104 protein-coding genes, 1 other RNA gene and 1 pseudogene (1 of these 106 cut by a window edge) are annotated in these 113062 nt (G+C 63.5%); 74 read left to right on the forward strand and 32 right to left on the reverse strand.

Going from position 1 to position 113062, the window contains the following annotated elements:
- The first annotated feature begins 188 nt into the window (after positions 1 to 188).
- The 8 genes from NKI66_RS24935 to NKI66_RS24970 all read left to right on the forward strand — a co-directional run bounded on the left by NKI66_RS24935 (position 189) and on the right by NKI66_RS24970 (position 8030).
- Positions 189 to 692 carry an RrF2 family transcriptional regulator gene (locus NKI66_RS24935; protein WP_023813203.1) on the forward strand — a complete coding sequence of 168 codons (504 nt, stop codon included), beginning with the start codon at positions 189 to 191 and terminating at the stop codon, positions 690 to 692.
- A 43-nt stretch (positions 693 to 735) separates the two neighbouring features.
- Positions 736 to 1194, forward strand: a complete 459-nt coding sequence (locus NKI66_RS24940) for a carboxymuconolactone decarboxylase family protein (RefSeq protein WP_023813202.1) — start codon at positions 736 to 738, stop codon at positions 1192 to 1194.
- A gap of 62 nt (positions 1195 to 1256) precedes the next feature.
- Entirely contained in the window at positions 1257 to 1634 is a 378-nt protein-coding gene (locus NKI66_RS24945) for a DoxX family protein (protein ID WP_023813201.1), read from the forward strand.
- A gap of 114 nt (positions 1635 to 1748) precedes the next feature.
- Positions 1749 to 2810, forward strand: a complete 1062-nt coding sequence (locus tag NKI66_RS24950) for a glycosyltransferase family 4 protein (protein WP_023813200.1) — start codon at positions 1749 to 1751, stop codon at positions 2808 to 2810.
- 50 nt (positions 2811 to 2860) lie between these two features.
- The gene (locus NKI66_RS24955; RefSeq protein ID WP_352551725.1) at positions 2861 to 5023 is read left to right on the forward strand and encodes an amylo-alpha-1,6-glucosidase; all 2163 of its coding nucleotides are present in this window, start codon (positions 2861 to 2863) and stop codon (positions 5021 to 5023) included.
- Positions 5024 to 5164: 141 nt separating this feature from the next.
- Positions 5165 to 6943, forward strand: a complete 1779-nt coding sequence (locus NKI66_RS24960) for an alpha,alpha-trehalose-phosphate synthase (UDP-forming) (RefSeq protein ID WP_352753342.1) — start codon at positions 5165 to 5167, stop codon at positions 6941 to 6943.
- A 17-nt stretch (positions 6944 to 6960) separates the two neighbouring features.
- A complete protein-coding gene (gene otsB / locus NKI66_RS24965; protein ID WP_502900968.1) occupies positions 6961 to 7722 on the forward strand; it encodes a trehalose-phosphatase in 762 nt (253 codons plus the stop codon).
- A 59-nt stretch (positions 7723 to 7781) separates the two neighbouring features.
- Positions 7782 to 8030, forward strand: coding sequence for a hypothetical protein (locus NKI66_RS24970; protein WP_128303451.1), 249 nt, complete (start codon positions 7782 to 7784; stop codon positions 8028 to 8030).
- 31 nt (positions 8031 to 8061) lie between these two features.
- On the opposite strand, the gene NKI66_RS24975 is transcribed toward NKI66_RS24970, so the two are convergent.
- Together NKI66_RS24975 and NKI66_RS24980 are read right to left on the reverse strand one after the other, a co-directional pair.
- Positions 8062 to 8784 carry an SDR family oxidoreductase gene (locus tag NKI66_RS24975; protein ID WP_352753346.1) on the reverse strand — a complete coding sequence of 241 codons (723 nt, stop codon included), beginning with the start codon at positions 8782 to 8784 and terminating at the stop codon, positions 8062 to 8064.
- Positions 8784 to 9626: an SDR family oxidoreductase gene (locus NKI66_RS24980; protein ID WP_352753348.1), complete on the reverse strand. Its 843-nt coding sequence runs from the start codon at positions 9624 to 9626 to the stop codon at positions 8784 to 8786. Before NKI66_RS24980 ends, NKI66_RS24975 begins: the two co-directional genes overlap by 1 nt.
- A gap of 103 nt (positions 9627 to 9729) precedes the next feature.
- On the opposite strand from NKI66_RS24980, the gene NKI66_RS24985 reads away from it, so the two are divergent.
- Positions 9730 to 10617, forward strand: coding sequence for a helix-turn-helix transcriptional regulator (locus NKI66_RS24985; protein WP_128303454.1), 888 nt, complete (start codon positions 9730 to 9732; stop codon positions 10615 to 10617).
- A gap of 4 nt (positions 10618 to 10621) precedes the next feature.
- Here the strand turns inward: NKI66_RS24985 and NKI66_RS24990 are convergent, their stop codons facing one another.
- Entirely contained in the window at positions 10622 to 11257 is a 636-nt protein-coding gene (locus NKI66_RS24990) for a TetR family transcriptional regulator C-terminal domain-containing protein (protein WP_023813192.1), read from the reverse strand.
- Between the two features lie 226 nt (positions 11258 to 11483).
- Here NKI66_RS24990 and aptA point away from each other — a divergent pair, with 226 nt between their 5' ends.
- The gene (gene aptA, locus NKI66_RS24995; protein WP_128303455.1) at positions 11484 to 12812 is read left to right on the forward strand and encodes an omega-aminotransferase AptA; all 1329 of its coding nucleotides are present in this window, start codon (positions 11484 to 11486) and stop codon (positions 12810 to 12812) included.
- Positions 12813 to 12924: 112 nt separating this feature from the next.
- Here aptA and NKI66_RS25000 read toward each other — a convergent pair whose 3' ends face one another.
- On the reverse strand, positions 12925 to 13563 hold the full coding sequence (locus NKI66_RS25000) for a TetR/AcrR family transcriptional regulator (protein ID WP_013530908.1): 639 nt from the start codon (positions 13561 to 13563) through the stop codon (positions 12925 to 12927).
- A 121-nt stretch (positions 13564 to 13684) separates the two neighbouring features.
- Between NKI66_RS25000 and NKI66_RS25005 the strand changes: the two genes are divergently transcribed.
- The 4 genes from NKI66_RS25005 (at position 13685) to NKI66_RS25020 (ending at position 17487) form a co-directional block, all read left to right on the forward strand.
- Positions 13685 to 14935: a Zn-dependent hydrolase gene (locus NKI66_RS25005; RefSeq protein WP_352443083.1), complete on the forward strand. Its 1251-nt coding sequence runs from the start codon at positions 13685 to 13687 to the stop codon at positions 14933 to 14935.
- Between the two features lie 279 nt (positions 14936 to 15214).
- Positions 15215 to 15580: an endonuclease domain-containing protein gene (locus tag NKI66_RS25010; RefSeq protein ID WP_127296053.1), complete on the forward strand. Its 366-nt coding sequence runs from the start codon at positions 15215 to 15217 to the stop codon at positions 15578 to 15580.
- An 81-nt stretch (positions 15581 to 15661) separates the two neighbouring features.
- On the forward strand, positions 15662 to 17113 hold the full coding sequence (gene hydA / locus NKI66_RS25015) for a dihydropyrimidinase (protein WP_023813189.1): 1452 nt from the start codon (positions 15662 to 15664) through the stop codon (positions 17111 to 17113).
- A 2-nt stretch (positions 17114 to 17115) separates the two neighbouring features.
- Positions 17116 to 17487, forward strand: coding sequence for a hypothetical protein (locus tag NKI66_RS25020; protein WP_023813188.1), 372 nt, complete (start codon positions 17116 to 17118; stop codon positions 17485 to 17487).
- 35 nt (positions 17488 to 17522) lie between these two features.
- Here the strand turns inward: NKI66_RS25020 and NKI66_RS25025 are convergent, their stop codons facing one another.
- Positions 17523 to 17927 carry a cupin domain-containing protein gene (locus NKI66_RS25025; RefSeq protein ID WP_127296050.1) on the reverse strand — a complete coding sequence of 135 codons (405 nt, stop codon included), beginning with the start codon at positions 17925 to 17927 and terminating at the stop codon, positions 17523 to 17525.
- Between the two features lie 127 nt (positions 17928 to 18054).
- Between NKI66_RS25025 and NKI66_RS25030 the strand changes: the two genes are divergently transcribed.
- The 4 genes from NKI66_RS25030 to NKI66_RS25045 all read left to right on the forward strand — a co-directional run bounded on the left by NKI66_RS25030 (position 18055) and on the right by NKI66_RS25045 (position 22258).
- Positions 18055 to 18846: an ABC transporter ATP-binding protein gene (locus NKI66_RS25030; protein WP_352753351.1), complete on the forward strand. Its 792-nt coding sequence runs from the start codon at positions 18055 to 18057 to the stop codon at positions 18844 to 18846.
- 370 nt (positions 18847 to 19216) lie between these two features.
- The gene (locus tag NKI66_RS25035; protein WP_023813184.1) at positions 19217 to 20095 is read left to right on the forward strand and encodes an ABC transporter permease; all 879 of its coding nucleotides are present in this window, start codon (positions 19217 to 19219) and stop codon (positions 20093 to 20095) included.
- Entirely contained in the window at positions 20092 to 21246 is a 1155-nt protein-coding gene (locus NKI66_RS25040) for an ABC transporter permease (RefSeq protein ID WP_352753353.1), read from the forward strand. The genes NKI66_RS25035 and NKI66_RS25040 overlap by 4 nt, the downstream gene beginning before the upstream one ends.
- A gap of 40 nt (positions 21247 to 21286) precedes the next feature.
- Entirely contained in the window at positions 21287 to 22258 is a 972-nt protein-coding gene (locus NKI66_RS25045) for an ABC transporter substrate-binding protein (RefSeq protein ID WP_013894623.1), read from the forward strand.
- Between the two features lie 50 nt (positions 22259 to 22308).
- On the opposite strand, the gene NKI66_RS25050 is transcribed toward NKI66_RS25045, so the two are convergent.
- Complete coding sequence (locus NKI66_RS25050) at positions 22309 to 22767, reverse strand: Lrp/AsnC family transcriptional regulator (protein ID WP_023813182.1); 459 nt, start codon at positions 22765 to 22767, stop codon at positions 22309 to 22311.
- Between the two features lie 125 nt (positions 22768 to 22892).
- Between NKI66_RS25050 and NKI66_RS25055 the strand changes: the two genes are divergently transcribed.
- Entirely contained in the window at positions 22893 to 24176 is a 1284-nt protein-coding gene (locus NKI66_RS25055) for a cystathionine gamma-synthase family protein (protein ID WP_352753355.1), read from the forward strand.
- A 147-nt stretch (positions 24177 to 24323) separates the two neighbouring features.
- Complete coding sequence (locus NKI66_RS25060) at positions 24324 to 24767, forward strand: CHRD domain-containing protein (protein WP_023813180.1); 444 nt, start codon at positions 24324 to 24326, stop codon at positions 24765 to 24767.
- 52 nt (positions 24768 to 24819) lie between these two features.
- Here NKI66_RS25060 and NKI66_RS25065 read toward each other — a convergent pair whose 3' ends face one another.
- From NKI66_RS25065 to NKI66_RS25075, 3 genes are all read right to left on the reverse strand, one after another.
- A complete protein-coding gene (locus NKI66_RS25065) occupies positions 24820 to 26469 on the reverse strand; it encodes a thiamine pyrophosphate-binding protein (RefSeq protein ID WP_023813179.1) in 1650 nt (549 codons plus the stop codon).
- Positions 26466 to 27641, reverse strand: a complete 1176-nt coding sequence (locus NKI66_RS25070; protein ID WP_023813178.1) for a CaiB/BaiF CoA transferase family protein — start codon at positions 27639 to 27641, stop codon at positions 26466 to 26468. The genes NKI66_RS25065 and NKI66_RS25070 overlap by 4 nt, the downstream gene beginning before the upstream one ends.
- Before the next feature lie 99 nt (positions 27642 to 27740).
- A complete protein-coding gene (locus NKI66_RS25075; RefSeq protein ID WP_023813177.1) occupies positions 27741 to 28673 on the reverse strand; it encodes an alpha/beta fold hydrolase in 933 nt (310 codons plus the stop codon).
- A 182-nt stretch (positions 28674 to 28855) separates the two neighbouring features.
- Here NKI66_RS25075 and NKI66_RS25080 point away from each other — a divergent pair, with 182 nt between their 5' ends.
- Both NKI66_RS25080 and NKI66_RS25085 read left to right on the forward strand, forming a co-directional pair.
- Entirely contained in the window at positions 28856 to 29863 is a 1008-nt protein-coding gene (locus NKI66_RS25080) for a ribonuclease T2 family protein (protein WP_023813176.1), read from the forward strand.
- 80 nt (positions 29864 to 29943) lie between these two features.
- On the forward strand, positions 29944 to 30555 hold the full coding sequence (locus tag NKI66_RS25085; protein WP_128303465.1) for a hypothetical protein: 612 nt from the start codon (positions 29944 to 29946) through the stop codon (positions 30553 to 30555).
- Positions 30556 to 30559: 4 nt separating this feature from the next.
- Here the strand turns inward: NKI66_RS25085 and NKI66_RS25090 are convergent, their stop codons facing one another.
- A complete protein-coding gene (locus NKI66_RS25090) occupies positions 30560 to 31846 on the reverse strand; it encodes a GGDEF domain-containing protein (protein WP_023813174.1) in 1287 nt (428 codons plus the stop codon).
- Positions 31847 to 32121: 275 nt separating this feature from the next.
- Here NKI66_RS25090 and ettA point away from each other — a divergent pair, with 275 nt between their 5' ends.
- The 3 genes from ettA (at position 32122) to NKI66_RS25105 (ending at position 35892) form a co-directional block, all read left to right on the forward strand.
- Positions 32122 to 33771 (forward strand): energy-dependent translational throttle protein EttA, encoded by a 1650-nt coding sequence (gene ettA / locus NKI66_RS25095; RefSeq protein WP_013530923.1) that lies wholly within the window; start codon positions 32122 to 32124, stop codon positions 33769 to 33771.
- A 46-nt stretch (positions 33772 to 33817) separates the two neighbouring features.
- On the forward strand, positions 33818 to 34585 hold the full coding sequence (gene tam / locus NKI66_RS25100; RefSeq protein WP_023813173.1) for a trans-aconitate 2-methyltransferase: 768 nt from the start codon (positions 33818 to 33820) through the stop codon (positions 34583 to 34585).
- Positions 34586 to 34770: 185 nt separating this feature from the next.
- Positions 34771 to 35892 carry a beta-ketoacyl-ACP synthase III gene (locus tag NKI66_RS25105; RefSeq protein WP_023813172.1) on the forward strand — a complete coding sequence of 374 codons (1122 nt, stop codon included), beginning with the start codon at positions 34771 to 34773 and terminating at the stop codon, positions 35890 to 35892.
- A 10-nt stretch (positions 35893 to 35902) separates the two neighbouring features.
- Here the strand turns inward: NKI66_RS25105 and NKI66_RS25110 are convergent, their stop codons facing one another.
- Positions 35903 to 36433, reverse strand: coding sequence for a methyltransferase family protein (locus NKI66_RS25110; RefSeq protein WP_352442213.1), 531 nt, complete (start codon positions 36431 to 36433; stop codon positions 35903 to 35905).
- Between the two features lie 197 nt (positions 36434 to 36630).
- On the opposite strand from NKI66_RS25110, the gene NKI66_RS25115 reads away from it, so the two are divergent.
- Positions 36631 to 37248, forward strand: coding sequence for an MOSC domain-containing protein (locus tag NKI66_RS25115; RefSeq protein WP_352442214.1), 618 nt, complete (start codon positions 36631 to 36633; stop codon positions 37246 to 37248).
- 80 nt (positions 37249 to 37328) lie between these two features.
- Here the strand turns inward: NKI66_RS25115 and NKI66_RS25120 are convergent, their stop codons facing one another.
- Positions 37329 to 38291 carry a D-amino acid aminotransferase gene (locus NKI66_RS25120; protein ID WP_352442215.1) on the reverse strand — a complete coding sequence of 321 codons (963 nt, stop codon included), beginning with the start codon at positions 38289 to 38291 and terminating at the stop codon, positions 37329 to 37331.
- Between the two features lie 150 nt (positions 38292 to 38441).
- On the opposite strand from NKI66_RS25120, the gene NKI66_RS25125 reads away from it, so the two are divergent.
- Entirely contained in the window at positions 38442 to 38945 is a 504-nt protein-coding gene (locus tag NKI66_RS25125; RefSeq protein WP_352442216.1) for a hypothetical protein, read from the forward strand.
- A 6-nt stretch (positions 38946 to 38951) separates the two neighbouring features.
- On the opposite strand, the gene NKI66_RS25130 is transcribed toward NKI66_RS25125, so the two are convergent.
- On the reverse strand, positions 38952 to 39266 hold the full coding sequence (locus NKI66_RS25130; RefSeq protein ID WP_127260329.1) for a DUF2293 domain-containing protein: 315 nt from the start codon (positions 39264 to 39266) through the stop codon (positions 38952 to 38954).
- Positions 39263 to 39802: a tRNA (N6-threonylcarbamoyladenosine(37)-N6)-methyltransferase TrmO gene (gene tsaA, locus NKI66_RS25135; RefSeq protein WP_352442217.1), complete on the reverse strand. Its 540-nt coding sequence runs from the start codon at positions 39800 to 39802 to the stop codon at positions 39263 to 39265. Before tsaA ends, NKI66_RS25130 begins: the two co-directional genes overlap by 4 nt.
- A gap of 122 nt (positions 39803 to 39924) precedes the next feature.
- Between tsaA and NKI66_RS25140 the strand changes: the two genes are divergently transcribed.
- Both NKI66_RS25140 and metF read left to right on the forward strand, forming a co-directional pair.
- Complete coding sequence (locus NKI66_RS25140) at positions 39925 to 40947, forward strand: ArsR/SmtB family transcription factor (protein WP_352442218.1); 1023 nt, start codon at positions 39925 to 39927, stop codon at positions 40945 to 40947.
- Positions 40944 to 41861, forward strand: coding sequence for a methylenetetrahydrofolate reductase [NAD(P)H] (gene metF / locus NKI66_RS25145; RefSeq protein ID WP_352442219.1), 918 nt, complete (start codon positions 40944 to 40946; stop codon positions 41859 to 41861). Before NKI66_RS25140 ends, metF begins: the two co-directional genes overlap by 4 nt.
- A 471-nt stretch (positions 41862 to 42332) precedes the next feature.
- Here metF and NKI66_RS25150 read toward each other — a convergent pair whose 3' ends face one another.
- Positions 42333 to 43250 carry a DMT family transporter gene (locus tag NKI66_RS25150; protein ID WP_352753361.1) on the reverse strand — a complete coding sequence of 306 codons (918 nt, stop codon included), beginning with the start codon at positions 43248 to 43250 and terminating at the stop codon, positions 42333 to 42335.
- A gap of 209 nt (positions 43251 to 43459) precedes the next feature.
- On the opposite strand from NKI66_RS25150, the gene NKI66_RS25155 reads away from it, so the two are divergent.
- Positions 43460 to 44680, forward strand: coding sequence for an alanine racemase (locus NKI66_RS25155; RefSeq protein ID WP_013530936.1), 1221 nt, complete (start codon positions 43460 to 43462; stop codon positions 44678 to 44680).
- 137 nt (positions 44681 to 44817) lie between these two features.
- Here NKI66_RS25155 and NKI66_RS25160 read toward each other — a convergent pair whose 3' ends face one another.
- The gene (locus tag NKI66_RS25160; protein WP_352753363.1) at positions 44818 to 45999 is read right to left on the reverse strand and encodes a lytic murein transglycosylase; all 1182 of its coding nucleotides are present in this window, start codon (positions 45997 to 45999) and stop codon (positions 44818 to 44820) included.
- 123 nt (positions 46000 to 46122) lie between these two features.
- On the reverse strand, positions 46123 to 46923 hold the full coding sequence (locus tag NKI66_RS25165) for a glycoside hydrolase family 25 protein (RefSeq protein ID WP_352551767.1): 801 nt from the start codon (positions 46921 to 46923) through the stop codon (positions 46123 to 46125).
- A gap of 229 nt (positions 46924 to 47152) precedes the next feature.
- Between NKI66_RS25165 and NKI66_RS25170 the strand changes: the two genes are divergently transcribed.
- Positions 47153 to 48532, forward strand: a complete 1380-nt coding sequence (locus NKI66_RS25170) for a serine hydrolase domain-containing protein (protein ID WP_352753365.1) — start codon at positions 47153 to 47155, stop codon at positions 48530 to 48532.
- Positions 48533 to 48554: 22 nt separating this feature from the next.
- Here NKI66_RS25170 and NKI66_RS25175 read toward each other — a convergent pair whose 3' ends face one another.
- The 5 genes from NKI66_RS25175 to NKI66_RS25195 all read right to left on the reverse strand — a co-directional run bounded on the left by NKI66_RS25175 (position 48555) and on the right by NKI66_RS25195 (position 54913).
- A complete protein-coding gene (locus tag NKI66_RS25175) occupies positions 48555 to 48863 on the reverse strand; it encodes a HigA family addiction module antitoxin (RefSeq protein WP_023813159.1) in 309 nt (102 codons plus the stop codon).
- Between the two features lie 9 nt (positions 48864 to 48872).
- Positions 48873 to 49169, reverse strand: coding sequence for a type II toxin-antitoxin system RelE/ParE family toxin (locus NKI66_RS25180; protein ID WP_352442224.1), 297 nt, complete (start codon positions 49167 to 49169; stop codon positions 48873 to 48875).
- Positions 49170 to 49279: 110 nt separating this feature from the next.
- A complete protein-coding gene (locus NKI66_RS25185; RefSeq protein ID WP_352753367.1) occupies positions 49280 to 49963 on the reverse strand; it encodes a class I SAM-dependent methyltransferase in 684 nt (227 codons plus the stop codon).
- Positions 49960 to 51258, reverse strand: coding sequence for a BtaA family protein (locus NKI66_RS25190; protein ID WP_128303481.1), 1299 nt, complete (start codon positions 51256 to 51258; stop codon positions 49960 to 49962). Before NKI66_RS25190 ends, NKI66_RS25185 begins: the two co-directional genes overlap by 4 nt.
- Before the next feature lie 31 nt (positions 51259 to 51289).
- Positions 51290 to 54913 carry a hydantoinase B/oxoprolinase family protein gene (locus NKI66_RS25195; RefSeq protein ID WP_352753369.1) on the reverse strand — a complete coding sequence of 1208 codons (3624 nt, stop codon included), beginning with the start codon at positions 54911 to 54913 and terminating at the stop codon, positions 51290 to 51292.
- Positions 54914 to 55108: 195 nt separating this feature from the next.
- Between NKI66_RS25195 and NKI66_RS25200 the strand changes: the two genes are divergently transcribed.
- The 7 genes and pseudogenes from NKI66_RS25200 (at position 55109) to NKI66_RS25230 (ending at position 59149) form a co-directional block, all read left to right on the forward strand.
- On the forward strand, positions 55109 to 55369 hold the full coding sequence (locus NKI66_RS25200) for a hypothetical protein (RefSeq protein WP_081734943.1): 261 nt from the start codon (positions 55109 to 55111) through the stop codon (positions 55367 to 55369).
- 164 nt (positions 55370 to 55533) lie between these two features.
- Positions 55534 to 56253: a TerB family tellurite resistance protein gene (locus NKI66_RS25205; protein WP_352753371.1), complete on the forward strand. Its 720-nt coding sequence runs from the start codon at positions 55534 to 55536 to the stop codon at positions 56251 to 56253.
- A complete protein-coding gene (locus NKI66_RS25210) occupies positions 56250 to 57005 on the forward strand; it encodes an N-acetylmuramoyl-L-alanine amidase (protein ID WP_352753374.1) in 756 nt (251 codons plus the stop codon). Before NKI66_RS25205 ends, NKI66_RS25210 begins: the two co-directional genes overlap by 4 nt.
- Before the next feature lie 208 nt (positions 57006 to 57213).
- Complete coding sequence (locus NKI66_RS25215) at positions 57214 to 57939, forward strand: lytic transglycosylase domain-containing protein (protein ID WP_352442229.1); 726 nt, start codon at positions 57214 to 57216, stop codon at positions 57937 to 57939.
- Between the two features lie 50 nt (positions 57940 to 57989).
- Positions 57990 to 58399: RNase P RNA component class A (rnpB, locus tag NKI66_RS25220), an RNA gene on the forward strand.
- Between the two features lie 177 nt (positions 58400 to 58576).
- A complete protein-coding gene (locus tag NKI66_RS25225; protein WP_023813151.1) occupies positions 58577 to 58852 on the forward strand; it encodes a type II toxin-antitoxin system ParD family antitoxin in 276 nt (91 codons plus the stop codon).
- Positions 58849 to 59149: pseudogene (locus NKI66_RS25230) on the forward strand (type II toxin-antitoxin system RelE/ParE family toxin). Before NKI66_RS25225 ends, NKI66_RS25230 begins: the two are co-directional and overlap by 4 nt.
- 8 nt (positions 59150 to 59157) lie before the next feature.
- Here NKI66_RS25230 and NKI66_RS25235 read toward each other — a convergent pair.
- Entirely contained in the window at positions 59158 to 60273 is a 1116-nt protein-coding gene (locus NKI66_RS25235; protein ID WP_352753377.1) for a cystathionine gamma-lyase, read from the reverse strand.
- A 410-nt stretch (positions 60274 to 60683) separates the two neighbouring features.
- On the opposite strand from NKI66_RS25235, the gene mraZ reads away from it, so the two are divergent.
- The 23 genes from mraZ (at position 60684) to NKI66_RS25350 (ending at position 88066) form a co-directional block, all read left to right on the forward strand.
- On the forward strand, positions 60684 to 61142 hold the full coding sequence (gene mraZ / locus NKI66_RS25240; protein WP_023813149.1) for a division/cell wall cluster transcriptional repressor MraZ: 459 nt from the start codon (positions 60684 to 60686) through the stop codon (positions 61140 to 61142).
- Positions 61139 to 62173: a 16S rRNA (cytosine(1402)-N(4))-methyltransferase RsmH gene (rsmH, locus tag NKI66_RS25245; RefSeq protein ID WP_023813148.1), complete on the forward strand. Its 1035-nt coding sequence runs from the start codon at positions 61139 to 61141 to the stop codon at positions 62171 to 62173. The genes mraZ and rsmH overlap by 4 nt, the downstream gene beginning before the upstream one ends.
- Before the next feature lie 3 nt (positions 62174 to 62176).
- Entirely contained in the window at positions 62177 to 62572 is a 396-nt protein-coding gene (gene ftsL, locus NKI66_RS25250) for a cell division protein FtsL (protein ID WP_023813147.1), read from the forward strand.
- Positions 62569 to 64278, forward strand: a complete 1710-nt coding sequence (locus tag NKI66_RS25255) for a peptidoglycan D,D-transpeptidase FtsI family protein (RefSeq protein WP_023813146.1) — start codon at positions 62569 to 62571, stop codon at positions 64276 to 64278. Before ftsL ends, NKI66_RS25255 begins: the two co-directional genes overlap by 4 nt.
- 54 nt (positions 64279 to 64332) lie before the next feature.
- The gene (locus NKI66_RS25260; RefSeq protein ID WP_023813145.1) at positions 64333 to 65787 is read left to right on the forward strand and encodes a UDP-N-acetylmuramoyl-L-alanyl-D-glutamate--2,6-diaminopimelate ligase; all 1455 of its coding nucleotides are present in this window, start codon (positions 64333 to 64335) and stop codon (positions 65785 to 65787) included.
- Positions 65784 to 67241, forward strand: coding sequence for a UDP-N-acetylmuramoylalanyl-D-glutamyl-2,6-diaminopimelate--D-alanyl-D-alanine ligase (locus tag NKI66_RS25265; protein ID WP_023813144.1), 1458 nt, complete (start codon positions 65784 to 65786; stop codon positions 67239 to 67241). The genes NKI66_RS25260 and NKI66_RS25265 overlap by 4 nt, the downstream gene beginning before the upstream one ends.
- Positions 67242 to 67259: 18 nt before the next feature.
- A complete protein-coding gene (mraY, locus tag NKI66_RS25270) occupies positions 67260 to 68342 on the forward strand; it encodes a phospho-N-acetylmuramoyl-pentapeptide-transferase (RefSeq protein ID WP_013530954.1) in 1083 nt (360 codons plus the stop codon).
- A gap of 8 nt (positions 68343 to 68350) precedes the next feature.
- On the forward strand, positions 68351 to 69751 hold the full coding sequence (murD, locus tag NKI66_RS25275; RefSeq protein ID WP_023813143.1) for a UDP-N-acetylmuramoyl-L-alanine--D-glutamate ligase: 1401 nt from the start codon (positions 68351 to 68353) through the stop codon (positions 69749 to 69751).
- Positions 69751 to 70902 carry a putative lipid II flippase FtsW gene (gene ftsW, locus NKI66_RS25280; protein WP_023813142.1) on the forward strand — a complete coding sequence of 384 codons (1152 nt, stop codon included), beginning with the start codon at positions 69751 to 69753 and terminating at the stop codon, positions 70900 to 70902. Before murD ends, ftsW begins: the two co-directional genes overlap by 1 nt.
- 1 nt (position 70903) lies before the next feature.
- Positions 70904 to 72031 (forward strand): undecaprenyldiphospho-muramoylpentapeptide beta-N-acetylglucosaminyltransferase, encoded by a 1128-nt coding sequence (gene murG, locus NKI66_RS25285; RefSeq protein ID WP_023813141.1) that lies wholly within the window; start codon positions 70904 to 70906, stop codon positions 72029 to 72031.
- On the forward strand, positions 72028 to 73434 hold the full coding sequence (gene murC / locus NKI66_RS25290) for a UDP-N-acetylmuramate--L-alanine ligase (RefSeq protein ID WP_352753380.1): 1407 nt from the start codon (positions 72028 to 72030) through the stop codon (positions 73432 to 73434). Before murG ends, murC begins: the two co-directional genes overlap by 4 nt.
- The gene (gene murB / locus NKI66_RS25295; protein WP_352753383.1) at positions 73431 to 74396 is read left to right on the forward strand and encodes a UDP-N-acetylmuramate dehydrogenase; all 966 of its coding nucleotides are present in this window, start codon (positions 73431 to 73433) and stop codon (positions 74394 to 74396) included. The genes murC and murB overlap by 4 nt, the downstream gene beginning before the upstream one ends.
- A gap of 312 nt (positions 74397 to 74708) precedes the next feature.
- Complete coding sequence (locus tag NKI66_RS25300; RefSeq protein ID WP_352753386.1) at positions 74709 to 75635, forward strand: D-alanine--D-alanine ligase; 927 nt, start codon at positions 74709 to 74711, stop codon at positions 75633 to 75635.
- Positions 75623 to 76564: a cell division protein FtsQ/DivIB gene (locus NKI66_RS25305; RefSeq protein ID WP_023813137.1), complete on the forward strand. Its 942-nt coding sequence runs from the start codon at positions 75623 to 75625 to the stop codon at positions 76562 to 76564. The genes NKI66_RS25300 and NKI66_RS25305 overlap by 13 nt, the downstream gene beginning before the upstream one ends.
- Positions 76561 to 77868, forward strand: coding sequence for a cell division protein FtsA (gene ftsA / locus NKI66_RS25310; protein WP_128303497.1), 1308 nt, complete (start codon positions 76561 to 76563; stop codon positions 77866 to 77868). Before NKI66_RS25305 ends, ftsA begins: the two co-directional genes overlap by 4 nt.
- 68 nt (positions 77869 to 77936) lie before the next feature.
- Positions 77937 to 79616 carry a cell division protein FtsZ gene (gene ftsZ, locus NKI66_RS25315; protein WP_352674473.1) on the forward strand — a complete coding sequence of 560 codons (1680 nt, stop codon included), beginning with the start codon at positions 77937 to 77939 and terminating at the stop codon, positions 79614 to 79616.
- 281 nt (positions 79617 to 79897) lie between these two features.
- Positions 79898 to 80848: a UDP-3-O-acyl-N-acetylglucosamine deacetylase gene (lpxC, locus tag NKI66_RS25320; RefSeq protein WP_352674471.1), complete on the forward strand. Its 951-nt coding sequence runs from the start codon at positions 79898 to 79900 to the stop codon at positions 80846 to 80848.
- A 262-nt stretch (positions 80849 to 81110) separates the two neighbouring features.
- On the forward strand, positions 81111 to 81980 hold the full coding sequence (locus NKI66_RS25325) for an outer membrane protein assembly factor BamD (RefSeq protein ID WP_023813133.1): 870 nt from the start codon (positions 81111 to 81113) through the stop codon (positions 81978 to 81980).
- 219 nt (positions 81981 to 82199) lie between these two features.
- Positions 82200 to 83873 (forward strand): DNA repair protein RecN, encoded by a 1674-nt coding sequence (gene recN / locus NKI66_RS25330; RefSeq protein WP_128303499.1) that lies wholly within the window; start codon positions 82200 to 82202, stop codon positions 83871 to 83873.
- A gap of 112 nt (positions 83874 to 83985) precedes the next feature.
- Positions 83986 to 86190 (forward strand): NAD-dependent DNA ligase LigA, encoded by a 2205-nt coding sequence (gene ligA / locus NKI66_RS25335; protein WP_352753392.1) that lies wholly within the window; start codon positions 83986 to 83988, stop codon positions 86188 to 86190.
- Positions 86187 to 86879: a DUF2461 domain-containing protein gene (locus NKI66_RS25340; RefSeq protein WP_128303501.1), complete on the forward strand. Its 693-nt coding sequence runs from the start codon at positions 86187 to 86189 to the stop codon at positions 86877 to 86879. Before ligA ends, NKI66_RS25340 begins: the two co-directional genes overlap by 4 nt.
- 165 nt (positions 86880 to 87044) lie before the next feature.
- Positions 87045 to 87773 (forward strand): AzlC family ABC transporter permease, encoded by a 729-nt coding sequence (locus NKI66_RS25345; protein ID WP_352753395.1) that lies wholly within the window; start codon positions 87045 to 87047, stop codon positions 87771 to 87773.
- Positions 87770 to 88066 carry an AzlD family protein gene (locus NKI66_RS25350; protein ID WP_023813129.1) on the forward strand — a complete coding sequence of 99 codons (297 nt, stop codon included), beginning with the start codon at positions 87770 to 87772 and terminating at the stop codon, positions 88064 to 88066. Before NKI66_RS25345 ends, NKI66_RS25350 begins: the two co-directional genes overlap by 4 nt.
- A 158-nt stretch (positions 88067 to 88224) precedes the next feature.
- Here the strand turns inward: NKI66_RS25350 and NKI66_RS25355 are convergent, their stop codons facing one another.
- The 3 genes from NKI66_RS25355 to NKI66_RS25365 form a co-directional block, all read right to left on the reverse strand.
- The gene (locus tag NKI66_RS25355) at positions 88225 to 90069 is read right to left on the reverse strand and encodes an aminopeptidase P family protein (RefSeq protein ID WP_352753397.1); all 1845 of its coding nucleotides are present in this window, start codon (positions 90067 to 90069) and stop codon (positions 88225 to 88227) included.
- A gap of 146 nt (positions 90070 to 90215) precedes the next feature.
- Positions 90216 to 91088, reverse strand: coding sequence for a 50S ribosomal protein L11 methyltransferase (locus tag NKI66_RS25360; protein WP_352442246.1), 873 nt, complete (start codon positions 91086 to 91088; stop codon positions 90216 to 90218).
- Between the two features lie 10 nt (positions 91089 to 91098).
- Positions 91099 to 91677 carry an SCO family protein gene (locus NKI66_RS25365; protein WP_128303538.1) on the reverse strand — a complete coding sequence of 193 codons (579 nt, stop codon included), beginning with the start codon at positions 91675 to 91677 and terminating at the stop codon, positions 91099 to 91101.
- A gap of 189 nt (positions 91678 to 91866) precedes the next feature.
- Here NKI66_RS25365 and NKI66_RS25370 point away from each other — a divergent pair, with 189 nt between their 5' ends.
- From NKI66_RS25370 to NKI66_RS25380, 3 genes are all read left to right on the forward strand, one after another.
- Positions 91867 to 92382 carry a CreA family protein gene (locus tag NKI66_RS25370; RefSeq protein ID WP_352442247.1) on the forward strand — a complete coding sequence of 172 codons (516 nt, stop codon included), beginning with the start codon at positions 91867 to 91869 and terminating at the stop codon, positions 92380 to 92382.
- Between the two features lie 68 nt (positions 92383 to 92450).
- Positions 92451 to 93092, forward strand: coding sequence for a DapH/DapD/GlmU-related protein (locus tag NKI66_RS25375; RefSeq protein ID WP_352753401.1), 642 nt, complete (start codon positions 92451 to 92453; stop codon positions 93090 to 93092).
- Between the two features lie 303 nt (positions 93093 to 93395).
- A complete protein-coding gene (locus tag NKI66_RS25380) occupies positions 93396 to 93821 on the forward strand; it encodes a low affinity iron permease family protein (protein WP_127320442.1) in 426 nt (141 codons plus the stop codon).
- A gap of 3 nt (positions 93822 to 93824) precedes the next feature.
- Here NKI66_RS25380 and NKI66_RS25385 read toward each other — a convergent pair whose 3' ends face one another.
- Positions 93825 to 94691 carry an SDR family NAD(P)-dependent oxidoreductase gene (locus NKI66_RS25385; RefSeq protein WP_352753403.1) on the reverse strand — a complete coding sequence of 289 codons (867 nt, stop codon included), beginning with the start codon at positions 94689 to 94691 and terminating at the stop codon, positions 93825 to 93827.
- Between the two features lie 187 nt (positions 94692 to 94878).
- On the opposite strand from NKI66_RS25385, the gene NKI66_RS25390 reads away from it, so the two are divergent.
- Positions 94879 to 95160: a hypothetical protein gene (locus NKI66_RS25390; protein ID WP_023813121.1), complete on the forward strand. Its 282-nt coding sequence runs from the start codon at positions 94879 to 94881 to the stop codon at positions 95158 to 95160.
- Between the two features lie 53 nt (positions 95161 to 95213).
- On the opposite strand, the gene NKI66_RS25395 is transcribed toward NKI66_RS25390, so the two are convergent.
- Positions 95214 to 95789 carry a TMEM175 family protein gene (locus NKI66_RS25395; RefSeq protein ID WP_127293041.1) on the reverse strand — a complete coding sequence of 192 codons (576 nt, stop codon included), beginning with the start codon at positions 95787 to 95789 and terminating at the stop codon, positions 95214 to 95216.
- Positions 95790 to 96031: 242 nt separating this feature from the next.
- Between NKI66_RS25395 and NKI66_RS25400 the strand changes: the two genes are divergently transcribed.
- The gene (locus tag NKI66_RS25400) at positions 96032 to 96433 is read left to right on the forward strand and encodes an SH3 domain-containing protein (protein ID WP_023813119.1); all 402 of its coding nucleotides are present in this window, start codon (positions 96032 to 96034) and stop codon (positions 96431 to 96433) included.
- A 184-nt stretch (positions 96434 to 96617) separates the two neighbouring features.
- On the forward strand, positions 96618 to 97829 hold the full coding sequence (locus NKI66_RS25405; protein WP_352753405.1) for an MFS transporter: 1212 nt from the start codon (positions 96618 to 96620) through the stop codon (positions 97827 to 97829).
- Between the two features lie 33 nt (positions 97830 to 97862).
- Here NKI66_RS25405 and NKI66_RS25410 read toward each other — a convergent pair whose 3' ends face one another.
- Together NKI66_RS25410 and NKI66_RS25415 are read right to left on the reverse strand one after the other, a co-directional pair.
- Complete coding sequence (locus tag NKI66_RS25410; protein ID WP_128303511.1) at positions 97863 to 99335, reverse strand: MATE family efflux transporter; 1473 nt, start codon at positions 99333 to 99335, stop codon at positions 97863 to 97865.
- Between the two features lie 169 nt (positions 99336 to 99504).
- Positions 99505 to 100983: an esterase-like activity of phytase family protein gene (locus NKI66_RS25415; protein ID WP_352753408.1), complete on the reverse strand. Its 1479-nt coding sequence runs from the start codon at positions 100981 to 100983 to the stop codon at positions 99505 to 99507.
- 218 nt (positions 100984 to 101201) lie between these two features.
- Here NKI66_RS25415 and NKI66_RS25420 point away from each other — a divergent pair, with 218 nt between their 5' ends.
- Together NKI66_RS25420 and NKI66_RS25425 are read left to right on the forward strand one after the other, a co-directional pair.
- The gene (locus NKI66_RS25420) at positions 101202 to 103613 is read left to right on the forward strand and encodes a GcvT family protein (RefSeq protein WP_128303513.1); all 2412 of its coding nucleotides are present in this window, start codon (positions 101202 to 101204) and stop codon (positions 103611 to 103613) included.
- Between the two features lie 12 nt (positions 103614 to 103625).
- The gene (locus NKI66_RS25425) at positions 103626 to 105179 is read left to right on the forward strand and encodes a trimethylamine methyltransferase family protein (RefSeq protein WP_128303514.1); all 1554 of its coding nucleotides are present in this window, start codon (positions 103626 to 103628) and stop codon (positions 105177 to 105179) included.
- 142 nt (positions 105180 to 105321) lie between these two features.
- On the opposite strand, the gene NKI66_RS25430 is transcribed toward NKI66_RS25425, so the two are convergent.
- Positions 105322 to 106347 carry a LacI family DNA-binding transcriptional regulator gene (locus NKI66_RS25430; protein ID WP_128303515.1) on the reverse strand — a complete coding sequence of 342 codons (1026 nt, stop codon included), beginning with the start codon at positions 106345 to 106347 and terminating at the stop codon, positions 105322 to 105324.
- A 196-nt stretch (positions 106348 to 106543) separates the two neighbouring features.
- Here NKI66_RS25430 and NKI66_RS25435 point away from each other — a divergent pair, with 196 nt between their 5' ends.
- The 5 genes from NKI66_RS25435 (at position 106544) to NKI66_RS25455 (ending at position 111530) form a co-directional block, all read left to right on the forward strand.
- Positions 106544 to 107575 (forward strand): Gfo/Idh/MocA family protein, encoded by a 1032-nt coding sequence (locus tag NKI66_RS25435; RefSeq protein WP_023813113.1) that lies wholly within the window; start codon positions 106544 to 106546, stop codon positions 107573 to 107575.
- Positions 107572 to 108480: a sugar phosphate isomerase/epimerase family protein gene (locus tag NKI66_RS25440; RefSeq protein ID WP_352722477.1), complete on the forward strand. Its 909-nt coding sequence runs from the start codon at positions 107572 to 107574 to the stop codon at positions 108478 to 108480. The genes NKI66_RS25435 and NKI66_RS25440 overlap by 4 nt, the downstream gene beginning before the upstream one ends.
- A gap of 103 nt (positions 108481 to 108583) precedes the next feature.
- A complete protein-coding gene (locus tag NKI66_RS25445; RefSeq protein ID WP_023813111.1) occupies positions 108584 to 109597 on the forward strand; it encodes a substrate-binding domain-containing protein in 1014 nt (337 codons plus the stop codon).
- Between the two features lie 89 nt (positions 109598 to 109686).
- Positions 109687 to 110484, forward strand: coding sequence for an ATP-binding cassette domain-containing protein (locus NKI66_RS25450; RefSeq protein ID WP_023813110.1), 798 nt, complete (start codon positions 109687 to 109689; stop codon positions 110482 to 110484).
- Positions 110481 to 111530, forward strand: a complete 1050-nt coding sequence (locus NKI66_RS25455) for an ABC transporter permease (RefSeq protein ID WP_023813109.1) — start codon at positions 110481 to 110483, stop codon at positions 111528 to 111530. Before NKI66_RS25450 ends, NKI66_RS25455 begins: the two co-directional genes overlap by 4 nt.
- A 283-nt stretch (positions 111531 to 111813) precedes the next feature.
- On the opposite strand, the gene NKI66_RS25460 is transcribed toward NKI66_RS25455, so the two are convergent.
- Positions 111814 to 113062, reverse strand: partial view of an ATP-dependent helicase gene (locus tag NKI66_RS25460; protein ID WP_023813108.1) — the 3' portion only. Its footprint extends 1421 nt past the window's final position; only the last 1249 of its 2670 coding nucleotides appear in the window; its start codon lies off the right edge, out of view; the stop codon is at positions 111814 to 111816.

The following is a 113062-nucleotide window of genomic DNA, read 5'->3' on the forward strand; positions in this document are numbered from 1 at the left end:
ATCCTCCCAAAAACACGGGGGCGATCATGCCCCCGTGTCGTCAAAAAGCTACCAGCCAAATATCCTGTCAGAACACTGAAGGTGCCTAAGTGAACTGCATTAGCGCTTTCGAGCGCCGTTTTTAATTTTCCTATTGCAGATAATAATTATCCACGATAGTATATATCCATGATAAAGGAGCCGATCCAATGAAGCTGGGCGAGGGCGTTGAGGCAGCTATCCATTGCGCTGCCACGCTGGCTAGTGTGGAGGGGAACAGCACCATGCCTGGCGCCGCTCTGGCCGAGTCCTTTGGCCTGTCGCCTAGCTATCTGCTGAAGCATCTCAACATGCTGAGCGCGGCGCGCATCCTGGAATCGGTGCCCGGGCCTGCCGGTGGCTATCGGCTGGCGCGGCCGGCCGAGCGCATCACGCTGCTCGACATCGTGCTGGCCATCGAAGGGCGCGAGCCGGCTTTCCGTTGCGGCGAGATCCGCCAGCGCGGTCCGGTGAAGCTCGATGCTTCGGCCTATGTCAAACCCTGCGGCATCAACGCCGCGATGCTGAAGGCCGAGCGTGCCTATCGCGCCGCGCTCGCCGAGACCAAGCTGTCCGATATCGTGGCCACCTATGCGGCAGAAGGCGATCCCAGGTCGCTTGCTGCGAGCTGCGCCTTCGTCGAGCGCCACCAGCGGCCGCAGAAATCCAGTTAACCCCGTAGACCCAAACCCAAAGCAGATTTGAAAGGACAGGAAGATGAAACAGAGGCTGCAATTTTTCGCCAAGGCGCCGGAGATCATGAAGGCTGTGTCGGCGCTCAACAAGGCGGTGGACGAATGCGGGCTCGAGGTGAGCCTGCTGCACCTGATCAAGCTCAGGGCATCGCAGATCAATGGCTGCTCGTTCTGCGTCGAGATGCACAGCCGCGAGGCGAGGCGCGACGGCGAGACCGAGCAGCGGCTCTATCTGGTTTCAGCCTGGAAGGAATCGCCGCTGTTTTCCCTGCGCGAACGCGCTGCCCTGGCCTGGACCGAAGCCGTCACCTTGATCGCCAGCAATGGCGTGCCGGACGAACTCTATGCAAAGACGCTCGAGCATTTCTCGGAAGAGGAACTGGTCAAGCTTTCCGTTGCGCTCGGCATGATCAACACCTGGAACCGGCTGTGCATCCCGTTCCAGGCCATTCACCCGGTGCCGGCGGCGAAGGCCGCCTGATTGTCCGGTTATGTTGGGAGCGCCGTCGAAAGGCGGCGCTCCACTTTCAAAGGGAGCGTTTGATGCCTGCCGATTTGCCTTCGACCTTGTTGTTTCTCGCTCGCCTGTTGCTCGGCGGCGCCTTCGTCTTCGCCGGCCTGCGCAACATCCAGAACGCGGCCTTCCTGACCCAGCTGATGGCCGCGCGCGGTGTGCCGCAGGCAAGATTGGCGCTGTGGCTCGGCATCGTGCTTCAGATCGCCGCCGGCGTGCTGGTCATCGCAGGATTGTGGACGGCACTCGCGGCCGCGGTGCTGCTGCTGTTCCTCATCGTCGCCACGCCGATGTTTCACAATTTCTGGGACCATCAGGGCCAGGACCGTGCGTCCCGCATCAACGGCTTCGTCGGCAATGTCGCGCTGAGCGGTGGCTTTCTGACCCTGATCGCGCAATCTGTTTGACGCACAGTTCCATGCCGACTGCGGCCTCTGGTGCCCACGGCTCGATCATAAAATCGGAACCAATCGAGCCGTTGACGCATTTCACACCTGCATGCCCAGCATCCAGGATGGAATATGAAAATCGCCCATGTCGCGCCGCTTTATGAATCGGTGCCGCCAAGGCTCTATGGCGGCACCGAGCGCATCGTCTCGTATCTGACCGAAGCGCTGGTCGATCTGGGCCATGAGGTGACGCTGTTCGCCAGTGGCGACAGCCAGACTTCCGCGACGCTGGTACCCAGCCGGGAACGCGCGCTGCGCCTCGATCCGCGTCCGCTTAAATCCGAGATCGCGGCGCATCTTTCGATGCTTGCGCAGGTGAGGGAACGGGCGTCGGAGTTCGACGTCATCCACTTCCATCTCAGCCATTTCCTGCACTTTTCCTTCTTCGAGGATCTCGCCGACCGCACGGTGACGACACCGCATGGCAGGCTGGATTATGTCGACCTGGCGCCGGCCTATGAACGGTTTCCGCGTTTTCCCCTGATTTCCATTTCGCACAGCCAGAAGGCGGGCTTTGCCAACGCCAACTGGTTGGCGACGATCCATCACGGATTGCCGACCACTCTCTACGAACCGACTTTTGAGACGACGGCGGAAGAACCCTACCTTGCCTTCCTCGGCCGGTTCTCACGCGACAAGCGCCCGGACCGCGCCATCGAGATCGCCTTGCGTTCGGGGCTCAAGCTCAAGCTCGCGGCAAAGATCGGCGACGACGACCGCGCCTATTTCCACGAGGTGGTCGAACCGTTGATCGACGGCGATCGCATCGTCTATGTCGGCGAGATCGAGGAGGACCAGAAGGCGGAATTTCTCGGCAAGGCGGCCGGCCTGCTGTTCCCGATCGACTGGCCGGAGCCGTTCGGCCTTGTCGCCATCGAGGCCATGGCCTGCGGCACGCCGGTCATCGGCTGGAATTGCGGCGCGCTGCCCGAAATCATCGATCAAGGCGTCACCGGTTTCATCGCTGACACGGTGGACGGCGCGGTCGCCGCGGTGCCCGACTTGCTGCAACTCGACAGGCGAAAGGTGAGGGCCGTTTTCGAAAAGCGGTTCTCCGCTCGAAGAATGGCTGGCGATTATCTGGCCGCCTATGCGGGCCTGATCGGCGTCCCGAGCGCGGCGAAGGCGTCTTGAGCAACGACGTGCTCGAGCCACGACAACGAAACAACAGGGATCTTTGACGAATGGCCCAACTCGATGAGCGCCAGCTCGATCCCGCGGTTGCGCTTGCATCGCTCGACGCCACCGCCCCTCGCGAGCCGCATCGGTTGTTTGCCCTCAAGCAGGGCGATTGCTTCGCGGTTGCCGACGCCTATGGCGACATACGCGGAGCCGGCGACGGTTTCTTTCGCGACGACACACGGGTTCTTTCCGAGTTCCGGCTGACCGTCGGCGGCAGGCAGACATCGCTGCTCGGCGCCTCGCTCAGCCAGGACAATGTGCTGTTCACCACCAATTTGACCAATCTGCCGATACAGAGCGCCGGTGGACGCGACATCCCGCAGGGAGCCATTCACATCGAACGCGTCAGGCTGCTTTGGCAGGACAGGCTGTTCGAACGCATCACCCTTTCCAATTACAGCCGGGAACACTCGACGATCAGCGTTTCCCTGCACTATTCCGCCGATTTCCGCGACATGTTCGAAGTGCGCGGCTCGACACGGCTGAAGCGCGGGCTGGCCCATGCCGCCGAAACAGACGCGACGTCCGTCCTGCTGCGCTATGACGGGCTCGACGGCCTGGCCCGCCTCTCTGCGATATCGTTCTCGCAGGCGCCGGACCAACTGACAGCCACCCGTGCCGATTTCCTGATCGCCGTCACCAAGCGCAGCAGGAAGGTGCTTTATGTCGAGGTCGGTCCCGAGGTGGCCGATAAGCCCGACCGCGACCGGTTTCGCGCCGCTGCCGCCCGCGCCCGCTTTGGCATGCGGGCCAAACGTCGCCATGGCGCGACGGTGCGCAGCTCGGGCCGCGTCTTCAACGACTGGGTCGAGCGCGCCCGCGCCGATGTCGCGCTGCTGACCACCGAACTGGCGACCGGCCCCTATCCCTATGCCGGCATCCCCTGGTTCTCGACGGCGTTCGGTCGTGACGGCGTCATCTCGGCACTGCAGATGCTGTGGCTCAATCCGGGCCTGGCGCGGGGCGTGTTGGCCTTTCTGGCCCAGCATCAGGCGACCGAGACATCGCCGTTCAGCGATTCGCAGCCGGGCAAGATCATGCACGAGACCCGCAAGGGCGAAATGGTGGCGCTGCGGGAGCTCCCCTTCGGCCGCTACTACGGTGGCGTCGATACGACACCGCTCTACATCTATCTTGCTTGTGCCTACGCCGATCGTACCGGTGACATGGCGTTCATCGACGGCTTGTGGCCATCGCTGTGCGCTGCGGCCGAATGGACGGAGGAGGCGGGCCGGGAGACCGGATTCGTCACTTACCAGCGAGCGGCCGAGTCCGGCCTCGCCAACCAGGGATGGAAGGACAGTTTCGATTCGGTCTTCCATGCCGATGGCCGCATTCCCAAGGGTCCGATCGCCCTGGTCGAAGTGCAAGGCTATGTCTTTGCCGCTTTCCGGGGGCTGGCCAAGCTTGCCCGCCGCCGTGGGGAGGACGACAGGGCCGACCATTGGGATGGTCGCGCCGAGGCGATGCGGGTCGCCGTGGAACGCGATTTCTGGCTTGACGATCTCGGCTTCTATGCCCTCGCGATCGACGGTGCGGGCGAGCCCTGCAAGGTGCGGACCTCGAATGCCGGGCATCTGCTTTTTGTCGGATTGCCTGAGCCGGCGCGGGCCCAGATGGTCGCCGACCAGCTGCTTTCCGCCTCCTTCCATTCCGGCTGGGGACTGCGGACGCTCGCCGACGATGCCGTGTTCTTCAATCCGATGTCGTACCACAATGGCTCGATCTGGCCGCACGACACCGCCCTGTGCGGTGCCGGCCTGGCGCGCTATGGCGAGCGCGAAAGCGTGGTTCGCCTGATGAGCGGCACATTCGAATCCGCAGTCCATTTCAACATGCGGCTGCCCGAACTGTTCTGCGGTTTTACACGTGCGCCGGGCGAAGCACCCATCGCCTATCCCGTCGCCTGCCTGCCGCAGGCGTGGTCGGCGGGCTCCGCCTTCATGCTGATGCAGGCCTGCCTTGGCTTGGAGATCGACGGCTGGGATGGTGAGATTCGCGTTAGCCGTCCCAGGCTGCCGATCGGCATCGACACGCTGACACTGCGGCACCTGGGCGTCGGCGACCGGGTGGTCGATCTCACCTTCCAGCGCGTCGGCGACCGGGTCGTCGCTTTCGTTGCCGACCGCCATGAAGGGCTGGTGCCGCTCATCGTAAGGACATGATCCGAACAAAATTGGCGGAACCGATCCGAGCTTTGTGCGTTGCAAAAATACAGGTCCGAACGCTGACCACGTGGTCGGCGGACCTTTTCAAACGGGAAACACGAACAAACGGTCGCCAACGGCCGGGTGAGTTGACATTCAATGACAAACTACGGTGCGGAACTGCTCTGGGTTCTGACCTTCGCGAGCCTCGGTTTTTCCGCTCTTGCCGTATTCCTCTCCCTATCGCGGCAGCGCCGCAGCCACCCTCCGGCGGTTGCCCATACAGCGGGCGAAGACGTGGCCGCGGAGGCGGCGCGCAAGGTGATACGTGAGTTCGAAAAGAACGGCCAATCGGCCGATGCGGCGCTGGTGACGTGGTCGCCCGAGACATTGCGCAAGATCCTCGCCGACGATCTGCCCGATGCGCAGGTCATCGTGGTGTCGAACCGCGAACCCTATATCCACAACATCAGGGATGATGGCGTCGAATTGTTGGTGCCGGCCAGCGGGCTGGTGTCCGCGCTCGAGCCGATCACCCGCGCCTGTGGCGGCACCTGGATCGCCTATGGCGGCGGAACGGCGGACCGCCTCACCGTCGACGACCACGACCGGGTACAGGTGCCTCCCGGCCATCCGTCCTATACGCTGCGCCGGGTCTGGCTGACGGAGGAAGAACATCAGGGTTATTATCTCGGTTTCGCCAATGAGGGGCTCTGGCCGCTTTGCCACATCGCCTTCACCCGACCGATTTTTCGCGCCTCCGACTGGGCTGCCTATGAAGCCGTTAACCGGAAGTTTGCCGATACGGTGGTTGCCGAAGCGCGCAACGAGCGGCCGATCGTGCTGGTCCAGGATTACCACTTCGCGCTGCTGCCGCGCATGATCCGCGAGCGCCTGCCGGAGGCGATCGTCATCACCTTCTGGCACATCCCATGGCCGAACTCGGAGGTGTACAGCATCTGCCCTTGGCGTGAACGCATCCTCGAGGGGCTGCTCGGCAGCTCTATCATCGGTTTCCACACCCAGTTCCACGCCAACAATTTCACCGAAAGCGTCGATCGCTTCCTGGAAAGCCGCATCGAGCGGGCCGATGCGGCGATCTCCTACGGTGGCCAGACGACGCTGGTGCACGCCTATCCCATCTCGATAGAATGGCCGGCGGACCTGTTGGCAAAATTGCCTGACGTCGATGACTGCCGGGCCCGCCTGCGCAACAGGTTCGGACTGAAGGCGGATGTGAAGCTGGCCGTGGGTGTCGAGCGTCTCGACTACACGAAGGGCATTCTGGATCGATTTCAGGCGCTGGACGAATTGTTCAAGCGATACCCTGAATGGATCGGAAAGCTGGTTTTCCTGCAGATCGCGGCTCCCAGCCGCGGCACGCTGCCGGCTTACAAGCTGCTCCACGACGAATGCCACCGCTATGCCGAGGAGCTCAACCAACGCTATGGCAGCGAGGGCTACAGACCGGTGATCATGGTGGCCGAGCATCACTCGCAGGAACAGGTCTATGAGATCTATCGCGCCGCCGACATATGCATGGTCACCAGCCTGCATGACGGCATGAACCTGGTCGCCAAGGAGTTCGTCGCGGCGCGCGACGACGAACAGGGCGTCTTGATGCTCAGCACCTTCGCCGGCGCCTCGCGCGAATTGCTGGAGGCGCTGATCGTCAACCCTTACGACGCCGCCATGATGAGCGAAGCGCTGCTGCAGGCGCTGATCATGACTTCAGACGAACAGCGCGAGCGTATGCGGCCCATGCGCGAGACGATCCGCAACAACAATGTCTATCGCTGGGCCGGCAGCATGCTTCTGGATGCAGCGCGCTTGCGCAAGCGCGGTGACCTCGACCGGGTAACCGGTGTCGGTGACCGGCTGCCTAGCGTCGACAATGTCGTGTCCATGTTCGAGCGCAAGCGGGTAGTCATGTCATGAACGAGGTTCTGCAAAAGATGATCAGCGAAAGCCCGCAAAAGCCGCAGGCCGTCATGCCGAAACCGCAGACTGTGCTGACCGGCGAATGGGCGTTGTTCCTCGACATCGACGGCACCCTGCTGGAACATGCCGAACACCCGGACGCCGTCTCGGTCAGCGACGAGCTTCGCTCCTTGCTGCAAGGCCTGGACCGCAAGCTGGACGGGGCATTGGCCTTCATAACAGGCCGCTCCGTTGCGGCTGTCGACCATCTGTTTCAGCCTCTGAAACTGCGCGCCGCCGGGCTCTATGGACTGGAGCACCGGCTCCTGCCGAACGACGACGTCGAAGTAGCAGACGAGCCGGCGGATATTTCTGCGCTTGCCGACGAGATCGAGGCCGAGCTCGGTCGTGGGGCTTATATCGAGCGCAAAGGACGGGTGCTGGCCATCCACACGCGCGCCGCCCCCCATCTGCTTCCGCGTGCGACGCAGCTTGTCGAGCAGGCGCTGGCCACGCTGCCAAAGGGCTACCGGGTGATTGCCGGCAATGCCGGTGTGGAGTTGCTGCCGCTCGAGGCCGCCAAGGGCGCCGCGATCCGGCGATTCATGGACATCGCGCCATTCACGGGCCGCCGCCCGGTCTTCCTGGGCGACGACACGTCGGACGAAAACGGCTTCGAAACCGTCAATGATGCGGGCGGCATATCGATACGGGTCAAACCACCGGCGCAAACCACCGCGCAGTACGGGCTGGCCGGCGTTGCCGAGACGCTAGCCTGGCTGAGAGGTCAACTTTAGGTCCAGCTGACGCACCGCGATCGCGCCTCCTGGAAAAGACAAGGAAAGGAACGGTTTCGATGGGACGCTTTGCACAATTGGTCCGAGAGATCACCCCGAACTGGCTGCACTCTCGCTCCTCCCGCCATGAGATTGCCGACGTTTCACCGTCGGACGCGGATTTCAGCTGGCAAGAAGCGGTCGACAACAAGATGTATGGGGCGGATACATCTGACTATTCCCATGTGCCGGAAAAGCCTGTTTCGGCAAAACCGACAGGCGACAGGCCTGCGGACGAGAACGACCGTGTTCCAAAGAAGGCCAATTAAGGGTCCCGCCGGAGCCCGATAATCGCTGTTCCTATGCCGCAAATCGCAGGCCGCCATCGCAGGTCAGCACCTGGCCGGTCATGAAGCCGTTGGAGACGAGGAAGGCGATTGCGTCGGCTACGTCTTCGGCCCGGCCGACGCGGCCGACCGGGGTCTTGCCGGCATAGTCGGCAAAGATCGTTTGCTTTTGCTCCTCGGCCAGAAAATCCCACCATGGCGTGTCGATGACGCCCGGCGCCACGACATTGACGCGCAGCGGCTTCAGTTCCACCGCCAGGATCGGCACCACGGTCAACAGCATGCCGTTGATGGCGGCGATGCCGGCGACGCCCGGCGCCGCGAGCTGCGCCGACACCGCCGAGACGAAGGTGACCGATCCGGCCTTGTTCAGCGTCGGCAGGGCCGCCTGCAGGCAGGACAGCTGCGGCCGGACTTTCTCATCCACGCCACTGCCGATGTCGCTCAGGTCAAGCGTCGGGAAGGGGCCGAGGCCCTTGCCGCCGCTGGCCGCCAGCACCAGATGGTCGAAAGGACCGAGGCTCTCGAAGAACTGGCGGACCTCATCCGGCTTCGCGGCGTCGAAAGCAGCCTTCCCGGCAGTGCTGCCAAGGCTTGTCCAAGCGCTCTTCAGTTTGTCCTCGTTGCGCCCAGTGATGGTCACCTTCATGCCCGGGCCAAGCAGTTTTCGCGCCGTCGCCAGGCCGATGCCGGACGAGCCGCCGATGACGACGGTGTGTTCGATTGTCTTGGTCATCAATGGTCTTCCTTCGATATGGGGGAGGCCGTGCCGATGAGATCGAGGCTCAAGGCTCGCAACTGTTGCCTTGCCTTGGCGTCATAAGCCTGGGCGTCGGCACGGGATTCCCGCAGGCCGTCGAAATAGAGGCCGCTTTTTCCGTCGAGCGCGGGTGAGGCGGCGAGGTTGAGGATGGCCTCGGCACCGGTCTCGACCGAACACCACGGCGTCACACCAGCCTGCCGGACCATGGTGGTATTCATGTAACTCGCCGGGTGCAGCGCGTTGACGGTGACGCCGGTACCTTTCAACTGTTCGGCCAAATCGACGGTGAACAGGATCTGCGCCAGCTTGCTCTGGCAATAGGCGCGCACGCCGTCATAGGAGCGGGTCAGCATGACATCGCTGAAATCGACCGCCTGCTGTCCGGCCGAGGCGACATTGACGATGCGGGCCGGCGCACTCGCCTTCAGCAACGGCAGAAGCTCCGATGTCAGCACGAAACCGGCGAGATAATTCACCGCGAAGCGCAGTTCGTAGCCGTCGGCGCTGATCTGTCTTTTGGCACCTTGGCCCGCCGTGCCGATTCCGGCATTGTTGACGAGGATGTCGAGCCGGCCCGTCCGGGCGCGCACGGCTTCGGCAAGCCGGCGCACTTCGGCCAGCGAAGAGAGGTCGGCGACCAGAAGCTCCGCCATGCCGCCGGCCGCTTCGATCTCGGTGACAACAGCCTTGCCGCGCCTCGCATCGCGGCCATGCACCATCACACGGGCGCCCGCGGCGCCGAGCCGTTGCGCGACGACGCGGCCGACGCCATCGGTCGAACCGGTGATGAGGATCGTCTTGTCTTTGAGTTCCATGTTCAGAGCCTCCGTTCTGTTGCTCTGAACGGAAGATGGGACAGTTGGCGCGAGCCAAACAGTTCAAACTTTATCCTGGTATCAATACTGCTATACTGGGCGCATGGAGTCCCAACCCCACGCGGCCCCAAACCACTCCGCTGAAGACAGCCGCCGGCGCGAACTCGGCGCCTTCCTGCGCTCGCGCCGCGAAAGGCTGACGCCCTCGGCCACCGGCATCGCCACCGGTCTCAGGCGGCGCACGCCGGGACTACGGCGCGAGGAGGTGGCGATGATCGCCGGCGTCGGCACCACCTGGTACACATGGCTGGAGCAGGGGCGGGAGGTCAGGCCCTCGGTCGAGGTGCTGACGGCACTCGCCGAAGCACTGCGCCTCGACGCCGCCGAAAAACAGCATCTGTTCATCCTTGCCGACCGCCAGCAGCCGGAGCGCCGTGCCGTGGCGCCGGAAAGGGTCGACGGCCCCTTGCTGCACATGCTGCAGAGCCTGGTGCTGCAGCCGGCCTATGTCGTCGGGCGGCGCTGGGATGTGCTGGCCTGGAACCCGGCGGCGGTGGCGGTGTTCGGCGACTATGGCCTGCTGGAAGGGGATGCCCGCAACATCGTCCACATGGTGTTCACCAGCCCGCACCACCGGCGCCTGCTGGTCGACTGGGAGCAACTGGCGCGCACCGTGCTGGCCTCGTTCCGGGCCGCGAGCGCCCGCTATGTCGGCGATCCGGATTTCGAGCGGCTGATCGAGTTGATGACGCGTTCGAGCCCCGAATTTCGTGCCTGGTGGCCGCAGCGCGACGTCGCGCACCGATTGTCGGGGGTGAAACATGTCCGGCACCCGAGCGCGGGCGCCATGAGCTTCGAGCATATGAGCCTGTCGATCGGCGACGGCTCGGACATGAAGCTGATCGTCTACACGCCGCTCGCCGAGCAGAATTCGATCGCCAAGCTGCAGACATTGCTGGATGAACTGCCGGCCAAGCGGCGCAGCGCCTGAAGCGTCAGGTCTTCGGCTTCAGCCCATCAAGAAACAGTTGTTCCAGGAAGCGGGCCGCATCCTCGAAGCGGCCGTCGCCGCCGCGGTTCGGCCCGAGCACGGCGCGGACCTGGACGTCGAAATCGGCATAATGCTGCGTCGTTGCCCAGATCGAGAAGATCAGGTGCCACGGATCGGTCTTGGCGATCTTGCCAGCGCGCATCCAGCCCTTGATGACGGTCGCCTTCTCGTCGACCAGCGTCTTCAACTCTCCGGCCAGCAGCGGCATGATGCGCGGCGCGCCTTGCAGGATCTCGTTGGCGAACAGCCGGCTCTCGCGCGGAAAGTCGCGCGCCATCTCCAGCTTGCGCCTGATGTAGCTGCGCAGTTCGGTAAGGGGATCCCCAATGTCGTCGAGTTCGCGCAGCGGCGCCAACCAGGTGTCGAGCAGGCGCTGCATCAGCGTTTCGTGGATGTCTTCCTTGCGGCGGAAATAATAGAGCAGGTTGGGCTTCGACATGCCTGCGGCTTCGGCGATCTGGTCGATGGTCGAGCCGCGGAAACCGTTGGCGGAGAAAACCTCGAGCGCCGCCTCCAGGATGAGTTCGCGCTTTTCCTGCTGGATGCGGGTGCGGCGAGGGGCGTCCGTGGCGATGGTCACCGTTGCAAGCCCTCGTGTTGAGGGTCCTCTGGACCAATTCTCTGGACCAGTTTTTCCCTAGCCTGTGGAACGCACTTCAGGTGCCGCATTTCCGCTAGTAATCCTTGACCGCTGAGAGGGCGGTGCTAACGTTTGTCCAATCGGTCAAAAATTTGCGTAGCATGAAAACGCGGCAAAGACCAAGCGTTGGGCGCAGCGAAACAGTTTACAAGGGGAAGTCCTGGTCATGTCCAACCGGCTGAAAGTCACGCCGAACGATCTCAGCGCATTCTGGATGCCGTTCACGGCAAACCGGCAGTTCAAGCAAGCGCCGCGCATGATGGTGTCCGCCAAGGACATGCACTACACGACCAGCGACGGCCGCAAGGTGCTCGACGGCACCGCCGGCCTGTGGTGCGTCAATGCCGGCCATTGCCGGCCGAAGATCACCGAAGCGATCCAACAGCAGGCCGCCGAGCTCGACTATGCGCCCGCCTTCCAGATGGGCCATCCGATCGTCTTCGAACTGGCCAACCGCCTGGTCGACCTCGCGCCCAAGGGCATGGATCATGTCTTCTTCACCAATTCCGGTTCGGAATCGGTCGAGACGGCGCTCAAGATGGCGATCGCCTATCACCGTGTTAAAGGCGAGGGCTCGCGCACCCGGCTGATCGGCCGCGAGCGCGGCTATCACGGCGTCAATTTCGGCGGCATCTCGGTCGGCGGCATCGTCACCAACCGCAAGATGTTCGGCACGCTGCTCGGCGGCGTCGACCATATGCCGCACACGCATCTGCCGGAAAAGAACGCCTTCACCAAGGGCGTGCCGGAGTATGGCGCGGAACTCGCCAACGAACTGGAGCGCATCGTCGCCCTGCACGACGCTTCCACTATCGCCGCCGTCATCGTCGAGCCGGTCGCCGGCTCCACCGGCGTCATCCTGCCGCCGAAGGGCTATCTCGAGAGGCTACGCGAAATCTGCACCAAGCATGGCATCCTGTTGATCTTCGACGAGGTCATCACCGGTTTCGGCCGTCTCGGCACGCCGTTCGCCGCCGACTATTTCGGTGTCACGCCCGACATCATGACCACCGCCAAGGGCGTCTCCAACGGCGTCATCCCGATGGGCGCGGTGTTCGTGAAGAAGGAGATCCACGACGCCTTCATGACCGGCCCCGAGCACATGATCGAGTTCTTCCACGGCTACACCTATTCGGGCAACCCGATCGCCTGCGCGGCCGCACTCGGCACGCTCGACACCTACAAGGAAGAGGGCCTGCTGACCCGTGGCGAGGAGCTGGCGCCGTACTGGGAAGACGCGCTGCATTCGCTGAAGGGCGAGCCGAACGTCATCGATATCAGGAACATCGGCCTGATCGGTGCGATCGAGCTGGCGCCGATCGCCGGACAGCCGACCAAGCGGGCCTTCTCGGCCTTCGTCAAGGCGTTCGAGCGCGGCGCGCTGATCCGCACCACCGGCGACATCATCGCGCTGTCGCCGCCGCTGATCATCACCAAGGGCCAGATCAACGAATTGATCGACCATGTGCGCGAAGTGCTGAGGTCCATCGATTGACGGACTGACACGATATCCCTCGCCCTGGAGGAGAGGGTCGCCGCGAAGCGGTCGGGTGGGGTCGGTGCGGCAGCGCGCCGACCTGATCTTTTGCTGCAACGAACGGTTATAGTCAGGCGGGCAACGCGCCGATCCCGGTCAGGATCACCCGCTTGATATTTTCCTTGGCTTCCCGCCATTGCCGGTCGGACAGCGGCTTGCCGCCATTGAGCGTCTCGATCTGGTGACCGAAATCGGCGTAGTGCTGGGTCGTAGCCCAAAGCATATAGAGCAGATGGCGCGGATCCACCGGGTCCATCTTGGCTTCCTCGATCCAGCGCCTGATGATCTCGACGCGGCCGTCCGTCCATTCGCGCAGCGTCGATTCCATATAGTCCTGAAGCACCGGCGCACCGTGCATCACTTCAGAGGCCCAGACCTTCGAGCCGTCAGGATGGCGGCGTGATATTTCCATCTTGGCGTCGATATAGGCACTGATGCCGTCTATGGGTCCGCGCGCCGCGTCGAAGCAATTGGCCGCCTGTAGCCAGATTTCAAAGATGTTTTGAACGACCGACCGGTAAAGCTCTTCCTTGGTGGCGAAATAGTAGTGGAGATTTGCCTTCGGCAGTCCCGCCAGATCCGCGATCAACTGCATCGTGGCGCCCCCGAACCCTGCCTCCGCAAACACCTTCTCGGCAGCGACGAGAATGGTTTTTTCATTCTCTCGTCGGATCTCCTGTCGCCGCATGGGGCGGGTGGGTTCTGCCATGTCTACCCCAAGATTCTAGTTGACCGCTTGGTCAGGTTGTGTAGTTTAAAAGCTGACCATACGGTCAAGCTGTAAATCACTCAAGGGGCGACAAGAACCCTGGCGTAGATGGGAACTCAAGATGGCCGCACCCGGTGAGAATCTGCGAATCAATTCAGACCGTTTGTGGGATTCCATCATGGAGATGGCGAAGATTGGCCCCGGCATTGCCGGCGGCAACAATCGTCAGACCCTGACCGACGAAGACGGCGAAGGGCGGCATCTGTTCAAGCGCTGGTGCGATGCGGCCGGGCTCGAAATGGGCGTCGATGAAATGGGCACGATGTTTGCCCGCCGCGAAGGCACCGATCCCAGCCTGCCGCCGGTCTATGTCGGCAGCCATCTCGATACGCAGCCGACCGGCGGCAAGTATGACGGCGTGCTCGGCGTGCTGGGTGGGCTTGAAGTGGTGCGCTCTCTCAACGATCTCGGCATCAAGACCAAACATCCGATCGTCGTCACCAACTGGACGAACGAGGAGGGCTCGCGCTTCGCGCCGGCGATGATGGCGTCCGGCGTGTTCGCCGGCGTGCTCGACCAGGCCGATGTGTACGGGCATGTCGACAAACAGGGCAAGAAATTCGGCGAGGAACTCGAGCGCATCGGCTGGAAAGGCAGCGAGAAGGTCGGCGACCGTAAGATCCACGCCTTCTTCGAACTGCATATCGAACAGGGTCCGATCCTCGAGGACGAAGATATCGACATTGGTGTCGTCACCCATGGCCAAGGCCTTAAATGGCTGCAGGTGACGCTGACCGGCAAGGAAGCCCACACCGGCTCGACGCCGATGCCCAAGCGCCGCAATGCCGGGCTCGGCATGGCGCGGGTGATCGAACTGGTGCACGAGATAGCCATGGACTACCAGCCCGATGCCGTCGGCGCGGTCGGCCACATGGAGGTCTATCCCAATTCGCGCAACATCATCGCCGGGCGCACCGTCTTCACCGTTGATATCCGCTCGCCGGAAAAGGAAGTGCTGGACGCGATGGATGGCCGCATCCGCGAAGGCATCGACACGATCTGCGATGCACTCGACATTCGCTACGAGATCGAACAGGTCGGTGCTTTCGATCCGGTGACCTTTGATGCCGGCTGCGTCAAGGCGATCCGTGATGCCGCCGAACGCCTCGGCTATTCCCACCGCAACATCGTCTCCGGCGCCGGTCACGACGCCTGCTGGATCAACCGCGTCGCGCCCACCGCCATGGTGATGTGCCCCTGCGTCGACGGGCTGAGCCACAACGAAGCCGAGGAGATCACCAAGGAATGGGCCTCGGCCGGGGCCGACGTTTTGTTCCATGCGGTGGTGGAGACGGCGGAGATCGTCGGGTGAGAGGTCGGCGCTGTACCCCCACCCCTAACCCCTCCCCACAAGGGGGAGGGGGACTTCCGTTGGTGCTAATCTTGGCAAATTGTCTACGTTTCCACACCGAGAGGAAAGTTTGGGCTCGCGGCAGCGTTCCCTCCCCTTTGTGGGGAGGGTTAGGGTGGGGGTCCACCTTCGCAAGAATCCTTTTTATGCATTCTTTCAAAGGCTTTGAACGTCGGGCTGTGATAGCGCGACGCCAAGTCTCCCTCCCTTGCGGGGAGCGATTGAGGGTGGGGGGTACTCTTGGCACCGACCGGAATTGATCCTGCTGCTATCGAACGTGCCAGGGTCCTGCGTCGGAACATGACGGAAGGCGAGCGGAAGCTCTGGTCCGAGTTGAAGGAGTTCCGTCGCCTATACGGTTTACACGCCAGAAAGCAGGCACCGATCGGCCCTTACGTTGCTGACTTTGTTCTGCATGAGAAGAACCTCGTTATCGAGGTGGATGGAGAGCATCACTTCACGCCGGAGCAAATGGAGAAGGATCGGACACGCGACGCATGGTTTGGCCGACAGGGCTATCGTGTATTGCGGTTTTCGACCGGAGATCTGGCGAACTCTTTCGATGGTTGCATCGAGGAGATATTGGGAGAAGTTGGAGTCATGTAGCGCCGCCGCTTCGGTCCTGAACCGATCTGAAACACTACCGAGACGCTCGTAAGAAGCGCGGCAAGAACAAGGGAACAACCAATGACCAAAGTCATCCGAAACGGCACCATCGTCACTGCCGACCGCACCTGGAAGGCCGATGTGCTGATGCAGCACGGCAAGATCGTGGCCATCGGTTCGGGCCTGCATGGCGACCACGAGTTCGATGCCACCGGCTGCTATATCATGCCGGGCGGCATCGACCCGCACACCCATCTCGAAATGCCGTTCATGGGCACCTATTCGGCCGATGATTTCGAATCCGGCACGCGCGCGGCGCTCTCCGGCGGCACGACGATGGTGGTCGATTTCTGCCTGCCGGCGCCGCAGCAGTCGCTGCTCGAAGCCTTGCAGATGTGGGACAACAAGACCTCGAAGGCGTCCTGCGACTACTCCTTCCACATGGCGATCACCTGGTGGGGCAAGCAGGTGTTCGACGAGATGGCCACTGTCGTCGACAAGGGCATCACCTCGTTCAAGCATTTCATGGCCTACAAGGGCGCGCTGATGGTCGACGACGACGAGATGTATGCGTCGTTCCAGCGCTGCGCCGATCTCGGCGCGCTGCCGCTGGTGCATGCCGAGAATGGCGACGTCGTTGCCGCCCTGTCGCAGAAGCTGCTGGCTGCCGGCAACAACGGCCCCGAGGGCCACGCCTATTCACGGCCACCCGAAGTGGAAGGCGAGGCGACCAACCGCGCCATCATGATCGCCGACATGGCCGGCGTGCCGCTCTATGTCGTGCATGTCTCCTGCGAGCAGAGCCATGAGGCGATCCGCCGGGCGCGGCAGAAGGGCATGCGGGTGTTCGGCGAACCGCTGATCCAGCACCTGACGCTGGACGAGAGCGAGTATTTCGACAAAGACTGGGATCATGCGGCGCGCCGCGTGATGAGCCCGCCCTTCCGCAACAAATTGCACCAGGATTCGCTGTGGGCCGGCCTGCAGGCGGGCTCGCTGCAGGTGGTGGCGACCGACCATTGCGCTTTCACCACCAAGCAGAAGCGCAACGGCGTCGGAGATTTCACCAAGATCCCGAACGGCACCGGCGGGCTCGAAGACCGCATGCCGGTGCTGTGGACGACGGGCGTCAACACCGGCCGGCTGACGATGAACGAGTTCGTCGCGGTGACCTCGACCAACATCGCCAAGATCCTCAACATGTATCCGAAAAAGGGCGCCATCGTCGAAGGCGCGGATGCCGACATCGTCGTCTGGGATCCCAAGCGAAAGAAGAAGATCACTTCTAAGCAGCAGCAGTCCGTCATCGACTACAACGTGTTCGAAGGGTTCGAGGTGACCGGTCTGCCGCGGTTCGTGTTCTCGCGCGGCGAACTGTCGATCCAGGAGGCCGAGATCAAGGCCAAGCCCGGGCATGGAGAATTCGTCGGCCGCGAGCCGAATGCGGCGGTCAACCGGGCGCTGTCGACGTGGAAGGAAATCTCCGCGCCGCGGAAGGTGGAACGCACCGGCATCCCGGCGACCGGGGTTTGAGCTTGGCGCGTTCGGCCGCGCTCATTTCGTTGGTCCTGATGGCAACTGCCTCAGGTCCGGCAGCAGCGGACGGCCTACTGGCCGGCTCCTGGGGCAATGATGTCGGCTGCGCCGGCGTCAAAGCCGGTTATCAGGAGAGCGATGCCTATATCGTGCTGACCGCCGAAGGCGTCGAGACCTATGGCAGCGGCTGCCGGTTCACACAGCAATTGACATCGGTGCTGGGCGCGCAATCGCTTGGCGCGACCTGTTCGGCGGAAGGCGAGGCGGGAACGACAATCGAAACCGTCATGGTCACCAACAAGGGGGAGGATGGTTTCTTCGTCACCATCCCCGGCCTTGAGGAAATGGGGCCGCTGCAATTATGTTCGTGACGGTGCCGATGGCGGCCATTCCGTCGATGCTGGCCTCACGCGACCAGCGCATCCAGTTCCGGCAGCAGGACGACGCTTTCCTGTTCGTTGGGATCGGTGCGCGCAATGACGGCCGAAGACGGGGCGCTGCTCAGATTGGCCGGCAGATGCGGCACGCCGGCGGGAATATAGAAAAGGTCGCCGGCCTTGGTGACGATATGATGCTCGAGCCGGTCGCCGTACCAAGTGTGGACTTCGCCGGAGAGCACATAGATCGCCGTCTCGTGGCTCTCATGCATATGCGCCTTGGCGCGCGCGCCGGGCGGGATGGTGAGCATGTGCATGCAGATGCCGGAGGCGCCGACGGTTTCGGCGGTAATGCCGGCGAAATAGGTCAATCCCTGCTTGCCTTCATAAGTGCTTTCAGGGCGGATAAGATGACAAGTGGGTTTGGGCGACATCGGGGAAACTCCGGGCGTCGATCGAGTGGGACAAGACCAATGGGACAGGGCGAGTGGAAAACAACATCGCGATAAAAGCAATCGGATTCCAGCCGCCGCAGGGACGGAAACAGGCAGGCGGCAGCCGATGACGGGGACTTCGCCAGCCGTCGTCGCGGCAAGCAAACTCGGACTGACCTTCCAGACCAATGACGGGCCGGTGCAGGCGCTGTCCAATGTCGATCTCACCATCGGCAAAGGGGAGTTCGTCTCCTTCATCGGGCCTTCGGGCTGCGGCAAGACCACGCTGCTGCGCGTCATCGCCGATTTGGAGAAGCCGACCTCGGGGACGATTTCGGTCAACGGCATGACAGCAGAACAGGCGCGCGAGAAACGCGCCTATGGCTATGTTTTCCAGGCCGCCGCCCTGTTTCCGTGGCGGACGATCGAGCGCAATGTCGGGCTGCCGCTGGAGATCATGGGTCTGTCCAAGGCGGAGCAAGGCGAGCGTATCAAGCGCACGCTCGACCTCGTCAACCTCTCTGGTTTCGAGAAGAAATATCCCTGGCAGCTCTCGGGCGGCATGCAGCAGCGCGCCTCGATCGCCCGTGCGCTGGCCTTCGACGCCGACCTGCTGCTGATGGACGAGCCGTTCGGCGCGCTGGACGAGATCGTGCGCGATCATCTCAACGAGCAATTGCTGGAATTGTGGGGACGCACCAACAAGACCATCTGCTTCGTCACGCATTCCATTCCGGAAGCCGTCTATCTGTCGACGCGCATCGTCGTCATGTCACCGCGCCCGGGCCGCGTCAGCGACATCATCGAATCGACGCTGCCGAGAGAGCGGCCGCTCGACATCCGCGAGACGCGGGAGTTTCTGGCGATCGCAGCGCGCGTGCGCGACGGGCTGCGGGCAGGGCACAGCTATGATGATTGAGGGAGCAAACGACGGGCTCCTTCCTCTCCCCACCGGGGAGAGGGTGGCCGGAGCGAAGCGGAGGTCGGGTGAGGGGGCGGCCACCCGCGCCTTCGTCATCCTAGGGCGGAGCCGATGCGAAGCGGCGAGCGCAGACCCTAGGATCCATGCCGTGACGTCTGCCGAAAGGCCAAAACGGTTGAGAATATCGGCCAAGCAGGGCGAGGCAGAGGGGATCATGTTCGGCACCGTTGCGGAGCGGAGAGGTAACGGCATGGATCCTAGGGTCTGCGCCGCGTCGCTTCGCTCCTTGCTTCGCCCTAGGATGACGAACGCGTGGTGGGTCGCTCGCGTTACGCAGAGCGCACGCCTGTCCGGCGAGGCCTGCTAGATGGACACCTTCCGCGACAAACTCATCCCCGTCACCTCGATCCTCGCTGGGGTGGTCGTGCTCTGGTATGTCTTCGCTGTCATCCTCAACACACCGTTCCAGCGCGATCTCGACCGCCGTGCCAATGAGACCTCCACGTTCAGCGAACTCATCGGCAAGACGTTGTCGCAGCCGAAGCCGACATTGCCGGCGCCGCATCAGGTGGCGGTGAATTTCTTCGAGAACACCTTCCTGCGGCCTATCACCTCGAACCGCAGCCTCGTCTACAATGCCTGGGTGACGCTGTCGTCGACGCTGCTCGGCTTTGCCTTCGGCACCGCGCTCGGCATCATCATTGCGGTCGGCATCGTGCATGTGGCGACGCTCGACCGCAGCCTGATGCCGTGGATCATCGCCTCGCAGACCATCCCCATCCTGGCGGTGGCGCCGATGATCATCGTCGTGCTGGGGGCGATCGGCATCAGCGGCCTGATCCCGAAGGCGATGATCTCCACCTATCTGTCGTTCTTCCCGGTGACTGTGGGCATGGTGAAGGGGCTGCGCTCGCCCGAGATCATGCATCTCGACCTGATGCACACCTACAATGCCAGTCGTGCGCAAACCTTCTGGAAGTTGCGCGTGCCGGCTTCGGTGCCGTTCCTGTTCACCTCGATGAAGGTGGCGGTGGCGGCAAGCCTGGTCGGCGCCATCGTCGGCGAACTGCCGACCGGCGCTGTCGCCGGCATCGGTGCCAAGCTTTTGGCTGGCGCCTATTACAGCCAGTCCATCGACATCTGGTCGGCGCTGGTCGCCGGTTCGGTGGTGGCGGCTCTTCTGGTCATGGTGGTCGGCATTGCCGGGCGCCTCGTCGACCGCGCCATGGGCGGGAGGCCGGCATGAACCGGCTGAAACCCTCCTGGCAAGCGGTGCTGGCGATCACGCTGTGCTTGATCGCTGTGGCGCTCGGCCCGATCGCCGCGCCGAAAGTCGATGCACTGGCGCAGCCTTCAGGGACGTTGATATACCCCTATGTGGCGACGAACTGGCTGATCTTCGGCGTGCTGCTTCTTGTTGCCTTGATCACGATGGCCAGAATACCGTCCGTCGTCGAAGCGGTTGTGCTTTTCATCGGCGCACATCTGGTCGCCTGGCTGCTGATTGGCGGCATCGCCGGCTTCGAGGGCCTGGCACGGGCGCCCTATTTCCTGCTGCTCACGGGTGCCTGGCTGCTTGGCTGGCGCTGCGTGGCGGTGCTGTCATCATTGCGTCCCTTCGCCAAATGGGCTCGCACCGCGCTGCGCCTGATCATCCCGGCCATCTTCGGCGCCTGGATACTGATCATCTGGGAAGCGGTGACGCGCGGGGCCGGCATACCCTTCATCCTGCTGCCGCCGCCAAGCGCCATCGGCGCACGCATCGCCGGTTCGCTGCCGGTGCTCGGCGCCGATGTCCGCCAGACCATCTTCAAGGCGGTGATCTTTGGCTATGTCGTGGGCAGCGGCGCCGGCTTCATCACCGCGGTCCTCGCCGACCGTGTGCCGTTCCTGCGGCGCGGGCTCTTGCCTATCGGCAACATGGTCTCGGCGCTGCCGATCATCGGCGTGGCACCGATCATGGTGATGTGGTTCGGCTTCGACTGGCAGTCCAAGGCGGCGGTGGTCATCATCATGACCTTCTTCCCGATGCTGGTGAACACGGTCGCCGGCCTTGCCGCCTCCGGCCACATGGAGCGCGACCTGATGCGCACCTATGCGTCGGGCTACTGGCCGACGCTGCTGAAGCTCAGGCTGCCGGCCGCAGCGCCCTTCATCTTCAACGCGCTGAAGATCAACTCGACGCTGGCGCTGATCGGGGCCATCGTTGCCGAGTTCTTCGGCACGCCTGTCGTCGGTATGGGCTTCCGCATCTCGACCGAGGTCGGGCGGATGAACATCGACATGGTCTGGGCCGAAATCGCAGTTGCAGCACTTGCGGGTTCGGTCTTTTATGGCGTGGTCGCTCTTGTCGAAAGAGCCGTCACGTTTTGGCATCCCTCTGTCCGTGGTGGATAGGGGCGGTGGGTTTAGGGCACTAACTTCAGAGGGTAAAAAAATGAAAAGACTGATTATTCCCGTTCTGGCCGGCGCGATGTCGCTCGCCGCGTTCCAGGCAATGGCCGCCGACAAGGTGACGTTGCAACTGAAATGGGTCACGCAGGCCCAGTTTGCCGGCTACTATGTCGCCAAGGCCAAGGGTTTCTATGAGGCCGAAGGTCTCGACGTCGACATCAAGCCGGGCGGTCCCGATATCGCGCCCGAGCAGGTGATCGCCGGCGGCGGCGCCGATGTCATCGTCGACTGGATGGGCGGTGCGCTGGCTGCCCGCGAAAAGGGTGTGCCGCTGGTCAACATCGCCCAGCCGTTCAAGAAGGCCGGCATGGAACTGGTCTGCCCGAAGGACGGCCCGATCAAGACCGAAGCCGACTTCAAGGGCCACACGCTCGGCGTCTGGTTCTTCGGCAACGAGTATCCGTTCTACGCCTGGATGAACAAGCTCGGCCTCAAGACCGACGGCGGCCCGGACGGCGTCACCGTCTTGAAGCAGAGCTTCGACGTGCAGCCGCTGATCCAGAAGCAGGCGGATTGTATCTCGGTCATGACCTACAACGAGTACTGGCAGTTGATCGACGCCGGCTACAAGCCCGAACAGCTGACCGTGTTCAACTACTCGGCCATGGGCAACGACCTGCTCGAGGACGGGCTCTATGCGTCCGAAGACAAGCTCAAGGACCCGGCCTTCGAAGACAAGATGGTGCGTTTCGTGCGCGCCTCGATGAAGGGCTGGAAATACGCCATCGACAACAATGACGAGGCCGCGGGCATCGTCATGGACGGCGGCGGCCAGGACGAGAACCACCAGAAGCGCATGATGAGCGAAGTCGCCAAGCTGATCGACAATGCCGACGGCAAGCTCGACCCGGCGACCTACGAACGCACCGCCAAGGCGCTGCTCGACCAGAAGATCATCACCAAGGAGCCGACCGGCGCCTACACCACTGCCATCACCGACAAGGCCGTGAAGTAAGCCTAGTCGGCAACACATCTATCCAGAAAGCGGCGCCTCCGGCAGAAATGTCAGAGGCGCCGTTCCTTTATGGTGTTCATGACGAAACTGGTTTCGATCGAGGCGACGCATTTCAGCCGCGCGATCTTTTCCTTGATGAAGCGCTCGTACTGTTCGAGGTTTCCCGTCACCACCTTCAGCACATAGTCGCGTGAACCGGTGACGAGGTGGCATTCCAGCACCTCTTCCCAGCCGCGGATCGCGTCCTCGAACATCACGATCTCGTCTTCGTTCTGACGGCTGAGCCGGATGGTGGCGATGGCGACCATGCTCCAGCCAAAGGCTGAGGGATCGACCAGCGTGGTGTAGCCCCTGATAATTCCGGTCTCCTCCAACCGCCGCACCCGCCTCAGGCAGGGCGATGGCGACAGACCGATCCGCTCGGCAAGCTCGTGGTTGGTGATGCGGGCGTCGGCTTGCAGCTCACGCAGGATCTTGCGGTCGAAATCGTCGGCTATCTTCTGCTGCACGTTCGGTCTCTCCGGGCAATTTGTTGCGGGAATGCAGCCATGAGAGCCCCAAAATAGCAAGAACTGGTGGAACAGGATCGCATAAATTGCCGTTCAATATTTCACTCGAACAGGCAGGAAAGATCATGACCGCGCCACGCCCGTCGAAAACCCATATCGGCAACCACAAGCTCCACCCGCAGACGCTGATGCTGAGCTATGGCTTCGATCCGCAGCTTTCGGAAGGCGCGGTCAAGCCGCCGGTGTTCCTGACCTCGACCTTCGTGTTCAAGTCGGCGGAAGAAGGACGCGACTTCTTCGATTACACCTCCGGCCGCAAGGAGCCGCCGAGCGGCACGGCGTCCGGCCTGGTCTATTCGCGCTTTAACCATCCCAACAGCGAGATCGTCGAGGACCGTCTGGCGATCTATGAAGGGACGGATGCCTGCATCCTGTTTTCATCAGGCATGTCGGCGATCGCCACGACACTGCTCGCCTATATCAGGCCGGGCGACGTCATCCTTCATTCGCAGCCGCTTTACGGCGGCACCGAGACGCTTTTGACGCGCACGCTCTCCGGTTTCGGCATCGGTGCTGTCGGTTTCGCGGACGGCGTCGACGACACGGCGGTGCGCACGGCCTCCGACGCCGCCGTCGCGAAGGGCCGCGTGTCGGTCATCCTGATCGAGACGCCGTCAAATCCGACCAACAGCCTGGTCGATATCGCGCTGATGCGCAAGATCGCCGACGAGATCGGCGCGAGCCAGGGGTCGACGCCGATCGTCGTCTGCGACAACACGCTGCTCGGCCCGGTGTTCCAGCGGCCGATCGAACATGGCGCCGACGTGTCCGTCTATTCGCTGACCAAATATGTCGGCGGCCATTCCGACCTGATCGCGGGCGCCGCCATGGGCGGCAAGGCGGTCACCAAGCCGATCAAGGCGCTGCGCGGCGCGATCGGCACGCAGCTCGACCCGCATTCCTGCTGGATGCTGGGCCGCTCGCTGGAGACGCTGTCGATCCGCATGGAGCGGGCCAACGACAATGCGCGGCTGGTCGCCGAATTCCTGCGCGACCATGCCAAGGTCGAGAAGGTGCATTACCTGCCGTTCCTGGGCGAGGACACGCCGGCTGGCCGCACCTACAGGGCGCAATGCACTGGTGCCGGCTCGACCTTCTCCTTCGATATCAAGGGCAGAGAGAAGGCGGCTTTCGCCTTTCTCAACAACCTGCAGATCTTCAAGCTGGCGGTGAGCCTGGGCGGAACGGAGTCCTTGGCCAGCCACCCCGCGGCCATGACGCACTCGGGCATACCCTTCGAGGTGCGCGAGCGCATCGGCGTGCTGGAGACCACGGTCAGGCTGTCGATCGGCGTGGAGCACCCGGACGATCTGATCGCCGACCTGACGCAGGCGCTGACGGCGGTCTGACGCTCCCCGTATCCGGGGTATCGCGCGGTCCATTAGTTTGCACGTAAGTGTTACTCGCGCGCAGCCATTCGCTCTTATAAGCGTTGTGCCGATACATCCGCGCGCCGGGGAGCCGTGGCTGGATGTCATCAGCAAACGGAGATCCTCATGCGTATCCAATCCTTGGCGCCGATGCTTTCGGCGCTGGCCATCTCGGCGTCCTTCCTTACGGCAGCGCCGGCCCTGGCCGAGACGGTGAAGCTGAAAGCGACGCTCGACGGCGCCCAGCAGAACCCGCCGGTGACCACAAAAGGCAAGGGCACCGCAGCTCTTACCTTCGACACGGCCACGAAGAAACTCAGCTGGAACGTCAAATATTCCGGCCTCAGCGGGTCGGCGACCGCCGGGCATATTCACGGCCCAGCCGCGATGGGTGAAAACGCCGGGGTGGCGATCCCGTTCAAGGGCAAGCTCAAGAGCCCGATCAAAGGGTCGGCCGTGCTGACCGACGCGCAGGCCGCCGACCTGATGGGCGGCAAGGATTATGTCAATTTGCACACGGCAGCCAACAAGGACGGCGAAATCCGCGGACAGATCGAGGCCGCGAAATAGCGCAAGCCGCATGACGAAAAGGGGCGGGCGACCGCCTCTTTTTTTGTTTGGACTACGCCTTGTCGCGTATCTGCGTCATCGTCTTGGTCGGCGTGATCGCTTCGGGGTCGAGGCGGATTTCCACGATCGCCGGCTTGCCGCTGGCGCGGGCACGTTCGAAGGCGGGAGCGAAATCGGCGGTCTTGTCGACCGTTTCGCCATGGCCGCCATAGGCGCGGGCGAGAGCCGCGAAGTCGGGGTTCTTAAGATCGGTGGCGACGACGCGGCCGGGATATTCGCGCTCCTGATGCATGCGGATGGTGCCATAGATGCCGTTGTTGACGACGACCACAATGATAGGCAGGTCATACTGCACGGCGGTGGCGAATTCCTGCCCGTTCATCAGGAAGCAGCCGTCGCCGGCGAAGGCGACCACGGTGCGCTCCGGAAACAGCTCTTTGGCAGCGACGGCCGCAGGCGTGCCATAGCCCATCGAGCCCGATGTCGGCGCACCTTGAGTGGCGAAGCGGCGGAAGCGGTGGAAGCGATGCACCCAGGTCGCGTAATTGCCGGCGCCGTTGGTGAGAATGGCGTCGTCGGGCAGCATCTTTTCGAGGTAGTTCATGATCGGGCCCATCTGGACCGAGCCGGGGCCGCCTTCCGGTGGCGTCGACCAGTCGAGATAGGAGGCATGCAGCTTTGGTGTCTCGGCTGCCCAAGTCGGCTCAGAGGCCGGCTTGCGCTTGGCGAAAGCGTCGATGAAGGCAGAAGGCGAGGCGTTGATCGCCAGTGTCGGCCTGTAGACGCGGCCGAGCTCGCCAGCGTCGGCATGGACATGGACCAGTGTCTGGTCGGGGTAGGGGCTTTTCAGCAGCGTGTAGTCCGAGGACGGCATTTCGCCCATGCGGCCGCCGATCAGGAGCACGAGATCGGCCTGCTTGATCGCTGTGGCCAGCTTGGGGTTGATGCCGATGCCGACATCGCCGGCATAGTTCGGATGTAGATGATCGAACAGCATCTGCCGGCGGAAGGAACAACCGACCGGCAGCGACCACGCCTCGGCGACCGTGCGCATTTGCGCCACCGCCTCGGCGTCCCAGCGCGTGCCGCCGAGGATGACGAACGGCCGCTTGGCCTTAGCCAGCAGCTTTTCCAGCGCATCGAGCTCCGCTTCGCCCGGCCGTGTCTCAACCGGCGTGTGCGGCAAGGCGATAGGTGCTTCGACGATGCTGGTCAGCATGTCTTCGGGCAGCGAGATCACCACCGGGCCGGGCCGGCCCGATGTCGCCACCGCGAAGGCGCGGGTGACGAATTCGGGGATGCGCGAGGCGTCGTCGATCTCGACCACCCATTTGGCGATATCGCCGAAGAACCTCTTATAATCGACCTCTTGGAACGCTTCACGCTCCTTGGCGTGGCTGGCGACCTGGCCGATGAACAGGATGACGGGTATAGAATCCTGCATGGCGATGTGGATGCCGGCCGAGGCGTTGGTGGCGCCGGGGCCGCGGGTGACGAAGCAGATGCCGGGCTTCCCGGTCAGGCGGCCGTGGCAATCGGCCATCATCGCGGCACCGCCTTCCTGGCGGCAGACGATGGTGCGGATCGCAGAATCGTGCAGCGCGTCGAGCACCGCCAGATAGGATTCACCCGGCACACAATAGATGCGGTCGGTGCCGTTGGCTTCGAGCGCGTCGACGATGAGTTGTCCGCCGGTCTTCATTGTCCAGACTTCTCCAGTTCGGCAAGGATTTCTTGCGTGTGCTCGCCCAGGCGCGGCGAGGGGCGCTCATAGACCAGCGGCGTGCCCGACATCACCATCGGCGCACGCACCGAAGGCAGAAGATTGCCATGGCCGTCGTCGAGATCAAGCCGCATGCCGCGCGCGATCGTCTGCGGATCGGCAAACATCTGGCCGATCGTGTTGATCGGGCTCGCCGGCACGCTGGCCGCTTCCAGCTTGGCCAGCAGCGGATCGCGGTCAAAAACCTTCAGCGCCTCGATCATGCGCTCATGCAATTTCACCCGGTTGGCGACCCGGGCGGGGTTGGTGGCGAAGTCGGGATTGGCAGGCAGGTCGCCCAGTCCGACAGCGGCGCAGAATTTGGCGAACTGGCCGTCATTGCCGACCGCCAGGATGATGTGCCCATCCCGGACCGGCACCACCTCGTAGGGGGCGATGTTCATATGCGCATTGCCCATCTGCACCGGCGATTTGCCGGAGACGAGATAGTTCAAATTCTGGTTGCCGAGCGCCGAGATCTGGGTGTCGAAGAGCGCCATGTCGACGTGCTGGCCTTCGCCGGTTTGTTCGGCATGGCGCAATGCTGCCTGGATGGCGATGACCGAATAGAGGCCGGTGAAGATGTCGGAGATGGCGACGCCCGCTTTTTGCGGCTCGCGGCCGACCTCGCCGGTGATCGACATCATGCCGGCCATGGCCTGGATGATGAAGTCGTAGCCGGCGCGCGGCGCATAGGGTCCGTCCTGGCCGAAGCCGGTGATCGAGCAATAGACGAGGCGCGGGTTGATCTTGCGCAGGCTGTCATAGTCGAGGTCGTATTTCTTCAGACCGCCGAGCTTGAAGTTCTCGATCAGCACGTCCGAGGTGGCGACCAGCCGGCGCACGGTCTCGGCCCCTTCCGGTGTCGAGAAATCGATGGCGATGGAGCGCTTGCCGCGATTGCAGGAATGGTAATAGGCGGCCGACAGGTTCTCGCCGTCCTTGCCCATGACGAAGGGTGGCCCCCATTTGCGGGTGTCGTCGCCGCCATCGGGGCTTTCGACCTTGATGACATCGGCGCCGAGATCGGCAAGCAACTGCCCGGCCCATGGCCCGGCAAGGATGCGGGCGAGTTCGACGACGCGGACGCCTTTCAGCGGGGGCTCAGCCATGGATCACCGTGGTTGCCGCAATCACCGTGACTGCTGCGAAAGCAGAGCCTCTATCAAGCCCTGCAACGGCTGTCACGGCTCTTGCAATGGGCCAATCCGTCACGCTTTGAGGACTTTGTCGGCCCAGGCGGCGAAATCATCCATGATGATGTCGCGATTCACCTCGTTCAGGCTTTCGTGGCGGGTGTCGACGTAAACCTTTGAAACCAGATTCGAAAAGCCCATCGCGCGCATGCGGCTGGCAAGATGCGTGATCCCTTTGCCATAATCCGAGGCGGGATCTCTTTCGCCGCCGACGATGCTGATGGGCAGGTCGCGCCGGATGCCGGCAAAGCCGGCATCCTTGCCGCCGTTCAGCGCCATCGAGACCACATCGCGCCACATCGATACCGAGGCATCCCAGCCGCAGAGCGGATCGGCGATGTATTTCGCCACTTCCGCCTCGTCGCGCGACAGCCAGTCGAACAATGTGCGGTGATTGGGCACCGCCTTGCCCCAGGCCTGGAAGGTGAGCTTCGGCAGCAGACGCGATGGCACGTCGGAGCCGAGCCGCATCCGTTCCCAGGCAAGGATGCCCAGCGCCACCTGTCCGAGCAGGCCTTCGGAGAAATTGCCGTTCCAGATAGCGGCGGCATGAATGCGCGGCGAGTGGCGCAACAGGTAGTTCAGCGCGACCGACGCTCCCATCGAATGACCAAACAGGATGACCGGTCTGTTTGGCTGTTCGCGGGCGATAAGATCATGGATGGTGCCGATATCGGCTATCACCTTGGCCGGGCCGTCGCTGGCGGCGAACCTGCCGAGCGGCGCGTCGGGGGCCTTGGTCGCGCCATGGCCGCGATGATCGTGGACATAGACATCGAAGCCGCGGGAGCCAAGAAAATCGGCAAAGCGGGCATAGCGCGCTGCGTGCTCGGCCAGGCCATGATTGATCTGGACGACGGCGCGTGCCCGGCCATCGGCCTGCCTGACGAAAAGATTGAGCTCGGCACCGGTTGGGGAGCGAACCACGCGCTGCTGGCTGAATGACATGCCGCTCGGTCCCGCCCTTGCATTATCGTCGTTGGCTTTGTTTGCGCCGGCCCACATTATGCGTCAATCCAGCAAACCCGCTTTTCGCGACGATGTTTCTTGCGTTTGGCCAGCAAAATATCGCAATTCTGACATGGAGACAGCTTCAGTCTGTCGCCCACTTGTCCAGCCGAGGATTTTCCATGCGCATTGGTGTCGTTTTCGGATTGGCCATGCTGGCCGCGTCGCTGGCCGGTGCCGCGCGTGCCGACGTCAAGATGAGCGGCTCCTTTGTGGCCGACGCTGCCTGTCCGGCAACGCAAGCCATCAAGAACGGCAAGAACCCCGGCAATGTCTCGACCGATGCCGGGCAGAGCTATCAGCTGCTTGCCGGCAACAAGGATACGCCGACGCATTATCTCATCCTGGTGCCGGGCGCCGATCCGGAGCGCCGCTGGGTGAAGGTCAGCTGCGGCCACGTTTCCGGCAGCAGCGCGGCGACCGTGCCGGCCGCACCTGACGGGCAAGGCAAGCCGGCGGCATCGGGGAAACCCGAATACGTCTTCGCGCTGAGCTGGCAGCCGGCGTTTTGCGAGACAAAGTCGAACAAGACCGAATGCAGGGCGCAGAGTGCTGGTGATTTCGACGCCACGCATTTCACCTTGCACGGTCTCTGGCCGCAGCCGAACGGCAATTTCTATTGCCAGGCGACGGCGAGCGACAAGGCCAACGACAACCCGGCCCACTGGAAAGACCTGCCGCCGGTCAATCTTGACGCCAACACCCGCACGGAACTCGATCAGGTGATGCCTGGCACGGCCTCCCACCTCGATCGGCATGAATGGATCAAGCACGGCACCTGCTACGGCAAGAGCCAGCAGGACTATTTCTCCGATGCGCTCAACCTGATGCGCGCGGTGAACAGCTCGCCGGTGCGCGAACTCTTTGCCAAGAACATCGGCGGCAAGCTGACGGCGGACCAGATCCGCGGCGCTTTCGACACTGCCTTCGGGGCGGGAGCAGGGGATCGCGTGCGCGTTTCCTGCGTCATCGATCCGTCGAGCGGCAGGCGGCTGATCGGCGAACTGACGCTCGGCCTCGCGGGTCCGATCGGGCCCAACAGCTCGCTTAAGGATCTGCTGCTGGCTTCGGTGCCGACCAACAAGGCCGGCTGCCCGACAGGCAATGTCGACGCGATCGGCTTCCAGTAACTCTCAACAGAGATACCGGACTGTCGCGCTGCCGCGCCCTGGTGCTATGCTGCGAGCGCATCATTCTGGCGGGGGCGGCAATGGATGGCATGACGAGCAGCGCGCTGGCGCGGCTGGCTTTCTGGGCCAAGGGCATGGTCTCGATAAACGATGCCCGCATGGAATGGCCGGGCTTTTCGTATACCGACGCCGAGTGGGCACGCATGCGGACGCTCTCCGAACCGATCGGCGTCGGCACCTACCAGCTGTTCACGATCGTCAATGCGGCGATCTTCATCACGATCGCGGCGATCGGCATTTTCGGTGTCTTCCTGCCGCTGGCGACGCTGCTGTTTCCCATAGCGGCGGAAACCAGCGCGCTGAAGTTTTCGCTCCTGCTGGCCGCTTGCGCTTTCCTGATCATCGGGCTCGGTCTGCCGATCTCGATGCACCTTTCGGCCATGCTGGTGGGCGGCAAGACGGTGCGGGCGGTGCTGGTTCCAGCACTCGGCGACGAGGCGTTGGCGTCAAAAGTGTCCTGGCAGATCAACCGCATCATGCTGGTCATGTGCGGCTTGCTGGTGCCGGGCATCCTGCTGTTCATTGCCTACGATATCCAGGCCGGGCCGATCATCACGGTGCTGAAATGGCTGGCGATCGCGCTGATGGCGGTTTCGACCGTGACGGGCTTTCGACGGCAGAGGAATTCGTAACGAACTAGATCTGTGCGGATTTGGTCCGCGCAGCGGCTGTGTCGGCTTCTTGGCCGCCCGGCTCGCCGACGACGCGATCGCGGCCGGTCGACTTCGCCTTGTAGAGACGCTGGTCGGCAAGCGCGAACAGGTCGGCAAGGCAGCGCGTGGTTTCGCTGACGCTGGAAACGCCAGCGCTGACGGTGAGCTCGAAGCGACTGGTGGCGGCCGAGCCCTTGACCGCGTGGCGAATGCTTTCGCCGAACAGCCTGGCGACCGAGTGCGGACGCGAACTGAGGATGGCGAATTCCTCGCCGCCGATGCGGAACACCTGGTCCTCGGCGCTTGCCGTCTCGCCAAGCAGGGCCGCGACCGCCTTCAACACCTTGTCGCCTTCGGCATGGCCGAAACGGTCATTGATCGATTTGAAATGGTCGACATCGATGATCAGCAGGCTGAGCGGCCTGGCGGTGCGCAGGCTGGCCTGGACGGCGGCTTCACCGTCGGCGTCGAAGCGCCCGCGGTGCAGCAGGCCGGTCAGGCCGTCCCGCCCGACATGTTCGACCAGCGCTTCGTAGCGTTCGCGATAGGTCAGCGTATCGAAGATATCGGTCAATCCGCGCGGCGCGGTGACTTGGCGCTCCTCGAACCATTTGAGATAGGCGACGAGCATGGTGCTGAACGTCACCGCCGCCGCCATCTTGGCGAACCAGCCGCCGAAAAAGACGGCTATCGGCGCGCCGGCAACGAAATGCAGGGCGGTGAAAAACCCGGCCTGGTCGAATGTCAGCACGCAAGCGACCGAAATCAGGATGCGCGCGAACGGCGCCTTGCGCAGATAACGCCCGAGCTTTTCATAAAGCAGGATGATCAGGATGGCATCGACGAACAGCAGCGTCGTGCCCCACACCATCAGCCAGCCCATCTGGTCGATGAAGCCGATGTCTGGGAGCCTGCCGTCGGGAAGTGCCGCGATGACGTGCAGGCGCAGCAGCAGCACCAGCCCGATCATCAGCGCATTGCCGAGCAGCAGGCCGTAGATCGGCTGACGCACAGTTGCAGCGTCCTCTTTCATATAGAGCAGCAAAAGCATCACCAGCTTGCCGGAAAACAGCACCGCCGAGCCAGGCGAGACCATGCCGAACGGCAAGGCGACATAAAAAACGCTGGCGAGGTAGGTCTCGAGGAAGTGCATGACACCGAGCGCGCAGATGAACACGCCGAGGCCGATGCGCCTCCGGAAGCGGAAAAGCGTCACCATGACGCTGAAATAGACGACCGCTTCGGCAAGGAGCAGGAAACTGTTCAGCAATGCCGTCGACCCGATCTCTTTCTCGAAATCGCGAATAGCGAGCGATTCCACTCCGATCCTGTTTTGACGCCGAAGAGTTAACCGGAGATTTCAGCACGCTTCGTGCTGGTGGAAAACTTCGGCGGTTGGCGGACACTTCCGCGTGTGACCGGGCAGATATGGCAAAAGCGATTGCCGTTCGCCGCCGCATCGCCTACATAGCGGCCAACCTCCACTCAATTCGACAGATCCAGTCAGTTTTCTGGGCCAGTCAGTTTTTTTCAGGGAAAGCGCGCGTGGCACGCCAGTTCATCTATCACATGGCCGGCCTCAACAAGGCCTATGGCACCAAGAAGGTGCTCGAGAATGTCCATCTCTCCTTCTATCCCGACGCCAAGATCGGCATCCTCGGCCCCAACGGTTCGGGCAAGTCGACGATCCTCAAGATCATGGCCGGGCTCGACAAGGAGTGGAACGGCGAAGCCTGGCTGGCCGAAGGCGCAACCGTCGGCTACCTGGCGCAGGAGCCGGCGCTCGATCCGGACAAGACCGTGTTCGAAAACATCATGGAAGGCGTCGCCGCCAAGACCGCGATCATCGAACGCTATAACGAATTGATGATGAACTACTCCGACGAGACGGCCGACGAGTCGGCCAAGCTTCAGGACGAGATGGACCGGCTCAACCTGTGGGATCTCGAACAGCAGGTCGAGATGGCGATGGAAGCGCTGGGCTGCCCGCCCAAGGATTCGGAAGTCACCAAGCTTTCGGGCGGCGAGCGGCGCCGCGTCGCGCTTTGCCAACTCTTGCTGCGCCAGCCCGACCTTTTGCTGCTCGACGAACCGACCAACCATCTCGACGCCGAAACCACGGCGTGGCTGGAAAAGCATTTGCGTGCCTATCCGGGCGCCGTGATGATCATCACCCACGATCGCTACTTCCTCGACAACGTCACCGGCTGGATCCTCGAACTCGATCGCGGCCGCGGCATTCCCTATGAGGGCAACTACACCAAATACCTCGAAGCCAAGGCCAAGCGGCTCAAGCAGGAAGGCCGCGAGGACGATGCCCGCCAGCGCGCCATCGGCCGCGAGCGCGAATGGATCCAGTCGAGCCCGAAGGCCCGCCAGACGAAGTCCAAGGCGCGTATCCAGGCGTTCCAGGATCTTTTGGATGCAGCCGACAAGCGGCGTCCGAGCGATACGCAGATCGTCATCCCGCATGGCGAGCGGCTCGGCAATGTGGTGATCGAGGCGGAAGGCCTGTCGAAGGGCTTTGGCGACACGCTTTTGATCGACGGCCTGGAATTCAAGCTGCCGCCCGGCGGCATCGTCGGCGTCATCGGCCCGAACGGCGCCGGCAAGACGACGCTGTTTCGCATGATCACCGGCCAGGAAAAGCCGGATGCGGGCTCAGTGCGCGTCGGCGAAACGGTGAAGCTCGGCTATGTCGACCAGAGCCGCGATGCGCTCGATCCGTCAAAGACGGTATGGGAAGAGATTTCCGGCGGCGCAGAAGTGGTCAAGCTCGGCAAATTCGAGGCCAACACGCGTGCCTATTGCGCGTCGTTCAACTTCCGTGGCGGCGACCAGCAGCAGAAGGTCGGCAATCTGTCCGGCGGCCAGCGCAACCGCGTGCATCTGGCCAAGATGCTGAAGACCGGCGGCAATGTGCTGCTGCTCGACGAACCGACCAACGATCTCGACACCGAAACGCTGGCGGCACTCGAAGACGCGCTGGAAAACTTCGGCGGCTGCGCCGTCATCATCTCGCACGATCGCATGTTCCTCGATCGCCTGGCGACGCACATCCTCGCCTTCGAGGGCGACAGCCATGTCGAATGGTTCGAGGGCAATTTCGAGGATTACGAGCAGGACAAGATCCGCCGCCTCGGGCCGGATGCCGTCAACCCGCACCGCATGACCTACAAGAGGCTGACGCGGTAAGGGGTTTTCCGGGCGGCGAATTCTCAAGAAGACGTGAGGAGTTCACATGGCTGATTGGTCCGCCGCCCAATATCTGAAATTCGAGGACGAGCGCACGCGGCCCGCGCGAGACCTGGTGGCACAGGTGCCGGTGGACTTCCCGCGCCGGGTCGTCGACATCGGCTGCGGGCCGGGCAACTCGACCGAGCTGCTCGTCGAGCGCTGGCCGGATGCGCAGGTGAGCGGCTTCGACACTTCGCCCGACATGATCGAGAAGGCGAGGGCGCGTCTGCCCGAGGTCACCTTTGATCTGGCCGATGCCTCCAAATGGCAGCCGGCGGAGCCGGTCGACGTGATCTTCGCCAATGCGGTGTTCCAGTGGCTGCCCGAGCATCCCGCTGTGTTCCAGCGGCTGATGGGTTTTCTTGCGCCAGGCGGCGCGCTGGCCATCCAGATGCCCGACAATATGGGCGAGGACTCGCACCGCCTGATGCGTGAAACCGCCGCCGAAATGCCGTTTGCCGAAAAGCTCAAGGGCGCGGCACGCGGGCCGTTGCCGCCGGTGTCGTTCTATTATGATCTTCTGTCGCCGCTCAGCGATCGGCTGGATATCTGGCACACCATCTACAACCACCCGCTTGCCGATGCGCAGGCGATCGTCGAATGGGTGAAGTCGACGGGCCTGAAACCGTTCCTCGATCCGCTGGGTGCCGATGAGCGGACGCTGTTCCTCGAATGTTACACGGCCAAGATCGCCAAGGCCTATCCGAAGACGGCTGATGGCAAGGTGCTCTTGCGCTTTCCGCGCATTTTCATTGTCGCAAAACGAGCTTGATTATCCGTGTTGCGCGGCGTCTTAGGGCCGCTTGGCTTTGCCTGTGGCCATGTCAAGGATCGGCTTAAGTCGGCCCAGATCTTTGGTTTAAGCCGGCGTAAACCGCCTCGGTGAGAAAACTGTTGCGCCGGAGCATTCCGGCGCCCACATGAAGCCGCAGCGCCTGCGGATGGGACGGACTGGACATGCATCGCGTCATCATCAGCGGCATCGGCGTTGAAATCCCCGAACCCACAATCACCAATGAAGAACTGGTCGCCAGCTTCAATGCCTGGGTCGACACGGAAAATGCGCGCCGCCAGGATACTGGCGAGCCGCCGCTGCCGAAATCGGACAGCGACTTCATCGTCCACGCCTCGGGCGTGCGCACCCGCCATGTCATCGAGCGCGAGGGCATTCTCGATCCGACCCGGATGGCGCCGCGCATTCCGGCGCGGCCCGACGACGCGCTGTCGCTGGAGGCGGAGTTCGGCATCGCCTCGGCGAAGAAGGCGCTCGACCACGCCGGGCTGCAGCCGTCGGATATCGACCTGGTGATCTGCTCGGCCTCGCATCACCAGCGGCCCTATCCGGCGATCGCCATCGAAATGCAGGAGGCGTTGGGCACCAAGGGCGCCGGCTTCGACATGGGGCTTGGCTGTTCCTCGGCCGCGGCCGCCTTGCACGTCGCCGTCAACCTGGTGCGGTCGGGCGCGCACAAACGCATCCTGGTGACGACGCCGGAGATCATCACCGGGCATCTCAATTTCCGCGACCGGCAGACGCATTTCATCTTCGGCGACGCTTCGGTGTCGATGGTGGTCGAAGGCCTGGCCAAGGGCGACAAGCGGCCGGGGCGCTTCGAGGTGCTCGACACGCGCGTCTGGACGCAGATGTCGAACAACATCCGCACCAATCTGGGCTATCACACCCGCACCGCCCAGGAAGATCCTTACATGATCAACCTGGAAGGCAATCTGATCAAGCAGGTCGGCAACAAGGTGTTCAAGGAAGTCACCGTCGCCGGGCAAAAATTCATCGTCGAATTCCTCGCCGAGCACGGGCTGACGCCGCAGGCGATCAGGCGCTTCTGGCTGCATCAGGCCAATGCGCGCATGAATGCGATGATCCTGAAACTGTCGTTCGGCCACGAAGTCGACCACGACCGCGCGCCGATGGTGCTGGAGCGGCTGGGCAACACGGCGGGCGCCGGCGCCATCGTCGCGCTGTCGGAGAACCACGCCGACATGAAGCCCGGCGATTTCGGCCTGATCTGCGCCTTTGGCGCGGGGTATTCGATAGGTGGTGCGCTGTTGCGGATGCTTTAAGCTTGTCTGGTCAAGCTGGTGCGAACGGGCACTGCCCAACTCGCCGCGTAGGAAGCTTTCTTCCAGTCTTGCCTTGGTCACGATGCCGATGATGAGCAGGGCGGTTCCGGCTATGCCCCAGAGGGTGCCCTTGGCCGCCATGGTGGCGAGGATCGCCAGGCAGCAATCCGGTGTAGATCGGATGCCGGACAACGCCATACGGGCCGGTATTGATGACCCGATGCCCGGCCTTGGCGGTGATGGCGCCCGACCACAGCCTGCCGAGATGCAGGCGCGCCCACCAGGCAAAGGCGATGCCGATGGCGATCAGGGCGACACAGATCCAGGCTTCGGAGAGATCAGGCATCCACAGCCTGAGCCGGCCTTCATAGCCGTGCGCCGGAATGAACAGCAGCACCGCGCCGGCCAGCCATAGACCCCGATAGCGGGCCTCCGCCCTGAACCCGGCGCGCTTCTGGGCAGGGTCGGACCACAGGGCGGCGACGGCCCAGATTCCTGCCCAGATCAACCAAAGCAACGTGATTGCCGTCACAGGTCGCATGATCAGCCTCCGCAAACTGTCTGGACGTAACCATGAAACCGGCACCGCGCGGCGGCAATGCGGCGCGAAATCGATGAAAGGTAAGAAAAGCGTGATCGCGATCCTATCGGTGCTGTTGATCGGACGATCAGCACTTTCGACTGGACGCCTCGGAGCCCGCCCGGCTAACTCGTCGAATGACGATTGGAAAGAACGCCATGTCGGATCTCTTCCCCGAGGCTGAAAAGCCGGTTGAAATCATCCCCGCGCGAAAGCTTGCCGCCAGGGCGGCAGCGCTTTACGTGGCGCCGGCGGATCATTTTCAGACCCGCCCGGTGGACGAATTGCGGCTGGGTTTCGACGGCATTTCAGGCGATTTCCATGCCGGACCGACACGGCGCTCGGGCGGGCGCGAGCCCTGGTATCCGCGCGGCACGGAAATACGCAACGAACGGCAATTGTCCGTCGTGGCGGCGGACGAGCTGGCGGTTGTCGCCGAACGCATGGGCCTGGCCGAGATCAGGCCGGAGTGGATCGGCGCCAATCTTGTGATCGAAGGGGTGCCGAACCTCTCCATGCTGCCGGCCGGCACGCTGCTGTTCTTCAAGGGCGGCGTCACCATCAAGGTCGACGCACAGAACGGCCCGTGCCGCATCGCCGGCCGGTCGATCGCCGAAAACGCCGGATTGGCCGACGTCGGAGCCGGCGCGCTGTTGTTCCCGAAAGTCGCGAAACGGCTGCGCGGCGTCGTCGCCTGGGTCGAGAAGCCGGGAACGGTCATGGCCGGCGAAGAAATCTCGGTGCGCGTGCCGGAGCAGTGGATCTATCAAGCCTGAGGGCAGGCTGCGCTGCCCATGGAGCGTAGCAAAAGTGGTGGCCTCAATCCTTGCGGTTTTTCTCGAGACCTTGCTGACTATCAGGGATAATTCACAGGGCTCGACCACGCCGGATCCTCGTGCTTCTCCCAATAGAGCGCCATCAGCCGGCTGGTGATCGCGCCGACCTTGCCGTCGGCGATCCGAACACCGTCGATCTCCGTCACCGGCATGATGCCGCCTGCGGTCGAGGTGATGAAAACCTCGTCTGCCTCGTGCAATGCGGCAACGCTGACATCGGTGGCGGTGGCTGCAAGACCTTCTTCGGCGCACAGATCAAAGACAGTGCGGCGGGTGATGCCGGGCAGCACACCGATGGAAGGCGTCGACAGTTTGCCATCCTTGACGCAGAAGACGTTGAAGCCCGGGCCTTCGGCGACATTGCCGTTGAAGTCCAGAAGCAACGCAGTCTCGGCGCCGCGATCATAGGCATCGTAGAGGCCGCGCACCAGATCGAGCCAGTGGTAGTTCTTGATCGCCGGATCGATCGAGGCCGGCGGAATGCGCACCTTGTCGCTGATGGCGACACGCAGGCCGCGATGCAGCTGCTCGGCATTGGCGACCGAGCCGAACGGCACGGCGAACGCCATGAAGCGGTTGAGTGCCTGGCGCGGGTCGCGGCTGAAAGTCGGGGAGGCGCCGCGCGTGCACAGCATCTCGACATAGGCGGCGCGATGACCCGACAGCGCCACGCAATTGTGCAGGATTTCGGCCACGCCTTTGCGGTCGAAGGGAATGGTCATGCGCAGTTTTTCCAGCCCGCCGAAGAAGCGGTCGAGATGCAAATCGAGGCGGAAGAAGCGGCCATTCCAGACATGCACGGTGTCGTAGGTTGCGTCGGAATGCAGAAAGCCCCAGTCCAGAACCGAGATCTTGGCCTGCGACATCGGCAAATATTGGCCGTCGAGGAAAGCGACGCCCTCGGGGTAGGAGTGCGGGTCGACATGGCGGTCGCCAACTATGGGCAGTTGCTTCTCGTCCTGTGTTGCCATCGTCCGGCTCATCGAGGCCTCCTGTCAAGCAGGCGAGAGGCTAGCGGCGCTGGGCAGAAGGCATAGAGCCACCCGCCCGGCGCTGTTCGGCCTCCATGACGATCTGGCCGATACATTCGATCGCGATTGCCCTATCGTTCCGGGTCTGAACGGGAGGGGAAAATGGGCAGGTTTGGGGCCGTCACAGCGGCAATGATGATGTTCGCCGCCGCGGGCCAAGCCAGCGCCCAGTGCCCACGCGAAGGCGAGGAATTGTGCCAGAGCGGCCAGACCTATCGCTGCGAGAAAACCGGCAGCGAATTGACGTCGATCTTCCAGAACGTGCCTTGCGCGGTGAATGTGCCGACGCTGAGCGGCACCTGGCTCGGCAGCGGCCACCAGAGCCCGGCCGGCGATGCCGGAGCTGATTGGGCGATCGCCATGACGATCAATGATGGGGGTGCGTCCATCGACTATCCGTCGCTCGGCTGCGGCGGATCCCTGTCGCAGACGTCCAGGGACGACATTTCGGCGGAATACCACGAGAGCATCACCTACGGGCAGGACAAGTGCATCGACGGCGGCAACATCACGGTCAGGTTTTTCAAGGGAAATCTGTCCTGGACTTGGGTCGGCCAGGCCGACGGCCAGCCTTATAATGCGGTCGCAGTGCTAAAGCGGAAGTAGCCGTGGTCATTCCTCCTCGTCGTCGGCGTCGAGCAGGCGGGTTGCGCGCCAGCGGGTGAGCACGATGTTGGTCTGCTCGATGACGAAGAAACGCGCCGAGTCGCGGTCATAGCCTTCGCTGAGCAGTTTTTCGTAATCGGTGTGCATGTGGCGGATATGGGCAATGGTCGCCAGCCATACGGCGATGCCCGGCGGCAGGGTCTTCATGTGAACCGCGCCGGCGTCGGTGCGGATCTTCTCCATATCGGCATAGGGCGCCAGCGGCAGAAGTGCGGTCAGCGCCTTGGCGATGGCGCGGCGGCGGCCGGTCGGCGCTGTCATCGCCGGATCCCATTGGGCTCGTCGCGCCCTTCGATGGTCGCCTCTGATATGGCGTCGGTCGAGGCGAAATAGGGTTTTAGGTCGATGACCGGCGTGCCGTCGAGCACGTCGATGGCGTCGAGATCGATGCGGCCGGTTTCGATGTTGACGGCAATCAGCCTGGCGATGTGCAGCCCGATGGGGTTCGGGCGGGCAGGGGAGCGCAGCGCAAATACACCTTTCGCTTCAACGGCATGGCGCGGTCTCTGCACAATCAGAGTCCGCGGCGCATGATGCAGCCAGGATAGGATGATGACGTGGCTGGCGCGCTCCAGCCCCTGCAGGCCCCTTCGGTAGGGCGCGTCGATGGTCAGCACCGCCTTCTGTCCGGTCTCGCGCGCGACGCGCATGTTCTTCGGGCAGGTTTCGCGCGTCGTCCACGGCGAGGCAATGCGGCCGATGAAGACGATGCCGCCATCAGGCGGCATCAGGGCCGGATCGTTTTCCAGCCTCTGCTCCCCTTCGCGCGCCTCGAACATCTCACGCGTTTCAGTCATGGCCCGCGTCTCTTAAAACGCCACACGAGCGGCATTTTCTGGTCCGGAAGCGACATAGCGCTTGCAAGGTTTCGAAAACCGACATAAACATATGTTTATATCTTTTCAAAGAGAATACGCTGATGCATGTCTCGCTCGACACCATGGTTGATACATTGAAGGCGGCGGCCGAATCCAGCCGATTGCGCATACTGGCACTTCTGTCGCGCGGCGACCTCACGGTTTCCGATCTTACCGAAATTCTCGGCCAGTCGCAGCCGCGCGTTTCGCGTCACCTGAAGCTCTTGCTGGAGGCCGGGCTGATCGGCCGCTACCAGGAAGGGTCCTGGGCCTTCTTCCGTCTGTCGGATGCGGATTCAGCGCGTGACTTCGTCATGGGACTGGTTTCCGGCATTCGCGGCGCCGATCCGCAGGTCGAGCGCGATCTTGAGCGTCTGGCCTCGGTCAAGCGCAAGCGGCAGGACCGCGCGGTCGCGTATTTTTCGGTGAATGCGGCAAGCTGGGACCATATCCGCTCGCTGCATGTGCCGGACCGCGCCGTCGAAGCCGCAATGTTGAAGCTGGTGGGCAAGCGGCCGTTCCAGTCGATGCTGGATCTCGGCACCGGCACCGGGCGGCTGCTTGAAATCTTCTCGCCGCTTTATCGGCGCGGTGTCGGCATCGACATGTCGCGCGAGATGCTGACCGTGGCGCGCGCCAATCTCGACAAGGCCGGGGTTTCGAACGCACAGGTTCGGCAGGGCGACATCTTCGCACCGCCGGTCGAGCGCGATGCCTTCGATCTCGTCACCATCCATCAGGTGCTGCACTATCTCGACGATCCCGCCCGCGCCATCCACGAGGCGGCGCGGCTTTTGCGTCCGGCCGGACGCCTGGTCATCGTCGATTTCGCGCCGCATGCGCTGGAATTCCTGCGCGAGGAGCACGCGCATATGCGGCTCGGTTTTTCCGACCGGCAGATCGCCGACTGGTTTTCGGACGCCGGCCTCGATCTTGAAGACAGTCAGGAATTCGAGCCGCGCGGCGGCAACGAGGCCAGGCTCACCGTAAAACTCTGGCTTGGCCGCGACCGGCGCCTCTTGATCGCCGATCCTTCCAACGACACAAGGCAGGCCAAAGCGAACTCGATAGGGGAAATCGCATGAACCAGTTCCGCTTTTCCCGCCGCCCCGACATTGGCGACAAGGTCAGGGTTTCCTTCGAATTCTTCCCGCCGAAGACGGACGAGATGGAAGCGAGGCTGTGGGAGACGGTAACAAAGTTGGAGCCGCTGAAGCCGAAATTCGTCTCGGTGACCTACGGCGCCGGCGGCTCGACGCGGGAGCGTACCGCGCGCACTGTAAAGCGCATCCTGACGGAAACCGGTATTCCTGCAGCGGCGCATCTGACCTGCGTCGGTGCAACACGCGACGAGGTCGACGCGGTCATCCAGGATTACAGGTCGATCGGCATCAACCGGTTCGTGGCGCTGCGCGGCGACCCGGCCTCCGGCGTCGGCGAACCGTATCGGCCGCATCCCGGTGGCTACGAGAACGGCGCGGAGCTGGTCGCCGGGCTCAAGGCAATCGCGGACTTCGACATCTCCGTCGCGGCTTATCCGGAAAAGCATCCGCAAAGTCCCGATTTCGCCACCGACATCGAGATGCTGAAGCGCAAGGTCGACAATGGCGCGACGCGCGCCATCACCCAGTTCTTCTTCGACAATGATCTCTACGAGCGCTATGTCGAGCGCGTCCGCCGCGCCGGCATCTACATCCCGATCGTGCCGGGAATCCAGCCGGTTCACAGTTTCAGGCAGGTCGCGAACTTTTCCGCCAGGGCGGGCGCGCATGTGCCCGGCTGGCTGGCGGAGCGTTTCGAAGGCCTTGACCGGGACCCGCAGACGCATGCGCTGGTGGCGTCGGCGGTGGCAGCCGAACAGGTGATGGATCTGGTCGAGCGCGGTGTCGGCGATTTCCACTTCTACACCATGAACCGCGCCGATCTGGTCTTTGCCATCTGCCATATGATCGGCATCCGCTCGCACGAGGCGGCGGCGGCCGGATCAGCCGCGGCTTGAGGTCGGGTTCAAACAAAAGGCCGGGAAAAACCCGGCCTTTTGAATTGGTTGGACTATTTGGGTGCTGGTCTTCCCCGCTTTGGCGGTCAGGGAAGGAAGCCCATAATAAGGGCTCCGATAAAGGCGAACGCAGCACAGATCATCAATGCGTTGATAGGCCTCGTAAGTCCCATGACATAGCCTCCTCTTAAAGAGCTATGTCATGGAGTCTAGGTTCATTTGTGCCACAGGCAAGCGGAAAATGTGCTGCATTGCGACGTGATTGTGAAATCCGCGACATGTCTTTTGCCGTTAGGCTTTGAAACTCCTAGGCAAAAACCGGCTTCAGACCTGTGAATAAAATGTGGCCCGCTCGTGTCGCTGCTGTGTCATGGCAGCGCTACCCCCGCGAAAGCCGAATTCGGCTTTCGCGATGCGGGGGCAATTAGGCGGTTAGAGCATTCTTTGCGCGTCCAGTGGACGCGCGGCGCTCTAACGTCGGCCAAACAACCGCCCGTCAATGGTGACGAGGCCGAGCGCGATCAGCACCACGCCGCCGATTTCGAACAGCTCCAGCCGCTCGCCAAGGAACAGGAAGCCGAGCAGCATGGCGCTGGCCGGCACGACAAGCGTGACCAGCGAGGCGTTGGTCGCGCCGGCCGAGGCGACGAGGTTGAAATAGAGGATGTAGGCGAAGGCGGTGGACAGAAGCGCCAGCGCCAGCACCGCCGCCCAGACCGGGGGCGAGGCCGAGAACAGGCCGGATGGACCGTAGGTGAAGAGCACGATCGGGATCATGATGATGGTCGACGCCGTCAACTGTCCGGTGGCGATGACCGGTGAGGGCACGCCCTTGAAGCGGCGGGCGACCATCAGCGCAATACCATAGGACAGCGAAGCACCGATCAGCGCGAACTTGGCCCAGACCGGGCCGCCGAGCCCGGCAAGCAGGCCGGGGCCGATCATGACGGCCGTACCGGCGATGCCGAGCGCAATGCCGGCGAGCTTGTTCCAGGAGAGCTTTTCGTCGGATGTCAGCGCGTTCGCGAGGATCAGCGTCCAGAACGGCGTCGTCGCGTTGAGCACCGAGGCGACGCCGGCGCCAAGCTCCGTCTGGCCGGCGAAGATCAGCGAGAAAGGCACGACATTGTTGGTGAGCGCCAGCAGGAAGAACAGGCCTGCATGCGGAAGCGCGAGGCGGAAGGACGGACCGCGCAGACCGAGATAGATCTGCAGCGCAATGGCGGCGATGGCGACGCGAAACAGCACCAGCACCAGCGGGGGGAGTTCCGCCACCGCGATGCGCGCAAAGAAGAACGAGCCGCCCCAGATCGCGCCGAGCAGCAGGAGTTGCCCCCAATCCTTGAGCACCATCGGCCCGCGTGGTGCGGATGTCGCGGCCATTGCCATGTGAGTCGCCCTCCCAGACTGCCTGAATGCCAGTCACTCAGGCAGAAGCCATATCGGCGCCAGTGACAAGGGCCACCCGAAACCTGATCGCTGGCAAACGTTGCTGGCAAAGACCTAGCGCCGCTGCGTCAGCCGCACGAGACACAGAATTGTTTTCATTAGCCGCTAGCTTGGATTAATTGTGCGCAGGCTAGGTCAAGGATTCGTCGATGCAGCGATTCGAAAATGCCCGCGAGGCGGCACTGGCGCTTCGTCCGGACGATCCGGTCTATTGCTTCCGCCCGCAAGTGCTGATGGCGGATGCCAGGCAGTTCATGGGCATGTTCCCCGGCAAGACCGCCTATGCGGTCAAGACCAATGGCGAGCAGATCGTGCTGAAGACCCTGGTCGAAGCCGGTGTCAAGGCTTTCGACGTCGCTTCGCCGGGCGAGTTCGCCGCCGTGCGCGCGGTCTCTCCGGATGCCGAGATGCTCTACATGCATCCGGTCAAGGCGCAGTCGGACATCAAGCTGGCGCTGGAGAAATACGCCATCCGCGTCATTTCGCTGGATCACGAGGACGAGATCACCAAGCTGACGCGAGTGGTGCGGGCGCTCGACATCGATCCGGGCTCGATCAGCGTGTTCGTGCGGGTGCAGACCAAGGGGCATGCCGCCTACGAATTGTCGAAGAAGTTCGGCGCCGGGCCGGCCTATGCGGTCGAACTGGCCGAGCGGCTCAACCGCACCGGCTACAAGGTTGGTCTGTGTTTCCATGTCGGCAGTCAGATCGAGGATCCCGACACCTATGAGCGGGCGCTGGCTTCCGCCGATTGGGTGCGCAACCGGCTGACCTTCGATATTGCAGGGCTCGACGTCGGCGGCGGTTTCCCCGCCGAATACGGCCACGATCCCAACCGCAAGCAGATCGAGATGCCGTCGCTCGGCCAGATCATGTCGCGGCTTTCGGGCGATCTGAAAGAGTATCAGTTCGACCAGATGCCGCTGGTGGCCGAGCCGGGCAGGGTGATCGTGGCGCGCTGCCTGTCGCTGATCGTGCGGGTGCTGCTGCGCAAGGGCAAGCGGCTCTACATCAATGACGGCATCTGGGCGTCGCTGTCGGATTCATGGACAGGCAAGATCACGCTGCCGGCGCGCTTCATTCCCGATCCGGCGATCCGCTCGCGTAATGGCGAGGAGAAGAACATCGTGCCGTTCAAGGTCTGCGGCGCGACCTGCGATTCCGTCGACATCCTGTCGCGGCCATTCTGGCTGCCGGAAACGGTCGATACCGGCGACTGGATCGAGATCGGCCATATCGGCGCCTATTCGCTGTCGCTGAGGACCCGATTCAACGGGTTTTACCCCGACACCTTCGTCGAGGTGACGACGCCGTTCGACGAGGGCGACGCGCCGCAGGGGTTTGCCAGTTTGGAGACGATGGCGGATTAGGGAATAGGGAATAGGGAATAGGGAATAGGGAATAGGGAATAGGGAATAGGGAATAGGGAATAGGGAATAGGGGTGGCAGGCACGGCTTTCGGAGTAATTTTCTACTGCCTACTGCCTACTGCCTACTGCCTACTGCCCTAAAATTTCCCCAAAAGCTCCGGTGTCGGCCAGCCGTCCACGGCCATGCCGAGGCGCATCTGCTCCTTGCGGATCGCCTCGCGGGTGTTGGTACCCAAAATGCCGTCGACAGTGCCGACATCGTAACCCCTGGCTTCCAGCTTGGTCTGCAGCGCCTTCATCTGCTCGTTGTTGAGGCCGGTCTCGGGATAGCGCGGGTCGAACTGTTTTGCCCCCGCCAACCGGGCGGCGAGATTTGCCGCGGTCAGCGCGTAGGTGAAGGACTGGTTCCACTCAAGATAGACGTCGAAATTGTCATAGGCCAAGAAGGCGGGGCCCTTGCGGCCCATCGGCAGCGCAAGGCCGGCCTTGAGGCCATTGTCGATCAGCGGCGTGCCGTCGGGGTTGGTGACGCCCCATTGCGCCCATTGCGTCAACGGCAGCTTGTTGGTGCGGCCGGTCTGGTCCCACGGCATGTCTTCGGGCGCGCGGACTTCCTGGATCCAGGGCTGGTCGCGTTTCCAGCCGCGCGACAGCACTTTGTTGGCGGTGGTCATGATCACATCGGGCACGCTGCCGCGCAGGTCGATCTTGCCGTCGCCGTCGCCGTCGACGCCGCGTGCCAGATAGTCGGAGGGCAGGATCTGCGTCTGGCCGATCTCGCCGGCCCAGGCGCCCCTGACATCGGCCGGCAGCACGCCGCGATCGATCAGCTCCAGAAGCGGCACCAGCTGCTGCCGGAAGAGCTGCGGCCGGCGGCAATCATGGGAAAGCGTCACCAGGGCGCTCAGCGTGTGGAAGTCGCCCTGCACGGCGCCGAAATCGGTCTCCAGCGCCCAGAAAGCGGCGATGATCGGCGCCTGGACGCCGAACTGCTGGTCGGCGCGGGCGAAGACGTCGGCGTATTTCTTCAGGTTTGCCGCACCTTGCTTCAGGCGATAGGCCGAGATCATGCGGTTGGAAAACTCGACAAAGGTTTGGGTGAAGACGCCCTGGGCGCGGTCGCGTGCCAACACCTTGTCGTCGAAGGTTGCCGCTCCAAGGGCGTCGAGACCCGCTGTACCTACGCCAGCCGCCTTGGCTTCCGCAGCGACGCCCTGCTTCCAGGATTCGAAGTCGCCGCCGCATTCCTGCGCCATCGCCGGCAAGGCCGTGGCGCACAGGGTCAGCGCAGCCGCGAGGACTTTGGAACGCAGTCGCATCAGCTTCCTCTCGAAACGAATAGCGGGCAGTTGTTGTGCTCCCCGGAAGCCCAACGCCCTGAATTACTGGCGGTTGCACTTTTCACCGCTGGCTGTGTCGAAAAGCAGGCGGCAGGCCCGGTGTCAACGGGTGTTCTGCCGCAGCCACTTGTTCCAGGCGGCTTCACTGCCGTTGAAGACGTTGATGTCGGACTTGCCGCTTACGCCCGGAACGATGCCGGTTCCCGTGTATTGCCAGAAGGTGAAGGGGTGGCTGCCGTATTTCTCACGCGGATGGCCGGCGACGGAGCGCAGCCAATAGGGATAGCCGCGAAAGCTCGACAGCTCGTTATCGTCGAAGAAGTCGATCGAGGTGTAGATGATCGGCTTCTTGCCGTAGTGCCGTTCGACGATTTCAAGGAAGGTGGTCATCTCCGCGCGCACCGTGGCAGCGTCGGGACGCAGCCTGCAGGTCGGCGATTGCGGGTTCCATTCCATGTCGAGGACCGGCGGCAGCGCCGAGCGGTCGACGGGGACGTTGCGGATGAACCAGCGCGCCTGCACGGCAGCCGGGGTGCAGAAATAGTAGAAGTGATAGGCGGCTCGCGGAACGCTGGCAGCTTTCGTGCGGGTCCAATGCTCGTTGAAATACTCATCGAAGCGATCGCCGCCCTCGGTCGCCTTGATGAAGGCGAAGGAGATGCCGCTGGCCTTGGCCGCCGGCCAGTCGACCGAGGTCTGGTATTTGGAGACGTCGGTGCCGTGAACGGCATAGTTCCATGGCGCTCCGCTTTCCCATTCATGCGGCTTGGAATCGGCAAAGCGCGGCGCGCGCACGGCAACCGTCGGGCTGCTCGACGCGGACGGCGACAGCGGCGAGAGATCGTCCACGGTCGAGCAGGCGCCAAGCAGCGTCAGCATGATGAGGCCCGCAAGACGGCGCATCGCAATTCCCGAGCCGGATTCAGCCGGTCGCTGATGGGTCTATACACTGATGGCCGGTTTTGTGATCGGGCCCCCTCCGAGCGATCGCCCCACAGCATCGCTCAGCATATCCTGTGATCGCCGATCATGGTTGATAATCCGTTGATGGCGCTCGACAAGCATTGTGATTTGCGGAAGCAATGGCGGCAAATCGATGACATAAGGGTCGCGCAGGGCCCGGAGGAAATAAATGCGGATCGTGGTCAAGATCGTCAAATGGCTGCTTGGCCTGATCGTTCTGGCGATCGCCGCCCTTTTTGGCTGGCTTTATATCGCGCCGCCGGAGTTGATCAGGGTCGGCTCGGGCTACTCGGCCAAGATCGTCTGTTCGAACGTCTTCATTGCCGGCCGCGATCCCAATGAGGTGCTTGCCGTCGACGTGCAGGCGCCCGGGCATCCCCTGCTGCGGCTAATGCGGGTTTCGGTGGACAAGAACAGGGGAACGGTGTCGGCGGGCCTGTTCGGCTTCCTCGGCAAGAGCATCGCCGTCGCCCGTGACGGGCTGGGCTGCGCTTCGGTTCCGGACGGCGATGTAGGCAAGGCGCGGCGGACCGCGATCCAAGCGGAGCCGTCGGCGGCCACCATGGGCGACCTGTGGCCGCAAGGCGAGCGCGTCGAGGCATCACAGGATCCGGTGATTGCCAAGCTGCTGGACGATGCGGCGCTGGCCGGCACCGGCATGCGCGCGGTGGTGGTGGTCAAGAATGGCCGCGTCGTCGGCGAGCGCTACGGCGATGGCTTTTCCGCCAAGACGCCGCTGCTCGGCTGGTCGATGACCAAGACGGTGAACGCCGCCATTGTCGGCACGCTGGTCAAGGACGGCAAGATGGCTTTCGACGACAAAAACCTGTTTGCGCCGTGGAAGGCGGACGGCCGCACTGCCATCCGCCTCGCCGACATGATGGCGATGTCGAGCGGGCTGGAGTTCAACGAGGATTATGGCGACGTCGCCGACGTCACGCGCATGCTCTATCTCGAACCTGACATGGCGGGCTTCGCCGAATCCAAGCCGCTGGCTGCAGAGGTCGGCAAACAGTTTTCCTATTCGAGCGGCACGGCGGTGATGCTGTCGCGCCTCTGGCAGGACGCGATCGGCGACAAGGCCAAGGCGCTGACGTGGCCGCGCACGGCGCTGTTCGAGCCGCTCGGCATGCACAGTGCGGTGCTCGAGACCGACGAGCAAGGCACCTTCGTCGGCTCATCCTATCTCTACGCGACTGCCCATGACTGGGCGCGCTTCGGCCAGTTCCTGCTGCAAAGCGGGGTGTGGAACGGCAACCAGATCCTGCCGGCCGGCTTCGTCGACTGGATGCGGGAGCCGGCAGCTGCCTCGAAAGTCTACGGCAAAGGCCAGTTGTGGATCGAGGCCCCTGGCGATGAGGAAAACCCCGGCGCCGGCGTCGCCGCAGGCCTGCCCAAGGACACCTACTGGATGGAAGGTCATGACGGGCAGACGGTCGCCATCATTCCCTCGGAACAACTGGTGGTCGTGCGGCTGGGGCTAACGCCGGCCAAGCTCGGCTACCGGCCGCAGACGATGGTGGCGGCGTTAATCAAGGCGTTACATTAGACTAGCGCGCCGTAACTCTTGTCTATGCAGCTGTCGCCAAAGGCTTGGCGCGATCAACCCGCGCCCGCTCGTCGGGCGAGTTCATGACCTGCCAAAGATCGCTGCGGCGCTGTACGTTCAACCAGAAATCCGGGCTGTTGCCGAACACCCGTGCCAGAATGAGCGCGGTCGCCGCCGTCACGTTGCGGCGGTCGTTGCACAATTCGTTCACATGTTTGCGCTGGACCCCCATCGCCTCGGCCAAAGCTGCCTGCGTAAGGCCAAGCGGTTGCATGAATTCTTCCGTGAGAATTTCGCCAACCGTTGCTGGCTTGCGTGCGGTCATCAACATGTTCTCACCTCACTTATAGCTGTGGTCGTCGAGATAGATGTCCGACGCCTCACCGCGGCCGCCGTCCCAGCGGAAGATCAGCCGCCATTGCTTGTTGACGCGTATTGAATGGAAGCCTTCGAGAATGCCACGCAGCTTCTCGAAATGATTGCTGGGCGGCACACGCAAATCCTGATCGATCATCGCGTCGTCAATCATCTGGAGCTTGCGGAACAAACGGCTTTCGAGATCGGACGGAATGTTGCGAGAATGGGTGTCTTCCACGAAGAAGGCCCGCAGCCATTCATCCCTGAAGCCGATGATCACCACATGCTTCCATGCATGTGAGATAGTGTACCGCTCTCGGGGTCATAAGGCAACGTTGATCCAACGGATCGTGGCTGCTTCGCCTTTATGTGCCTTTCCCACGGCAATATTCAGGAAGTGATCTTGATAACCGCCAGCCAGGCATAGCCGCGATAAAGCGTGCGGAAACGGAAGCTTGCGCTGGTTCGCCGCGATTCCGATTCCAGCACTTCGCGCAACGATTCACGCGGCGCGACGTGGAATTTTTTCAGCCAGCCGCGCAGCAAGGTCCGGAACCAGCCGGGCAGGCCTTCCTGCTGGCCGAAATCGACGATGTGCAGCGAACCGTTCGGTAACAGCGCGGCCAGCGCTGCCGACACAGTTTTTTCCCAGCCGGGGATCATCGACAGCGAATAGGACACGAAGACGCGATCGAAGCCGTTGCGCCCGAACAGCGCCTTGGCATCGAATCCCGTGGCGTCGGCCTGGGCGAGCGTGACACGATCGACCAGGCCCTCGCGGGCAATCGCGGCGCTGGCCGTCTCCAGCATTTCGGCTGAAATGTCGAGGCCGAAGAAGCCGGCGTCGGGGTAGCGACGCGCGGCCAGGATGATGTTGCGGCCGGTGCCGCAGCCGAGCTCCAGCACGGTGCCACCGACAGGCACGTCGAGCCCCGAGATCATTAGGTCGCGGCCGAGCAGGTAGTATTTGCGGGTCAGGTCGTAGATATGGCGCTGCCAGCGGTAGACGCGGTCCATCAGTTCGGCATGGTTGGCCTTGAATTCGGGGCTGGCCGGCAACTCGCTGGTGCTCATGCCGCACGCTTCACGTAGAGGTGGAAGCCGCCATAGATGGCCGAGCGGTCGCGGGCCAAAAATTCGCGCGAAGCCTGGTCCTGATAGTCCCACTGGTCGAGCAGCGAGCTGGAGACTCGGCCCGGCAACAGGCTGGGTTCGGCGGCGGTGCGGAAGATCACGCGGGCGCCGGCCGATGCGGTGCGGGTGATTTCCGCCCACAGCGCGTTGAGCTGGTCATCGGTCATCCAGTCCTGAGCGTCGAGCAGGACGAAGCGGTCGACCGCGCCTGCGTCCTTGCCGGCGAGGAACTCGATCAGATTGGCATGGTGGATGGCGACGCGGTCGACATTGCCGCGAATGGTCTCGTAGTTCTGTTTTTCGAGATAGGCGGGCAGGGCAGCCTCGCCGGGGTTCGGATAGCGCCGGGCGAAGGCCTGCCAGGCGAAATAGTTGTTCTCCAGCGGAAAATCGCAAGCGAGCTTTTCCAGCCGGGCTTTCAGCACGCTGGCCATGGTGCCGTCGCCAGAAGTGATCAGCGAATCGTACTGCGCCGGCGGAATGCCGAGGCCGAACAGAGAGGCCTTGCGCGACGTCGCCCATTTCAAAAGCTTCTTGTCGAAGACCGGCGCCAACTCCTCGTTGAAGAAGCGGCGCTGCTCGCCGATGTTCTTGGCCTGCATGATGCCGGCAGGGTCGACGCCGAAGAATTTTGCCGTGCGGTGGCCCATGGCGATGAACAGGCCGAGCAGGCCGGTCTGGTAGAAATTGCGGTCGAACACAGTGATGCGACGGCGGCCGCGCCAGTTGCGGCGCTCCCAGTAGTGACGGCTGACCGGATCGAGATGCGGCGCGATGAAACGGTCATACGCTTTCGAATTGTGGCTGGTGTCGGCGGCGCCGAAGAAGCGGAACAGGTCGCCCTGCGATGGCAAATGGCGCACCGCCTCCAGCTTCATGCGGTTCAGCGCGATGTGCGCGGTGTTGAGGTCGACGGCGTCGACCCGGGCCGGCGAGCGCGTGAGGTAGGCCAGGATGTTGCAGCCGCCGGAGGCGATGGTGACGACGCGGTGGCCCTGGCCAAGCTGCATCGCCTCCATGTCGACATCGGGGTCTTCCCAGATCTGCGGATAGACGAGGCCGGAAAACAGGAAGGCGAACAGCCGCTCCGAAATGCCGGCCTTCGACAGCGGGCGGTTCTGGTAGACGGCCTTTCCAACTTCCTTGCCGCGGCGAAAAACCAGATCAGCGGAAACGTCCGTCATGGCAAGATGATTCCCCATTTGCTTTGCCGCAAGCGGGTAGCTCAGGGTCATGACAGGCCGGTGACAGCCTGTTGACGCCTCCTTACAGTTTGCCAAACCCGCCCGGCGTCGGCGTCGTCAGGATGACGGCGTCGCCGGCCTGCAGCACGGTCTGGTCGCAGGCTTTCAGCATGTCGATCGTGCCGTCCTTGCGGCGGACCTTGGTCGAGCCGACCTCGCCATCGCCGCCTCCGTCCAGCCCTTGCGGCGGGCGGTTGCGGTGCGAGGAGAGGATCGCGCATTCCATCTTTTCGAGGAAGCGGATGGTGCGTTTGGTGCCGTCGCCGGCGCTCCATTTGCCCTTGCCGCCGGAGTTTTCCCGAATGTGGAAATCCTCGAGCAGCACGGGAAAGCGCAATTCCAGCACTTCCGGGTCGGTGAGGCGCGAGTTGGTCATGTGGGTGTGGACGCCGGAGGTGCCGGCAAAGCCGCGGCCCGAGTTCATCTGGCCGGCGGGCGAGCCGGAACAGATCGTCTCGTAGTATTGGTAGGTCTTGTTGCCGAAGGTCAGGTTGTTCATCGTGCCTTGCGCGTTGGCCATGGCGCCCATGGCGCCGAACAGCGCATTGGTGACATGCTGCGAGGTCTCCACATTGCCGGCGACGACGGCGGCGGGGTAGGCGGGTTTCAGCATGCAGCCGTCGGGAATGATGATGTTGATTGGCCGCAGACAGCCGGCATTCATCGGGATCATGTCCTCGACCATGACGCGGAAAGCATAGAGCACGGCCGCTCGGGCGACGGGTTCGGGCGCGTTGAAATTGTTCTTCATGACCGGCGACGTGCCGGTCAAGTCAACGGTCGCCTCGCGCTTTTGCCGGTTGACCGTGATCTTCACCTTGATGATTTGGCCGGTGTCGGTCGGGTATTCGTACTGCGAACTATCGGGCAGCCGCTCCAGCACGCGGCGCACGCTTTCAGCCGCATTGTCCTGGACATGGCCCATATACGCTTCGACGACATCGAGGCCGAAATGCGCGACCATCTTGCGCAGTTCCGCGACGCCCTTCTCGTTGGCGGCGATCTGCGCTTTGAGGTCGGCGATGTTCTGGTGCGGATTGCGGGCCGGGTAGCGGTGGTCGGTGAGCAGCGTTTCCAGCTCCTTCTCGCGGAATTTTCCACGATCGACGATGCGGAAATTGTCGAACAGCACGCCTTCCTCGTCGACCGTGGTGGCAAGCGGCGTCATCGAGCCGGGTGCCGTGCCGCCGATATCCGCATGATGGCCGCGAGAGGCTGCCCAGAACAGGATTTCGCGTTGGGCGTCGTCGAACACCGGCGTCACCACGGTGATGTCGGGCAGATGCGTGCCGCCATTGTAGGGTGCGTTGAGGGCAAAGACGTCGCCGGGGTGGATGTCGCCGGAATTCAGCCGGATGACGGTTTCGACCGAGCGGTCCATCGAGCCGAGATGTACCGGCATGTGCGGCGCATTGGCGACCAGCGCGCCAGTGCGATCGAAGACGGCGCAGGAGAAATCCAGCCTTTCCTTGATGTTGACCGAATAGGCGGTGTTCTGCAGCGTCACACCCATCTGCTCGGCGATCGACATGAACAGATTGTTGAAGACCTCCAGCATGACCGGATCGGCCTCGGTGCCGAGCGCTGCCTGCCGGCGCTTTTTCTCGACGCGGCGCAGAAGCACATGATTCCTGGCGGTGATTTCGGCCTGCCAGCCCGGCTCGATGGCGATTGTCTGGTTCGGCTCGATAATCAAGGCGGGTCCCGCAATCCTGTTTCCCGGCTTCAGCGCCTCGCGGCGGAAGATGGGTGAAGTGTGCCACTCTCCTTCGGTGAAGATTTCGCGGGTTTGCGAAGGGCTTACGGCAAGGTCTTCGGTTCGCGATTCAGTTTCGTCGCGCCCGGTGCCGCCGGTGTCGGTGCCTTCGACGCCGACGGTCTCGACGATCATCGGCTTGTCGTCATAGACGAAACCGAACTGCGCCTTGTGGGCGATTTCAAAATCGCGCCTGGCCTGGAAAATCGAATCCGCCTCGAAATTCACCGGCAGTGTCGTGTCGGTGCCGTCATAGCGAATGTGCAGCACGGGCTTGGTGGCGACCGCATCCTCGCCGATGCCTTGCGCCGCGAGCTCGGCGATGACGGCTTTTCTCAAGATGGCAATGAGGTTGCCGATCTCGGTTCTGGACTCTTCGGCAAGCGGTTTCAGCAGCGCCTGCTGGCGCGAGGCAAAGACCGAGGACAGGCCGATGCCATAGGCCGACAGCAGGCCAGAGAAGGGATGGATCAGCACCGCCTCCATGCCGAGCGCGTCGGCGACCAGGCAAGCGTGCTGGCCGCCGGCGCCACCGAAGCAGTTCAGGAGATACTCGGTGACGTCGTACCCGCGCTGGACAGAGATCTTCTTGATGGCATTGGCCATGTTCTCCACGGCGATGGTGACGAACCCTTCGGCGACAGTCTCGGGCGACCGGCCATCGCCGATTTCGGCGGCGAGTGCTGCAAATTTTGCTCGCACCGTCTCGACGTCGAGCGGTTCGTCCTGGCCGGGTCCGAATATTGCCGGAAAGAAATCGGGCTGCAGCTTGCCAAGCATGACGTTGGCGTCGGTGACGGCGAGCGGGCCGCCGCGCCGGTAGGCTGCCGGGCCGGGATTGGCGCCAGCCGAATCCGGTCCGGCCCGGAAGCGACCGGCCTCGTAATGCAGAATCGAGCCGCCGCCGGCGGCGACGGTATGGATGCGCATCATCGGCGCGCGGATGCGCACGCCGGCGACCTCGGTGTCGAAGGCGCGTTCGTATTCGCCGTCATAGTGGGCGACATCGGTGGAGGTGCCGCCCATGTCGAATCCGATGACCTTGTCGAAGCCGGCGAGCCTGGCTGTCTCGACCATGCCGACGACGCCGCCGGCCGGTCCTGACAGCAGCGCGTCCTTGCCCTGGAACATGTCGGCGGCGGTGAGACCGCCCGACGACATCATGAACATGAGGCGAGGTGATTGGCCGGGCGTCACGCCCAGCTCTCCCGCCACCCTTTGCACATAGCGCGACAGGATCGGCGACAGATAGGCGTCGACCACGGTGGTGTCGCCTCGGCCGACCAGCTTGATCAGTGGCGAGACCTCATGGCTGACCGAGACCTGGCTGAAACCAAGCGTCCGGCAGACCTTTGCCACGGCCTTCTCGTGGTCGGGGTATTTCCAGGCGTGCATGAAGACGATGGCGACCGCATCGATGCCGTCGGCCCTGGCCTGTTCGATCGCCGGCCGGCAGGCGGCGATGTCGAGCAATTGTTCGACGCAGCCATCGGCGCGCACGCGCTCATTGATTTCGATGACGCGCTCGTAGAGCTGTTCGGGAAGGATGATCTCCTTGGCGAAGATGTCCGGACGCGCCTGATAGGCGATCTTCAGCGCGTCGCGAAAGCCCTTGGTGATGAGCAAAAGCACGCGGTCGCCCTTGCGCTCCAGCAGCGCATTGGTGGCGACCGTGGTGCCCATCTTGATGTCGCCGATCAGGCCGCTTGGGATCGTGTCTCCGGACGACAAGCCAAGAAGGTCGCGAATCCCCTGGATGGCGGCATCGTTATAGGCTTCGGGGTTTTCGGAGAGAAGCTTGCGCGGGTGCAGCCCGCCTTCCGGATCTCGGCCGATGACATCGGTGAATGTGCCGCCTCGGTCGATCCAGAAATCCCATTTTTCGGTCATGACAGCCCCTGGCGCTTTTCCGTTCGATCGGTGGTTCGGCACATTCTGTTAGTTCGCCACGGCCGGAGCGGCAATCGCAAATGGACCAGACGATGTTACATGCGGAAACGCAACGTTACGAAACTCATGGTCGTTTGACGCATTTGTCCTTCGACCGCTCACGGCAACGTGAGCGTGTGTTGAAGGAGAGACAAAATGAAAAAGCTCATTCTCGCGTCCGTTTCCGCTTTGGCCTTGCTTGGCGTCGCCGCCTGCAGTGACAGCGGTACGGACAATACCACCACCCAGAGCACCAATCCGCCGGCCGCCGAGGAACCGATGAAGCCGGCTACCCCGGAAGCCACGCCGCCGGCCGCGACGCCTCCGGCAACGGATAATTCGACCACGAAGAGCATCACACCCGAGAAGCCTGCCGAGCCGGCTCCGGCAACACCAGCTCCTGCGCCCGCGCAGTAGCGAGCAAGCAGTACTTCGTGTGATGAATGAGAAAGGCCGGCTCGCGCCGGCCTTTCTCATATTGTCCGAGCGCCGTGGCGTTCGAGTCCGATCGATTTGTCGTGCAAAGCCTGCGGCACTGTCCCGGCTTGATAGGAGCGGGCGGTGGCTCTAAGAAGCAGGCCATGTCGATTTGGGATCGCCTCGGCGAATTCATCACCCGCGTTTCATCCTCAGCCTCGTCGGGTGTCGCCGACGTGGTCGAGGCCGTGCGCACGGTTTTCGCCGGCGATGCGGATTTGCGCCGGCGTGTCGCCTTTTCGGTGGCGATGATCGCGCTGTCGGCCAAGATGGCCAAGGCCGATGGCATCGTCACCCAGGACGAGGTGCGCGCGTTCCAGGAGATATTCGAAGTGCCGCCGAAGGAGACGCGCAATGTGGCGCGTCTGTTCGATCTCGCCCAGCGCGACGTGGCCGGTTTCGAGGCCTATGCCGAGCGGATGGCGCAGATGTGCGGTTCCGGGCATTCCAATTGTGTGATGCTGGAGGACATACTCGACGGTCTGTTCCACATCGCCAAGGCCGACGGGCTGGTGCACGAGCGCGAAGGCCACTTCCTGCACCGCATCGCCGAGATTTTCCGCATCGACGAAGCGCATTACGAGACCATCATGGCGCGACATGTCAACCTTGGCGCCGGGGATCCCTATGTCGTGCTTGGCATCGAGCGCGGCAAGCCGTTCGAAGAGGTCAGGAAGCGCTATCGCAAGCTGGTTTCCGACAATCATCCGGACCGGCTGATCGCGCGCGGCCTGCCTCAGGAATTCATCAAGATCGCGACCACCAGGGTGGCGGCGATCAACGCCGCCTACGAGATGATCGAGCGGGGCCTGCGCCACGCATGAGCGGCTTTCTGCCCGACGAGCCACGTGCCGAAGTCAGGGTATCGCCGAATTTCGGCCCGCGGCGCGAGACGCGCAGGCCTGACATGATCGTGCTGCACTACACCGGTATGGCGACCGGCGCCGGGGCCGAGGCTTGGCTTTGCGACCCGGCCAGCGAGGTCTCGTCGCATTATCTCGTCCACGAGAATGGCCATATCGTGCAGATGGTCAGGGAAAGCGACCGCGCCTGGCATGCCGGCAAGAGTTCGTGGTTCGGACGGGCCGACATCAATTCCTGTTCGGTCGGCATCGAGATCGTCAATCCGGGGCATTCGCTGGGTTATCCCGGTTTTCCCCGGCGGCAGATCGATGCGGTGATCGGGCTGTGCCGTGGGATCGCCGGTCGGCATTCGATCGCCGCCGAGCGGGTACTCGCGCATTCCGATATTGCGCCGGGGCGCAAGATCGATCCCGGCGAGAAGTTTCCGTGGCGGACGCTGTTCGAGGCCGGTGTCGGTCATCTCGTGGCGGCCGCACCCGTCAGGCGAGGCGCCACTCTGACAACCGGCGACACCGGCGGCGACGTCGAAGCGTTGCAGTCGATGCTGGCGCTCTACGGTTATGGCGTTGAAATATCCGGCGTTTTCGACCGGCAGACCGAGGCGGTGGTCGAGGCCTTCCAGCGTCATTTCCGGCCGCGCAAGGTGGACGGCGTTGCCGACGGCTCGACGCTGCGGACGCTGCAAAGGCTGCTTGCTTCCGTGAGGCGCTGACCCCCGGGAAGCCTCTTCGAAGCAATTCTTTCCAATCCTTAAGTTACAAGCTGTCACTCAAAGTGACTTGCCTGGCCTTGTTTGACACCAATTCGGGCGTCAAACGGCTGACGTGTAGATGTCGGACCCCAAGCCCCCGGGTTGTTCCGACGTTGGTTAGGCGTTGCTGCGCGAACATCTTCGCGCGGTTCAGACAGAACAGGATCACATGCAGAAATTTACCGTTTTAACGGCAGCTCTTGCTGCCGGCGTAATGACTTTTGCCTTCAGTGCCGCAGATGCCGCGCCCCTCAGCCCGCGAGCCGATCAAGGGCCTGTCGTGGCATCCGCGAAAAGCGGCAAGGCCCCACAGGCCAGAAGCGGCAAGGCAGGCCAGGACGCCAAGGCGACGAAGCGGGCTTCCGCGAAAATGGAAAAAGCAAGCTGGTCCAAGCCGAAGAAGTCCGCCAGAAAGCAGACGAAGCGTGGCCGAAAAACCGTCGACATGACGGCAACGGCGTCGATCGGTGTCCGGAACGCGGCAGCCTCGGCGGCCACGGTGGCCAGCAGCGGGCAGTATTCCGCAATCGTTGCCCGCTATGCGGCGATCGAAGGCGTTCCGGTATCGCTCGCCTCGGCGGTTATCCAGATCGAAAGCAACTATCGGCCCAACATCGTCGGCGGCGCCGGCGAGATCGGCCTGATGCAGATCAAGCCGGCCACGGCTCGGATGATGGGCTATAGCGGCTCCGCCAAGGGTCTGTTCGATCCCGACACCAACATCAAATACGGGATGAAATACCTTGCCATGGCGCGGAGCCTCGGCGGCGGCACGACCTGCGGCACGATTTTGAAATACAATGCCGGCCACGCCGCAACGCGGATGAACCCGGTGTCGGCAGCCTATTGCGGCAAGGTGAAGGTGCAGATGGCTGCGCTGGGATCGCCCGCATAAGTCTGCTTTTTCGTTTGCGTTTTCGGGCGTGAACCCCTTTATACGCTCTGCCAGCTGGCTGGGCGGCCGCACCCGCAAACGCCGAAAGGTCGTGGGTGAGGAAAGTCCGGGCTCCATGGAAACACGGTGCCGGTTAATGGCCGGCGGGGGCGACCCCAGGGAAAGTGCCACAGAAAGCAAACCGCCACGATCCGGCTTGCCGGATTCGGGGTAAGGGTGAAAGGGTGGGGTAAGAGCCCACCGCGCGACTGGCAACAGGAGCGGCACGGTAAACCCCACCGGGAGCAAGACCGAATAGGGGCGGTGCGAGGGGAAACTCTCGAGGGCTGTTTCCGGCTCACCGTCCGGGTAGGTTGCGTGAGGCGCATGGCAACATGCGCCCAAGATGAATGGCCGCCACGTTCTCGCCTCGCAAGGGGCGAGGGCCATACAGAACCCGGCTTACAGGCCAGCTGGCAATTTTTTCTCCCGCGATATCGAAGAGAAGTCTCTTGATATCAACAGGTTGCGCCCTCGGGCGCGCCTGCTGATTCAAGTTTGTTCACCGATCCATCCATGCGAGCGAGGGCCGGCTATTGCTTGAAACTGGTGCGATTAAATCGTACCATGGATCAGCTGATAGCATCGGGAGCCTCTCATGGGACAGGTCGACAAACGCAGCATCACGCTGTCGCCGGAACTGGCGGCGGCGGTGGACGATGTAGTCGCCGCCGGCGAATATGCATCGGCCAGCGAAGTGATCCGCGACGCGCTCAGACAGTGGAAAGACCGGCGCGACCTGCATGGCTACACGGTCGAGGAATTGCGCAAGCTGGTGCAGGAAGGGATCGACAGCGGGCCTGGTCGATTTGCGTCAATGGATGACATCAAGGCTGAAGCGAGGAGACGCCTGCGATCTGACGACGCGGCATGAATCTGCTGCCCATCGTCCGGAATGCGCGCGCAGAAGACGATTTGATCGCGATCTGGCTTCATGTTGCACGCGACAGCGAGGCTGCGGCCGATCGGTTGCTCGATCGCATCGAGGCGCGGTGGCGGCAACTGCACCTATCCCTTCTTAGGCGCACCGCGCGACGACATCGCGCCAGGCATCCGTCATCTGGTCGTTGGCGACTATCTCACCTTGTACCGGGTCGATGACGATGCGATCGAAATAATCCGCGTGCTGCATGGCAAGCGCAACATCGAGGCCGATGACGTCGGCGCGTAGCCGTTTCGTCAGCCGCCGATCTTGTCCAGTGACGCCTCGATCGCCTTCCAGAGCTCGTCCACCGGCTCGCAGCCGACCGAGAGGCGAACGAAGCCGGCGGCAACGGCATCGCCTCGCTTCAAGCGCCGCTCGGCGGAGGTGTGGACGCCGCCGAAGGATGTCGCGGCCTGCATCAAGGCGCAATTGTTGATGAAATCCTCGGCCTTGTCCTCCGAGGCGAGCTCGAAAGAAATGAGAAAGCCAAAGCGCTCCATCTGGGCGCGGGCAAGGTTGTGCGACGGATCGCCTTCCAGTCCGGGATAACGCAGACCGCTGATTGCCCGATGGCCCTGCAGCCGCCGCGCGATGACTTCCGCCGAGGAACACATGCGATCGAAGCGCACATCCAGTGTCTCCAGGCCGCGGTGCACCAGCCAGGCTTCGAATGGTCCGGGAATGCTGCCGGAAACTTCGCGCCAGCCGGTCACGGCGGCGATGATATCGGCATTGCGGCTGGCCACATGGCCGAACAGCACGTCGGAGTGGCCATTGGGTGCCTTGGTGTCGGCGGCAACGACGATATCGGCGCCATGGTCGAGCGGCCGCTGGCCGAAGGGTGTCATGGTCGTGTTGTCGACGACAAGGATCGCGCCGGCTTTGTGAACAGCATCGGCAACGGCGGCGATATCGCAGATATCCAGCCCCGGATTGGCAGGGGTTTCGACAAACGCCAGCCGATAGCCATCGAAGCCGCCATCGAGGAAGGTCGAGGTCGGCCTGACATCGTAGGTGATGCCGAGCGGCTTGAGGAAGCGATCGGCCAAAGCCCGCGTCGTGTGATAGCCGTCTGAAGGCAGCAGGATACGGTCGCCGGCCTTGAGCATGGCAAAAAACGCCGCCGAGATTGCCGCCATTCCTGAAGGGAACCCGACGCAAGGTGCGTCCTCCAGATGAGCCAGCATATGTTCGACCGCGTCCCAGGTCGGGTTGCTGAAGCGGCCATACTGGTTGAAGCCGGTGGCGTCGCCGGGCGCATGAAAAATGGCGGCCATGGTCAGGGGCAGGGGAATGGAATCGCCCATGGCAAGCCCGCTGCGACGCAGATGAGGAAGTGCTGCAGCGCGTGACTTTGCTGTTTCAGACATCGAATTTCCAACCCTGTTTGCGACCGACGAGATGTGGCGAGACGCTATGCCCGGCAGCGGCGCGCGGCAAGGCGCGTCCGGTTGGGCCAAGCGGCTCTAAACGCTTCGTTAGGCTTAATAGACGATAAAGACGAGACGTGTCGTCGAGGCTGTTCTCATTGGTCGCGGCGCGCGTGTTTGTGAAGCCTATTCCCGTTGACGCCCATAGTGCCCCATGATATCCCATCCAGACATCAAAGCCTTCGTTCCGCGTCAGGGTAAAGCGTACGCCAATCGGGCAGCCGCGGCGGCTGCGCGTTTGCCGGTTTTTGCCCGTGCGGACGAGACTGATACGGGCCAGGGAAGGCGCCGCGGCGGCGCCGGCGACAAGATGGAGAGGGGTGCGGCGGCGCAAGCGGCCGTAGCGTGTAATGGACCGGTTTCTGTCAAACTCGGTGAGCAGGATCGATGCGAAGGGGCGGGTGTCCGTTCCCGCGCATTTCCGTGCCGTCGTGCAGAAACGCGGCTATTCGGAACTCTATGCGCTACGCTGCCTGGATCTGCCGGCGATGGATGTCGGCGGGCTCGATCTGCTCGACCGCTACGAGCAGCGCATCGCGCTCGAGGATCCCTTCCTGCAGACCGCGGACGATATGTCGTTCTTCTGCCATGGCGACGGAACCTTCTTGAAACTCGACCAGGACGGCCGCATCACGATGAGCGATTTCATTCGCGAACACACCGGCATTTCGGCGGAAGTGGCCTTTGTCGGGCGCGGCAATTTCTTTCAGATCTGGGAGCCGGGACGGCTTGCCGCCTATGGGGCGCAGGCGCGGGCACGGCTTTTGCAGCTTCGGCAGGGGACGAAGCCTGGGGAGCGACCGGAATGACGGCAGGCCACGGCGATGACCTTCCTCACGCCGTCGATGGGCACGCCGTTGGCGGATCGGCCCGCCACATTCCGGTCCTCCTTGCCGAAGTGCTCGAAGCACTGGCGCCGGCGCAGGGCGACCTCATCATCGATGGCACGTTCGGCGCCGGCGGCTACACCAGGGCCATTCTGGCGACGGGCGCCTCGGTTGTGGCGATCGATCGCGATCCGGATGCAATCGATGCCGGGCGCGATCTGGAAGCGCAGTCCGGCGGCCGGCTGCGGCTGGTGCAGGCGCCGTTCTCGACGCTGGACGAACATGTCGAGAGCGCCGAGGGTGTCGTGCTCGACATCGGCGTGTCCTCGATGCAGCTCGACCAGGCCGAGCGCGGGTTTTCGTTCCGCGCCGACGGGCCACTCGACATGCGCATGGCGCAATCGGGTCTCAGCGCTGCCGATGTCGTCAATTCCTTCAAGCCGGGCGATCTTGCCCGCATCTTCGGCTTCCTCGGCGAGGAGCGTCATGCCGGGCGCATCGCCCGCATGATCGAGGCTCGCCGCGAAAAGCGCCCGTTCGAGCGCACGCTGGAACTGGCCGATGCCATCGAGACGCATATCGGCCGGGCGCCGAAGGACAAGATCCATCCGGCTACGCGCGTGTTCCAGGCGCTGCGCATCTTCGTCAATGACGAGCTTGGCGAACTGGCCAAGGCCCTGTTCGCGGCCGAACGCGCGCTGAAGCCGGGCGGTCGGCTCGCCGTGGTGACGTTCCATTCGCTGGAAGACCGCATCGTCAAGCGCTTCATCGCCGACCGGGCCGATGTTGCGACCGGCTCACGTCACCTGCCCGAGGCTCATGCGCGCACCGCGACGTTCCGCAAGGCGGGCGGCGGCGTGACTGCCGGCGACGCCGAGGTGGCGGCCAATCCGCGCGCCCGTTCGGCCAGGCTGCGCGCGGCGATCCGCACCGAGGCGCCGGCGCGCGGCAGTGATTTTTCGATTTTCGGCCTTCCAAAGCTTCCCGGTATCGACCGGCCGGGGGAGAGGTAACACGTGTTTCGTACCAGCGACATTGTCCTGATCGCCGTCATGGTTGCGGTCGCGGCCCTTACCTACAAGGCCAAGCGCGAGGCCGAGGAACAATTGGCTTCGGTGCAGAAGATCCATGCGCAGATACGCTATGAGGAGGACACGATCGACCTGCTCAAGGCCGACTGGAGCCTGCTTACCCAGCCGTCGCGGCTGCAGAAGCTGGCTGAACTCTACAAGTCGCAGCTCGAACTCGAGCCGGTCAGCGCTCGTCAGATCGGCGGCATCGGCGACCTGCCGGCCAAATCCCTTGACATCCAGGACATCCTGTCGGGACGCCAGGGCGGCATGGCCGACAATTCCGACCAAGCGCCTTCGGACAGTAAGGATCCCGTCGTGACCGGAGGCATCGCCCAATGATCGGCAAACTGCTGAAGCGTCGCGCCAGGACGAGTGAGGATGGATCGATCGTGGTCGAGGGCGCCCGCAAGGCGACCGGCGGCAAGGGCAGGACGCGCATCGTCATGACGATGGCGGTGTTCTTCGGCATCTTCTCGACCATATCAGGGCGGCTGGTCTATCTCGGCTTCCAGACCCCCGATATGTCGGGCGGTCCGCAGAGCCGGGTGACGGCATCGCGGCCCGACATCGTCGACCGCAACGGCGAAGTGCTGGCCACCGATATCAAGACGGCGTCGCTGTTTGCAGAACCGCGCCGCATTGTCGACGCCGACGAGGCGATCGAGAAGCTGTCGACGGTGCTTCCGGACATCGACTATGAGCAGACCTACCATAAGCTGAAGAGCGGCGCCGGTTTCGTCTGGCTGCAGCGGCAGCTGACGCCCAAGCAACAGTCCGACATCATGCAGCTCGGCATTCCCGGTTTCGGCTTCCGCACCGAAAAGCGCCGCTTCTATCCGAGCGGCGAGACCTCGTCCTACATTGTCGGCCTCACCAACATCGACAACCAGGGCATCTCCGGAATGGAGAAATATGTGGACGAGCAAGGCTTGAGCGACTTGCAGGCATCGGGCCTTGCCATTGCCAAGGATCTCAAGCCGGTAAAGCTTTCGATCGATCTGCGCGTGCAGCATGTGGTGCGCGACGAGATCGCCGCCGGCCTTGAGCGCTATCGTGCCATGGGGGCCGGCGCCGTCGTGCTCAACGTCAAGACCGGCGAAGTGGTGGCCATGGCTTCCGTGCCGGATTTTGATCCGAACAATCCCTACAATGCACAGGACAAGGACCGGCTGAATCGCATGTCGGCGGGCCTCTACGAGATGGGCTCGACCTTCAAGAGCTTCACATCCGCCATGGCGCTCGATTCCGGCAAGGCGACGATGGCGAGCCGCTTCGATGCTTCGCATCCAATCCGGGTCGGCCATCAGGCCATTCACGATTTCCACGGCAAGAACCGTGTGCTGTCGTTGCCGGAGGTGTTCCTCTATTCGTCCAATATCGGGTCGGCCAGGGAAGCCGAGATGGTCGGCATCGAGGGGCATCGCGAATTCCTGCACCGCCTTGGCATTCTGGACAGGATGCAGACCGAATTGCCGGAGACTGCCCGTCCGACTGAACCGAAGGTCTGGAAACAGGTCAATTCATTCACCATCGCCTTCGGCCATGGCGTGTCGACGACGCCGCTGCAAGCGGCTGTGGGCTGCGCGGCGTTGATGAATGGCGGCTTCCTGATGAACCCCACCTTTCTGGTGCGGACGCAGGCGGAAGCGATGGCCACCGCCAAGAGAGTGGTGAGCGAAAAGACCGTCGAAGGCATGCGCTACCTCTATTCGCTCAATGCCGAAAAGGGCTCTGCCAGAAACGCCAGAGTCCCCGGCTACCGCGTTGGTGGCAAGACCGGAACGGCCGAGAAGGTCGTCAATGGCCGTTACTCCAAGGACTTGAATTTCAACACTTTCGTCGCCGCCTTCCCGATGGACGATCCGCAGTATCTGGTGTTTACCATTGCCGATGCCCCGCACCCGGAAAAGCCTGGCATGACGGATGTCGCGGCCGCAAATGCGGGGGTCATGGCCGGCAATATCATCAGGCGTTCAGCTGCCATGCTTGGCGTGAAGCCAGATTTCAGCCATGAAAATGGTGCAACGCTGGTTTCCTATCAGTGATTCTTAGGGCGCGCCGGCAACAGCGCGCTATTTTGTTGCGGTGAACGGGACTCGATGAAGCTCAGAGATCTAGCCGGTATCCTGCCCGTCGAGGGAATAGCTTCCGTCGATCTGGAGGTTACAGGGATTTCTTCGGATTCCCGCCAGGTAAAACCGGGCGTTGTCTTTTTTGCGCTCGCCGGAACCAAGGCCGACGGCGCCGTTTATGCCGCCGACGCCGCCTCGCGCGGTGCTGCCGCGATCGTGGCGGGCAAGGGCAGCACCATTGCCGGGCTGTCGGTTCCGGTGCTGGCGGTCGACGATCCGCGCCTGGCGCTGGCGCTGAGTGCGGCACGCTATTCCGGCAAGCAGCCTGAGATCATGGTCGCGGTGACCGGCACCAGCGGCAAGACCTCGGTCGCCGCCTTCACCAGGCAGATCTGGGAGCAGGCCGGTTATGCCGCCGCTTCGATCGGCACCACCGGCGTGGTGGCGCCTGGACGCAACGACTATGGCTCGCTGACGACACCCGATCCGGTCGCCCTGCACCAATTGCTGCGGGAATTGGCGGATGCCGGCGTCACCCACGCTTCGATGGAAGCCTCCAGCCATGGGCTCGACCAGCGCCGCCTCGACGGCGTGAAGCTGGCCGCCGGCGGCTTCACCAATCTCGGCCGCGACCATATGGACTATCATCCGACCATCGAGGACTATCACCGCGCCAAACTGCGTCTGTTCGACACGCTGCTGCCGAAGGGCGCACCGGCCGTGATCTTCGCCGACGATCCATGGTCGGCGCCGACGATCGAGGCCGCACAGGCTGCCGGGCTCAATGTGCTGACGGTCGGCCGCCATGGCGATTTCCTCAGGCTGAAGCGGGTCGAGCACGAGCGCCACCGCCAACGCGCCGAAGTCGAGGCCGATGGCGTGCTCTACGAGATCGACCTGCCGTTGGCCGGTGATTTCCAGATTTCGAACGCGCTGGTTTCGGCGGGTCTTGCCATCTCCACGGGAACACCTGTCGCCAAGGCCTTGATGGCGTTGGAGAAACTGAAGGGCGCGCCGGGCCGGCTCGACCTCGTCGGCACCACCGCCAGCGGCGCGCCGGTCTATGTCGATTATGCCCACAAGCCGGACGCGCTGGAAAACGTTCTGGCCTCGGTCCGGCCGTTCACCACCGGCCGCGTCATCGTCGTGTTCGGCTGCGGCGGCGACCGCGACCGCGGCAAGCGACCGATCATGGGCGAGATTGCGACGCGACTTGCAGATGTCGTCATCGTCACCGACGACAATCCGCGCTCCGAAGTGCCGGAAACGATCCGCGCCGCTATTTTGTCCGCCGCTCCCGGTGCCATCGAGATCGGCGACCGGCGCCAGGCGATTCATGAGGCGGTCGCCATGCTGCATGCCGGCGACACGCTGATCGTGGCCGGCAAGGGGCACGAGGAGGGCCAGACGATCGGCTCCGAGACCTTGCATTTTTCCGATCACGAGGAGGTTCGCGCGGCACTCACGGAGCGTGCCGCATGAGCTTGCTGTGGACCTCCGAGGCGCTGGTTGCCGCCATGGACGGGCGGCCGCTCGGGCCGATGCCGGACGGCATTTCAGGCATTTCGATCGACAGCCGCAGCCTGCAGCCGGGCGATGCCTTCTTCGCTATCAAGGGCGAGGCGATGGACGGCCATGACTTCGCAACCGCCGCCATCAAGGCTGGCGCCGGCGTGCTGGTGGTGGCCGAAGGCAAGCTGCCGTCGCTCGGCCGGCTGACGGCGCCGATCATCGTCGTCGAGGACGTGCTGGTCGCACTGGAAAAGCTTGGAGTTGCGTCGCGCGCCCGCTCGAGCGCGAAAATCATCGCTGTGACCGGTTCGGCCGGCAAGACCACCACCAAGGAAGCGCTGCGCCATGTGCTGCAAGCCGCCGGCAAGGTGCATGCCTCGGCGCAGTCCTTCAACAATCACTGGGGCGTGCCGCTGACTTTGGCACGCATGCCCGATGATTGCGACTATGCCGTGTTCGAGATCGGCATGAACCATCCCGACGAGATCCGTCCGCTGGTCAAGATGGTGAGGCCGCATGTCGCCATCGTCACCATGATCGCGGCCGCCCACCTAGGTTTCTTCCGGAATCTGGACGAGATCGCCAAGGCCAAGGCCGAGATTTTCGAGGGGCTGGAGCCCGAGGGGGCCGCCGTCCTCAACCGCGACGATACGCGCTTCAAGCTGCTCGACAAGATGGCCCGTGCCGCCGGTGTCGAGCACGTATACGGCTTCGGCGAGAATGCGCGCTCCACCTTCAAGCTCACCAAATGCGAACTGCATGCGGATCATTCCGACATCATCGCCAGGATCGGCGGCCACGAAGTGTCGGCGCGGATCGGCGCGCCCGGCCGCCATATGGTGCAGAACGTGCTGGCGGTGCTGGGTGCGGTGCATCTGGTCGGCGCCGATCTCGACCAGGCGGCACTCGCACTGGCCGATCTCTCCGCCGAGCGCGGGCGCGGCAAGCGCCATGTGCTGCGCCATCCCGGTGGCTCGACTTCGAGCCACCCAGGTGGACCGATCACGCTGATCGACGAAAGCTACAACGCCAATCCGGCGTCGATGGCTGCTGCCATGGCATTGCTCAACGCGACGCCTGTGACGGGCGAGGGCCGCCGCATTGCCGTGCTCGGCGACATGCTCGAACTCGGCGACCATTCGGCCAAGCTGCATGCAGCCCTTGCCGAACTCATCGTCGGCACCGGGACACAGACCGTCTTCCTCGGCGGCCCGGAAATGCGGGCGCTGGCCGAAGCGCTGCCGGCTGAGATCAAGACGGAATACCGCGCTGGTGTCGAGGAGCTGAAGCCGGTGCTGCTTGCCGCGCTTAAGCCGGGTGACGTGGTGATGATCAAATCGTCGAAGGGCATCGGTTTTGCAAAATTGGTCGATGCGCTGCTGGGCAAATTCCCGGCTGAATCGACAGCCAGAAAACAGACCTAGGTCGGGGGACGAAAACGCATGTTTACACTGCTCGTCGATTTTGCGGACAAGGTCTCGGTCTTCAATGTCTTCCGCTACATCACCTTCCGCACCGGCGGGGCGCTGATCACGTCGGCGCTGATCGTCTTCATCTTCGGACCGACCATCATCAATTCGCTGCGGCTGCGGCAAGGCAAGGGGCAGCCGATCCGCGCCGATGGGCCGCAGACACATTTCAAGAAGGCCGGCACGCCGACCATGGGCGGCCTGATGATCCTGTCGGGCATCATCGGCTCGTCGCTTTTGTGGGCGAACCTGTCGAGCATCTATGTCTGGGTGGTGCTGCTGGTGACGCTGGGCTTCGGCTCGATTGGCTTCTACGACGACTATCTCAAGGTAACCAAGCAGTCGCATCTCGGCTTTTCCGGCAAGGCACGCCTTGCGCTTGAATTTGTCATTGCCGGCATCGCCGCCTGGGTGATCATGCACAACGGCCAGGCGCCGTTCTCTTCGTCGCTGACATTTCCCTTCGCCAAGGAATTCATCGTCAATCTCGGCTGGTTCTTCATTCCGTTCTCCTGCTTCGTCATCGTCGGCGCCGGCAATGCTGTGAACCTCACCGACGGCCTGGACGGACTGGCGATCGTGCCGATCATGATCGCGGCTGCCTCCTTCGGCGTCATCGCGTATCTCTCGGGCAATGCGGTGTTCGCTGAATATCTGCAGATTCATTTCGTGCCCGGCACCGGTGAACTGGCGGTCGTGCTCGGCGCGGTCATCGGCGCTGGTCTGGGCTTCCTCTGGTTCAATGCGCCGCCTGCGGCGATCTTCATGGGCGACACCGGCTCGCTGGCCATGGGCGGCCTGATCGGCACCGTTGCGGTCGCCACCAAGCACGAGATCGTTCTGGTCATCGTCGGCGGATTGTTCGTCGTGGAAATCCTGTCGGTCATCATCCAGGTCGGCTACTTCAAGATGACCGGCAAGCGGGTGTTCCTGATGGCGCCGATCCACCATCATTTCGAAAAGCTCGGCTGGACCGAAAGCCAGGTGGTGATCCGCTTCTGGATCATCGCCGTCATCCTGGCGCTGGTCGGCCTGTCGACCCTCAAGCTGAGATAGGAAGCCCTTTGATCCCCGCCGCATCCTTTTCAGGCAAGCGCGTTTCGCTCTTCGGGCTCGGTGGCTCGGGGATCGCGACGGCGCGCGCGCTGATCGAGGGCGGCGCGGACGTGCTGGCCTGGGACGACAATCCCGAAAGCGTTGCCAAGGCCGCCGTTGCCGGTATCGCGACCGCTGATCTGCGCGGCGCCGACTGGGCGAAATTCTCGGCTTTCGTGCTGTCGCCGGGCGTCCCGCTGACGCATCCCAAGCCGCATTGGACGGTGGAACTCGCGCGCGGTTCAGGCGTCGAGATCATCGGCGACGTCGAGCTTTTCTGCCGCGAGCGGATGCTGAGCGCGCCGACATCGCCTTTCATCGCCATCACCGGCACCAACGGCAAGTCGACGACGACCGCGCTGACCGCGCACATCCTGAAGGCCGCGGGACGCGACACCCAGATGGGCGGCAATATCGGCCGCGCGGTGATGACGCTCGATCCGCCCGAGCCCGATCGGCACTATGTCGTCGAATGCTCGTCTTACCAGATCGACCTCGCGCCCTCGATCAATCCGACGGCAGGCATCCTGCTTAACCTGACGCCCGATCATCTCGACCGCCACGGCACCATGCAGCACTACGCCGCGATCAAGGAGCGGCTGGTGGCCGGCAGCGAGACGGCGATCGTCGGCATCGACGATTCTTGGTGCGCGCAGATCGCCGAGCGGCTGGAGCGGGCGGGGCGGCACGTCATCCGCATTTCCAAGCGCCTGCCGCTGACCGATGGCTATTTCGCCGACGGCAGCAATTTGATGGAAGCGGTGCACGGCCGTTACAGCCGTGTCGCCTTCCTCGAAGGCATCGGCTCGCTGCGCGGCCAGCACAATGCCCAGAACGCTCTGGCAGCGGTCGCCGCTTGCCTCAAGGTCGGGCTGGAGCTTGGCGAGATCCAGTCGGGGCTGGAAAGCTTTCCCGGCCTCGCGCACCGCATGGAGCAGGTCGGCCGCAAGGATCATGTGCTGTTCATCAACGATTCCAAGGCGACCAATGCCGATGCTGCGGCGCCGGCGCTGTCCAGCTTCCCGCGCATCTACTGGATCGCAGGCGGCCTGCCCAAGGAAGGCGGCATCGAGCCCTTGCGCGGCTTCTTCCCGCGCATTGCCAAGGCCTATCTGATCGGCGAGGCGGCGCCGGCTTTTTCGGCGACGCTGGGCGAGGCAGTTCCCTACGAGATCTCAGGCACGCTGGCCGCGGCGGTCGAGCACGCCGCGCATGATGCGGCTAAGGACGACAGCGGCGAGGCGGTGGTGCTGCTGTCGCCGGCCTGCGCCAGTTTCGACCAGTTCAAGAATTTCGAAGTCCGCGGCGAAGCCTTCAGGCAAGCTGCGAATGCTATCGAGGGTGTGAAACCCATCGGAGGGGCACGATAATGCAGAGCCGTCTCGACAAAAGTCCGGTTGCGACCTGGTGGTGGACGATCGATCGCTGGTTCCTGGCGGCTTTCCTGTCGCTGATGGGGCTTGGCATCGTCTTGTCCTTCGCCGCCAGCCCGGCGGTGGCCGAACGCATCGGCCTCGACAGTTTCCACTTTGCCACCAGGCAGATCATCTTCACCGTGCCGGCGCTCGGCGTAATGCTGGCCGTTTCCTTCCTCGATTCCAGGCAGATCCGGCGCATGGCGCTGGTCATTCTGTGCCTGATGCTGGTGCTGATGGTGGCGGTGCTCTATATCGGCGTCGAGGTGAAGGGCGCGCGCCGCTGGGTGTCGCTTGCCGGCCTGTCGATCCAGCCCTCGGAATTCCTGAAGCCCGCCTTCGTCATCATGTGCGCCTGGCTGTTCGCCGAGCACAAGCGCCAGCCTGACATCCCGGGCAATCTGTTCGCCATGCTGCTGCTGGTGCTGGTCGTATCGCTGCTGGTGGCGCAACCGGACCTCGGCCAGACCATGCTGACGACCGGCACCTGGGGCATCATGTTCTTCATGGCCGGGCTGCCCTGGCTGTGGATCGTCGCGCTCGGCGCGGCCGGCGTCGGCGGCGTTTTTGCCGCCTATACGGTGTTCCCGCACGTTGCCTTGCGCATCGACAAGTTCCTCACCGGCGAGGGCGACACGTTCCAGGTCGACATGGGGCGCGAAGCGCTGATCAATGGCGGCTGGTTCGGTGTCGGACCGGGCGAGGGCACCGTCAAGCGGGTCATTCCCGACAGCCATGCCGACTTCGTCTTCTCGGTCGCGGGCGAAGAGTTCGGGCTGATCATGTGCTTCTTCATCATGTCGATCTTCGCCTTCATCGTTCTGCGCGGCCTCAACACGGCGCTGAAGGAGCATGACGATTTCACCCGCTATGCGGTCGGCGGTCTCGTCACCGTGTTCGGCCTGCAGGCGGTCATCAACATGTGCGTCAACCTCCAGCTCGTGCCGGCCAAGGGCATGACGCTGCCGTTCATCTCCTATGGCGGCTCCTCGCAGATCGCCATCGCCATCTCGATGGGCATGGTGCTGGCGCTGACACGCAAGCGGCCGGAAAAGCGCAAGCAGATGGGCTTTGGCCTGTCGCAACGCGCCGTGCCGGCGGAGTGATATGGCCAGAGGCGTCATCCTTCTCGCGGCAGGCGGCACCGGTGGGCATCTTTTCCCGGCCGAGGCGCTGGCGCATGAATTGAACGAGCGCGGCTGGTCGGTGCATCTGGCGACCGACGACCGTGCCGAGCGTTTTGCCGGCCATTTTCCGGCCGCCGCCGTCCACCCGATCCAGTCGGCGACGATGGGCTCGAAAAACCCTTTTGCCCTGCTTGGTGCCTTCTGGAAAATTTGGCGCGGCGTGCGCCAGGCCTCCGCCGTCATCGGCAGGATCAAGCCTGATGCCGTCGTCGGCTTCGGTGGCTATCCGACCTTGCCGCCGCTCTACGCGGCGACACGGCGCAAGGTGCCGACGCTGATCCATGAGCAGAACGCGGTGATGGGGCGCGCCAACCGGGCGCTGGCCGGCCGTGTCGATGCCATCGCCGGCGGCTTCCTGCCGCAGGACACCAGTGCTGCCGGTGTGAAGACAGTGACGACAGGCAATCCGGTCAGGCCGGCCGTGCTGGAAGCGGCCAGGACGAATTATGCGGCATCGACCGGGGAACAGCCGTTTCGCCTGCTGGTGTTCGGCGGCAGCCAGGGCGCTCAGTTCTTTTCCGATGCCGTGCCGGGGGCGATCGCGCTGCTTTCCGATGCTCAGCGCAAGCGGCTGGTCATTACCCAACAAGCTCGCGCCGATGATGTGGCGCGGGTCAAGGCGGCCTATGCGGCACTGGGCGTTGCTGCCGAGGTCTCACCCTTCTTCACCGACATGGCGCAGCGCATGGCGGCTGCGCACCTGGTGATCTCGCGCTCCGGCGCCTCGACCGTTTCGGAGATCGCCGTCATCGGCCGGCCGGCGCTCCTGGTGCCTTACCCCTACGCGCTCGACCACGACCAGGCGGCGAACGCGGCGGCCCTTGCCGCTGCCGGCGGCGGCGAAGTGCATCCGCAATCCTCGCTCTCGCCCGAACGCATCGCAGCGCTCATTGGCGAGCTGATGGACGACCCCGATCGGCTTGTGGCGATGGCGGCGGGCGCGAAATCGGCCGGCCGGCCGAACGCGGCACGGTTGCTCGCTGATCTTACAGAGGCTATTGCGTCCAAAAAAACCATTTCGGATTTCAGGAAGGGGACGCAAGCATGAAGATGCCGCAGACCATCGGCCTTGTGCATTTCATCGGCATTGGCGGCATCGGCATGAGCGGCATTGCCGAAGTGCTGCACAATCTCGGCTACAAGGTGCAAGGGTCCGATCAGGCCGAAAGCGCCAATGTGCAGCGGCTGCGCGACAAGGGCATCGAATGCTTCGTCGGCCATAGGGCCGAGAATCTCGGCGATGCCGAGGTGGTGGTCGTCTCGACGGCGATCAAGAAATCCAACCCTGAGCTCAAGGCCGCGCGCGAAAAGCTGCTGCCGATCGTGCGCCGGGCCGAAATGCTGGCCGAGCTGATGCGCTTTCGCCAGGCGGTGGCGATCGGCGGCACACATGGCAAGACGACGACGACCTCGATGGTGGCGACCTTGCTCGATGCCGGTGGGCTCGATCCGACCGTCATCAATGGCGGCATCATCAACGCCTATGGCACCAACGCGCGCATGGGCGACGGCGAATGGATGGTGGTCGAGGCCGACGAAAGCGACGGCACTTTCCTGAAACTGCCGGCCGAGATCGCGGTCGTCACCAACATCGATCCCGAGCATCTCGATCACTATGGCAGCTTCGACAAGGTGCGCGAGGCGTTCCGCCAGTTCGTCGAGAACGTGCCGTTCTATGGTTTTGGCGTGATGTGCACCGATCACCCCGAGGTGCAGGCACTGGTCAGCCGCATCGAGGACCGCCGGGTCATCACCTATGGCGAGAATGCGCAGGCCGACGTGCGCTTTACCAATCACCGCATGGCAGGTGCCATTTCGGAATTCGACGTGGTGATCCGCGACCGCAAGACCGGCGGCCAGACTGTCATAGCGGGCCTGCGCCTGCCGATGCCCGGCCGCCACAACGTCTCCAACGCGACGGCAGCGATCGCGGTCGCGCATGAGCTCGGCCTGTCGGCCGAGGCGATCAAGAAGGGCCTGTCGTCCTTCGCCGGCGTCAAGCGCCGCTTCACCCATACCGGTTCGTGGGACGGCGTCGAAATATTCGACGATTACGGCCACCATCCGGTCGAGATCTCGGCGGTGCTGAAGGCGGCGCGCAGCGCCACCCAGGGTCGCGTCATCGCCATTGCCCAGCCGCATCGCTTCACCCGGCTGCATGATCTGTTCAACGAGTTTTCCACCTGCTTCAACGACGCCGACACAGTGATGGTGGCGCCGGTCTACGCGGCCGGCGAGGAGCCGATCGACGGCGTCAGCTCGGACGCGCTGGTGTCGCGTATCCGCGCCGGCGGCCATCGCGACGCGCGCTACATCGAGGGTCCGGCGGCGATCGCGCCCATCATCCGCGACTTGGCAAAATCAGGTGACTTCGTCGTCTTCCTGGGCGCCGGCAACATCACCCAATGGGCCTATGCGTTGCCCAAGGAGCTTGGCGGGACCGTCTCATGATGCACGGCCAGGCCCTGATCGACAGACTTGGCGACCGGCTTGCCGGCCTGCGCGGCCGTCTCACGCCGAACGCCGAGATGGACAAGATCACCTGGTTCCGTGCAGGGGGTCTGGCTGAAGCGTTGTTTCAGCCGGCTGATGAGGAGGATCTTGCGGTGTTCCTCAAAGCCGTTCCTGAAGAAATACCTCTTACCGTCGTTGGCGTCGGCTCCAACCTGCTGGTCCGCGACGGCGGCATCGAGGGCTTTGTCATCCGCCTTTCGGCCAAGGGCTTCGGCGAGGCCGAGGTGATTTCGCCGATCAGGATCAAGGCGGGAGCTGCGACCCCCGACAAGCGTGTCGCAGCGGTGGCGCTCGAGGCCGGCATTGGCGGCTTTCATTTCTACCACGGCATTCCGGGTGCAATCGGCGGTGCGCTGCGGATGAATGCCGGCGCCAATGGTGTCGAGACGCGCGAGCGCGTCGTCGAAGTGCGGGCGCTCGACCGCAAGGGCAATGTGCAGACGCTGAGCAATGCCGATATGGGATACGCCTATCGCCATTCAGCGGCGCCCTCCGGGCTGATCTTCACCTCGGCCGTGTTCGAAGGCTTTGTCGAGGACAAAACGGCGATCAAGGCGGCGATGGAGGCCGTGCAGAACCATCGCGAGACCGTGCAGCCGATCCGCGAGAAGACCGGTGGCTCGACCTTCAAGAATCCGGAAGGCACGTCGGCCTGGAAGGAGATCGACAGAGCGGGCTGCCGCGGCCTGATGATCGGCGGGGCCCAGATGTCGCCGATGCATTGCAACTTCATGATCAACACGGGAACCGCGACCGGCTACGACCTTGAATATCTCGGCGAGACGGTGCGCACGCGGGTGCTGGAGAATTCCGGTATCCGGTTGCAATGGGAAATCAAGCGAATCGGCAATTTCCGGCCGGGGCATGCCGTGCAGGAGTTTCTCGGGCAGCTCCTTTAAGGTGCACTTTGGCGCGCGTGAAGTTCATGTGATGCATGAACTTCAACGAGGCCGAAACGGTCCGCGACCGTTGCTCCGAAGACTCAACGACACGCTTTTCGCATCCATTTTCTCAGAAAGTGAATCTCTCGGAATCGTAAGCACTTGCCAGTGAATCAACTCTCTGATTCTCTGCTCGAAAGCGTTTCCTGATTTGAGTCGTTCGACGCGTTTTCAGCGTTTTCCGTCTGGGGGGCAACCTGCCGGGAGACTCTGACTCAATGTTGCGGAAAATCTGGTTTTGGTCCGCCGTGAGAGAGGGGATGCCGGGGAATGAAAAACAAGCATGTGGCCGTCCTGCTGGGTGGTTTTTCGTCCGAGCGGCCCGTGTCTCTTTCGTCGGGGAAGGCTTGTGCCGATGAACTCGAGAAGGAAGGCTACCAGGTCACCCGTGTCGATGTCGGGCGCGATGTCGGCTCCGTGCTTGCTGAGCTCAAGCCCGATGTCGCCTTCAATGCGCTGCATGGCCCTTTTGGCGAGGACGGCACCATTCAGGGCATCCTTGAATATCTCGGCATTCCCTACACCCATTCTGGCGTGCTCGCCTCGGCTCTGGCCATGAACAAGGAGCAGGCCAAGCGGGTTGCCAAGTCGGTCGGCGTCGTGGTCGCCGAATCGAAGGTCGCCAGCCGCTTTGCCATCCAGAACAAGCATCCGATGAAGCCGCCCTATGTGGTCAAGCCGGTCAATGAGGGTTCGAGCTTCGGTGTCGTCATCGTGCATGAGGGCCAGTCGCATCCGCCGCAGGTTCTTGGCTCGTCGGAGTGGAAATATGGCGATACCGTCATGGTCGAGCGCTACATCCACGGCAGGGAGCTGACCTGCGCGGTGATGGGCGATGTGGCGCTGGGGGTCTGCGAGATCATCCCGACCGGCCATTCCTTCTACGACTATGATTCAAAATATGTCGCCGGGGGATCAAAGCACGAATGCCCCGCAAAAGTTTCACCGAATATTTACCAAAAAATACAAACACTGGCGCTCAAGGCTCACCAAGCGATCGGCTGTCGAGGCGTTTCCCGTTCGGACTTCCGTTATGACGATCGTCATTCCGAAAACGGCGAGATTGTCTGGCTCGAGGTCAACACCCAGCCGGGTATGACGCCGACGTCTTTGGTACCTGAAATCGCCGCCCATGCCGGGCACTCGTTTGGCGATTTGTTAAGTTGGATGGTGGAGGACGCTTCGTGTCTGCGTTGAAATGGGGACAGGGTAGGGAGAGGGGCGCGGCCGGGCCGGCGCTGTTCGGCCTGTCGTTGTCGTTGGACCATTTCGTACTGCCGCGCATGCTTCGCCGTCCGGTGCGCATTCTGGCGCGCCTGGGCGTTGGGGAATTCCAGGCGCCGCGCTTTTCCGCGGCCATGATGTCGGCCGTGCTGATTTTCTCGAGCAGTGCCTATGGCGCCTATCTCGGTGGTCATGTCGACGGTATCGTGCAGAGCATCACCGCCCGCACCGGCTTTGCCGTCGATCAGGTCAAGGTGGTCGGCAATCGCCAGACCTCCGAAATCGATATACTCGACAGGCTTGAACTTGATGGCTGGACGTCGCTGATCGGCTTTAATGCCGAGGCAGCGCGCGAACGGATCTCCGGCCTGCCGTGGATCGAGGTTGCGGCGGTGCGCAAGGTCTACCCGCACACGCTGGAAGTACGTGTCGAGGAGCGCGAGGCTTTCGCGCTCTGGCAGCAGGGCGACGAGCTTTCGGTCATCGAGAGGAATGGTGCCATGATCGCGCCGTTCTCGGGTGGCAAGCAGGTGCTTCTGCCGCTGCTGATCGGCACCGGCGCGCCGGCGAGCGCGCCCGATTTCCTGGCCAAGGTCGAAAAATATCCCGAGCTCGCGAGCCGGATCAAAGGTTATATCCGCGTCGGCGAGCGGCGCTGGGACCTGAAGCTGGACAATGGCATCACCGTCAAGCTTCCCGAGGACGACGAGGATCAGGCGCTCGCCGAACTCGTGAAGATGGATCATGACAGCGGCTTGCTGTCGCGTGACATCGCCGCCGTCGACATGCGCCTGACGGACCGGCTGGTCGTGCAGTTGACGGCGGAAGCGGCGACGCAGCGCGAAGCCGCCCTCAACGAGAAACCCAAGAGCCTGAAGCGCAAGCCGGAGACGAAGATATGAACTGGCTTGGCGGTCCTGGCGATGCCGCGTCGCGCCGGTCCGGCACCCTGACGGTGCTGGATGTCGGTTCGAGCAAGGTCTGCTGCATGGTGGCCAAGCTGAAGCCGTGCGATGACGGCAAGCTGCTGCGCGGCCGCTCGCACCGAATCCAGGTGATCGGCATCGGCCATCAGAAATCGCAAGGCGTGAAGTCTGGTGTCATCGTCGATCTCGACCGCGCCGAGCACGCCATCCGCCTTTCCGTCGACGCGGCCGAGCGCATGGCCGGGCTGACGGTCGATTCGCTCATCGTCAACATGACGGCCGGCCGGCTCAAGAGCGAAGCCTTCTCCGCCACCATCAATCTTGGCGGCCATGAGGCCGACGAGGCCGACATCAAGCGCGTTCTCGGTGCTGGCGCCAAGCAGGCGCTGAAGGCCGAGCGCGAGGTGATCCATTCGCTTCCCGTCGGCTTCTCGCTGGATGCCGAACGCGGCGTGCGCGATCCGCGCGGCATGATCGGTGACGCACTCGGCGTCGACATGCATGTGCTGACCGGCGACGCCGCGCCGATGCGCAATCTGGAGCTTTCCATCAACCGTTCGCATCTGTCGGTCGAGCGCATGGTGGCGACGCCCTATGCCAGCGGTTTGGCGGCCCTGGTCGACGACGAGCTGGAAATGGGTGCGGCCTGCATCGACATGGGCGGCGGCACGACGACGATTTCGGTGTTTTCGGAAGGCAAGTTCGTCCATGGCGACGCCATCGCCATAGGCGGCAACCATGTCACGCTGGACATGGCCAAGGGGCTGTCGACCTCGCTCGATGCCGCCGAACGGCTGAAGGTGATGCATGGCTCGGCGTTGCCGGGCAGCGCGGACGACCGCGACCTGGTCTCGATCCAGCCGATCGGCGACGATGGCGACGTGCCCTTGCAGATCCCGCGCTCGGTGATGACGCGCATCGTGCGTGCCCGTATCGACGAGACGCTCGAACTGCTGCGCGACCGGCTCAACAGGTCCGGCTACGGCAATGCGGTGGGCAAGCGTGTGGTGCTCACCGGCGGCGCCAGCCAGCTTGCCGGCCTGCCGGAAGCGGCGCGCCGCATCCTGGGACGCAATGTGCGCATCGGCCGCCCGCTCGGCGTGGCCGGCCTGCCGGAAGCGGCGAAGGGGCCGGCCTTCTCGGCTGCGGTGGGGCTTCTGATCTATCCGCAGATGGCGAGCTTCGAGAGCCATCCTGCGAAAGGAATTTCCGGTCTCAAAATGACCGGAACGGGCGGAAAACTGCATCGCATGAGTCAGTGGTTGAGAGACAGTTTCTAAAATTGACGGGGACAGCCCCATAGGCGGCCGCGGCGGCGAAGCGGCGTGAAAGGCAAAGGACGGAGACAATGACCATCAATCTGCAGAAGCCGGACATCACCGAGCTTAAGCCGCGCATCACCGTGTTCGGTGTCGGCGGCGGCGGCGGCAATGCCGTCAACAACATGATCACCGCCGGTCTGCGCGGTGTCGAGTTCGTGGTGGCCAACACCGACGCGCAGGCGCTGACCATGTCGAAGGCGGGCCGCCTGATCCAGCTCGGCGCGCATGTCACCGAAGGCCTTGGCGCCGGCTCGCAGCCGGAAGTCGGCCGTGCGGCGGCGGAAGAGTGCATCGATGAAATCCTCGATCACCTGACCAACACCCATATGTGCTTCGTCACCGCCGGCATGGGCGGCGGCACCGGCACCGGTGCTGCTCCCGTCGTTGCCCGCGCGGCGCGCGAAAAGGGCATCCTCACCGTCGGCGTCGTCACCAAGCCGTTCCACTTCGAAGGCCAGCGCCGCATGAAGACCGCGGATTTCGGCATCGAGGAATTGCAGAAATGCGTCGATACGCTGATCGTCATCCCCAACCAGAACCTGTTCCGGCTGGCCAATGACAAGACCACCTTCGCCGACGCCTTCGCCATGGCCGACCAGGTGCTCTATTCCGGTGTAGCCTGCATCACCGACCTGATGGTCAAGGAAGGCCTGATCAATCTCGACTTCGCCGACGTCCGTTCCGTGATGCGCGAGATGGGCAAAGCGATGATGGGCACCGGCGAGGCTTCCGGCGAGGGCCGCGCGATGGCCGCCGCCGAAGCGGCGATCGCCAACCCGCTGCTCGACGAGACCTCGATGAAGGGGGCCAAGGGCCTGCTGATCTCGATCACCGGCGGCCGCGACCTGACGCTGTTCGAAGTCGACGAAGCCGCGACCCGTATCCGCGAGGAAGTCGACCAGGACGCCAACATCATCCTGGGCGCCACCTTCGACGAGGAACTCGAAGGCGTCATTCGCGTCTCGGTAGTTGCCACCGGCATCGACAAGTCGGCGGCTGAAATCGCCGCCGCGCCGATCTCGATCCGCACGGCGCCTCCGAAGCCGGCCAACCGCCCGGCGGCTCAGATCGCGGAGGTTCGTCCGGCGCCTGTCCAGCAGGCGGCATACGAGCCACGCGCTGTCGACCCGGTCGCGGAAGCCATCCATCTGGCCGAAGCTAATGCCGCGGCCATGGCGCAGGCGCGCCCGGCCCCGGTCGCCCACGCTGAAGATTTCCGCCCGCAGAGCAAGATCTTCCAGGCACCGCCCGCCCAGCCGATGCCGCAGCCGGTGGTCCAGCAGATGCAGCCGGCCCCGCAGCCGCGCGAGATGCTGCGCGAAGCCCCGCAGCCGGTTGCGATGGCGCCGCAGCGTATGCCGCGCGTCGAGGACTTTCCGCCGGTCGTCAAGGCCGAGGTGGATGCCAAGAGCCGCCCGGTCGATCACGAGAACAACAGCGGACCGATGGGCCTGCTGAAGCGCCTGACCAATGGCCTGACCCGTCGCGAGGAGGAACCCGCACGACTGCAGCCGGCGCAGCCGCGCGAGCCCAAGCTGCGCCAGGCAGCGCCCGAAGTACGCCGTCTTGCCAGTCAGGATGCGCAGCTGTATGCGCCGCGCCGTGGCCAGCTCGATGATCAGGGCCGCCTGACGCCGCAGGTGAGGACGACTCAGGAAGACGATCAGCTGGAGATTCCGGCGTTCCTGCGCCGCCAGGCCAACTGATTGGTAAACGGACTGTAACATTTGTTAACAGGTAAGCGAGGAATCGCTTGCCTGTTAACGTTTTAAATGATGGGATTTCAATGACTTACCAATTCGCACTCATTCCATTTCGCGGTTACACAGAGTAAGAAACCGTGATTTGGAGTCTCCCTGACGGGACATTATCTTCGCTGCCTACCATCATCGGTTTGCCGGGATTTCGGGGGAAGTCGCCCTGCCAGCCGATTCACACAAGAGCCGCGCCCTCGGGCTGGAGAAGCGGACCTAGGCATTACGGGCTTATGGGGATTGTCTTGCACGACTATCAGACGACATTGAAGACGCGCGCGTCGCTTACCGGCACCGGCGTCCACAGCGGCAAGGAAGTGTCCATCAGCTTCGTGCCCGCGGATGCCGACACCGGCATCGTTTTCCAGCTTTTCAACGGTGCGGAGCAGGGCCGCGAGTTTCGTGCCCTGGTCTCGGAAGTCGGCGCTACCGACCTGTGCACCATGCTTGGTGATCCCGCTGGCGAGCACATCGCCACGGTCGAGCACATCATGGCGGCGCTGTTTGGGCTCGGCATCGACAATGTCGCCATTGAGATCGATGGTTCCGAGGTTCCTATCTTCGATGGCAGCGCCATGGCGTTCGTCGAAGCCATCGACCAGGCGGGTATCGAGACGCTCTCGGTCAAGCGGCGCTATATCAGGGTCATCAAGCCGGTCCGTATCGAGAACGGCGCCTCGTGGGCGGAGTTTCGCCCCTATGACGGGACCCGTTTCGAGATCGAGATCGACTTCGAAAGTCCGGCGATCGGCCGTCAGCTGTTTGCCTCCGACCTCAATGCCGATATTTTCCGTCGCGACATCGCGCGCGCCCGCACCTTCGGCTTCATGAAGGATGTCGAGCGGCTGTGGGCTGCAGGCTATGCGCTCGGCTCCTCGCTGGAGAACTCGCTGGTCATCGGCGACGACAACCGCGTCATCAATATGGGCGGCCTGCGCTATCCCAACGAATTCGTGCGCCATAAAACGCTGGACGCCATGGGCGACCTGGCGCTGGCCGGCGCCCGCTTCATCGGCTGCTTCCGCTCCTATCGCGGCGGCCACAGGATGAATGCCGCGGCCCTGCGCCGTCTGCTCTCGGACCGCACGGCATTCGAAATCGTCGAGACGACACGCCGCGAGCGTGGCCGCAGCGCCGAGATGAACGCCGTCAATGCGCCACTCTACGCGCCCTGGATGATCTGATTTCCCGGGTTTTTCGGGTTCCATGGGCGATAGCGCATGTGGCAGGAATGCACCACTCGCCAGTGAAATTGCATTGACGTCCAAGCTGCGTCCGGCCGCCACAAAAATGTGCGATTGGCCGGAGATAGCGTTGTCGGGCAAGGCGGTTATGGTTTATGGCTGCTGCCGTCGATTAATGCATGTCGTTCAAAAGTGGGGACCAGTTTTGAAACAATGGCATGCAACTGGCATTGAAATGGCGCCGAAAGGGCGAGATCCAATCATGTTCTTCAAGCGAGTTGGTCAATTGAAAGCACCGCAGAGGGCTGTTTTCCTGGCGCTTTCAGTAGTTGTTCCATCGCTCTTTCTGTCGGCCTGCATGTCGTCGGAGAAAGATATCGACCTGTCGACCTATGTCGACCAGACCGAGCCGGCCGATGTTCTCTACAATCAGGGCCTTGCCAATCTCAATGCCGGGCGCCTGCAGGAGGCGAGCAAGAAGTTCGACGCCGTCGACCGCCAGCATCCCTATTCAGAATGGGCCCGCAAATCGATGGTGATGGGCGCTTTCGCCGACTATCGCCAGGGCAATTACGATGAGGCGATCGGCTCGGCCAAGCGCTATCTCACGCTTTACCCGTCGACCGATGACGCCGCCTATGCGCAGTACATCATCGGCTTGAGCTACTACCGTCAGATCAAGGACGTGACGCAGGACCAGAAGGAAGCGCGTCAGACCGTCCAGACGATGCAGGATCTGGTCACGCGCTGGCCGACATCGGAATATGTCGACGACGCCAAGGAAAAGATCCGCTTCGCCAACGATCAGCTGGCCGGTAAGGAAATGCAGATCGGCCGCTACTATCTCGAGCGGCGTGAATACATCGCCGCCGTCAAGCGCTTCCGCACCGTGGTCGAGAACTATTCTAACACCCGCCATGTCGAGGAGGCGCTCGCCCGCCTGACCGAAAGCTATTACGCGATGGGTCTGACCTCGGAGGCGCAGACCGCCGCCGCCGTGCTCGGCACCAATTACCCTGACAGTTCATGGTACAAGGATTCATACAAGCTCTTGCAGAGCAATGGGCTTGCACCGCGCGAAAATGCCGGGTCGTGGATATCCAAGGCCGGAAAGATGATCACCGGCGCCTGATCCCAAGCAGACGTTGCAGGCTTCACCAACGCGCCGTCTGCCTGGTTTTGTTGCTTGTCGCGGGTTTTAGCCGCAAAACCGCACGACACTTTTGCGGAACCTGCCTGGAGCACTCGGATCGAAGCGTGCGCTTTTTCGGATTGATCCGGTGCTCAAACAAAAAGATAGTGCGGCGCTGCGACTCCAAACCGTCGCGTGCCGTTCTAGATTTGGGTTCTGATGCTTTCCAGACTGTCGATCCGCGATATCGTCCTGATCGAGAAGCTGGATATCGACTTCCAGCCGGGTCTTTCGGTGCTGACCGGCGAAACCGGTGCCGGAAAATCCATCCTGCTCGATGCCTTGTCGCTGGCGCTCGGAGCGCGCGGCGATGCTTCGCTGGTGCGCCATGGCGCGGCGCAGGGGCAGGTCATCGCCGTCTTCGACGTGCCGCGTAACCATCCGGCGCGTACGCTGCTTGCCGACAATGCGATCGAGGATGACGGCGACATCATCCTGCGCCGCCTGCAGACGGCGGACGGCCGCACCCGCGTCTTCGTCAACGATCAGCCTTCAAGCGTCACCCTGATGCGCGATGTCGGGCGCGCGCTGGTCGAGATCCACGGCCAGCATGACGAGCGCGCGCTGGTCGATCCCGGAGCGCACCGCGAGGTGCTCGACGCTTTCGGTGGCCATCTCGGCGCCGTCCGCTCGACCGGCGAGGCATGGCGGCACTGGCGCGCCTGCGAGCAGGAGCTGTCGCGACACCGCGCCAAGGTGGCGGCGGCGGCGCGCGAGGCTGATTATTTGCGCGCGGCGGTGGCGGAACTGACCAAGCTCGATCCGCAGCCGGGCGAGGAGACCGATCTCGCCGAACTGCGGGCGTCGATGATGCGAGCGGAGAAGATCGCTTCCGAAATCCATGATGCGCAGGATGTGCTATCCGGCCCGTCCTCGCCCTTGCCGCAACTGGCCAGCCTGCTGCGGCGGCTGCAGCGCAAGGTGACGGAGGCGCCCGGCCTGCTCGACGATGTCGTCAAATCGCTCGATGAGGCGATGCTGTCGCTCGACGCGGCGCAATCGGGCGTCGAGGCAGCATTGCGCGCCACCGAATATGATCCGCAACGGCTGGAGAAAGCGGAGGAGCGGCTGTTTTCGCTGCGCGCGGCCTCGCGCAAGCACAGCGTCGCCGTCGACGATTTGGCGCAGCTGCGCGACACGATGTCGGCCGATCTCGCCGATCTCGATGCCGGCGAGGAGCGCCTGCACGGGTTGGAAAAGCAGGCCACCGCCGCGCGCGAGACCTATGACATTGCCGCCGCGCAGCTGTCCTCGCTTCGCCATGCGGCGGCGGTCGGCCTGACCAAGGCGGTGATGGCGGAATTGCCGGCTCTGAAGCTCGAACGCGCCGCCTTTATCGTGGAAATGAAGAGCGAGGTCGAAAGCCGCATGGAAGAGGGGATCGATCAGATCGAATTCTGGGTGCGGACCAATCCAGGCACGCGGCCCGGGCCGATGATGAAAGTGGCCTCCGGCGGGGAGCTTTCGCGCTTCCTTCTGGCGCTGAAGGTGGCGCTGGCTGATCGCGGCTCGGCGCCGACGCTGGTGTTCGACGAAATCGACACCGGTGTGGGCGGCGCTGTCGCCGACGCTATCGGCCAGCGGCTGGCGCGGCTGTCGAAGCGGGTCCAGGTGCTGTCGGTGACGCATGCGCCACAGGTGGCGGCGCGCGCGGCGACGCATTTCCTGATCTCCAAATCCGGCACCACCGACCGTGTCGCCACAGGCATTGCCGAAATGGATCGGCCGGCGCGGCAGGAAGAGATCGCACGCATGCTGGCCGGCGCCACCATCACCGACGAGGCGCGCGCCGCCGCGGAGCGGCTGCTGCGTGAGAATACCACGGCGGCATAAGAACAACGGATGTCAGGGATCGAGTCAGGATATGGCTGCATCCCGCTGTTCAGGAATGCTTTTCCCAAAATCCTGATCTATTGTGGCGGAGCACCGTCCGGGGAAGGTAAGCATGGCTGAAAAACCTGTCGATTCGCTCAGTGAGAGCGAGGCCGAAGCCGAGCTGAAACGGCTGGCGGAAGAGATCGCCGAGCACGACCGGTGTTACCATACCGAAGATGCGCCTGTTATCACCGATGCGGAGTATGATGCGCTGGCGCGGCGCAACCTTGCCATCGAGGAGCGCTTTCCGGCGCTGGTGCGCGAGGATTCGCCATCGCTCAGGGTTGGTGCAGCACCCGCGGAAGGCTTTACCAAGGTGCGCCACGCCGTGCCGATGCTCAGCCTTGCCAAGGCCTATACCGATGATGACGTCACGGATTTCATCGAACGCGGGCGGCGGTTCTTCGATCGCGACAAGGAGCTCGACATCGCCTTCACCGCCGAACCGAAGATCGACGGGCTGTCGGCTTCGCTGCGCTACGAGAACGGTGTTTTCGTGCAGGGCGCAACGCGTGGCAATGGCGCCGTCGGCGAGGACATCACCGCCAATTTGAAGACGATTGCCGATATTCCAGCGAAGCTGAAAGGCTCCGGCTGGCCCGAAACCATCGAGATCCGCGGTGAGGTTTATATGACCTATGCGGAATTCGAGGCGCTGAAGCAGCGCTCGGCGGCGGCCGGCGGCCAGGACTACGTCAATCCGCGCAACACGGCAGCCGGGTCGCTGCGCCAGAAGGATCCGTCCGTCACCGCCAGCCGCAATCTCAAATTCTTCGCCTATGCCTGGGGTTACACGACGGCGGATCCCGCTCCGACCCAATATGATTCGGTGCAGAAATTCGCCGAGTGGGGTTTCAAGATCAGTCCGCTGATGGTGCGGGCGAAATCGGCCGAGGAGTTGATCGCGCATTATCATCGGATCGAGGAGCAGCGCTCGGCGCTCGGCTACGATATCGACGGTGTCGTCTACAAGGTCGACCAGCTGGAATTGCAACGCCGATGGGGCTTCGTCACCGGCGAACCGCGCTGGGCGGTCGCGCACAAATTCCCGGCCGAACAGGCGATGACGACCGTGCAGAAGATCGACATCCAGGTCGGTCGTACCGGTACGCTGGCGCCGGTTGCGCGGCTGGCGCCGGTCACTGTCGGCGGCGTCGTGGTCGAGAACGTCACGCTCCACAATGAGGACTACATCAAGGGCCTGGACAGCACCGGCGAGCCGATCCGAGATGGCATCGATGTACGCATCGGCGATACGGTCGTGATCCAGCGGGCAGGCGATGTCATTCCGCAGATCGTCAGCGTCGTCATCGACAAGCGGCCTGCTGATGCGGTGCCTTACGAGTTCCCTCACACTTGCCCGATCTGCGGCTCGCCGGCGACGCGCGAGATCAACGAAAAGACCGGCAAGGAAGATTCCCGCCGGCGCTGCACCGGCGAACTGAGCTGCCCGGCGCAGGCGGTGGAGGGATTGCGCCACTTCGTGTCACGCGGCGCCCTGGACATCGAAGGGCTCGGCGCGGAAAACATAGACACGTTCTTCAATGCGGGATTGATCAAGACCGCCGCCGATATCTTCACGCTCAGGGACCGCCGTCCGGCTGTCACCAGGGCGCTGGCCGAGCGCCGTGAGGAGCAGGCAAGGCAGCGCGAGGCCGCATCGGGCAAGACACGCAAGAATGTGCGCAGCGTCGCGGATCGCAACTATGAGGGCCTCGACAAGCTGTTCGCCGCCATCGATTCGCGCCGCGAGCCGGAGCTGGACCGCTTCATCTTCGCGCTCGGCATCCGCCATATCGGTGAAACGACGGCCGCCGTGCTTGCCCGCACCTTCTCGACCATCGAGGAGCTGATCCGCGTCGGCAAGGAGACAGCGGCAGCGGAGAATCCACATACGGTTTTCCCCTCGGTCAACGGCATCGGCGATACCGTGATCGATGCTTTGCGCGACTTCTTCGGCAATGAGCGCAATGACGACGTGCTTGACGCGTTGCTCCGCCAAGTCAAGCCGAAGCCATATATCGTCAACGTCTCGGCCGACAGCGAGGTCGCCGGCAAGACGGTCGTGTTCACGGGCTCGCTGGAGAAGATGACACGCTCCGAAGCCAAGGCGATGGCGGAGCGCCTCGGCGCCAAGGTCGCGGGCTCGGTTTCGGCGAAGACCGATCTTGTCGTGGCCGGGCCAGGTGCCGGCTCCAAGCTGAAGCTCGCCAGCGAACTCGGCATCGAGGTGATCGACGAGGATGCCTGGCTGGTGCGGATCGGCAAGGCATGACCGGACCGTTCAGCGGCTTCGGCCCCAAAGCCATTCCGTTCCTCAAGGCGCTGGATTTCCACCAGAGCCGCGAGTGGTTCCTGGAGAATCGCGACCTCTTCGAACAGGAGTTGCGCGATCCGCTCAGTGATCTCGTCGAGACGCTGACCGAGCGCTTCGCGGAGGCAGGTCTCGGCCTGCGCGGCGACCGCAAGAAGTCGCTGTTCCGGATCAATCGCGACGTGCGTTTCGCTAGGGACAAGCGGCCCTACAACAGGCATTTGTCGGCCATCCTATCGCCCGACGGCACCAAGATGGAGCAGGGCGTGTTCTACGTGCATATCGGGCTTGAGCGCTGCTTTGCCGACATCGCCTGGTGGCAGCCGGAGCCTGCGCTGCTGCTGGCGATGCGCAAAGCCGTCGCGACGAAGCCGGACAAGTTTCGCGCCCTGGTGGCGGCGTTGAAGAAGAACCGGCTTGAACTCGAGACCGAAGGCCGGATGAAGCGTACGCCACGCGGCTTCGAGGAAATCAGCGATCCCGATCTGGTCGCCGCCATCCGCCACCGGCATTTCTATGTCCAGCATGTCATCGATCCGGCCGGAATCCATACGGCTGATCTGGTCGACGAACTCGTCGATTTCACCTTGCGCGCCAAGCCGCTGCTCGACTGGGGCAGGGCGATTGAGGGCAAGATCCCGAAGGAATAAGCGTCTAACTCAGCCGATCCAGCGATCATTTCCGCTGATCGTTTGGCTCAAGCGAATTCGTGTGACACGGCAAGCCGCGCCACCTACATACCGCGCTTCCCTTGTTGTTGTGCATGTCGTTATCCCTGCTACGCACTTTTGGGCGACATGCATCAGGAGTGGTTGATGGCGACGGACGCAATTTCGGAGAGCAGCGAAAGAAGCGATTTCTGGCAGGGCGTGCGGCTGTCGATGCCTGTCGTGGTGGCGTCGGCGCCATTTGCGGTGCTGTTCGGTGCGCTCGCCGTCGACAACGGTTTCTCGGTCCTGGAAGCCTTCCTGATGAGCGCGCTGGTCTATGGCGGCGCCAGCCAGATGGTCGGCATCCAGCTGTTCGGCCAGCATGTGGCGCCGTGGCTGATCGTGCTGTCGATCTTCGCCGTCAATTTCCGCCACGTGCTCTATTCCGCAGGCATCGGCCGGCGCATCGCGCACTGGCCTGTCATCCAGCAGGCACTTGGTTATTTCATCCTCACCGATCCGCAATTCGCGGTAGCCGAAGCGCGGGCGCAATCGGGCCAGACGGTCGGCTTTGCCTGGTATCTGGGACTTGGCCTGCCGGTCTATCTGTTCTGGATCGTCGAAAGCGCGCTTGGCGCGCTGTTCGGCAAGCTGATCCCCGACACGCATGCGCTGGGCATCGATTTCCTGCTGCCGATCTATTTCCTCGGTCTCGTGCTGGGCTTCCGCAAGCGGCCGCTGTGGCTGCCGGTGGTCGTCGCCAGCGCCGCCGCCTCGATCATCGCCTACAAGACGGTGGGCTCGCCTTGGCATGTCTCGATCGGCGCTGTTGCCGGCGTGCTGCTGGCGGTCATCCTGCCTCCCCATCACAGCGGCGTAAAGGCACGGCCATGAGCACGACCTTCTGGATCATCATCGCCGGTGCGATCGCGACCTATCTGACGCGCATCGGTGGGCATCTGGTCATCTCCCGCTTCGACACCATCCACCCGCGCGTTGAGGCCGGCCTCAATGCCGTGCCGGCCGCGGTGCTGACGACGCTGGTGGCGCCGGAACTGTTGAATGCCGGGCCGGCGGAATGGGCCGCACTGGTGGTCACCGCGGTCGTCTCGCTGCGCGGTGGGTTGATGGCGATGTTTCTGGCGGGTGCGGCGATGTTGATCGTGGCGCGGCAGTTCGTCGGGTAGGGCGTATCGATATTCAGGTGATGACGGCCTGCAAACGGCGGCTTCCTGCGCTTCCGGTGCTCACGTACCCAAAAGTACGCTCCGCTCCGGTTCTCGGAACCCATCGTTTTCGGCTCGTCCTGACCTGAATCTCGACACGCCCTCGGCGCCTCAGAAAATCAAATCTTCGCGTCGTGCGGCAGCGGCGCTGTCGCCTTCTCCAGCCAGGCCAGCGTTTCGCCGTCGAGCATCGGGCCGATCTCGGTCAGCACGCGCGCATGGTACGTGTCCAGCCAGTGCAACTCGTCGCGCGTCAGGAGGTCCGACTGCACCAGTCTTGTGTCGATCGGCGCCAGCGTCAGCGTCTCGAAGCCGTGCATGGCGATATCGCCGCCCTCGATCTCTTGCGCCGACGTCACCAGGATCAGGTTCTCGATGCGGATGCCGTAGGCGCCTTCCTTGTAGTAGCCCGGCTCGTTGGACAGCATCATGCCTTCGAGCAGCTTTTCGGTGCCGGTGCGGGCGATACGCTGCGGCCCTTCATGCACGGCCAGATACGAGCCGACGCCATGGCCGGTGCCGTGGGCGAAGTCGCAACCGTGCTTCCACAGCGCCATGCGCGCGACGGCATCGATCTCGGAGCCGCGCGTGCCGGCGGGAAAGCGCAAGGTGGAAATGCCGATCATGCCTTTCAGCACCAGGGTGAAGCGTTCGCGCATCTCCTGCGTCGGCTGGGCGATCGGCACGGTGCGCGTGATGTCGGTGGTGCCGTCCTGATACTGCGCACCGGAATCGAGCAGGAACAGCTCGCCGGCCTGCAGCTTACGGCTGGTGGCGCGCGACACGCGGTAATGCATGATGGCACCGTTCGGGCCGGCGCCCGAAATGGTGTCGAAGGAGACATCGCGCAACGGCATCTGGGTCTCTTCGCCGGTCTGCCGGCGCTGTTCCTCCAGCCGGGTGACCACCGATATCTCGTCGAGCGATCCGGGTTTTTGCCGCTCCAGCCAGCACAGAAGCTTCGCCACGGCGGCACCGTCACGCCGATGCGCGGCGCGCGAGCCGTTGATTTCGGCCTGGTTCTTGGTGGCGCGCGGGATGCGGGCGGGGTCGGCTGCGGCGATCACGGTGCCGCCATTGGCCTCGACCAGCATGCGCAGCCTGTCGGCCGCCAGCACCGGATCGAGCGCGATTTTCGCGCCACTCTTGGCAAGTGCCGCAATCGCCGCTTCGAATTCGCCGGGCTCATGCGGCTCGGCGAGCTGGGTGAGGTAGGCCGCGACCTGGCGCGAGAACTTGCGCTTATCCATGAAAAGCTGGTGCGACCCATCGGCGGCGAGGATGGCGAAGCCGAGCGCCAGCGGCGTGTGCGGCACGTCGCCGCCACGGATGTTTAAGGCCCAGGCGATGGAGGAGGGGTCGGTCAGCACCGCATGGGTGGCACCATCCTTGGCGATTGCCGCCGCCAGCCGCGCCAGCTTGTCCTTGGCAAGCTCGCCGGCAAAGCCGATCGGGTGAAGCTCGACGGGTGCCACCGGCGCCTCGGGCTGATCCTTCCAGATGATGTCGATCGGGTTCTTGTCGAGCGGCACCAGCACCGCGCCTGATTTGTCGGCCGAGGCCTGCAGCGCCTTGACCTCGCTGATCGTGTGCAGCCATGGATCGAAGCCGAGCCGTGCGCCCTTGCCAAGATTGTCTTTCAGCCAGACGGCCGGGGGATTGTCGACCAGGCTTTCGATCGAAAAGACGTCGAGATCGACCTCGCTGCGCACCTGCAGCGTGTAGCGCCCGTCGACAAAGACGAAGGCGCGGTCGCGCAGGACGATGGCGACACCGGCCGAGCCGCTGAAGCCGGTCAGCCATTTCAGCCGCGCCGAGCGGTCGGCGACATATTCGCCCTGATGCTCGTCGGCACGCGGCACGATGAAGCCGTCCAGCCCGTTGGCTTCAAGCCATTGGCGCAGCAGCGCCAGGCGTGGCTTGCCGACGGCCGGGTCGCCGGCGGAATCGAAGGTCTGGAACATTGTGGGCCTCCTGCGGTCAGCGCAACCGTAGCGTACGGTCGCGGAAATCGGAATCGATTTCCGGCTGGGCGCAACCTGCTACAGCATCGCTTGGCTGACAATCGGCGGAACTTGGTCCAAGCTCGGTCGTTGCCGGCCTGCATGCCTCAATGCTTCAGATGGATCGTCACCCAGCCTTCGCGGTGCAAGGTGCGCACGTGGCGAAAATTCTGGCCGACATAGGCCGATATGACGGCGTCGCGCTGACGCTCGAGGATGCCTGACAGCACGACCGAGCCGCCAAGTGCGATGTGACCAGCCATTTGCGGCGCCAGCCGCATCAGCGGCCGCGCCAATATGTTGGCGACGATCAGATCGAAGGGCGCGCGCTTGCCGAAGATCGGATGGTGAAAGCCAGGCGCGGTTGCTGTTTCCACCAGTGCCTTGACGTGGTTGAGCCGCGCATTGGCGGCAGCCACCCGCACCGCCACCGGATCGATGTCGGTGGCCAGCACAGGAATATGCGCCAGCTTGGCGACGGCGATCGCCAGCACCGCGCTGCCGGTGCCGAGGTCGAGCGCATTGCGCGGATGCTCGCGCCGCACCACTTTCTCCAGCATTTCCAGGCAGCCGGCTGTGGTGCCGTGGTGACCGGTGCCGAAGGCGAGGCCGGCCTCGATCTCGATGGCCAGTTCACCGCTGTGGCGCTTGCGGCGGTCATGCGCGCCGTGGACGAAGAAACGGCCGGCACGCACCGGCTTCAGCTCTTCCAGCGAATGCGCCACCCAGTCGATGTCGGGCAGGGCCTCGCGCTTGATCGGCTTCGATAGGGAAAGGCCGGCAAGGATCTCGTTCAAGCGGGTCTCGACCGCATCGACGTCGCCATCGGCATAGAGCGACACTTCGTGGATGTCCTTGTCCTCGTCGACCTCCAGGACGGCGATCGGCAGCCCCTCTTCCTCGAAGGCTGCCTCAAGCGCCGCGAAAATGCTGACGGACTCGATCTTTCCGGTGGTGAAGTAAAGGCGCGTCTGGGTCATGAAAAGGTAATCAGCCTTTCGCCGCCAGCCGCTTCAGCTTGGCGATGGCCGTATCGGCGCTTTCGCCGTAGGCGATGGTGCCGGCAAAGTCGCCATTGGCGTTGAGCAGCAGCACCGAGGCGGTGTGGTCCATCGTGTAGTCGCCGTCGCCGGTGTCGACCTTCTTCCAGTAGATGCCGAACGACTTGGCCATGGCATGGACCTTGTCCGGAGCGCCCGTGATGCCGACGATACGGTCGGAGAAATTGCTGACATAGGCGTTCATCACTTCCGGCGTGTCGCGCTCGGGATCGACCGAGACGAAATAGGCGTGCAGGTTCTTGCCGTCGTCGCCGAGCGTCTTCAGCCAGCCGGCCAGTTCGAACAGCGTGGTCGGGCAGACCTCGGGGCAATGGGTGAAGCCGAAGAAGACGACGCTGGGCTGCCCCCTGAAGGCGGCTTCGGTGATCGGCGTGCCTTTCTGGTCGACCAGGGTGAAGGCGGCCCCGAACGGTTCGCCGCCATAGTGGCCGCGGTACCAGTCGAAGGTCAGCCAGCCGATGCCGGCCGCCATCAGGACGAGAATGCCGACCAGGATAGAACGCATCATCATCAAAAGTCCGTCTGCAGAAATCGCCGCGCCGGCTCAATGCCGCGCCTGTGCGACAGTCTTAGCGGTTCGGCCTCGCACAGGCAAAGTGCCGCGTTGCCGCAACCGCGGCGGTGTCGACCTATCTGCTTGCAAAGCCGGGCTGCTCGCCCCACCTGTGACCGGCAACTCGAACCGCAGGAGGCTAGTTTGCGACGACTGGTTGGGCACGGACTGATTGGGCGAAAACTGATCGGCGGCGCATTGGCCGCGTGCGTTGTCCTTGGCGCCGGTGCCGCGGTCGCCGAGGAAGTCGGCAAGATCGGCGTCGACTGGCTCGGCAACGACATCATCGTCGAAGCGATCAAGGATCCGAAAGTGGAGGGCGTGACCTGCCATGTCTCCTATTTCGATCGCGGCATCATCGATCGCCTGCACAAGGGCAACTGGTTCGAGGATCCGTCCGATTCCTCGATCTCATGCCGCCAGACCGGTCCGATCACCATCGGTGACATCGACATGAGAGAGGGCGGCGAGGAAGTGTTCAAGCAAGGCATCAGCCTGATCTGGAAGAAGCAGGTGGTGAACCGCATCTACGACAAGGCCAACGAGACGCTGATCTATCTCTCGCATTCGCGCCAGGTGCAGAACGGCTCGGCCAAAATGTCGGTCACCACCGTGCCGCTCTACGGTCAGAACGTGGTGTGGAGCAAAGGCAAGCCGTAACAGGCTGCCGACCTTCGGACGATTGGTCCCGCTTGCGGGACCAATCGCTCGGGGGTAAAGCCGCCGGCATGGACCGTTCCGAAAACCTCGTCCCGAAAGACCCCGAGCCACGCATCCATCCGACCGCGGAGCTGAAGGCGTGCAAGCTCGGCCGCTATGCCTCGATCGGCGAGCGAGTGGTGCTGCGCGAGGTGAATGTCGGCGACTTCTCTTATTTTGAACGCCATTCGGAAGCGATCTACACGACGATCGGCAAATTCTGCTCGATCGCCGCCAACAGCCGCATCAATGCGCTGGAGCATCCCATAGAGCGGCTGACCCAGCACAAGCTCAGCTACCGGCCGAACGAGTATTTTCGTTGGCTGGGCGTCGATGCCGCCTTCCGCGAGCGGCGGCAAGCGAAAGCGGTGACCATCGGCCATGATGTCTGGATCGGCCACGGCGCGGTGATCATGCCTGGGGTCGCCATCGGCAACGGTGCCGTCATCGGCGCCAACGCCGTGGTGACGCGTGACGTGCCGTCCTATGCGATCGTCGCCGGCGTGCCGGCGAAGGCACTCCGGCCACGCTTCGCTCCGGATATGGCGGCGCGGATCGAAGCTCTCGCCTGGTGGGACTGGCCGGTCGAAAAGCTCGCCAGAGCGGTTCCCGACATGCAGGCAATGCCGATCGAAGCGTTCCTCGACCGCTGGGAAAACGACGCCGTCTGACCAGTTCAAGTGCGTAGCGTTGAGACGGAGTCGGGCGACGCGCTTCAAGGCCCGCCGGACTGAAACCCCTTCCGCCATGCGGGGGTGGCGCAGCGGAAGGGGCTGGAGTTAAACCGCTGTGAAGCGGAAGGAACAGGCACTCTCGCCTGCAGGGTCATTGTGACATTGAACCCATAAGGCGTGTTTTCCAGGCTATTCTCCCTATGCGTGTAGGCAATTGTACCTGAGGTATTTGCTTGCATCGGGAACCTGAAACGGTCGCTGATTGTTCTCATCGCGCCGCAGCGTTGAGGATTTCGATAGATGGAAAAGCATTTCACCAAGGTCGCCAACTGGGTCGCCCGCATAGCCGGCCTGCCGCCGACATTCGCCCTCTGTTGCCTGATCGTCATCGTCTGGGCGGTGAGCGGTCCGTTCTTCGGCTTTTCGGACACCTGGCAGCTCGTCATCAACACGGGCACGACCATCATCACCTTCCTGATGGTCTTCCTGATCCAGAACACTCAGAACCGCGACGGCGCGGCGATCCAGGCCAAGCTCGACGAACTGATCCGGGTCGGCAAGGGCCACAACCACTTCATCGGCATCGAGCATCTGACCGAATCCGAAGTCGAGGAAATCCGCGCCAAATGCGAGCGTGCTGCAAAGCGGCATGACGAACAGATCGCCGACATGGCGGCGAAGAAGGTTGTGGCGAAAAAGCGCGGGTCGAAAAAGCAGGCGGCCTGAAAATCAGCCCTTCATGAACGCCGCGAAACTGTCCTTGTGGTCCGGATGCCAGCGCGACAGGGCTGGGCGGTTCTCAATGATATCGCCGATCGCCCAGGCCATGCGCTTTTCATCCAGCGGGCGGGCCGCCTCATTGTCCGGGCACAGGATGTAGAAATCGCCTCTGGTCAGGGATTCCAGCATGAAATCCACAACCTGTTCGCCGGTCCAGGCGCCGGCCGGTTTTTCCGTCGCGCCCTCGGTCAGGCTGGTAAAGGTGAAGCCGGGGATCAGCAGATGGGCAGCGACATGGGCGCCGGGTTCGTTGCGTAACGCATGCGCCAGGCCCTCGGTGAAGGTTTTCACCCCTGCCTTGGAGACATTGTAGGCAAGATTGCCGGGCGGCGTGGTGATGCCTTGCTTGGAGCCGGTGTTGACGATCAGACCCGGCCCGGCCGAGGCCAGCATGCGCGGCGCGAAGGCCTCCACGCCATGCACGACGCCCCAGAAATTGATGTCCAGCAGCCGTTTCCAGGCGTCGCGGTTTTCCCATGGCTTTCCGGGATTGTCGCCGACGCCGGCATTGTTCATCAGCAGCGACACGCCGTCGAAGGCGCCGAACGCCCTCTCGGCGAGGCGGTCCACCTCATCCGCCTTCGAAACGTCGGCGGCGACGGCAAGCACGGCATCGTCGCCGGCAATCGCAGAAACGGCGCGCGAGGCGTCGTCAAGCCGCGCGCCGCCAATGTCGGCCAGCACGATCTTCATGCCCATCAGTGCAAGCCGCTTGGCGGCCGCCAGACCGATGCCGCTGGCGGCGCCGGTGATCACGGCGGCATTGCCTGGGGCAAGCGCGGGCAGGGCGGTCTGGATCTCGGCGTCGGTGATCATGAGCGATGGGTTCCTTGTTCGATGCGCCGAACTTAGCGCCGGAACCGGTCGGTGCAAGCCTCTGCTCGCCTTGTCGGGTTGACCAGTTCGGTCGAGGCTGCGCATGTTGCCCTTTGCCTCCGCAAAAGAGATTTTGCCCTGGGGACAAAACAAACTTTAGCCCTGGGGACAAACGGAGATTTCCTGATTGACGGACTGGGTTGCAATCCTGAAAGAACAGACCGCCATTGGCGACCAGATGGGCCGCGAGGTGCCGCAGATGCTGGCCAATCCCGACATCAGCGAAACGCAGGTGAAGACGCTCTTTTCCGCCCTGGAGAAACAAGCCGAGTTCGTCGAGAAGCTGCGCATGGCGCTGGAAAAGTTCGGCCATGATTTCTCGATCATCAAGGCCGCGGAACGGCTGGAGGAGCGCTATGCCGACCTTGCCGCATCGGTGGCGGAAAAACTGAAAGCGATGCGCAAGTAGCGCAACTCTGGGAAAGACGTGCAACGCTTTGCCTTGAAAATGCGTGAAGACAGCTACTTTTCAATCACCCGCGCAAAGCGCGTATCCGGTACGAGCCATATCATCGCGACCAGCACATAGAGCGCGACGCCGATCCACTGGCTGACGAAGGTCAGCACGACGGCTGCGATGTAGACAGCCAGGGAGAGCTTCCCCTTGCGGTCAGTACCCAGCGCCTTGGCAAAAGCGGTATCATTGCCGTGCAGGCGATGCAGCGCGGCGGCGAGTATGGTGTAGGCGATGGCGCATAGCGCGAGGTCGGTGCCATAGACCGCGACCGGCACCGGCGCAAAGTGGTTCTCGCCCATGAAGGCTGTGGTCACCGGCATCAGCGACAGCCAGAACAGCAGATTGAGGTTGGCCCACAGCACGCGCCCGTCGACCCGCTGCACGGCGTGGAACATGTTGTGCAGGTTGTTCCAGTAGATGCCGACATTGATGAAGGACAGCACGTAGCAGAAGAAGATCGGCCACAACGGCACCAGGGCGGAGAAGTCCTCGCCATGCGGCACTTTCAACTCAAGCACCATGATGGTGATGATGATGGCCACGACACCATCGGTGAATGCCTCGACCCTGCCTTTGCCCATGGATCCCACCTTTGCCCGCGATGAATTGTCGAAAGAGAGAGTAAACGCTAGCGGATGTTGGGGAGCCAATAAATGGCAACCGGGGAATTCCTCAACCATGTCCAAGGAAAATCCGGCATCAGTCCCGCTGGTCAGGACGATTACGGCCGCCCACCGTTGACTTTTCTTGGCTTGGCCGCTCCTCTTGCAGGGCAGTCTTGGCCGAAGCAGATGTACGGCTGGGATTCGAATGGAGGGGACTGATGAGATTTCGTTTTCTGCTTGTGGTCGCGACCATCCTGGCCGCGGTCTTCGGGACGTCGGCCGCGGCCTTCGCCTACAGCGCCCACACCTCGACCAACCTCAACGTCCGCAGCGGGCCGGGAGCGGGATACGCCAGGGTCGGAACGCTGCCCGCCGGCTTCAGGGTCAATGTCACCGGCTGCCAGCCGGGCTGGTGTAGAATCCACGGCGGCGGCGTGAGCGGCTGGGCCAGCGCCGGTTATCTCGAACGCTCCCAGATCGTTCGCCCGCCGATCATCATCGTGCGCCCGCCGCATCGGCCGCACTGGCAGCACAGGCCGCACCGTCCTCCGCACCATCGCCCGCCGCACAAGCCGCGCCCCGGCAAGTGCAAGATCGCGCCCGGCTTCCCCTGCAGGTGAGGCCGACCGGTTGAGCGATAGATGACGGATCGGAGCCGCTGGCCCCGATCCGAGCCTGTTCAGCCGGCAGATATCCCGCTCAAGCAATGTCCACGGTGCTGTCAGGAGCCTCCCTGTCGGCTGGAACGTCGTGGATGAAACCGCGTTAAATCCTCGATCCCCGAAATTGGTGACGAGGTTGGCCATGGCCATTCGCAATTTTGCGCATACGCACGAAGGAGTAGGTGGCGACGCTCTTGCAATCCCCACCGTCGCCGCGATGATTGCGGTGCTGTTTGCCGGCAGCACGGTGCTGACGCCGCTCTATATCGTGTACAAGCAGCAATTCGGCTTTTCACAAATCACCCTGACGCTGATCTACGCCGTGTATGTCGTCGGCAATCTGGCGGCATTGGTGATGTTCGGCGGGGTGTCCGATGTCGTCGGGCGCCGGCCCGCGAGCCTGGCGGCGATGCTTGTCGCCATCGTCAGTGCGCTTGTCTTCCTGTTTGCCGGAAACGTCGTCTCGCTCGACGTCGCCCGCATCCTGAGCGGGCTTGGCATCGGCGTCGGCGCGGGGACCGGAACTGCGTGGATTGCCGAGCTTCTTCCCGGCGCGGACAAGTCGCGCGCCAGTGTGATCGCCACCAGCACCAATTTCCTCGGCCTCGGCTTCGGCGCACTGATTTCGGGACTTCTGGCTGAATATGAGCCATGGCCGTTGCGGCTGATCTTCATCGTCTATCTGGCAGCACTTTTGGTGGTAACGATCCTGGTCTGGCGCACTCGCGAAACGGTGGCGAAGCCGGGCGGCCTGCGGCGGCTTTCCTTGCGGCCGCAACTTTCCGTCCCGGAGGAAATCCGTGCGCGCTTCGTCGCGCCGGCGGTGACCGGCTTCGGCGCGATGGCGCTGGTCGGGTTCTACGCCGCGTTGGCGCCGAGCATCCTGGCGCAGCAGCTGCATGTGACCAACCACGCCGTCGCCGGCGCGCTGTTCTTCGAACTGGCGATCGTCACCGCGATCAGCATTGTCGTTCTGATGCACATGAAGAGCAACAAAGCGATGCTGGCTGCGCTGGCATTGATGATCCCAAGCGTCTCGTTGGTGGTGGCGGCGCAGACACTGGCCTCGATGGCACTGATGGTTGCTGCGACGGCCTGTTGCGGCGTTGCGGCGGCGCTTGGTTACCGTGGCGGGCTGCAAGTGGTGAACGAGATCGCGCCAAAGGCTCGTCGCGCCGAAGTGGTGTCCAGCTTCTTCATCTGCTGCTTTGTCGGCAACGCCTTGCCCGTCATCGGCATCGGCATCGTTTCGACCTATGCCAGTCCTATCACTGCCAGCCTGGCATTCGCCGGCGTGATCGTGGCGTTTGCGTTGGTGGCACCGGCTTTTGAGCTGAAACAACACGGGCGTTGAGCCCTGGAGCTGTCCAGCGGAACCGGGTTGGCTTCAGCCGTTCGGTGTTTCAGGCGAAAGATGCGCGCGTCCGCGCGGCACGCCAAGACCGGTGTCCGGCGGCTCGCCGGCGGCCGGCCTGTTCTCGATCATGTGCGTGGTGCGCCAGCGGCCGAAACGGTAGTAGGCAGCGGCCAGTACAAGCGAGCTGATCGAACCCACCGGGAAACTCCACCACAGCGCTTCCTCGCCGATCACGCCACGCATGAAATAGGCAAAGCCGGTGCGCACGATCAGCACCGAAATGACCAGGATGATCAGCGGCGGCATCACGGCACCCGTGGCTCGTACGGTGGCAAACAGCACGATGGTTATGCCGAACAGGATGAACGACCACGAGGCGACATTGTTGATGTGGACGGCGATGTCGATCGCAGCACTATCGCTGCTCAGGAACAGGCTCAGCACCGAACGGTCGAAAACCGACAGCACGGCAACCAGCGCGCCGGTCAGGACCAGGTTGAAGCCGACGCCGGAGGCGGCGATGCGGCCGATCCGGTCCCAGCGCCCGGCGCCGACATTTTGTGCCGCCATCGAGGACACCGCGGCGCCGATGGCGAGCGCCGGCATCTGGATGTAGGTCCACAGTTGGGCGGCGATGCCGTAAGCGGCCGCGACCTGCGAGCCGTTGGAGTTGACCATGCCCATCACTGTCAATGCAGCCGCGGAGATGACGATCATCTGCAGACCCATCGGCACGCCTTTGAAGACGACGATGCGCAGCAAGGTGGGATCGGGCCGCAGCAGAGCGAGGTTGGCGCCGGCCAGCCGCAGCGGATGCTTGCGCACATAGAGCACGATCAGGATGGCGATCACGCTTACCGTCTGGCCGATCAGCGTCGACGTGGCGGAGCCGGCGATACCGAGTTCGGGAAACGGCCCGATGCCGGCGATGAGCAATGGGTTGAGCACGATGTCGAGGACGACGGCCAGCGCCATGAAGAAGAAGGGCGTGCGTGAATCGCCGGCACCGCGCAGCACGGTCATGACGAAGGACAGAAGGTTCATCATCGGCACGGCGACGAAGATGATGCGCAGATAGGAGCGCGCCAGCGGCAAGGCATCGGCCGGTGTGCCGAGCGTGTTGAGAATGGCGTCGACCCAGATCCAGCCGCAGACCGCGAAGACAACCGAGACGAGGAAGAAGAACGTCGCGCTGGTGCCGACGATGCGGCGCGCCTCGGGCAGGTCGCGGGCACCGACCGACTGGGCCACCAGGATGGTGGCCGCCATGCCGATGCCGAACACAGTGCCGAGGATCAGGAACAGGACGAGGTTGGCGTTGGAGGTGGCGGTCAGCGCCGATTCGCCGAGGAAACGGCCGACCCAGACGGCGTTGATCGAACCGTTGAGCGACTGCAGCACGTTGGAGCCGAGCACCGGCAGGGCGAACAGCAGAAGCGTGCGCGGGATCGGGCCGCTGGTCAGGTCGCCGGTGCCCCGGCGCGCGGGCATTTTTTCGTCCATGGCGGGCAGCTCGGCGGATGGTGATTTGGATCCAGTCCACGATGATATCGCAGGCGGGACCGAGATGCACCCTTGCGAACGCGCCGCACGGCTGAAAGCCGCTGCCCCCCGTTCATATCAGCCGCTGCCCCAGCGGACGCGCCAAGCGCGCCCGTCCGTGCAGTGGTCGTTACTTCTTGGCCAGACCCGGCAGCGTGACCTGATAGACCAGGAACATGGTGTCGACATTGGCGCCGTCTTCCGCCTTGTAGGGCGCGCCGACCTGGAAACCGTCCTGGGCAAGGAAGTCGTTGTCGTTGGCGACGAACAGGAAGTAGTCGTCGGGCAGCTTCGCATCGAGCACGCTGACCACCGACATCGCCTCCCACTTCTCGGACAGGTTGTTCTTGTCGTTCGGCGCGCCATTGTGCAGGCCGAAGCGGCCGAGCTCGGCACTGTCGTTGATGTCGATGAATGGCGTCAGCTTGGCCGGTGTCACCGATGGGTCGACGACGCCCTTGGGGGCGACCGGCTTGTCAGCGGCATCGAAGGCGCTGTCGGCGATGTCGGTCGCGGTGGATAGGTCGACGACGTTGACCTGGCGATAGAGCGAGGCATCGCCCTTCAGGCCCTGGCCGTTGCCGCTGTCGCGCGCCAGCATCAGGAAGGTCTGATCCGACAGTGCCACGATCTCGCTCTGCGCGGCGACCTTGGTCTTGCCCTTGGCATCCTTGAACACCGGCAGCGGCACGACATACTCATGCGCCAGCTTGAGATGGCCGAGGTCGGATGCGTCGTAGACCAGGGCGCGGGTGTTCTGGCGCGTGGCGGGCGAATCGCCGCCGTCCTGCCTTGTCGCCGACTGCAGCACGGCGATCACGAACTTGCCGTCCGGCGTCAGTGCCATGCCTTCAAGGCCCTGGTTGTTCTGGCGGCCGGTTTCGGGATCCTTCGGATCGGGCTCGGCGGCACCGGGTCCCGGATTGTCCGAGGCGAAGTTCGGCGTGCCGTGGCGCATCGGCACGAGGGCGGCCGGTGGCTGGGTTGCCGACAGCAGATGCCCGTCGGCGGAAAACCGATAGATGTTCGGGCCGTATTCGTCGGAGATGAACATCGAACCATCGGGCAGCCGCACGATCGCCTCGTTGTCGAGCGCCAGCTTGCCATTGTCGGCTTGCGGCAGGATCGGCATGTCGCCGCTTGCCGCGCGCACGCCGTTGAGCGGGTCGAGGCCGGTGGCATCAGCGCCCTTGTCGTCGGTGAGCAGCATGGTGTCGGCGAGCGTCGCCTTGACGCCCGTCTGCTCCTGGCCGGCAGCGGGTGCGGCACCCAATGCGGTCGGCATGAATTCTATGCCGATGGTGTTGAGGCGCGGCCGGTAGTCGGTGGTGCCGACGACATTGTAGCCGCGGTCGGGCAGCAGCCAGAGCGAACCCTTGTAACCATCGGCGCCGTGCGTCCAGCCTGATGTGTCGATCGCCATGCCGGAGCCCGAGCCGAAGGTCTCGCCGAACTTGTCGCGCTGAGCGGCCGGGATGCGGCCGACACCGACCAGCCCCTTGTTGACGAGGCCGCCGACGGTCGCGGTGCTGTCGGCGAGCGCCGGCGTCAAGGCGGTGAACAAGGCCAGCGCGACGCCGAGCGACGCGGTTCGGTACAGGTGTTTCATGGATAATCCTCTTTGTGACGGATGTGCCGCGAGGCGCGACATCGATGATGCCGCGCAGGCCTCCCCGAAACGCGGTCTACGGCGCGAACATGATGCTTACGTGACAGCGCGCGGTGCATGCCGGCGGTCGACGAAAAACGATGCGCGCGCGCGGCACTAGACACTTATGTCCAGTGAATATATGCTCCAGCCTTCGGACTAACCGTGGAGGGGAAGCCTTGAAGTCGCACTACCGCGCAGTCGTCATCGGAGGTGGCGTGGTTGGAGCCTCGGTGCTCTATCACCTGACGCGGTTCGGCTGGAGGGATGTGGCGCTGATCGAGCGCGCCGAACTGACGGCCGGTTCGACGTGGCACGCGGCGGCAGGCTTCCATTCGCTCAACGCGGATCCCAACGTGGCGGCGCTGCAGGACTACACCATCAATCTCTACCGGGAGATCGAGGCCGAATCCGGCTGGGATATCGGCCTGCACATGAAGGGCGGCGTCAACATCGCCAGCGATCCCGCGCGCTGGGAGTGGCTGAAATCGGCCTGGGCGGTGTTCCAGTCGGTCGGCATCGAGACCGCTAGGTTGGTAACGCCCGATGAGATCAAGACGATCTGCCCGATCGTCGACGTCACCGGTGTGCTTGGCGGGCTGCATGATTCCAACGAAGGCCATCTCGACCCGTACGGCACGACGCATGCCTATGCGGGTGCTGCGAAGAAGCGCGGCGCCGACATCATCCTGCGCAACCGGGTCGTCGAGTTGAAGCCGCGCGCCGACGGTCGCTGGGATGTCATCACGGAGCAGGGCACCATCATCGCCGAGCATGTCGTCAATGCCGGCGGGCTGTGGGCAAAGCAGCTCGGCCGCATGGCCGGCGTCGACCTGCCGGTGACGCCGATGGAGCACCATTATTTCATCACTGAGGACATTCCCGAGATCGCGGCGCTGGACAGGGAAATCGGCATCGCCGTCGATCTCGATGGCTTTTCGTATCTCCGGCAGGAGCGCAAGGGCGTGCTGCTGGGCGTTTACGAGCAGAATCCGAAGCACTGGAACATGGATGGTGCGCCATGGGACTACGGCATCGAGCTGATCCCGGAAGACATCGATCGCATCAGCCCGGAACTCGCCAAGGCGCATGAGCGCTTCCCTTGCCTGGCGACTGCCGGCATCCGCAAATGGGTCAACGGTGCCTTCACCTTCACCCCGGACGGCAATCCGATTGTCGGGCCGGTGCGGGGGCTGAAGAATTACTGGGTCGCCTGCGGCGTCATGGCCGGTTTCAGCCAGGGCGGCGGCGTCGGCAAGTCGCTGGCCGAATGGATGATTTACGGCGAACCGCAGGCCGACATTTTTGGCATGGACATCGCCCGCTACGGCGCCTTCGCCGCCAACCGGGAATATCTCAAGCAGACCACGCGCCAGTTCTATTCGCGCCGCTTCGTCATGACCTTTCCCAATGAACGGCTGCCCGCCGGCCGGCCGCTGAAACGCCCCGGCGCCTATGACGGCATGACGGCCGCGGGATGCGAATGGACGGCTTCCTGGGGGCTGGAAATCCCGGCCTATTTCGCGCCGATGGGATTTGCCGAGAACACGACGCTGCGGCGCTCCAACGCCTTCGACATCGTCGGCGACGAGGCGCTGCAGGTGCGGCGCGCCGCCGGTCTCGTCGATATCTCGGCCTATTCGCGCTATGCGGTGGCGGGGCCAGGTGCGGAAGCCTGGCTCGACCGGCTGCTCGCCTGCAAGCTGCCGAAACCCGGACGGGCCGGCCTGGCGCCAATGCTCGGTCTTGACGGACGGCTGAAGGGCGACCTCACCGTCTTCAACTGGGGCGGCGGCAGCTATTGGCTGATGGGCTCCTACTATCTCCGGGAATTCCACATGCGCTGGTTCGAGAGCCATGCGGCTGAAGGCGTCACCGTCGCCGACCTGTCCGACACGATGAGCGGCTTTCTGCTGACCGGGCCGAACGCGCGCAAAATACTGGAGCGAACGACGCATCAGGATGTTTCCGGCGCAGCGCTGCCGTTCATGGCCTGCGGCGCATTTGATATCGGCATGGTGCAGGCACGTGTTGCGCGGCTGTCGATATCAGGCGAACTCGGCTTCGAAATCAGTTGCCCCGTGACCATGCATGCCACTCTGCGCGACACGCTGCTGGGCGCTGGCGAGGATCTGGGCCTTGCCGAAATCGGCTACTATGCGCTCAATGCGCTGCGGCTGGAGAAGAGCTTTGGCATCTGGTCGCGCGAATTCACGCAAGGCTACACGCCGGGCCAGACCGGTCTCGACCGGTTCATCGCTTTCGGCAAGAGCGACTTCATCGGCCGCGAAGCTGCCTTGAAACAGCGCGAGGCCGGTAGCGGCCAAAGCCTTGTGACCCTGGAAATCGATGCGTTCGACGCCGACGCCAGCGGCTTCGAGCCGGTCTGGTATCAGGGCCGACGCGTCGGCTTCGTCACGTCGGGCGGCTATGGCTATACGGTCGGCAAGAGCCTGGCGCTGGCGCTGGTCGACCGCGATGTTGCAGGCGAGGGCACCGCGCTCTCCGTAAATGTCGTGGGTGAGGAACGGCCGGCGCATGTCGTCGCGGCCTCGCCCTACGATCCCGAGGGCAAGGCAATGCGGCAATGAGGAGGATTTCCGATGGTCGATGACGCGGCACGGGATGGCAGGCGCGAACGCCGGCGTGGACGCACGGGCGAGGCCGGCAGCGAAAGCAGCCGCCGGCCGAATTACCATTCGCTGAAGAACCCGTTCCTGCCGCAGCCGATCTTTTCGGACGATCAGGTGGCCGCGATTCACGACACCGCGCTGCGGGTGCTGGAAGAGCTCGGCATCAAGGTGCTGCTGCCGCAGGCGCGTGAGCTTTTCGCCAGCGCCGGCGCGCTGGTCGATCCGGACACCGACATGGTGCGCATCGGGCGCGACATGGTGACGACGGCACTCGCCTCGGCGCCGAGATCGATCCACGCTCACGCCGGTTCGCGCGCCCGCGATCTGACGCTGGAGCTCGGCTCGATGACCTTCCTGGCCGGATGCGGGGCGCCGAACGTCACCGATCTCGAGCGCGGCCGGCGGCCGGGAACACTGGCGGATTTCGAGGATCTCATGCGGCTGGTGCAGCATTTCGACGTGCTGCATATGCTGGGGCCCTGCATCGAACCGCAGGATGTCGACAACCGCTTTCGGCACTATGCCGTCAACCGCGCGCAGCTGACGCTGTCGGACAAGTTTCCATTCGTCTTCGCGCGCGGCACGCCGCAAGTCCAGGACGGGTTCGAGATGCTTCGTCTGGCGCGCGGCCTGTCGCAGGACGAGTTTCTGGCAAATGCATATTGCTACACCGTCATCAACACCAACTCGCCGCGCCAGCTCGACATCCCGATGGCGCAAGGCATCATCGATTTCGCCCGCGCGGGCCAAATCTCCGTCATCACGCCGTTCTGCCTGGCAGGCGCCATGGCGCCGATCACGGTGGCCGGCGCGTTGACGCTGCAGCACGCCGAAGCGCTGGCCGGGCTGACGCTGGCGCAGATCGTGCGGCCGGGTGCGCCGGTCGTCTATGGCTCGTTCTCTTCCAATGTCGACATGAAATCCGGTGCGCCGGCCTTCGGTACGCCCGAGCATGTCAAGGCGACGCTGGGCGCCGGCCAGCTGGCGCGCTTCACCGGACTGCCGTGGCGGTCCGGCGGCGGCAGTGCCGCAAACATCTCGGATGCGCAGGCCGCGCACGAAACGCAGTTCGCGCTGTGGGGTTCGGTACTGGCTGGGGCGACGATGTGCATCCATGCCGCCGGCTGGCTGGAGGGCGGCCTCAGTGTCTCCTTCGAGAAGCTGATCACCGACATCGAGGCGCTGCAGACGGTGGCTGAACTCTGTGCCGTAACCCCGGGTGACAGCGATGCCATCGGTTTCGAGGCGATCGCCGAGGTGCAGCCGGGCGGCCATTTCTTCTCGGCCGGCCACACCATGGTGCGCTACCGCACCGCCTTCTACGAACCGCTGGTGGCCGACTGGTCGAATTTCGGCAATTGGACGCAAAGTGGGTCGAAGACGGCGAGCGAGCGCGCCACCGGCGTCTGGAGGCGGGTGCTTTCCGATTTCGCGCCGCCGGCAACGGCTGCCGCCACCGCCGGCGTGCTGGATGAGTTTATCGCGCGGCGCACGGCAGAGGGCGGAGCGGCGCCGGTGTCTTAAGGCCGGCTCTCGCTGATCGCCCTGGTTGTGGCGCGATCCGGAGCCTACAGCGCCTCCCGCGCATTCAAGGTTGCGGCCGGTGCACTGCGGCACCGGTGTGCTGTTTGAGGGGAGGACGACATCGGCGGTCCTGCTGCCACCATCAATCGCTGTCGCGTGCGACCAGCTCCAGCGGCCAGACCTCGCGGATGATCCGCGGCCCCTCCGGGCCGGCGAAGGCGGGAAGCGACGCCAGCAGCATTTCGGCGAGGCGTTGTCCCATTGGCTCCAGCGCCGGGCGGAAGGCGGTCAGCGCCGGGGAAAAATAGCGGCAGAGCGGCGTGTCGACGATGACGGTCACCGCCATGTCTTGACCCGGCCTGATGCCCATCTCGGCCAGCGCCTTGCAGCCGCCCAGCGCCATTGCGTCATTGTTGAAGATGATGGCGGTCGGCGGGGCCTTGGAGCGCATCACCTGAGGCGTCACCTCGTAGCCGCCGGCCTCGTTGATGAAGCCGGAGGCGATCAGCTCGGGGTCGATCTCGATGCCGTGCCGCTTTAGGGCCTTGCGGTAGCCGGCCAGGAACAAATAGCCGAAGTTGAGGTCGAGCGACGGACGGACGGCTGCGATGCGGCGGTGGCCGCGCGCCACCAGGCGGTCGACGGCGTCGGCGCCGGCCTTCTCGAAATCGAGGTCGAGGGAAGGATAGGACTTGGCCCCGGAGCGACTGCGGCCGAGCGTGGCGAAGGGAAAGCCGGCTTGCGTGAGATAGTCGATGCGCTCGTCCTCGCGCCGCGTCCAGGCCAGCAGCACCGCGTCGGCGCGGCGCGTTTCGACGACACGGCGCAGGCGCTCCTGCTGGTAGTCGCCTGGCGCCCCCATGACCACGGTCAGGTCGAGCCCGCTTTCGGCAAGCCTGGCCTGCAGCCCGATCAGGAATGGAATGAAGAACGGCTCACCATATTGCTGGTCACCGGGATGCGGCTGCAGCATGAAGGCGATCGAATGGGTGGCGCCTTGCCTCAGGCTGCGGCCGGACTGGTTCGGCGAATAGTTGAGCGTCCTGGCCGCCTCGAGCACGCGCTGGCGCGTGTCGGCATTTACATCGGCGCGACCGTTCAGCGCTCGCGACACCGTGCCGATCGATATGTTCAAGTGACGGGCAAGGTCGTGAATGCTGGATGCCAAGTGACTGTACTCCCCTTGCTTGGCTAGCACCGGTAGCCGCTCAGGCCAAGGCGACAGGACGATTTTCGCCAACGGCCAATTGACATTCTACGCCTTCGGGTGTGTTCTCGTAAACGTTTACGGAAAAACGTTTACGGTCCTGCCGTGGATGCCGTGACGATCGGTCTGGAGGGACCGAGCGGAGGAGGAGCGCTGGATGATCGATGTCGTCCTGGTCGGCTGCGGAGCGATGAGCAAGGCCTGGCTCGATGCCATCAGGCAGATCCGCGGGCTCACCCTTGTCGGCCTCGTGGATATCGATGCCGAGAGGGCACGGGCGAGGGCGCGCGAATACGATCTCACCAATGCCTTCATCGGCAGCAATCTCGACGCCGTGCTCGACCAGACCAAACCGCAAGCGGTGTTCGACGTGGTGGTTCCAGCCGCCCGGCGCGAAGTCGCTTTTTCCGCTTTTGCCCACAATTGCCATCTGCTGACGGAAAAGCCGCTCGCCGACAGTCGGGAAAATGCGCGCGCCATCGTCGAGGCCGCGCGCCGCGCCGCGCGCATCCATGCGGTCGTGCAGAACCGCCGCTATGTCGCCGATGTCAGGCGCATCCGCAGGTTCCTGGATTCCGGCGCCATTGGTACGCCGACCAGCATCCACGCCGACTTCTTCGTCGCGCCGCATTTCGGCGGCTTTCGCGAGGAGATGGCGCATGTGCTGCTGCTCGACATGGCGATCCACACCTTCGACGCCGCCCGCTACATGGTCGCCGGCGAGCCGGCCAATGTCTATTGCCAGGAATGGGAGCCGGCCAATTCCTGGTACCGGCAGGGATCGTCGGCCAGCGCCGTCTTCGATCTCGGCCGCGGCAAGGTCTTCACCTATGCCGGCAGCTGGTGCGCCGCCGGCTTCCGCACCAGTTGGGAAAGTACATGGCGCATCGTCGCCGAGCGCGGCAGCCTCATCTGGGACGGTCATGACGACCTGAGGGCAGAAGCAGTGATGCCGGGCCGCGACGGAATGTTCGACAAAACCCAGCCGATCGCGGTGCCGCCGCTCGATGCGTCCGATCGCGTCGGCGGCCATCTCGGCATTCTCCAGGATTTCGTGGACGCCATCGAGACCGGCACCGAGCCGGAAACGCGCGGCGCCGACAACATCAAGAGCCTGGCCATGGTTTTCGGCGCCATCGAAAGCGCCGAGACCGGCCGCCGCGTGACAATCGCAGAGGACGCACAATGACGCCGAACCCGCTTCTCGACATCCGGATCGGCACCATGGTGCGGGCCAATCTCGACGACCCGGCGGCTTACGTCAAACAGATCCTGCCGCTCGGCTTCGAGAGCATCCAACCCTTCTTCTGGCAGACGCTTGGCGGCAAGGACCTGCCGCTTCTCGCCGGCCAGATCCGCGAGGCGATCGGCGATGCCGACGTCACCGTGTCCTCGCTCGGCGTGTTCGGCAATCCGCTGGAAGACGGCGAGGTCGACCGCGGCGTGCTCAAGGCCTGGGAGACGGTGATCGACAACGCGCATCTGTTCGGCACCTCGATGGTCAGCGGCTTCACCGGCCGTCTGCGCGGCAAGCCTCTGCCGGACAGCCTGCCGCGCTTCAAGGAGGTCTGGGGACCGCTGGCCAAGCGCGCCGCCGACAAGGGCGTCCGCATCGCCTTCGAGAACTGCGCCATGGACGGCAACTGGGCCGCCGGCGACTGGAATATCGCCCACAATCCGGACGCCTGGGAGATGATGTTCAACGAAGTGCCGGACGACAATCTGGGCCTCGAATGGGAGCCCTGCCACCAGCTCGTCTATCTGATCGATCCGATGCCGCAGATCCGCAAATGGGCGCCGCGCATCTTCCATGTGCACGGCAAGGACGCGACGGTGCGTTGGGACGTGATCCGCGAGCATGGCGTGTTCGGCCGACTGCCCTTCGTGCAGATGCGCACGCCCGGTTTCGGCGACAGCGACTGGACCCGGGTGATCAGCGAATTGCGACTGGCCGACTACAAGGGGGCCATCGATATCGAAGGCTGGCACGACCCGGTCTATCGCGGCGACCTCGAGATCACCGGCCAGGTGCGGGCGCTGGAATATCTTAAGCAATGCCGGGGAGGGGCCAGCTACCTGCCGAACCCGATGTGAGGATCGGCCGGCGGGAGGAGCCGGCCGGGATGTCTGTAGCGCGCATTGCCGAAGCGAATGTCGAAACCCCTCGCTTGCGAGGACAAAAAGGGAGGATAAGTGCATGAGCATGACGATGAGAAGGACCGTTCTGCGCTCGACCGTCGTGGCCGCCGCCACGGTGCTTGCCGCTGCGATCTCCACCTTGCCCGCGCAGGCGCTCGACGCCAAATGGTGCAAGGATGTCCACATCCGCTTCTTCGTCGGCGGCGCCGAGGGCGACGCTTTCGGCACCATCGTCTATAATGGCGCCAAGCAGGCAGAGACCGATCTCGGGCCGAAGGTCGACTACATCTTCTCCCAGTGGGACATCGAAAAGATGGTGCAGCAACTGCGCGAGGCCATTGCGGTCAAGCCCAACGGCATCGCCATGATGGGCCACCCCGGCGACGCGTCGATCATGCCGCTCGCCAAACAGGCGCACAAGGACGGCATCAAGATGATGTACCAGAACGTGCCGGTGCCAACGGTGACGGCGGCGTTCGGCGGCGGCTATGTCGGCGCCCAGCAGGAGCAACAGGGCCGCGCGCTCGGCGCCGAGGCATTCAAGCTCGGCAAGCTGAAGGCCGGCGACAAGGCGATCATGATCGGCCCGTTCGAGAATGAGGCCCGCGGCGCGCGTGAGCGCGGCACGGTGGCGGCGCTCAAGGAGGCCGGCGTCGAGGTCATCCAGCTGTCCTCGCCGCCGAGCGGCGAATGGGCGTCCGATCCCAATCTGGCCATTCCGGTGATCACCGCGGCGCTGCTCAACAATCCCGACGTCAAGGCGGTCGGCTATCCCGGCGGGCAGATGCTCGGCAATGTCTCGACCTACATGCAGGCGGCGGGACGCAAGGCGGGCGAGATCTTCAATTTCGGCTTTGACACCAGTCCGCAGATCGTCGAGGGCTTCAAGGGCGGCTGGGTGCAATTGACCGCCGACCAGCAACCGTTCCTGCAGGGCTATCTGCCGATCCTCAGCCTCTGCCAGCAGGTGGTGCTGGGGCTGGCGCCGATGAATGTCGACACCGGCGCCGGCTTCGTCACGCCCGAAAATTACGAGATCGTCGCCGAGCTCGCCAAGCAGGCGCTGCGCTGACCTCCCAAGCCGCCGGCCGGGATCTCAGGCCCCGGCCGGTGGGACCGCTGGCGACGAAGCCGGCAAGCGACAATCAAAGCGAGGATCCGATGGCAGAACGCCTCATCGAACTGCGCGACATCAGCAAATCCTATGGCCAGGTCTATGCACTGGGCGGGGTCAATCTCAGCGTCGACCGCGGCGAGGTCGTCGGCCTGCTCGGCGACAATGGCGCCGGCAAGTCGACGCTGATCAAGATCCTCTCCGGCGTGGTCAAGCCGACCAGTGGCGAAATCCTCGTGCGCGGCAAGCCGGTGACCGGGTGGAGCGCCGCGCGTTCGCGCGAGGCCGGCATCGAGACGGTGTTCCAGGACCGGGCGCTGGCCGTGCAGCAGACCATCGTTCGCAACATCTTCATGGGCCGCGAGCTGACCGGATTCCTGGGCTTTCTCAGGGTCAACAAGGAGATCGAGGAGGCAAGCCGGCTGATGCGCGAGATCGGCTTCACCTCGAAAGTGTTCACGCCGCAGTCGATCGTCGGCCAGCTTTCGGGTGGCGAGCGCCAGGGCGTGGCGATCGCCCGCGCCATCTACAAGCAGGCGGAGTTGATCGTCCTCGACGAGCCGACGACGGCGTTGTCGCTGACCGAAACCGCCAAGGTGTTCCATTTCGTGCGCCAGGTGCGGGCGAGCGGCCGCTCGATCCTGTTCATCGGCCACAACATCCATCATGTCTTCGACATCGCCGACCGCTTCGTCGTGCTCGACCGCGGCAAGGTCGCACTGACGACCGACCGCAGCGAGGTCAAGTCGGCCGAAGATCTCATCAACTTCATGGAAGAGGTCGCGCATCCCGGCGGATTGGCCGGGCTGCACGATGCCGGCGACGCGGAGCAGAGAGCACGATGAGCAAGACCATGGAGCCCGACCTGCACGAGCCGTCCGCCGGCATTCCCCGCCCCAGTGCCCAGAAAGAGTGGAAACACCCATCCGATCACTGGATGCGCGGCTTCATCCTCGACAACCGTGCCGCGCTCGGCACGCTCGCCGTGTTCATCGTCATGATGGCGGTGTTCATGATCGCCAACCCGACCGTCTTCACCACCTGGTATCTCTACCGCTCGGTGCTGACGACGCTGCCGGTGGCGCTGTTCGTGGTGGTGCCGCTGGTGTTCGTCGTCACCTGCGGCGAGATCGACCTGTCGTTTCCGGCAACGATGGGCTTCGCCTCATGGGTCTTCGCGCTGGTCGTGCAGGCCGGCTACGATCCGTTTCTCGGCATCGCCGCGGCGCTCGTCACCGGCATGCTGCTCGGCTTCCTGGTAGGCTCGCTGGTGGTCTATGGCGGGCTGTCTTCACTGATCGCCACGCTCGGCATGAATTTCCTGCTGCGCGGCCTGATCCAGATCATCAACGAAGGCAAGTCGATGGCGCTGACCAGCCTCAGCGACAGCTGGGCCTACACGATCTTCTCAAGCCAGCTGCTGGGCATTCCGGTGCAGATCTTCTGGGCCATCGGTTTCGTCGTGCTGTCGGCGATGCTCTATAACCGCCATCGCTTCGGCGCGCAGGTGAGGGTGGTCGGCGACAACCCCGACAGCGCCCAGCAGATGGGCATCGACGTCAAGCGCGTGCGGGTGAAAGTGTTCGTCTTCGTCGGCATTGGTGCTGCGATCGCCGGCACCTTCTCGGTGATGATCAATTTCACCTGGTGGCCGACCGCCGGCGACGGCTATCTCCTGCCGGTGCTGGCCTCGGTGTTCGTCGGCGGCACGCCGACCTGGGGCGGCATCGGCACCGTGGTCGGCGGCGCCATCGGCGCCGTCACCGTGTCGTTCATCCAGACCGGTGTCGTGGCGGCAGGCCTGAGCGGCTTTTACGTCCAGTTCTTCAACGGCCTGATCATCATCCTGTCACTGCTGGGGCATAAGTGGAACCAGGCGCGGTATCGGTGAGGGGCTGTTTCGTTGGCGGACCGCATGCCTTGCGCGGACGCCCATCATTTCGTCATCCACGGGCGAAGCAAGGAGCGTAGCGACGCGGCGCAGACCCGAGGATCCATGCCGCGACTTAAAAGTACCGCTCCGGTTGTGGAATTCTGCTCCGCTGCATTTCTGGGCGAAGGTCGCGGCATGGATCCTCGGGTCTCCGCGACGTCGCTTCGCTCCTGCTCCGCCCGTGGATGACGAAGGTGGGGGCTTCCGCCAGAGAATGGTCGCTTGTAGGGCAAGCAACCGCTCACACCGCCGCGACGAACCCGTCCAGCACGCGCTTCTGGCCGGCCTTGTCGAAGTCGATGGTCAGCTTGTTGCCTTCGATGGCCGAGATGTTGCCGTTGCCGAATTTCTGGTGGAAGACGCGGTCGCCGACGTTGAAGGCGGATGGCGTGTCGGAGACGGATTTGGCGACCAGTTCGCCGTCGATGGTGCGGCCTTTGACCGAGGTGCGGCCGGCGCCGTAGCCGGAGTCGGTTTCGCCATAGCCGATGCGCTCGACCTGGTGGCCGGAGCGCGAGCCCCAGTTGCGGTCGGTCGCCTCGGTGCGGTTGGCCTGGGCGCGCTGCCAGCCCGGCGTCGCATAGGTGTTGGAGAAGGCGCCGGATTTTTCGGTGTCGGCGCCGACATTGTCGAAGCGCGAGGCGCCATAGGGGTTCTGCCGTCCTGCCCCCTGGCCGCCACGGCCGGAGGCAAAAGAACCGCCGCCGTAGGAATTGCCGTAGCCGCCGTAGCTGTTGCCGCTTTCGGCGACCTCGACATGGGCTTCCGGCAGTTCGTCGAGAAAGCGCGACGGGATGGTCGACTGCCACAGGCCGTGGATGCGGCGGTTGGAGACGAACCACAGATGCAGGTTCTTCTTGGCGCGGGTCAGGCCGACATAGGCGAGCCGGCGCTCTTCCTCCAGTCCGGAGCGGCCGCCTTCGTCCAGCGCGCGCTGATGCGGGAACAGGCCTTCTTCCCAGCCGGGCAGGAAGACGGTCTCGAATTCGAGGCCCTTGGCCGAATGCAGCGTCATGATCGAGACGGCGTCGAGCCCGGCGTTCTGCTCAGCGTCCATGACCAATGCGACATGCTCGAGGAAGGAGCGCAGCGATTCATACTCCTCCATCGAGCGGATCAGCTCTTTCAGGTTCTCCAGCCGGCCGGGCGCTTCGACCGAGCGGTCGTTCTTCCACATGTCGGTGTAGCCGCTCTCTTCGAGAATGGTCTCGGCGAGTTCGGTGTGCGGCGTGGTTTCCAGCGCCTTCTGCCAGCGTTCGAAATTGGCCGCGACTTCGCGCAAGGCGGCGCGGGGCTTCGGCTTCAACTCGTCGCTTTCGGCCAGCTTGGCGGCGGCTTCCAGCATTGGGATGCGCAGCGCGCGGGCCGTGTCGTGGATCTGGCGGATGGTGGCTTCACCAAGGCCGCGCTTGGGCACATTGACGATGCGCTCGAAGGCGAGGTCGTCGGCGCCTTGCGCCACCACGCGGAAGAAGGCCAGCGCATCGCGG

The organism is Mesorhizobium sp. M0518 (assembly GCF_040321125.1).
Classification (GTDB): domain Bacteria; phylum Pseudomonadota; class Alphaproteobacteria; order Rhizobiales; family Rhizobiaceae; genus Mesorhizobium.

Excerpts from the sequence above, each read along its gene's own strand:
- ftsW (WP_023813142.1), top strand. The coding sequence starts at position 69,751 with ATGCAGAGCCGTCTCGACAAAAGTCCGGTTGCGACCTGGTGGTGGACG.
- NKI66_RS25340 (WP_128303501.1), top strand. The coding sequence starts at position 86,187 with ATGACCGGACCGTTCAGCGGCTTCGGCCCCAAAGCCATTCCGTTCCTC.
- metF (WP_352442219.1), top strand. The coding sequence starts at position 40,944 with ATGAACCAGTTCCGCTTTTCCCGCCGCCCCGACATTGGCGACAAGGTC.
- NKI66_RS25160 (WP_352753363.1), bottom strand. The coding sequence starts at position 45,999 with ATGCGACTGCGTTCCAAAGTCCTCGCGGCTGCGCTGACCCTGTGCGCC.
- NKI66_RS25195 (WP_352753369.1), bottom strand. The coding sequence starts at position 54,913 with ATGACCGAAAAATGGGATTTCTGGATCGACCGAGGCGGCACATTCACC.
- NKI66_RS25025 (WP_127296050.1), bottom strand. The coding sequence starts at position 17,927 with ATGTCGCCCAAACCCACTTGTCATCTTATCCGCCCTGAAAGCACTTAT.
- NKI66_RS25410 (WP_128303511.1), bottom strand. The coding sequence starts at position 99,335 with ATGGACGAAAAAATGCCCGCGCGCCGGGGCACCGGCGACCTGACCAGC.
- NKI66_RS25435 (WP_023813113.1), top strand. The coding sequence starts at position 106,544 with ATGATCGATGTCGTCCTGGTCGGCTGCGGAGCGATGAGCAAGGCCTGG.
- aptA (WP_128303455.1), top strand. The coding sequence starts at position 11,484 with ATGTCCAACCGGCTGAAAGTCACGCCGAACGATCTCAGCGCATTCTGG.
- NKI66_RS25155 (WP_013530936.1), top strand. The coding sequence starts at position 43,460 with ATGCAGCGATTCGAAAATGCCCGCGAGGCGGCACTGGCGCTTCGTCCG.
- NKI66_RS25225 (WP_023813151.1), top strand. The coding sequence starts at position 58,577 with ATGGGACAGGTCGACAAACGCAGCATCACGCTGTCGCCGGAACTGGCG.
- NKI66_RS25085 (WP_128303465.1), top strand. The coding sequence starts at position 29,944 with ATGGATGGCATGACGAGCAGCGCGCTGGCGCGGCTGGCTTTCTGGGCC.
- murG (WP_023813141.1), top strand. The coding sequence starts at position 70,904 with ATGGCCAGAGGCGTCATCCTTCTCGCGGCAGGCGGCACCGGTGGGCAT.
- NKI66_RS25105 (WP_023813172.1), top strand. The coding sequence starts at position 34,771 with ATGCATCGCGTCATCATCAGCGGCATCGGCGTTGAAATCCCCGAACCC.
- mraY (WP_013530954.1), top strand. The coding sequence starts at position 67,260 with ATGTTTACACTGCTCGTCGATTTTGCGGACAAGGTCTCGGTCTTCAAT.
- NKI66_RS25445 (WP_023813111.1), top strand. The coding sequence starts at position 108,584 with ATGAGCATGACGATGAGAAGGACCGTTCTGCGCTCGACCGTCGTGGCC.
- NKI66_RS25455 (WP_023813109.1), top strand. The coding sequence starts at position 110,481 with ATGAGCAAGACCATGGAGCCCGACCTGCACGAGCCGTCCGCCGGCATT.
- NKI66_RS25375 (WP_352753401.1), top strand. The coding sequence starts at position 92,451 with ATGGACCGTTCCGAAAACCTCGTCCCGAAAGACCCCGAGCCACGCATC.
- NKI66_RS24960 (WP_352753342.1), top strand. The coding sequence starts at position 5,165 with ATGACAAACTACGGTGCGGAACTGCTCTGGGTTCTGACCTTCGCGAGC.
- NKI66_RS25060 (WP_023813180.1), top strand. The coding sequence starts at position 24,324 with ATGCGTATCCAATCCTTGGCGCCGATGCTTTCGGCGCTGGCCATCTCG.
- NKI66_RS24985 (WP_128303454.1), top strand. The coding sequence starts at position 9,730 with ATGGAGTCCCAACCCCACGCGGCCCCAAACCACTCCGCTGAAGACAGC.
- NKI66_RS25265 (WP_023813144.1), top strand. The coding sequence starts at position 65,784 with ATGAGCTTGCTGTGGACCTCCGAGGCGCTGGTTGCCGCCATGGACGGG.
- NKI66_RS25205 (WP_352753371.1), top strand. The coding sequence starts at position 55,534 with ATGTCGATTTGGGATCGCCTCGGCGAATTCATCACCCGCGTTTCATCC.
- NKI66_RS25360 (WP_352442246.1), bottom strand. The coding sequence starts at position 91,088 with ATGACCCAGACGCGCCTTTACTTCACCACCGGAAAGATCGAGTCCGTC.
- NKI66_RS25115 (WP_352442214.1), top strand. The coding sequence starts at position 36,631 with ATGTCGGATCTCTTCCCCGAGGCTGAAAAGCCGGTTGAAATCATCCCC.
- NKI66_RS25215 (WP_352442229.1), top strand. The coding sequence starts at position 57,214 with ATGCAGAAATTTACCGTTTTAACGGCAGCTCTTGCTGCCGGCGTAATG.
- NKI66_RS25070 (WP_023813178.1), bottom strand. The coding sequence starts at position 27,641 with ATGGCTGAGCCCCCGCTGAAAGGCGTCCGCGTCGTCGAACTCGCCCGC.
- NKI66_RS25005 (WP_352443083.1), top strand. The coding sequence starts at position 13,685 with ATGGCCGCACCCGGTGAGAATCTGCGAATCAATTCAGACCGTTTGTGG.
- NKI66_RS25175 (WP_023813159.1), bottom strand. The coding sequence starts at position 48,863 with ATGTTGATGACCGCACGCAAGCCAGCAACGGTTGGCGAAATTCTCACG.
- NKI66_RS25030 (WP_352753351.1), top strand. The coding sequence starts at position 18,055 with ATGACGGGGACTTCGCCAGCCGTCGTCGCGGCAAGCAAACTCGGACTG.
- lpxC (WP_352674471.1), top strand. The coding sequence starts at position 79,898 with ATGGGGATTGTCTTGCACGACTATCAGACGACATTGAAGACGCGCGCG.
- NKI66_RS25165 (WP_352551767.1), bottom strand. The coding sequence starts at position 46,923 with ATGCGCCGTCTTGCGGGCCTCATCATGCTGACGCTGCTTGGCGCCTGC.
- murB (WP_352753383.1), top strand. The coding sequence starts at position 73,431 with ATGATGCACGGCCAGGCCCTGATCGACAGACTTGGCGACCGGCTTGCC.
- NKI66_RS25300 (WP_352753386.1), top strand. The coding sequence starts at position 74,709 with ATGAAAAACAAGCATGTGGCCGTCCTGCTGGGTGGTTTTTCGTCCGAG.
- NKI66_RS25425 (WP_128303514.1), top strand. The coding sequence starts at position 103,626 with ATGGTCGATGACGCGGCACGGGATGGCAGGCGCGAACGCCGGCGTGGA.
- otsB (WP_502900968.1), top strand. The coding sequence starts at position 6,961 with ATGATCAGCGAAAGCCCGCAAAAGCCGCAGGCCGTCATGCCGAAACCG.
- hydA (WP_023813189.1), top strand. The coding sequence starts at position 15,662 with ATGACCAAAGTCATCCGAAACGGCACCATCGTCACTGCCGACCGCACC.
- NKI66_RS24935 (WP_023813203.1), top strand. The coding sequence starts at position 189 with ATGAAGCTGGGCGAGGGCGTTGAGGCAGCTATCCATTGCGCTGCCACG.
- NKI66_RS25350 (WP_023813129.1), top strand. The coding sequence starts at position 87,770 with ATGAGCACGACCTTCTGGATCATCATCGCCGGTGCGATCGCGACCTAT.
- NKI66_RS24980 (WP_352753348.1), bottom strand. The coding sequence starts at position 9,626 with ATGGAACTCAAAGACAAGACGATCCTCATCACCGGTTCGACCGATGGC.
- NKI66_RS25210 (WP_352753374.1), top strand. The coding sequence starts at position 56,250 with ATGAGCGGCTTTCTGCCCGACGAGCCACGTGCCGAAGTCAGGGTATCG.
- NKI66_RS25170 (WP_352753365.1), top strand. The coding sequence starts at position 47,153 with ATGCGGATCGTGGTCAAGATCGTCAAATGGCTGCTTGGCCTGATCGTT.
- NKI66_RS24945 (WP_023813201.1), top strand. The coding sequence starts at position 1,257 with ATGCCTGCCGATTTGCCTTCGACCTTGTTGTTTCTCGCTCGCCTGTTG.
- ligA (WP_352753392.1), top strand. The coding sequence starts at position 83,986 with ATGGCTGAAAAACCTGTCGATTCGCTCAGTGAGAGCGAGGCCGAAGCC.
- rsmH (WP_023813148.1), top strand. The coding sequence starts at position 61,139 with ATGACGGCAGGCCACGGCGATGACCTTCCTCACGCCGTCGATGGGCAC.
- NKI66_RS25045 (WP_013894623.1), top strand. The coding sequence starts at position 21,287 with ATGAAAAGACTGATTATTCCCGTTCTGGCCGGCGCGATGTCGCTCGCC.
- recN (WP_128303499.1), top strand. The coding sequence starts at position 82,200 with ATGCTTTCCAGACTGTCGATCCGCGATATCGTCCTGATCGAGAAGCTG.
- NKI66_RS24955 (WP_352551725.1), top strand. The coding sequence starts at position 2,861 with ATGGCCCAACTCGATGAGCGCCAGCTCGATCCCGCGGTTGCGCTTGCA.
- NKI66_RS25325 (WP_023813133.1), top strand. The coding sequence starts at position 81,111 with ATGTTCTTCAAGCGAGTTGGTCAATTGAAAGCACCGCAGAGGGCTGTT.
- NKI66_RS25235 (WP_352753377.1), bottom strand. The coding sequence starts at position 60,273 with ATGTCTGAAACAGCAAAGTCACGCGCTGCAGCACTTCCTCATCTGCGT.
- NKI66_RS25040 (WP_352753353.1), top strand. The coding sequence starts at position 20,092 with ATGAACCGGCTGAAACCCTCCTGGCAAGCGGTGCTGGCGATCACGCTG.
- ftsZ (WP_352674473.1), top strand. The coding sequence starts at position 77,937 with ATGACCATCAATCTGCAGAAGCCGGACATCACCGAGCTTAAGCCGCGC.
- NKI66_RS25065 (WP_023813179.1), bottom strand. The coding sequence starts at position 26,469 with ATGAAGACCGGCGGACAACTCATCGTCGACGCGCTCGAAGCCAACGGC.
- NKI66_RS25405 (WP_352753405.1), top strand. The coding sequence starts at position 96,618 with ATGGCCATTCGCAATTTTGCGCATACGCACGAAGGAGTAGGTGGCGAC.
- murC (WP_352753380.1), top strand. The coding sequence starts at position 72,028 with ATGAAGATGCCGCAGACCATCGGCCTTGTGCATTTCATCGGCATTGGC.
- NKI66_RS25260 (WP_023813145.1), top strand. The coding sequence starts at position 64,333 with ATGAAGCTCAGAGATCTAGCCGGTATCCTGCCCGTCGAGGGAATAGCT.
- tam (WP_023813173.1), top strand. The coding sequence starts at position 33,818 with ATGGCTGATTGGTCCGCCGCCCAATATCTGAAATTCGAGGACGAGCGC.
- NKI66_RS25125 (WP_352442216.1), top strand. The coding sequence starts at position 38,442 with ATGGGCAGGTTTGGGGCCGTCACAGCGGCAATGATGATGTTCGCCGCC.
- NKI66_RS25055 (WP_352753355.1), top strand. The coding sequence starts at position 22,893 with ATGACCGCGCCACGCCCGTCGAAAACCCATATCGGCAACCACAAGCTC.
- NKI66_RS25080 (WP_023813176.1), top strand. The coding sequence starts at position 28,856 with ATGCGCATTGGTGTCGTTTTCGGATTGGCCATGCTGGCCGCGTCGCTG.
- NKI66_RS25355 (WP_352753397.1), bottom strand. The coding sequence starts at position 90,069 with ATGTTCCAGACCTTCGATTCCGCCGGCGACCCGGCCGTCGGCAAGCCA.
- NKI66_RS25380 (WP_127320442.1), top strand. The coding sequence starts at position 93,396 with ATGGAAAAGCATTTCACCAAGGTCGCCAACTGGGTCGCCCGCATAGCC.
- NKI66_RS25200 (WP_081734943.1), top strand. The coding sequence starts at position 55,109 with ATGAAAAAGCTCATTCTCGCGTCCGTTTCCGCTTTGGCCTTGCTTGGC.
- NKI66_RS25075 (WP_023813177.1), bottom strand. The coding sequence starts at position 28,673 with ATGTCATTCAGCCAGCAGCGCGTGGTTCGCTCCCCAACCGGTGCCGAG.
- NKI66_RS25140 (WP_352442218.1), top strand. The coding sequence starts at position 39,925 with ATGCATGTCTCGCTCGACACCATGGTTGATACATTGAAGGCGGCGGCC.
- mraZ (WP_023813149.1), top strand. The coding sequence starts at position 60,684 with ATGGACCGGTTTCTGTCAAACTCGGTGAGCAGGATCGATGCGAAGGGG.
- NKI66_RS25440 (WP_352722477.1), top strand. The coding sequence starts at position 107,572 with ATGACGCCGAACCCGCTTCTCGACATCCGGATCGGCACCATGGTGCGG.
- NKI66_RS24940 (WP_023813202.1), top strand. The coding sequence starts at position 736 with ATGAAACAGAGGCTGCAATTTTTCGCCAAGGCGCCGGAGATCATGAAG.
- ftsA (WP_128303497.1), top strand. The coding sequence starts at position 76,561 with ATGAACTGGCTTGGCGGTCCTGGCGATGCCGCGTCGCGCCGGTCCGGC.
- NKI66_RS25000 (WP_013530908.1), bottom strand. The coding sequence starts at position 13,563 with ATGGCAGAACCCACCCGCCCCATGCGGCGACAGGAGATCCGACGAGAG.
- NKI66_RS25150 (WP_352753361.1), bottom strand. The coding sequence starts at position 43,250 with ATGGCAATGGCCGCGACATCCGCACCACGCGGGCCGATGGTGCTCAAG.
- NKI66_RS25190 (WP_128303481.1), bottom strand. The coding sequence starts at position 51,258 with ATGACCCTGAGCTACCCGCTTGCGGCAAAGCAAATGGGGAATCATCTT.
- NKI66_RS25185 (WP_352753367.1), bottom strand. The coding sequence starts at position 49,963 with ATGAGCACCAGCGAGTTGCCGGCCAGCCCCGAATTCAAGGCCAACCAT.
- NKI66_RS25130 (WP_127260329.1), bottom strand. The coding sequence starts at position 39,266 with ATGACAGCGCCGACCGGCCGCCGCCGCGCCATCGCCAAGGCGCTGACC.
- NKI66_RS24970 (WP_128303451.1), top strand. The coding sequence starts at position 7,782 with ATGGGACGCTTTGCACAATTGGTCCGAGAGATCACCCCGAACTGGCTG.
- NKI66_RS25395 (WP_127293041.1), bottom strand. The coding sequence starts at position 95,789 with ATGGGCAAAGGCAGGGTCGAGGCATTCACCGATGGTGTCGTGGCCATC.
- NKI66_RS25345 (WP_352753395.1), top strand. The coding sequence starts at position 87,045 with ATGGCGACGGACGCAATTTCGGAGAGCAGCGAAAGAAGCGATTTCTGG.
- NKI66_RS24950 (WP_023813200.1), top strand. The coding sequence starts at position 1,749 with ATGAAAATCGCCCATGTCGCGCCGCTTTATGAATCGGTGCCGCCAAGG.
- NKI66_RS25035 (WP_023813184.1), top strand. The coding sequence starts at position 19,217 with ATGGACACCTTCCGCGACAAACTCATCCCCGTCACCTCGATCCTCGCT.
- NKI66_RS25255 (WP_023813146.1), top strand. The coding sequence starts at position 62,569 with ATGATCGGCAAACTGCTGAAGCGTCGCGCCAGGACGAGTGAGGATGGA.
- tsaA (WP_352442217.1), bottom strand. The coding sequence starts at position 39,802 with ATGACTGAAACGCGTGAGATGTTCGAGGCGCGCGAAGGGGAGCAGAGG.
- NKI66_RS25365 (WP_128303538.1), bottom strand. The coding sequence starts at position 91,677 with ATGATGCGTTCTATCCTGGTCGGCATTCTCGTCCTGATGGCGGCCGGC.
- NKI66_RS25415 (WP_352753408.1), bottom strand. The coding sequence starts at position 100,983 with ATGAAACACCTGTACCGAACCGCGTCGCTCGGCGTCGCGCTGGCCTTG.
- NKI66_RS25110 (WP_352442213.1), bottom strand. The coding sequence starts at position 36,433 with ATGCGACCTGTGACGGCAATCACGTTGCTTTGGTTGATCTGGGCAGGA.
- NKI66_RS25385 (WP_352753403.1), bottom strand. The coding sequence starts at position 94,691 with ATGATCACCGACGCCGAGATCCAGACCGCCCTGCCCGCGCTTGCCCCA.
- NKI66_RS25120 (WP_352442215.1), bottom strand. The coding sequence starts at position 38,291 with ATGAGCCGGACGATGGCAACACAGGACGAGAAGCAACTGCCCATAGTT.
- NKI66_RS25400 (WP_023813119.1), top strand. The coding sequence starts at position 96,032 with ATGAGATTTCGTTTTCTGCTTGTGGTCGCGACCATCCTGGCCGCGGTC.
- NKI66_RS25450 (WP_023813110.1), top strand. The coding sequence starts at position 109,687 with ATGGCAGAACGCCTCATCGAACTGCGCGACATCAGCAAATCCTATGGC.
- NKI66_RS24975 (WP_352753346.1), bottom strand. The coding sequence starts at position 8,784 with ATGACCAAGACAATCGAACACACCGTCGTCATCGGCGGCTCGTCCGGC.